Origin of the sequence: Nocardioides coralli (genome assembly GCF_019880385.1) — a bacterium.
Taxonomy (GTDB): domain Bacteria; phylum Actinomycetota; class Actinomycetes; order Propionibacteriales; family Nocardioidaceae; genus Nocardioides; species Nocardioides coralli.
Genome location: NZ_CP082273.1, coordinates 671,823 through 784,773, shown reverse-complemented (window position 1 = coordinate 784,773; position 112,951 = coordinate 671,823). Strand labels below are relative to the sequence as shown.

Below are 112,951 nucleotides of genomic sequence, written 5' to 3'. Positions count from 1 at the left end.
CGAGCTGCATCTCGCGGAAGGCCCGGTCGGCGTCGTCCATGGTCACGTCGCGGGCCAGCTGCTTGCGCTCCTCGAGCACCGCCCGGTCGAGCAGCTCGCGCACCTGCTGCAGGGTGCCGTCGAGGTCGTGGCGCCGCAGCATCTCGCGGCGCCGCTCGGCCACCCGCCGGGCCAGGTCGTCCAGGCCGGTCTGGTCGGTGCCGCCGCGGCGCAGGAACTCCCGCATCGCGCGCTCCGGGCTGTAGCCGGCCATGACGTCGTGGCCGATCTCGTCGAGAGCCTCGGCGAGGTCGACCGGTGGGGCGAGCGGGTCGCCGCCGTCGTAGCGCCGGTATCGGCTCACCGCCGACCCACCTCACCGCCGGCGCGGATCGTGCGCGGGATCTCGGCGACCGCGTCGACCCGGGCAAGCAGGTCCTCGAGCTCCGCCCCCCGCGGGCCGTCGATCTCGACCTCGTAACCGATCCCCGTGCTGGCCCACCCGTCATCGAACCCGCCGCTGGCGGTGACCCGGACGCCCGCCACCTCCAGGCCGAGCTCCCGGGCCTCCCGGAAGGTGTCGTTGAGGACGCACCCCGCGACTGCGAGGTGGAGCAGGTGCGCGCCGGTGAAGTCGGCCTCGATCGAGACTCCCCCGGCGGTCCAGGCGTGCGGCATGGTCGGTCCCGGTCCCCGCAGGGAGCCGGCCGACGCCGTCACCCGGAAGTCACTCATCCGTAGACCGTCTCCGTGCCGTCGCTGTCCTTGCCCACCTTGCGGGCCAGGTAGAGCCCCTCGAGGGCGAGCTCGATGGCCGAGGCCCGGGCACCGTCGTCGGTCGCCCCCAGCCGCGCGCAGATCTCGTCGTAGAGCTCCGACTCACCGAGCACGGGGAGTCCGGCCAGGAAGTCGCGGGCGCTGACCTGGGCGCCGGTCGTGACCACGCGGCCGTCGTCGAGGGCCTCCACGAGAAGGGCTAGGTCGACGCCGCGCAGCTGCGCACGGACGGTCTCCGCAGTCGCGGTACGGAGCAGGTGGGTGAGGATCTCGCGCTCGCGGCCCTCCTCGCCGGTCTCGAACTCCACCTTGCCGCCGAGGACGTCGACGGCCGTCTCGAGGTCGACGACCCGGGCGACGGCGTGCTCCTCCCGCTGGCGCGTCGCCCGGTGGCGAGCGGCGGCGGCGATCGTCTCGGCGCCTGCGATCGCGAACCGGGCGGAGACCCCCGAGCGCTGGTCGACGGCGCTGGACTCCCGCAGCAGCCGGGTGAACCGGGCCAGGGTCTCCACGAGGTGGTCGGGCACGTCGGCGACGAGGTGCGCCTCCTGGCGGATCACGGCGACCTCGTCGGCCAGCCCGGCCGGGTAGTGGGTCCGGATCTCGGCGCCGAAACGGTCCTTGAGGGGCGTGATGATGCGACCGCGGTTGGTGTAGTCCTCGGGGTTGGCGCTGGCCACGACGAGCACGTCGAGGGGCAGCCGCAGCACGTAGCCGCGGATCTGGATGTCGCGCTCCTCCATCACGTTGAGCATCGCCACCTGGATCCGTTCCGCCAGGTCGGGCAGCTCGTTGATGGCGACGATGCCCCGGTGGCTGCGGGGGATCAGGCCGAAGTGGATGGTCTCCGGGTCCCCGAGGTGGCGGCCCTCGGCCACCTTCATCGGGTCGACGTCGCCGATCAGGTCGGCCACCGAGGTGTCGGGCGTGGCGAGCTTCTCGGCGTACCGCTCCTCGCGGTGGCGCCAGGTCACGGGCAGGTCGTCGCCCAGCTCGGCCGCCCGCCGTCGGGAGACGGGGGTGATCGGGTGGCACGGGTGCTCGGCGAGCTCGGACCCCGCGATGACCGGGGTCCACTCGTCGAGCAGTCCGGCGAGCGCACGCAGCAGACGGGTCTTGCCCTGGCCACGCTCGCCCAGCAGCACCACGTCGTGGCCGGCGATGAGGGCTCGCTCCAGCTGGGGGATCACGGTGTCGTCGAACCCGTGCAGCCCGGGCCATGGGCTCTCCCCGGCCGTCAGCGTGGCGAGCAGGTTGGCCCGGATCTCCTCGCGAAGGGTCCGGTGCACGTGACCGCTCGCGCGCAGGGCGCCGAGCGTGGTGTCCGCGGGTGCCTGGGTCACGGGCCCACGCTACTCACGACGCGCAACCCGCGCGGCTGCTCGGCGGAGAGAACCCCGCCCCGCGGGAGATCAGCCCCGGTGCCGGGGCCGGTGGGACCGGTGCCGGCGACGCCTGGCCCACAGGAGGAGCAGGCCGCCGGCCACGCCCGCGGCGACGGCGGCGGGGCGGGCGTCGTCGGCCGACACACCCCCGACGGCTGCGTCCCCTGCGTTCACGCCGGCCGCGACGACGGTCGGGACGCACGTCGGCGCCCCCGCCGTCGTCACGACGACGTCGCGGCTGCAGTCCACGGGAGCGTCGACGGCCGGGGCGTCGGTCCCCGTCTGGCCGGACTTAGGCTGCGGGTCCTCTGTTGCTTCCTCGCCGCAGATCTCGATGACGTCGGTCGCCTGCGTCAGCGAGACCCGGAGGTCCATGGAGGCCCGCTGGCCCATGCCGGACCGTCCAGTGAGGTCACCCACGCGGGCGGTCACGGTGACCGGCAGCACCTCCCCCGGCGCGAGCAGCGGCCCGGTGGCCACGGTGTGGCAGGGGTCTGCCTCGCGGTCGGTGGGCCCGTCGGGGGTACGGGCGCCACCGACCGCAAGCTCGTAGGAGGTCGCTGCCTCCAGCTCGTTGTCGGGCTCGTCCTCGAGCACCGACACGGTGACGCGGGCGTCGGTCAGGGCGTTGTTCATCACCCAGAAGGTGTCGCCCACCTCGTCACCGGGGCCGACCAGCTCCGCGTCGGCGAAGAGCGCCGACGGGAGCTGGTCGAGGAAGGGGCCGCCCGCACTGCTGCCCACCAACAGCCTCGGGCTCTCACTTGCAGCTGCCCGGGCGGGCGGCCCCACGATCACGATCAGCACGGCCGCGACGGCCAGGACACCGGACGCCGCGAACGCACCCTGGTAGGAGCGGTTCATGTAGCCCGTGTGCCAGGCGCGCGAGGGCTCCACCACCTTGTCGCCGGGCGAAGCCGGCTGCTCCCCGCGCCGCTTCTCGAGCATGCCGGCGCCGATGTGCCAGAGGCCGTAGAGGATCAGCAGCCCGGCGAGCGCGTTGATGGCGTTCTGCGCCCAGTCACCGGCCATCCAGACCGAGGCGTAGCCGACCTTGGGCACCGAGTACCAGACCTTCCCCATCACCTGGGGCTCCGTGATCGGCTCGGGGTCCACCGCGCCGTTGGCGTCGCCCTTGGTGATGAAGGAGCGGCCCTCGCTGCCGAAGGCGATCGCGGTGATGCGGTGGGTGGTCAGCGACGGGTCGTCCGAGACCGACTGGAACGTGATGACGTCGCCGACGGCCAGCTCGGCGGCGTCCACCGGTCGCACGATCAACGCGTCCCCGATCTCGTAGGTGCCGCTCATGGAGCCGCTCAGGACGGTGAGCGGCCGCGAGCCGGTCGCCTTCGGGACCACGATGAGCGCGAACGCACCGACCACGACGCTCGCGAGGACGCACCAGCTCACGACCTGCGTCAGCACGTGGCGGAGGCGGGCGGTGGCGGCACGGGTGTCGACGGCCTCCGCCGGCTCCGGGCACTGCGTGCGCGTGCTCATCGTCCTCACTCAGCCGATCTCGAGCGCACTCGGCTGCGCGGCCGTGTCGTAGGCGAACCAGACGTCGTCGTCACTGGCGTTGTTGACCGCGACCTTCACGTAGAGCCGTCGGTTGTGGGGAACGGCGAGGGTCAGGGTCCCGAAGCTCCACTCCTTGGCGACCCAGCCGCCGCTGCCGCCGCTCCAGGCGCCCGACGGAGCCACCGTCGCCTGGGCCAGCAGGTTGCACCCGGTGAAGTTCGGGTTGTCGTTGCACTGGTAAAGGCCGGCGACCACGGAGCTCTTCTTCGTGGTGTCGAAGTCCTTCATGGCGCTCCAGAGCCGCAGCTTCACGGGCGCGTTCACGGCAGCGACCGGGCCGCTGACCGACCAGAGCTGGTGCTTGGTCGGGTCGGTCTCGGAGAGACCGTTCCCCTTCTGGAGCAGGCGGCCGGGGAAGGCGTCGCGGTCGGTGTCGTAGTTGGGCAGCGAGCCGAGGGTGGGCGCCGTCGTGACCAGGTCGAGGTGGGTGCTCGAGGCCGTGTTGCCGGTCCCGGGGTTGGAGAGGTAGTAGGTGGCGGACCCGCCGATGACGCCGCCGGTGGAGACGCCGACCGTGCCGGTCGCCGTCACCGACCAGAGCGCGTAGGAGATCGTCGCCGGCGCCACGAAGCAGGCGACCAGCGTCGAGAGGACCGCCGCGCGGCGCAGGGGCCGGCTCACGACGACACCTGGGCGCCACGGAAGGCGAAGGTGAGGGTGCCGGTCCTGCTGGCGGTGGCCGCGGGTGCGCCGGCCCTCACGCGCAGCGAGACGCACAGCTTGCGGGTACCCCCCGGGGCCAGCGGGGCGCCGGTGACCTCGGTGTTGTTGGTCGCGCTCAGGTTCTGCCAGGCCGGCGCGGGGCATGCGGCCGCAGGTGCGGCCCCGGCCACCGAGATCTCGAGGCCACCGTTGAGGTCCGCCTGCCCGGTGGTCACGTCGTCGACGTACATCCGCATCCGGAGGTTCTTGCCGACCGAGTCGTTGCGCAGCGTGGCGGTGAAGGACTGCGCAGCCCCGGGCGTGCCGCCGACGTTGAGAGACAGCGCCGGCAGGGATGCGAACGTCGCCGTGGTCGTGCCGTCCACCGTCAAGGAGATCGTGCCGGAGCTCACGGCGGTGCCGGCCAGCTGTGCGCTGTCGACCCAGGAGGCGAGTGTCGTCCCCGTGGCAGCGCCCCCGACGAGGAGGGCGCCGGCCACGGCCACGGCGAGAGGACCCCTGGGCATCTGGCAGACCGGATCAGGAGGTCTGGCTGATGGTGAACGCGGACGCCGGCGTGCTCGCCGACGCGTTCTGGTCGGTGAGGTTGTCGACGTCGTTGAACGTGTAGGTCACGACGGCCGTGAGGGTCGCGGTGTCGAACGGCGAGGTGAAGGAGAAGCTCGTGGGCGAGTCCTTCGTGATGGTCGCCGTGCCCGGGGTGGTCACGTTGACGTCGACCGCCCGGGTCAGGTTGCCGCCCCCGAAGCCGCTCGAGAGCGCGCCGGTGGCCAGGGCGATGGTGCCCTGGAGGTTCTTGCCCGTGGCGGACACCGTGAAGGTCTGCGTGTAGGACACCTGGTCACCCGGCACCAGCTTGTCGGCGGCCGACCAGTCACCGGCCACGCCGGGGGTACCGAGGTCGTCCCAGACGCCGCCCGTGGTGTCGACCGTCAGCTCACCCGAGGTGACACCGTTCTGGGCGAGGTCCTCGCTGTCGCTCCACAGCGCGTACGTGCCGAAGCCGCCCATGAGCAGGGCGATGCCGGTGGCGCCGGCGATCGAGCCCTTCATCATCTTGTTCATCGCGGGGGGTCCCTTCCATGGGGGCGGGTCCGGGGGAGGTGGACCCGCGGTTCGAGGGAACCGTAGGGACGACGTGAGTCGCTTTTCCGCGGCTTGCGCAGGGCGTATCCGCAGCGTGGGCTGCTTGTTACCGCAGCGAGTAGATGACTGAAAGTTTGACCGGATTCGTCAGGTTTCCGGGTCCGCCGGGTCCGACGCGAGGGGCCCCGGGCAGGTGGTCACCCCGGGTCACTCGGGCCCGCCGAAGGAACTAGCCGCGCGCGAGGAACGCGAGCAGGTCCTGGCGTGTGAGCACGCCCACGGGCTTGCCGTCCTCGTGCACCAGCACCGCGTCGGCGTGCTCGAGCAGCGGAACGGCGTCCTTGGCGGGCTCGCTGGACCCGATCGTCGGCAGCGGCGACGACATGTGGTCCTCGACCTGGTCGGTGAGGCGGGCGTGGCCGGCGAAGAGCGCGTCGAGGAGGGTCCGCTCCGAGACCGACCCGGCCACCTCGGCGGCCACGATCGGGGGCTCGGCCCGGACGACGGGCATCTGCGAGACGCCGTACTCCTGCAGGATGTGGACCGCCTCGGCGATCGTCTCGCCGGGGTGGGTGTGGACCAGGTCCGGCAGCCGCCCGTCCTTGCCCCGGAGCACCTGCCCGACCGTCTTCTCGTCCTGACCGCCGTTGCGGACGGGGAAGCCGTACTGGGCGAGCCACTCGTCGTTGAAGACCTTGGTCAGGTAGCCGCGACCGGAGTCGGGCAGCAGCACCACGATCACCGCGTCGGTGCGCCCCTCGGCGGCGAGCTCCTCGGCCAGCTGCTTCGCGGCGTACGCCGCCATGCCGGACGAGCCGCCGACCAGCAGCGCCTCCTCGCGGGCCAGGCGACGGGTGTAGGCGAAGGAGTCGGCGTCGGAGACCTCGATGATCCGGTCGGCCACCTGCCGGTCGTAGGTGTCGGGCCAGAAGTCCTCCCCGACGCCCTCCACGAGGTAGGGGCGACCGCTGCCGCCGGAGTAGACCGACCCGGCGGGGTCGGCACCGACGACCTGGATCTCCGGGTTCTGCTCCTTCAGGTAGCGGCCCACCCCGCTGATGGTGCCGCCGGTGCCGACGCCGGCGACGAAGTGGGTGATGCGGCCCTCGGTCTGCTGCCAGACCTCCGGACCCGTCGTCTCGTAGTGGGAGCGCGGGTTGTGGGGGTTGGAGTACTGGTCGGGCTTCCAGGCGCCGGGCTCGGCCGCCAGCCGGTCGCTCACCGAGTAGTAGGAGTCGGGGTGCTCCGGCGCCACCGCGGTCGGGCAGACCACGACGTCGGCGCCGTAGGCCCGCAGCACGTTGCGCTTGTCCTCGCTGACCTTGTCGGGGCACACGAAGACGCAGTGGTAGCCCTTCTGCTGGGCGACCATGGCAAGGCCGACGCCGGTGTTGCCCGAGGTGGGCTCGACGATGGTGCCGCCGGGCTGCAGCAGCCCCTCGGCCTCGGCCGCCTCGATCATCCGGGTGGCGATGCGGTCCTTCACCGAGCCACCGGGGTTGAGGTACTCGACCTTCGCGAGCACCAGCGGGGCGTCGAGACCGTCCAGCGAGCGCCGCAGCCGCAGCAGGGGGGTGTCACCGATCAGGTCCAGGAGCGAGTCGACGTACTGCACGCCGCCACCTTAGGGGTGGAGAGGCGTCACGCGGACATCGGCGAACTCGTAGCCTTGCCCGCATGGGAAAGGCCGCCGCCGCACGCAAGCTCGCCGCAGCCGCCGCCTACGGGGGCGGCGGGCTGTCGGTGGTGGGGGGAGCGCTCTACGGGCTGCTCGCCACGGAGGCCAAGCTCGCCAGGAAGGCGATCGGCGAGCCGCTCGGGACCCCTCCCCCGGACGCCACGGGGTGGTACGGCCGGGGGCTCGGCGGCCCGGCCGTCAAGATCGCCCTCCTCGGCGACTCGAGTGCCGCGGGCTACGGCGTCCACCGCGTGGAGGAGACCCCGGGGTCCCACCTGGCCTCGGGCGTCGCTCGCGAGGCCGGACGCCGGGTGCACCTGCGCGAGCTGGCCGTCGTCGGCGCCGAGTCACGGGACCTGGCCGCCCAGGTGGACCGGGCGCTCGGCACCGACCCCGACCTGGCCGTCATCCTCATCGGCGTCAACGACATCACCCACCAGGTGCTGCCGGCCACGTCGGTGCGCAACCTGTCCGAGGGCGTCCGGCGGCTGCGCGAGGCCGGGGTCGAGGTCCTGGTCGGCACCTGTCCCGACCTCGGCACCATCCGCCCCATCCCGCCGCCGCTGAAGCAGATCGCCCGCGCGTGGTCGCGCCGGCTCGCGGCAGCGCAGTCGATCGCGGTCGTCGCCGAGGGCGGGCGCACGGTCTCGCTCGGCGACATCCTCGGACCCGAGTTCGACGCGGCGCCCGCGCTGCTCTTCGGTCCTGACCGCTTCCACCCCTCCGCGGAGGGCTACCGCGCCCTCGCGGACGTGCTGCTCCCCTCGGCGCTGGCCGCCCTCGGGCTGGGCCCCGACGACCCGGAGCTCCTGGAGGCGCGGCGTGGCGAGAAGCTCCGCCCCGTCGCCGTCGCCGCGATCGAGGCGGCGCGCACCACGGGCACCGAGCTCGGAGGCACGGAGGTCGCCGGGTCGCGCCGCGGGGTGCGCGGCCTCTGGGTGGAGATGCGGCGACGCCGGCGCCACCCGCGTGCGACCGCCGAGGCCCCGGAGGCGGAGGAGCGGGTCGAGGAGGACGCCCGGACGTAGCGACGGCCCGCCCGGAGCGCTCCGGGCGGGCCGTCGTGGACTGTCGGTCGGGTCAGTCCTGCTGGAGGATCGCGAGGATCCGCAGCAGGTTGGTGTAGATCCAGACCAGGCTGACCGTGATCGCGAACGCCGCGCGCCACGACTCGCGCTCCTCGATGCCGGCGGCGATGCCCTGCTCGACGAAGTCGAAGTCGAGGATCAGCATGAACACGCCGAGGACCAGGCCGGCGACCGAGAACAGCAGGCCGAGCCCGCCGAAGCCGAGGAACCCGATCGCGTTGCCGAACATGCCGAGCACGAACTCGAGCAGGCCGAGCGCCACCATGCCGAACATCGCGGCGATGACGAAGGTCCGGAACTTCTGGCCGACCTTGATCTCGAAGAACTTGTAGGCGGCCAGGGTGCCGGCGAACGCGGCGAAGGTGCCGATGACCGCCTGGAGGACCAGGTTGTTGCCGAGCCCAGACTCGTTGACGAACATCGCGTCGATCAGCTTGCTGAACGCGCCGAGCGCCACCCCCTCGAGGGCGGCGAACGCGATCACCAGCGGCGGGCTGACCACGCGCTTGAACGAGTTGACCATCGACAGACCGAAGGCACCGAACGAACCCACCATCAGCGCCAGGTAGAGGGTCCCGAGGTTGTCCTCGCTGGTCCGGATGTCACCGGTCATGAACCAGGTGACGGCCGCGGTGAGGAAGACGATGGCCAGCGAGAGGCCGGTCTTCTGCACGACCGAGTCGATCGTCATCCGCTCGCCGGCGCCGGTCGGCGCGTACTGCTGGTCGTACCCGGACGGCGTCTGCTGGCCGTAGCCGGGGTAGGCGGCGCCGTTGCCGGGATAGGTCTGGTTGCCGTAGGCGGTGGCCCCGGCGCCGTTGAACGCTTCCGAGCGGCGGAACACGGGGTTGTTGCTCTGCATGGTCTCCTCCTTGGAGGCCGGGCGGGCGTCGATCTGACGCCTGCCGGTGCATTCCAGTCTAGTTGTTGCGGTATCCGGAGAACGAGCGCACCCGCGCCGCTGTTCCCGTTCTGGGCTGATTCTCAGGGTGCCCCGGGTGGGGGTCGAACCCACACTGAGTCGCTTTTAAGGCGACCTCCTCTGCCGATTGGGATACCGGGGCGGACCTGGCTGTGCCGCCTCGCATCATAGGTAGGTCTTGCGCGGGTGGACGGCATGCGCCCCGGCGACCCGGTCGAGGAACAGCAGCCCGGCGCAGTGGTCCATCTCGTGCTGCAGCGCCCGCGCCTCGAACGCGTCGGTCTCGAGCTCGACCTCCTCCCCCGACCCCGGCAGCTGGCCGCGGACCACCAGCCGCGTGGCTCGCTTCACGTCGCCGGTCAGGTGCGGCACGCTCATGCATCCCTCGCGCGCCCGCTCGTTGCGGCTGGCGGCGACGACCTCGGCGTTGCACAGCACGAACGTGCCGTGGTGCGTCCGGGTCTTGGGGTGGGTCGACACGTCGACGCTGAAGACCGGTGCCGAGATCCCCACCTGCTGGGCCGCGAGGCCGACGCACCCGGGAGAGACCCGCATCGTCGCCACCAGATCCGCGGCCAGCTGGCGCACGTCAGGCGCCGTGGGGTCCACGGGCTCCCCGGGCGTGGCCAGCGCCGGGTCGGGCGCGGTCAGCACCCGGCGTACGACGCCGGTGGCGCCGAGCCCGACCTCCGACCAGGCCACCACGGAGGGGTGCGGGATCACAGGTCGTCGGCCTCGGCCTCGCGCAGCGTTGCGCCGACGCCCAGCTCGCCGGCGGCGTGGTCGACCTCTGCACGGAGCGCGTCGACGTCGGCTCCGGCGGGCAGGTCGAGCTCAGCCACGAGCAGGTAGAGGTCACCGGCGAGCCGGGTGGTGAGGTCGGTGATGTTGCCGCCCGCGGCGGCCACCGGTGCGAGGGCCGCGGAGACGATCCCCGGCCGGTCGCCGCCGTGCACGGTGAGGACCCAGGAGGTCCCGTCGGTGTCGGGGGTGTGCTCCTGCGGCACCTCACGGACCGACACGGTCAGGGTGCCGTCCTCGGCGAGCGGGGCGAGCGCGGAAGAGATCTCGTCGTCACCGGCGGTGCCCTCGCAGACCAGCATCATCGCGAAGTGGCCGCGTAGCAACGTCATCGTGGAGTCCTCGAGGTTGAGGCCCAGGCCGGCCAGCGCGCGCGTGGTCTCGGCGATGATGCCGGGTCGGTCGTGGCCGAGGACGGTGATCGCGTGGAGGGTCACGACGCTCATCCTGTCACCGGGCCAGGGCGCGGGCCCGGCCGAGGACCTCGTCGAGCATGGCCGGCGTGAGACGCCCGGTGAAGGTGTTGTGCTGGCTCGGGTGGTAGCACCCGAGCAGGGTCAGTCCGTCGAGGCCGACCTCGGTGCCGTGGCCGAACCGGGGCCGCGGCCGCGGCACGGCGACCCCTGCGCTCTCGAGGCCTCGCAGCGACGCGGCCCAGCCGTAGCCCCCCAGCGCCACCACGACCCGGACGTGCGGCAGCACGAGCCGCAGCTCGCGCTCCAGCCACGGCGCACACGTGTCGCGCTCCTCGACGGTCGGCTGGTTCTGTGGCGGTGCGCACCGCACGGTGGCGACCATCCGGGCCTCGACCAGGCGCTGCCCGTCACCGGCGTGCCGGGAGGTCTCCTGCGTGGCGATGCCGACGCGGTTCAGGCTCGCGAAGAGCCAGTCGCCGCTGGAGTCGCCGGTGAAGACCCGGCCGGTGCGGTTGCCACCGTGGGCTGCCGGCGCCAGGCCCACCACGAGGATCCGGGGCGTCGCCGACCCCCACCCGGCGATCGGCCGCCCCCAGTAGGGCTGGTCGGCGAACGAGGCCCGCTTCTCCCGGGCGACCTGCTCCCGCCAGCCGACGAGCCTCGGGCACGCCGAGCAGACGCTCACCCGCGCGTCGAGCGAGGCCAGGTCGGGTCCGGCCGCCAGGCGGCGTACGCCGGCAGCGGTGCGCGCGACGGGCGTGTCCGGTCGCGCCGGGTCGTCCGGCCACCCGGTCCCGGCCGGGACCGGTGACGGGAACAGCTGGCCCGTGACCGGGTGCGGCAGCGGGCTCACGGCGCCAGCGACCACGCGATCCCCTCGAGGATGTCGGACTCGCTGACGACGAGCTCGGCGACCGTGGTGCGAGCGAGCACCCGCTCGACGATGACGAGCCCGGCGCCGATCACGTCGGCCCGGCCGGGGTGCAACCAGGGCAGTGCCCGCCGCTCGTCGACCGTCAGCGCCACCACGCGGTCGATGGTCTCCCGGACCTCGGCGACCGCGTGGGCCGACCCGTCGATCGCCGCAGGGTCGTAGGCCGGGAGGTCCAGCACCCCCGCGGCGAGGCTGGTGCAGGTCCCGGCGATCCCGACGACGGTGGCGGCCTCCGCCAGCGGCACGCCGCACCCGTCGAGGTGGGCGTCGACGTCGGCCGCGACGGCGGCGACCTCGGCCGCGGTCGGTGGGTCGTGACGGACGTGGCGCTCGTGGAGCCGGACCGAGCCGACGTCCATCGACCGGGCGACCCGGACACCGTCGCGGTCGCCGAGGATCACCTCGGTGGAGCCACCGCCCACGTCGAGCACGAGCAGGGGAGCCGTGGCGTGGCCCACGCCGCGCATCGCTCCGGCGAAGGCCAGCGCGGCCTCCTCGTCGCCGGAGAGGACCTCCGGGCTCACCCCGAGGCGGGCGTGGACCCCGGACGCGAACTCCGCGGCGTTGGCGGCGTCGCGGGTCGCGGAGGTCGCGCAGAAGCGGATCCGCTCCGGGGGGACCCCGTGGGCCCGGACGAGACCGGCGTAGTCGTCGAGCGCGGCGAAGGTGCGTGCCAGCGCCTCCTCGCCCAGTCGACCCGTCGCGTCGACGCCCTGCCCGAGGCGCACCACCTCCGACCTCCGCTCGACGACGTCGAGCCCGTCGCCCGCGAAGCTGCCGACGAGCAGCTTGACCGTGTTGGTGCCGCAGTCGATCGCGGCGACCGCGTCACCCATCGGTGGGGGCGACGCAGGGACCCTCCGCCCACCACTCCCCGAGCGACTCCAGCACCTCGTCACCCAACGGGTTGACCCCCGGGCCGGCGGCCAGGGCATGGGCGGCCAGCACGTGGAGGCACTTGACGCGGTCGGGCATGCCGCCGGCGGAGATCCCGTCGATCTCGGGGACGTCGCCGAGCCCGGCCCGGTCCTCGAGGTAGGCCTCGTGGGCCGCCCGGTAGGCGGCGGCCAGCGCCGGGTCGGCGCCGAGCCTGCCCTCCATCTCCTTCATCAGGCCGGAGCCCTCGAGCGTGCCGATGCGTGAGGCGGCCCGCGGACAGGTCAGGTAGTACGTGGTCGGGAACGGGGTCCCGCCGGGCAGGCGTGGCTCGGTCGTGACGACGTCGGGCAGCCCGCACCCGCAGCGGTGACCGATCCCGGCGATCGCCCGGGGCGGGCGCCCCAGCTGCCGCTCGATCGCCGCCTCGTCGGCGGGGTCGACGGTGGTCATCGTGGGCTCATCCGGGCTCAATCCTTCGGTGCCTCCAGGTCGGTGGCCGGCGGCGGGTCGTGGCGCGGCGGCGAGCCGGCGAGCTCCACCGACTCCCACGCATCCTCCCACCACGGCGTGGGCGGCTCGGCCAGCACCTCGGCGGGGTCGTGGAGCTCCGCCCGGCTCTCGACCGGCTCCCCGTCCTCGTCGAGGACGACGTAGGCGGTCTCACCGGGCATCACGTAGCCGAACCGCTCGCGGGCCTGCACCCGCACGAACGCGTCGTCGCGCCAGCGGCGCTTCTCGCGCTCCAGCTCGTCGATGTCGGCCGACGTCTCCGCGATCTCGGCCTTGAGGTCGGCGATGTGGGCGCGCTGCACCAGGTAGGCCTTGAGCGAGGAGGCGTAGGAGACGGCGAGCACCGCCAGCACCAGGACCAGGACCGCCGCGCGGCCGGTGAGCCGCGGCCGGCGCCGAGTCTCGCCGGTCGTCGTGGCACGGGTCCGGGCCGCTGCCCGTTCCTGACCCCGACGCGCGGGGCGACGGGGCCCGGCCGGCCCCCGCGTCTGCCGCCCGGCTCGTCGCTCGCTCACCGGGCCAACGGTAGTGGGCTCAGCGGCTGAACCGGGGGAACGCGCCCGCGCCGGCGTACCGCGCCGCGTCACCGAGCTCGTCCTCGATGCGCAGCAGCTGGTTGTACTTGGCGACCCGCTCCGACCGCGCCGGCGCACCCGTCTTGATCTGGCCGCAGTTCGTGGCGACCGCGAGGTCGGCGATGGTGGTGTCCTCGGTCTCGCCGGACCGGTGGCTCATCATGCAGCGGAAGCCGTTGCGGTGGGCGAGGTCGACCGAGTCGAGGGTCTCGGTGAGCGAGCCGATCTGGTTGACCTTCACGAGGAGGGCGTTGGCCTGGCCGCCGTCGATGCCGCGCTGCAGCCGCTCGACGTTGGTCACGAACAGATCGTCGCCGACGAGCTGGGTCCGGTCGCCGAGCAGCTCTGTGATGGCGCGCCACCCGTCCCAGTCCTCCTCGTCGAGGGGGTCCTCGATCGAGACGATCGGGTAGGCCGAGACCAGGTCGGCGTAGTAGTGCGCCATGTCCTCGGCCGAGCGCTTCTTGCCCTCGAAGACATAGGACTTCTTCTCGTAGAACTCGGTGGCTGCCACGTCGAGGGCGAGGGCGATGTCCTTGCCCAGCTTGAAGCCGGCGGACTTGACCGCGTCGGCGATCAGGTCCAGGGCGTCGCGGTTGGAGGAGAGGTCAGGCGCGAAGCCGCCCTCGTCGCCGACGCCGGTGGCGAGCCCCTTCTTCTTCAGCACCGCCTTGAGGGCCTGGTAGACCTCGGCGCCCTGCTGCAGGGCCTCGCGGAACGTCGCGGCACCGATCGGCGCGATCATGAACTCCTGCACGTCGACGTTGGTGTCGGCGTGGGCCCCACCGTTGAGGATGTTCATCATCGGCACCGGCAGCAGGTGGGCGTTGGGCCCACCGACGTAGCGGAACAGCGGCAGGCCGGCGGAGTCGGCGGCGGCCCGGGCCACCGCGAGCGACGTGCCCAGGATCGCGTTGGCCCCGAGGGAGGCCTTGTTGGGGGTCGCGTCGAGGTCGAGCATCGCCTGGTCGACGAGCCGCTGGTCGTCGGCCTCGAGGCCCTCGAGGGCCGGGCCGAGCTTGCCGACCACGGCCGAGACCGCCTTCGCCACGCCCTTGCCGCCGTAGCGCTTGCCGCCGTCGCGCAGCTCCACCGCCTCGAACTGACCGGTGGAGGCACCGCTCGGGACGGCGGCGCGGGCGTACGTCCCGTCGTCGAGCACCACCTCGACCTCGACGGTGGGGTTGCCGCGCGAGTCGAGGATCTCGCGGGCGCCGACGGCTGCGATGGATGCCACGGTGTCTCTCCTGGGTCGAGGTCAGCTGCTGCGCGGCCAGCCTAGTGGCGGCCCGCCCGACGGGCGCGCGGCGTCCCTCCCCGCGGGACGACTCCCGAGCCGTCGACCCGGGCCGTCGAACCGGGCCGTCGACCGGCCCGTTGACCCGGGCGCGACACCTGACTACCTTCGAGCCGGGAATGTCGAGGGTTGTCCCTCCCGGGACGCCTGCCACTCGGGTGGCCCTCGACGCGAGGGAGCACTCACCCGGGCCGCAGGTCGCACAGAGGAGTGCCGCTCGATGCAGGAGACCACCGGGGTCGGCGAGATCGCCACCGAGATCCCCCACACCAACGTCCCACCCGTCCACTACGCCGACCTGCCCGAACCGGCCCCGCTCCGCCGGGTCGTGGGTCCGAGCGTGCTGCTGCTCGCCGGCGCGATCGGGTCCGGGGAGTACATCCTCTGGCCCTCCATCGCCTCCCAGGTCGGTCTGGTGCTCGTCTGGCTGGTCGTGCTGGGCGTGACGACCCAGTACTTCCTCAACATGGAGATCGAGCGCTACACGCTCGCCACCGGCGAGACGGCGGTCACCGGCTTCACCCGGCTGTGGCGGCCCTGGGGCCTGCTGTTCGTGGCGATGGCGGTGCTGGCCTGGATGTGGCCCGGCTGGGCGACCGGTGGCACGACCACGCTCTCGTTCGTGTTCGGCTTCTCCGAGGAGGTCATCCCGTTCGCGACCATCGGCGTCCTCGTCCTCATCGGCGTCGTGCTCACCGCTTCCCCGGTCGTCTACAGCACTGTCGAGAAGATCCAGTTCTTCATGGTCGCGCTCATCGTCGGCTTCGTGGTGTACGCCGCGCTCACGCTCATCGGGGGTGATGGCTACGCCGAGCTGGCCGGCGGCTTCACGGCGGTCGGCGACATCCCCGACGCGGCCGCCACCATCGGCGCGGCGCCGCTACTGGGTGCGATCGCCTTCGCGGGAGCCGGCGGCATCATGAACCTCGTCCAGTCCAACTGGGTGCGCGACAAGGGGCTGGGCATGGGGGCCCGGATGCCGCGGGTCGTCTCGCCGTTCACCGGCCGCGAGGAGGCCAGCCCGACCACCGGCTACTTCTTCCGCCGGGACGCCGAGAACCTCCGGCGCTGGCAGGGCTGGTGGCGGGTGGCCGACCGGGAGCAGCAGCTCACCTTCCTGCTGATCGGCGGGGTGTCCCTGCTGGTGTTCATGACCCTGACGTTCGTCACCGTCGGCACGGGCACCGACGCGGAGGGCCTCGACTTCATCCGGCTGCAGGGTGACGCGCTCGGCTCGGCGGTGGGTGGCTGGCTGAGCACCGTGTTCTGGCTGATCGGCACCGCGGTCCTCTTCTCCACCAACCTGGCGGTCCTCGACATGGTCGCGCGCCTGACGGCCGACGTGCTGCGCACGGGAGCCCTGCGCGACAGCCAGCGGTGGAGCGAGAGCCGGCTCTACTTCGTCACCGTGTGGGCGATGATCCTCTTCGGGTCGGTCATCCTGCTGCTCGGCGTCGACCAGCCGCTGCTGCTGCTCGTGATCGCCTCGGCGCTCAACGGGATCGTGATGTTCATCTACAGCGCGCTGCTGCTCAAGCTGAACCGGGGCGTGCTCCCCCGGGAGATCGGACTGTCCGGCGTCCGCCTGGGCGCGATCGTGTGGGCCGTCGTGTTCTACGGCTTCTTCTCCGCAATCCTGCTCTGGGACCAGGTCGGCCAGCTGCTCTGACGGCGCCGGGTCAGTCGCCGTCCCGCAGCGCCACCAGCCGGCGCACGGCGTCGCGCAGCTCCTGCTCGGGGTCCGCTCCCTGCTCGCGCGCCTCGGCGACCAGGGCCAGCAGCCGCTCGCCGATCCCGTCGCCCGCCGGGTCACCGGTCGAGGTGGGCGCGCCGCCCCCGCCCGCTCGGCGCAGCCGGTCGAGCACCTTGTCGGCGTAGAGCAGCGCGGGGAGCCCGGGGGCCAGGCCCTCGGTCACCGACGTACGCCGCTTCTCCTCGGCCTTGCGCGCCTCCCACACCTCGTTGACCGCAGCGGGGTCGAGGCCCGCGGCGTCGACGTCACCGAAGACGTGCGGGTTGCGCCGGACCATCTTGGCCGTGACGTCCGCGGCGACGTCGGCCATCGTGAACTCGCCGGTCTCCTCGGCGATGGCGGCGTGCAGGAACACTTGCAGCAACAGGTCCCCCAGCTCCTCACGGAGATGGACGGCGTCGCCCGTGTCGAGCGCCTCCAGGGTCTCGTGGCACTCTTCGAGGAGGTAGCGGGCCAGCGAGCGGTGGGTCTGCGCGGCCTTCCACGGGCACTCGGCCCGGAGCCTCCGCACCACGGCGAGGAACTCGAGGACGTCCCGGTCGCCGCTCATGCCACGAGGACCGCCGCCGGGCTCAGCGACCGCAGCGCTGGGTGGAGGGGAGCCGTCGGGCGAGCACGGCGTTGGGCTCCGCGGCGTTGCCGCTGCGGGCGGTCTCGCTGACGGCGAAGGAGAGCGAGCGGTCCTCGTTCCGGATGGTGCCCTCGCCCGCGACGGTGTTGAGCGAGGGGTCGAACTCGACCTCGTTCTCGGCCACCCAGGTCGCGAACTCCTCCTGCCCCGCGGCCAGGAACGCCTGCCGGTCGCCCTCGCCCTCCAGCACGACCTCGCCGACCGACGCCTGCACCTCCTCCACGTAGAGGGGCGCTGAGTCGACCACGAGCACCGACTCACGGACCTCCTCGGGCAGTCCGGCCACGCCCCGACGGATCTGCGCCAGCTGGGCCGTGTAGTCCTCGCCGTCGAGCGTGATGCCGTAGTCCTCGGCGACCTGGTCGGCGATCGAGCGCAGGGCGAGGGTGCCGGCGATGCCTCCGCGGAAGTAGGCGTTGGGCACGGTCTCGGCCTGCTGCTCCAGCTGCGGGGTCACCGCGTCGCAGAAGTCGACCGCGATCTCGTCGACCTCGGCCATCGTGATCGACTCCTCGCCCACCTGGACCGCCACGCCCGGGTGCATCCCGGCGCCGGCGCATCCGGTCAGGGTGAGGGCGGCGACGCCCACGACGAGGGCGCCCCGGAAGCGGCCACGGGTCTTGCTCACGACTTCTCCTTCTGCTCCTGCGGGTCGATCACGGAGTCGATCACGCCGCGGGCCCATTCAAGCAGGGCCACTCCCTCCAGCGGACGGCCCGTCGCCCCCGGGGTCCCCGGCCGGGGCACCAGGACCGTGCCGAGCTGGCTCTTGACGATGCTCTTCGGGTAGAGCCGCTGCAGCCGGACCACGCGCGACTCCGGCAGCTCCACCGGGGCGAACCGCACGTTGCGGCCGGCGACCGTGACCTCGCCGACCCCGGCCTGACGCGCGCGGGCACGGAAGCGAGCCACCAGCAGCAGCGCCGCGACCGGCTCCGGCGGCTCGCCGTACCGGTCCTGCATCTCCTCGAGCAGCACGTCGACGTCGGCGTCGGCGCGGACCTCGGCCAGCCGCTTGTACATCTCCAGGCGCAACCGCTCGCTCGGGATGAAGTCGTGTGGCAGGTGGGCCTCCACGGGCAGCTCGATCCGCACCTCGCGCAGCTCGGGCTCCGCCTCGCCCTTGAACTCCTGCACGGCCTCGCCGACCAGCCGGACGTAGAGGTCGAAGCCGACGTCGGCGATGTGCCCCGACTGCTCCCCACCGAGCAGGTTGCCGGCGCCCCGGATCTCGAGGTCCTTCATCGCGATCGCCATGCCGCCACCGAGGTCGGAGTGCTGGGCCAGGGTGGCCAGTCGTTCGTGCGCGGTCTCGGTGAGCGGCTTCTCGGCCGGGTAGAGGAAGTAGGCGTAGGCGCGCTCCCGGCTGCGACCGACCCGGCCGCGCAGCTGGTGGAGCTGGGAGAGTCCGAGGGTGTCGGCCCGCTCGATGATCATGGTGTTGGCGTTGGAGACGTCGAGCCCCGACTCGACGATGGTCGTGCAGACCAGGACGTCGAAGCGCTTCTCCCAGAAGTCGAGCATCACCTGCTCGAGCTGGTGCTCGCCCATCTGTCCGTGGGCCGTCGCGACACGGGCCTCCGGGACCAGCTCGCGGATCCGCGAGGCGGCCTTCTCGATCGAGCTGACCCGGTTGTGGATGAAGAACACCTGGCCCTCGCGGAGCAGCTCGCGGCGGATGGCGGCCGTGACCTGGCGGTCCTCGTAGGCGCCGACGTAGGTGAGCACCGGGTGCCTCTCCTCCGGCGGGGTGGTGATGGTCGACATCTCCCGGATCCCGGTCACGGCCATCTCGAGCGTCCGCGGGATCGGGGTGGCACTCATGGACAGCACGTCGACCGAGGTCCGGAGCCGCTTCATCTGCTCCTTGTGCTCCACGCCGAACCGCTGCTCCTCGTCGACGATGATCAGCCCCAGGTCCTTGACGCGGATGTCGGGGTTGAGCAGCCGGTGGGTGCCGACCACGATGTCGACGGAGCCCTCGGCCAGACCCGCGATGACCTCCCGCGCCTCGGCGTCGGTCTGGAACCGCGACAGTGGCTTCACGGTGACCGGGAACCCGCTCATCCGCTCGGCGAAGGTGGAGAGGTGCTGGGTGACCAGCAGCGTGGTCGGCACCAGGACCGCCACCTGCTTGCCGTCCTGCACGGCCTTGAAGGCCGCCCGCACCGCGATCTCGGTCTTGCCGTAGCCGACGTCGCCGCACACCAGCCGGTCCATCGGCACCGTGCGCCGCATGTCGGCCTTGACCTCGTCGACCGTGCTCAGCTGGTCGGGGGTCTCCTGGAACGGGAAGGCGTCCTCGAGCTCGCGCTGCCAGGGACTGTCGGGGCCGTAGGCGTGCCCCTGCGTCGCCTGCCGCGCGGCGTAGAGCTTGATCAGCTCGGCCGCGATCTCGCGCACCGCCTTGCGTGCCCGGTTCTTCCGCTTCGTCCAGTCCGCGCCGCCGAGCCGGTCGAGACTGGGCTGCTCGCCGCCGACGTACCGCGTCACCTGGTCGAGCGCGTCGGCCGGCACGTAGAGCCGGTCCGGCGGGCCACCGCGCTTCGAGGCGCCGTACTCGAGCACGAGGTACTCCCGGACGGCCCCGCCGACCTCGCGCTGCTTCATCTCGACGAACCGGCCGACGCCGTGCTGCTCGTGCACCACGTAGTCCCCCGCCGTCAGCTCCAGCGGGTCGATCTGCTTCTTCCGCCGGGCCGGCATCCGGCGCATGTCGCGGGTGGAGGTCTTCTGCCCGGACAGGTCGTCGCCGGTGAGCAGGGCCAGCCGCAGCGACGGGTCGACGAAACCGTGGTCGAGCGTGCCGGTGGTCACCGTCACGACGCCCGGCCGAGGCTCCAGCTCCTCCGGTGCCACCAGGGCGGCGGGCACGTCGTGGTCGGCGAGCACCTCGACCAGCCGCTCGGCCGGACCGTGGCCGGGGTGGACGACCACCACGCGGTGCTGGTCTGCCAGCCAGCCGCGGACGTCGGTGATGGCGCGCTCGAGGTCGCCGCGGTAGAGCTCGGCCGCCTTCGCCGGCAGCAGCCGTGAGTCGACCGCGTCGGCGTCGACCTCGACGCCCTCGTCGCCGAGCCCGAAGGGACTGACGCTCCACCAGGCCTGCTCACGGCCCAGCACGTGCTCCCGGACCTCGCCCAGCTCGCGGTAGGACGCAGCGCCCAGGTCGATCGGTGCCTGCCCGCCCCCGGCCGCGGCGGCCCAGCTGGCGCCGAGGAACTCCTCGCTGGTGGCGACCAGGTCGTGGGCACGGGCCCGGACCCGCTCCGGGTCGAGCACGAGGACGTGCGTGTCGACCGGCAGCAGGTCGACGAGCAGCTCCATCTCGTCCACCAGCACCGGCGCCAGCGACTCCATGCCCTCCACGGCGATGCCGGCGGCGATCTTGTCGGTCAGCTCGACCAGCTGCGGGTGCGCCTCGCCGAGCGCGGCCGCCCGGCGGCGTACGTCCTCGGTGAGGAGCAGCTCACGGCACGGCGGTGCCCAGAGCCGGTCGACCTGCTCGAGGGTCCGCTGGTCGGCGACCGCGAAGCTCCGGATCTCCTCGACGTCGTCGCCCCAGAACTCCACCCGGAGCGGGTGCTCCTCCGTCGGCGGGAAGACGTCGACGATGCCACCGCGGACCGCGAACTCGCCGCGCTTCTCGACGAGGTCGACGCGGGAGTACGCCGCGCCGGCGAGCCGTGTCACCACGTCCTCCAGCGGCACGGTGTCGCCCGCGACGAGCTCGACCGGCGCCAGGTCGCCGAGCCCGGCGACCTGCGGCTGGAGCAGCGACCGCACCGGGGCCACCACGACCCGCAGCGGTCCCTGCCCGGCGGCGGTGCCCGGGTGGCGGAGCCGACGCAGCACCGCCAGCCGCCGGCCGACGGTGTCGTTGCGGGGGCTCAGCCGCTCGTGCGGCAGCGTCTCCCAGCTCGGGTAGTAGGCGACCTCGTCGGGGTCCACGACGTCGCCGAGTGCCGCCACGAGGTCCTCGGCCTCGCGGGCCGTCGGGGTGACGGCGAGGACGGTGCGGTCCTGACGCAGCAGCCCGGCCACCACGAACGGGCGCAGGCCGGCCGGGCCGGTGAGGTCGAGCGCGGCGACGGCGCCGCCCTTCGCGTCGGTCATCGCCTGGGCCAGCGTGGGCTCGGCGAGCACCGCGTCGGTGAGATGGGTGAGGGTCACGGGTCACCTTCCGGGCGCACGTCCGACCCCCGGCCGGGTGCGACGGGGGGTGTTGCCCGCGAGTCTACGGTGGCCTCGTGAGGTCCCTGCGGAGGTCCCGACGCACCGTCTCCGGCCTGGCGCTGGCCGGCCTGCTCCTCGGCGGCTGCTCGCAACCGGCCACCGGGCCGGCCTCGACCACCGGGCCCACCGGCGTCCCGGATCCCGCACCCACCGCACGGCCCGACGACGGCGGCGCGAAGGTCTCCGAGGGACTGGAGGACGTGCTCCGGAGGACCCGCTCCGGAGCGCCGCGCCGCCCGTCCACCGCGCGTCAGGCGGCCACCCAGATCCGGGTGGCCGAGCGGGTGATCGCCGACCCCGCCACGAACGCGGAGGACCTGGCGCTGGCCGGGCACGCGCAGCAGGTGGCCTACCGGACGCTGGCCGACCGCCCGGCCTGGGACGCGCGGGTGCGCTCCCTGCTGCCCCGGCCGCTTCGGAGGCGGGCCGCCGACAACGTGGCCGCCCGGCGGGCATTCCGGTCGATGCACGCCACGCGTGACCGGGACCTCGCCGACGAGCTCCCGGCCTGGCGCATCGTGGAGCCCCTGCCCGCCGGACGGCTGCGCCGGCTCTACCGGGCGGCCGAGCGGCGGTTCGGCGTGGAGTGGGAGTACCTCGCGGCGATCCATCTGGTCGAGACAGCCTTCGGGCGCATCGAGGGGACCTCGGTGGCGGGCGCCCAGGGCCCGATGCAGTTCATCCCCACCACCTGGGACATCTACGGCGCGGGGGGCGACGTCGAGGATCCCCGCGACGCGATCCTCGCGGCCGGCCGGATGCTGCGAGCCAACGACTTCGCAGGCGACCGGGCCGGTGCCCTCTACCGCTACAACAACCACCCGGCGTACGTCCGTGGGGTGACGCTGCACGCGGAGGTCATGAAGCGGCACCCTCGGTCCTTCCTCGGCTACCACGCCTGGCAGGTGCACTACCTCACCCGGCACGGGAGCATCTGGCTGCCGGAGGGGTACGCCGAGAAGCGCCCCGTGCCGGTACGGCAGTTCCTCGCGCGGCGCGGCTGAGGCTCAGGCGCTCTCCCACCAGTCCAGCGACTCGGGGTCGTCCCGCAACCAGCCCAGCACCGCCACCGCGTCGAGCTGGGAGTTCACGCGGAACTTGTGCAGCACGGACTTCACGTGGCTGCGGACCGTGGCCTCCGAGACGTTGAGCGCGTCGGAGATCTGGCCCACGCCCTGACCGGCGTAGAGCATCCGGAGCACCGTCCGCTCCCGCGGCGTCAGGGAGTGCACCCGCTCGACCAGGCCGTCCTTGCGCGACTGGGAGCGATGCCACTCCTCGACCAGCTCGGTGCGCTCCTGGTCGTTGACGAGGGTCTCCCCGGCCAGCAGCCGGTCCAGCGCCTCCACGACGTCGGCGAGGCCGGTCGAGCTGGGCATGATGCCCTGCACCCCCACGTCGAGCACGGCACCCCAGAGGGGGCCCGAGGGCGTCCCGGTGAGGAGGAGCCAGGGCAGGTCGAGGGTCCTGAGGCACTCGGTGGCCTCCCGCAGCCGGGGAGCAGGCACCAGGTCGGTCATGAGCAGGCCCACGTCCGCCTCGACGTCGTCCAGCCTCGCGGTGTGGCTGCGGGTACGCCGCCCACCGGGCCAGACCGGCGTCTCGACCTCGTAGTCGTGGCCCCCGAGGGCGCTCGCCACCGCGTCCGAGACCAGGTAGAGCGGCGACACCACGGCGACGCGGGGCCTACCCGTCGATCCCGGCATGCTTGCCTCCCCCTCGCGGCCCGGGCTGGCGCGCCCGCGACACGGGCGCCCGTGGCCGACACGTCATCGTGTCGCCGCTTCGCGCCGGGTCGCGGACCAGTCCAGCGACTCACCTACATTTGGGGATGGGATCGGCGGCGCGGATGGACCATCGTTGGATGTGGGCCCCCAACGCCCACAGGGCCCACCAGTCGCCCGTCACGACAGTCCGGGAGGACGCGGTCCCGAGCCAGGCCCCCACCATGGCCGGGGCACCACGCCCCTCCCAGCCCCTAACGGCACCCAGGGGCACGACGGTCGGTCGCGACTGGTGGGCTCACCCGGAGTGTCGCCCATGGATCCTCCCCAATTTCTGGTATAGGCCAGGACCCGGTTGGCACTTGCGCCACGCCGGGGTCCTACGCTTCCCTATGGAGTCATCGCCGAGCCAGGCGTAGGGGCGGCTCGCGACGGGAGGGTCCACCGGGGGGATCAACCGTCCTGAGCCGACGTCTGGTTCGGATCATGTACATGGATCCCGGGGGGGCGGACCATGATGGGGAAGTTTCGCATCCCTGATGGGGTGTGGGGGTGGCACGGGACACTGCTCGTCGCGCTCGTGTGCGTGACGCCGGCTCTCGTGGCGTTCTGGCTCGCGCCGGAGACGCGCAACGTCGAGGACGCCGCGGGCATCGGAAGCCTGGTGGTGCATCCCGTCGTGCTGGCGGCCGCGCTCGGTCTCTACTTCGCGTGGCGGCTGACCGGCGAACCGGGCCAGGCCTGGCTGGCGGCCGCGTTCGTCGCCCTGGCCATCAAGGGGTTCTCGTTCGCCGCGCTGCGGCTCGCGCACGGGCCCGGGCTCGTCGACCACTCGACGACCCTGCTGGTCACCGACCTGTTGTTCACGGCGACCGTCGTCGCGATGCTGTGGTGGGGACGCGCGGTGCCGCCGCAGCTGGACCCGCTGCTGCTCGGGGTCTGCCTGGGTGTCGTCTTCTCGGCGTTCCGGATCGGGATGGTCGAGTCGGGCCGCGGCTACCCGGCGGCGGTGCTCGGCATCCTGATCTTCGCGGGGGCGGGCATGGCCCTGCTCTACATCGCGTTCGCCGTCGCCGCGGCCACCCTGGTGCCGGTGCCCGCGTGGGCGCGGATCCGCATCGTCACCGCCGTGGTCCTGCTCGGCCTCAACCAGCTCGTCGTCCACCAGGGGGGCGAGGGTGTCGGATTCGCGGTCGTGTCGATCCTCACCGACCTGCTCTTCGCGGTGCTGCTCTGCGTCGCGGCGAGCGCGGTGCTCCGGCTGACCATCCGTGACAGCACGAGCACCGTCACGGAGCTGAGTCGGCGGGTCGCCGACGTCGAGGAACGCAACCGGCTGGACCGGGAGCGGCTGCACGAGATGGACGCCGCGATCGCCGGGATCGTCACCGCCAGCGAGCTCATCCACGACGGCACCCGGCTCTCGCCGGACCGGCGGGCGCAGCTCGAACGGATGGTGGAGGCGGAGATCGCGCGCCTCGGTGGGCTGGCGACCCGCGGACCCCGGGTGACCCCGGTCGGGCCGGTCGACCTCGACCAGGCGATCGAACCCGTGGTGGTGGCGCAGCGCGTGCTCGGGCGCCAGGTCGACTGGACGCCGACCGGGCACCTGGTGCGTGGCCGCGCGGACGACATCACCGAGGTCGTGACGACGCTGCTGGAGAACGCCGCCCAGCACGCCCCGGGCTCGCCGGTCAGGGTCGCTGCCCGTGACATCGGCGCAGCGGTGGAGCTCACGGTCTCCGACCTCGGGCCCGGCATCCCCCGGGAGGTCTCGGCGCGCCTGTTCGAGTGGGGGGAGCGCGGACCGGCCTCGCGCGGTCAGGGCATCGGCCTCAACGTCGCGAGGCGGCTCGTCGAGGACCTCGGGGGGTCTCTGCGGATCCTGTCCACCCCCGGCTGTGGCGCCACCTTCGTCCTCCGTCTCCCCTACGAGAGGGCCGGGCATGGCGCCTCCCGCGCGCGCGCGTAGCAGCCTGCGGATCCTCATCGTCGAGGATCACACGCTCTTCGCCGAGTCCCTCGAGCTCGCCCTGTCGATGGAGGGCTACGACGTACGCCGGATGGCGGTCTCGGAGATGCGCGGCTCACAGGCGGCGCTGGTGTCCGCCATCGTCCGGCTGCACCCGCGGATCGTGCTGCTGGACCTCGACCTCGGGCACTTCGGCGACGGCGTGCGCATCATCGCGCCGCTCGCACGGGCCGGGATCTGGGTGGTCGTGGTGACGGCCTCGCCCGACGAGAGCCGGTGGGGCCAGTGCCTGCGCTACGGGGCGCGCAAGGTGCTCAGCAAGACCCGCCCGCTCAACGAGATCATGGCCACCGTCCGTCGGCTGAACCAGGGCCTGCCGGTCATCGACCGCGAGGAGCGGGAGCGGCTGCTCACCGCCTGGCACCGCGACCGGGAGGACCAGGAGGAGCTGCACCTGCGTCTCGAGCGGTTGACCGGCCGGGAGCGCCAGGTGCTCGGCAACCTGATGGAGGGCAACACGGTGCGGGACATCTCGCGCGCCAGCGTCGTCTCCGAGGCCACCGTGCGGACCCAGATCAAGTCGATCCTGGCCAAGCTCGAGGTGTCCTCCCAGCTCGCAGCCGTCGGCCTCGCCCACAAGGTGGGGTGGCGACCCCCCACTCCGTAGCGGCCGCCGCCGGCACCGCGGTCACGCCAGGACTCACCAGCCGTCCAGCACCGGTCCCGGTCGTTGAGGCACCCGACAGCGCCGGGCCCTGGCCGCCACCTCGCCTCCGGGCGGGGGGTCTCCAGAGGGTTCGGCCACGGCCACCCTCCCCAGCCCGGGCGGTGAGGGCGGCTGGTGAGCCGTCAGCGGGTCCCGAGGGGCCCTGCAGACCACCCTCCCCGGGCCGCCGTGGAGTTGGGAATCCCCAATTGTGGGGAGCGCTCAGGCGTTCTCGACCCTTTCCCTCATTTGTGGCATGTCCGGTGCAAACGCGTGTTCCTACGCTGCACGGAACGACGTGCGGCGACACCGATGCGCTGCTGTTCCGGGGGGAACTGAAACCGATGACGCAGATCGCTGCACCCTTGCTGGGGGACCTCCGCCAGGAGGTCGGCCAGCAGGTGTCGGCGGCGACCCCGGCCGCGGCCGGGAGGGTCACGCGGTTGCCCCGGCTCCGTGTGGAGCCCCTGATCCACCTGCTGGCGGCGTCCGCGGCGCTGGCCGCCACGTGGCCGGCAGGTGTCCACCCCGAGCCGCTGGCGGCGGCCGGCCTCCTGCTCACCTGGCCGGCGCTGCTGGCGGCCCTCGGCTGCTGGGCCGAGCGCCCCCTGGCGAGCACCCTGAGCCGGCTGCGCCCGGTCGTCCACGCCGGTGCGGTGGTCGGGCTCGGCTGCTGGGTGGGGTCCGGGCTCGGCATCGCCCTGCTCGACGGTCTCGTCGCCCCGGTCGCCGCTGTCGTCGCCGCCTCGGCGGCCACGGTGCTCATGGCGGGGTGGCTGGGCGAGCGCGGCGTACGCCTCGTCGTCGCGGGCGCTCCTGCTGATGTCGAGCGCGCGCTGGACGAGCTGGCTCGCGATCCGCAGCGGTGCCACGTGGTCGCCACCTGGCTGACCCGGGAGGGCGAGGACGTCCACGGACCGGTCACCGAGGCCGAGGCGGAGGGACCCACGGCACTGGCCCTCGCCCAGGGTGCGGACGCCCTGCTGGTGGTTCCGGGCCCGGGCCTCACGCCGACCACCATCCGCCGGCTCGCGTGGGCGGCCGCGAGCCACCAGCTGGAGCTGTACGTCGGGACGGGGCTGATCGACGTCGCCCCGTCCCGCACCACCACCGTCCGCGCGGGTGGCATGGGCGCGGTGCACGTGCGCCCGGCCGCCGGACGCGGCTGCTGCCGGTTCCTCAAGGACGTGGCCGAACGGGTTGCCGCCGCCTGCGCCCTGGTGCTGCTGGCGCCGGCCCTGCTCGTGGTGGGACTGCTGGTCCGCCGGGACTCCCCCGGCCCGGCGTTGTTCCGGCAGCGCCGGGTGGGCCGCGACGGACGCGAGTTCACGATGCTGAAGTTCCGCACCATGTGCTGTGACGCCGAGCAGGCAGTCGATGCGCTGGCCGACCGCAACGAGGCGGACGGCGTGCTGTTCAAGCTGCGCAGCGACCCTCGGGTGACACCGCTGGGGGCGGTCCTGCGTCGGTACTCCGTCGACGAGCTGCCGCAGCTCTGGAACATCGTGTGCGGTCACATGTCTCTCGTCGGGCCCCGGCCGGCGCTGCCCAGCGAGGTCGAGCAGTACGACCACGACCCGCGCCGCCGGCTCGCGGTCAAGCCGGGTCTCACCGGCCTGTGGCAGGTCTCGGGACGGTCGGACCTGTCCTGGGAGGAGTCGGTGCGGCTCGACCTGAGCTACGTCGACAACTGGTCGCTGCCGATGGACGCCGCGATCCTGGGCCGCACGGTGCGGGCCGTCGTGGGGCACCGCGGCGCCTACTGAGACGCGTTACCCACAACGGGCGATGCCCGGCCCGTGTCACGATCCCTACCGTCCTGCCATCGCGACGCTGGTGGGTGCGTCGCCCGGGTGGGGGGAACCACACATGATGCGCAGGACCCTGACAGTCTCCGTGGCCGCCGCCTGCGTGGCGGCGCTCGCGTCCGTGCCGGCCACGGGGTCCGACCACGTCCATGGCGGCGTGGTCGGTGAGCAGGCCGAGCGGTGGGTACCGATGATCGCCACCACCGACGGCCAGCCGAAGCCGATCGCCTACACCGTGGCCGAGGCCGGAGACGAGATGGTGGTCGGCGGCCGGTTCCGCACCGTGGAGAATGGCGACCGCACCCAGCAGCTCACCCGACGCAACGTCTTCGCCTTCGACGCCCGCACCGGGGCCATCAGCCCCACCTTCGCACCGGACGTGGACGGCATCGTCTGGAGTGCCGTCTCCGACGGCACCTCGGTGTGGCTCGGCGGGGCCTTCCGCAACGTCAACGGGCAGCCGCGCTCGACGGTCGCCAAGCTCGACCTGGCCACAGGAGCGCTCGACCCGACGTTCGCAGCGCCGTTCCGGGGAGCGCGGGTGACGGACATGGAGCTGCACGACGGCCACCTCGTCGTGGCCGGCACGATCCCCCGACGGATCATGTCGCTGAGCCCGGTGACAGGTCGGCGCACGACGTACCTGGACCACCAGGTCGGCGGGCGGCTGCCCAACAGCAACTCCGCGCAGGTCTTCAAGTTCGACATCAGCAGCGACGGCGAGCACCTCGCCGCCGTCGGCAACTTCCTGACCGTCGACGGCGCCGACCGGCCGCGGATGTTCCTCCTCGACCTCGGCGACACCAGCTCGGCCCTGTCGCCGTGGAACTACGAGGCGAACGGCGTCAGCTGCACCTCCACGCGCCGCAACGCCATCGCCTACATCCAGGACGTCGACTTCGCGCCGGACAGCTCGTGGTTCGCGGTGGCCGCCTTCGGTTTCCGCTACCAGCCGGACTGGAAGGGCCGCCAGCTGTGCGACGGCGTCGCGCGCTTCGAGACCGACGAGCTCGACCCGTTCGAGCCGACCTGGCTCAACTACACCGGCGGCGACTCCCTGAAGTCGGTGGCGGCCACCGACGCGGCCGTCTACGTGCAGGGCCACTCGCGGTGGCTCGACAACCCCGACGCGTTCGACCGGCCCGGTCCGGGGTCGGTCGAGCGGCCGGGTGGTGGCGCGGTCGACCCGGTCACCGGTCTCGCGCTGTCGTGGAACCCGGTGATGCCCCAGCAGTCCGGGGGCTACCAGATCCTGCCGACGGCCGAGGGCGTGTGGTTCGTGACCGACGGCGTCCGCTTCGGCGGTCGCTACCACCGGGGGATCCGCTTCGCGGCGTTGCCGTGAGGCCGGCGCCCAGGCGTTACCCACTAGTGGTGATGCCGCCCCCGGTGCGGCTCCCTACGCTCACGTCAGGAGCGGCACCGGTGGGGGTTGGGCCGCGTACGAGGTGGGGGAACAGCCATGAACCGCAGGACCTGTGCCGTGCTCGTCGCCCTGACCACGGCAGGCGCCGTGGCCCTGGGGACCTCGACGCCGGCGGCCGGCTCCGACCACGCCCACGGCGGCGTCGTGAGCGAGACCGCCGAGCGCTGGGTCCCGATGATCGCGACCACGCCTGGCGCGGCGAAGCCGGTGGCCTACGGCATCGGGGAGGCCGGTGACCAGATGGTCGTGGGCGGCCGTTTCCAGACCGTCGAGAACGGCACCCGAACCACCCAGTACAACCGTCGCAACGTGTTCGCGTTCGACGCCGACACCGGTGCGGTGAGCACCGGCTTCCGGCCCGACGTCAACGGGCCGGTCTGGAGCATCGTCTCCGACGGCACCTGGGTGTGGATCGGCGGCGGCTTCACCACCGTCAACGGCCAGCCGCGCGCTGCGGTCGCCAAGCTGGACCTCGCCACCGGGACGCTCGACACCACGTTCAACCCGTCCTTCCGGCGCGGCCGTGTCACCGACATGGAGATGCACCGCGGTCACCTCGTCATCGCCGGCACCATCCCGCGCCGGCTGATGTCGCTCAACCCGGACACCGGTCGTGCCACCAGCTACATCGGCAACGCGATCGAGGGGCGGCTGCCCAACAGCAACTCGCCGCAGGTCTTCAAGTTCGACATCAGCAGCGACGGCCAGCACCTCGCCGCGGTGGGCAACTTCTGGACCGTCGACGGGGCCGAGCGCCCGCGGATGTTCCTGCTCGACCTCAGCACGACGGGCTCGACGGTGTCGGCGTGGAACTACGAGCCGAACGGCATCCCGTGCAGCTCGACCCGACGGGTGACCCAGTCCTACATCCAGGACGTCGGCTTCTCCCCCGACAGCTCGTGGTTCGCCGTCGCCGCCTTCGGCTTCCGCTACCAGCCCGGGCAGCACGGCTCCCAGCTCTGCGACAGCGTCGCCCGGTTCGAGACCGACGAGCTCGACCCGACGGTGCCGACCTGGATCAACTACACCGGCGGGGACTCGGTGAAGTCCGTCGCCGCCACGGACGCCGCGATCTACACGCAGGGCCACTCGCGATGGCTCGACAACAACGCCCCCAACATCTTCAACGTCGAGGGACCGGGTGCGAAGTCGCGACCCGGCGGAGGGGCGATCGACCCGGTGACCGGGATGGCGCACGACTGGAACCCCGTCATGCCCCAGCAGTCCGGCGGCTTCCACATCCTGCCCACGGCCGAGGGCGTCTGGTTCGTGACCGACGGCATCCGATGGGGCGGCCGCTACCACCGCGGCATCCGCTTCGCGGCGCTGCCCTAGACCGGGCACTCGACGGGGGTGGCCCTTACCCACATGTGGTGATGCTCCCCCTGCAGCCCCTTCCTAGGGTCGAAGGAACCTAGCGAGCGGACCCGTGGGGATGGGGCCGCACCCACAGGGGGAACTCACCATGAATCGCAGGACCGCGAGCGCGCTCGTCGCCCTGACCACCGCCAGCGCGCTCTGTCTCGCGGGAACGCTGCCGGCGACGGGGTCCGACCACGTCCACGGCACGGCCGTCAGCGAGACAGCCGAGCGATGGGTGCCGATGATCGCCACGACGCCCGGGGCCCGGAAGCCCGTGGCCTACACGATCGGCGAGGCCGGCACCATGATGGTGGCCGGTGGCCGGTTCCGCACCGTCGAGAACGGCGACCGGACCCGCCAGTACCCACGCCGCAACGTCTTCGCCTTCGACGCACGCACCGGCGCCATCAGCACCAGCTTCGCGCCCGAGGTCGACGGACCCGTCTGGGCGGTCGTCTCCGACGGGACCTCGGTCTGGCTCGGCGGCGGCTTCCGCAACGTCGACGGCCAGCCGCGGCCGGCACTGGCCAAGCTCGACCTCGCCACCGGCGCCCTGGACCCGGACTTCAACCCGCCCTACCGCGGCAAGCGGGTGACCGACCTGGAGTTCCACCAGGGTCACCTGGTGGCAGCCGGCAGCTTCCGGCGTCGTCTCATGTCGCTGAACCCGGACACCGGTCGGCGCACCCGCTACCTCGACCATGCCGTCGGGGGCCGACTGCCCAACAGCAACGCGGCGCAGGTGTTCAAGTTCGACATCAGCAGCGACGGCGAGCACCTCGCCGCCGTCGGCAACTTCCTGACCGTGGACGGTGTCGACAAGCCGCGGATGTTCCTCCTCGACCTCGGCCCGAGCACCACGACCCTGTCGCCGTGGAACTACGAGCCGAACGGCATCGACTGCAGCTCGAGCCGGCGCGTCACGCAGTCCTACATCCAGGACGTCGACTTCTCCCCCGACAGCTCGTGGTTCGCCGTCGCCGCGTTCGGCTTCCGCTACCAGCCGGGACAGTACGGACGGCAGCTGTGCGACAGCATCGCCAGGTTCGAGACCGACGAGCTCGACCCGACGGTGCCGACCTGGATCAACTACACGGGTGGGGACTCGGTGAAGTCCGTTGCCGCCACCGACGCCGCGATCTACACCCAGGGTCACTCGCGCTGGCTGGACAACAACGAGCCCTACGTCTTCAACGCCGCGGGGGTCGGCGCCAAGGAACGACGTGGCGGTGGCGCCATCGACCCCGAGACGGGCATGGCGCTGGACTGGAACCCGGTCATGCCGCAGCAGTCCGGCGGCTTCGACATCGTGCCGACCGAGCACGGGGTCTGGTTCGCCACCGACGGCGTGCGCTGGGGCGGCCGCTACCACCGCGGCATCCGCTTCGCGGCCCTGCCGTAGGCCCGGCGACGAAGGCCTGGGGACGGGCGGCGCGCCCCCACCGCGCGCCGCCCGGTCCTCACCTCACCGGATCGTGAGGATCGTGACCCCCGCGCTCAGCCCGATGCGGCGACGGGTCACCCCGTCGTACCGGCGCCGGTAGCTCGCGTCGACCAGCCGCTCGACCGTCAGGTCGCGGCGCCCGTCGAAGGCGACCACCACGTCGTTCATGGGCTCCTTGAGGTTCTTCACCAGCATCCGGCGCCGGTTCGGGTCATAGATGTTGCGATCCAGCCACAGGGCCACCAGGTGGGTGCCGTCCCGCTTGACGAAGGTCGCGACCCGCAGGTTCTTGGGGGCGTCGTGGAGCGCCATCCCGAGCGGCCTGCGCGGGAAGTTCTGGTTGCCGGGGTCCGCGAACTTGTGCAGCAGTCTCCGGACCGGCTTGAAGTCCTGCTTGGGGCGCCAGTCGCCGCCCTTGGTCCGGATGGTCCCCAGGGTGCCCTCGCGGTCCTTGCGGTCGGCGTCGGGCTCGTCGAGCAGCTCGTAGCGGATGAAGCGCTGGGTCCCGGCCAGCCAGTGCTCGAGGATCGCCTGCGGCGCGTACGCCGCCGCCACGTGGTGCGGCACCGGGTTGGAGGGGCCCCGGTAGCCCATGGCCGTGAAGTAGCCGCCCTCGGTGCACATGACGGGTCCCTGGCCGGACACGATGCGCGCGCACTTGCGCAGGTGGCCGATGTCCTCGCTGGGCGCCTTCCCCTGGGGGTAGACGTGCATGTTGCCGATGTCGACCCATCGCTCGAGGCTGCCGAGGTTGCGGGCCTGCTGCAGCGTCGTGCTGCCCTGCACCCCGCCCCGGGTCACGCGGGCCAGTGCCGGCGCCACGATCGGGATGTAGCCGAGGCCGTAACGACGCCGCGCCTCGTAGAGCTCCTTGGTGCGGGCTCGGGTCTCGGCGATCCACGGCACCCCGTCGTTGTTCGGCTCGTTGATGCCCTCGAAGGCGTCGAAGACGCGTCCCGGCCTCTTGAACCGACGGTCGACGGCTCGCATGATCTCGTTCATCGACTGCGGCTCGCCGAACAGGCCGCACGTGCCCTGCACCCTGATCCCGCGGCGGGCCAGCTCGGCCATGGCGTCGAGCGCGTCGGCGTTGGGACCGACCCGGGTGCGGACGTGGCGGGTGCCGAGCCGCTCCAGCCAGTCGATCACGCGGCCGTGCTTGCCGTAGACGCTGTTGTGCCAGTTGAGGTGGACCACGATGCCGAAGGACTCGACGAGCGCGTCGGCCCGCTGCGGCGTCCGGGTGGGCACCGCCGAGGACGTCGTGGCGCCCGGGATCACGGTGAGCGCACCGGCTCCGGCCAGGGCGGAGGACGAGAGCAGGGCACGTCGGGTGAGGGGGGTCTGGGGGGTCACGGAACTCTCCTCGTGTCAGCCCCCCGGCGAACGAATCGGGACGAGGCTAACCCGATTTGCCTGGATTCGTCACACGAACACGCAAATCAGGCGTGGGCGCCCTCGGCCGCTCGCGGTGCGACCACCTCGGCGTACACCGCCTCGAGGCGCTGCAGGTCCACGCCCGGCGAGAAGTGGCGCTCGTAGGTCTCCCGGGCGCGTCCGCGCAGCGCCTCGGCGCGCTCGGGGCGGGCGGAGAGGGCCCGCAGCTGGTCGGCGAGGCTGGCCGCGTCGCGCGTGCGGAAGGTCCAGCCGGTGCCGTGGCGCCGCACGTCCTCCCCGAGGTTGTCCAGGTCCGAGACCAGCAGCGGTGTCCCCACGGCGAGGCTCCGCAGGATCACCAGCGGCTGCCCCTCGTACCACTCCGAGGGGACGACGACCGCCAGCGCCCGGCGCATCCGCGCCGTGACCTCCTCCTCGTCGAGCCACCCGAGGTACTCGATCCGGGGGTCGGCGGCCGCGGCCTCCTCCACGAGGCCGCGCAACGGCCCGTCCCCGGCGATCACGAGCCGCAGCCCCGGGTCGGCCAGCCGCCAGGCCTCCAGCAGGGTCCGGATGCCCTTGATCTCGATCAGCCGGGCCGCGCAGAAGACCTCGTTGCTGCCCGTCCGGCCCACGGTCGGACCGGGGTCCGGCACGGAGTTGGGCTTCACCACCACCCGGTCCTCGGGGTAGCCGTCCCGCACCATCAGCCGCCGCATGAAGTCCGTGAGGGCAAGGTAGCGGGTGACGTCGCGGTGGGTGGTGCCCACGGCGCGGTGCACCACCAGGCCCAGCGTCAGCGCCGCCGTGGCCGCGCGGCTGTCGTGGTAGCAGCCGTGCCGGATGCCCGGGAGCTTCAACCGCGATCCCACGCAGTCCTCGCAGATCCGGTCGTCGCGCACGCAGGTACCGACCGCGCACACCCAGCGATAGCTGTGGAGCGTCGTCACGGCCGGCACACCCTCGGCCGCGGCCGCCCGGAACACCGAGGGCGACATCAGCGGGAACGGCGTGTGCACGTGCACGACGTCCGGCCGGAACCGCCGGATCCGCCGGCGCGTCTCGCGGGCCGCCTCGACGTTCCAGACCGCCTTCGCCCCGGCCCGCACCGACGACAGCCCCAGGTCCTGGGCGGCCGGCAGCGCGAACTCCTCGACCTCGTGCCCACCGCCGGTGAGCAGCCGCGCCTCGTGGGCCAGCACCTCCATCGCGCCGCCGAGCGAGGCGTGGTGGTTGTGGAGCTGCAGGACCCTCATGCGGGAGCCTCCTGGTGCTGGAGCCAGGCCGGGACCGGGCCCGGCAGGAGAGCCCGGACGCGCTGCAGGTCCTCGACGAACAGCGGCGCGAGGGCGTCACGCACCTCGGCGGGCACCGGGTCCGACTGGAGCACGGCCCGCCGGACCCGTTCCCGGAACCGGTAGGACGTGTGCTCCTTGACGAAGGTGCGGATCCGCTCGTGGCCGGTGGCCCACCCGATGGCCTGGTGGACCGCCGCGAAGCGCGGCTGGCCGGACACGTTCACGCGGGGCACCCCGGTCCCCTCGCCGTCGTGGTGGGGTACGCCGAGGAACCGCAGGATGCTGCCGACGGTGCCGACGTAGTCCGCCTCGAGGTCGTCGTGGAACCACACGCCGACCTGCTCGCGGGGCACCGCCGCGTGGACGGCCTCGAGCGCGTCGGCGTACCGGCTCATGGCCGTGAAGTGCCAGATGTGGTGCCACCCGAGCCGGCGACGCTCCTCTTCGAGCGAGACGGCGTCGAGGAAGTCCTCGACCGGCTCCAGCCCGCGCGCCCGCATGTACTGGTGGCTCGACCACGCGCGGGCGACCGGCTCGCGCAGCATCACGACCAGCTTCATCTCGGGGTTCATCCGCAGGATCTCCGGCAGCGCCTCCTCGTGGTAGTACAGCGAGGAGACCGACGCGTCGCCCAGGGCGCGGTAGTCGTGCTGCCGGGGGTAGAGGTCGAGGTAGGCCTCGCGGTCCGTGACCGCCACCCGGTTGATCGTGTGGTCGTCTCCTGGGGCGGTGAACTGCGCACCCGTGCGGTGCAGCGCGAAGTAGTGCGGCTCCTTGGGCTCGGTGACGAAGACCTCCGGGTGCGTGCGCAACCCCTCGACGAGGCCTGTCGTCCCGCACCGGGCAGCCCCGATCACCGCGAACGTCGGCACGGTCCGGTCGGTCATCGCGTTCCCCTCGGGTTCCGGGCGGTCTGGTGTCGGGCGATCGCGACCAGGTAGGCGTCCTCCAGCCGCCGCGCGACGCACGCGGGGTCGAAGAGGGTGCGCGCCCGCCGCGGCCCAGCCGCCGACTCACGCGCGTGCCGCAGCTCGTCGGCGAGCACGGCCGTGACCTCGTGCACCAGGGCGGCCGCGTCGTCGACCGGGACCACGGTCCCGGCCGGCTCACCGGGTCCGCCGCGGAGCACCTCGGCGGCCCCGTCCACGGCCGTCGCCACCACCGGCAGGCCGGTCGCCATCGCCTCCGCCACCACCAGTGCGACGGTCTCGTACCGCGACGGCAGGGCGAGGACGTCGGCGGCCCAGAGCCACGGCAGGACGTCGTCGGTGCCGCCCGGGACCAGGACGGAACGCCCCAGCTCGGGACCGGCGAGGTCCGCGACGAACGCGGGATCACCCGGTCCGACGAGCGCGAGCACGGTCTCCCGCGGCGGGGCCGCCCGCCACGCCGGCACCAGCAGGTCCTGGCCCTTCTGACGCGTCAACCGCCCCAGCACGAGCACGAGTCGTTGACCCTCGGGGATGCCGAGCGCGGCCCGCGCAGCCGCCCGCTCGGCACGGGTGGGCGGGCGGAAGCGGGTGAGGTCGACCGCCACACCGAGGGCACGGCCGGGCACCGCGATCCCGAGGCCCCGCCCACGTGCCAGCTCGTCGTCACAGTTGGCGACCAGCAGGTCCGTCCGGCGGGCGAACAGCCGCTCGGAGGCGCGCACCGCAGCCTGCTGTCCACGACCCGCCGACAGCCGGTCGGACCACGCGTGCGGCTGGTAGACCACGGGGACCGGCAGCGGCGCCAGCGGGCTGCGTCCCAGGGCACCGGCGAACCACGAGTGCAGGTGGACGACGTCGGGCCGGAGCTCGTCCACCAGCCGCCGCAGCTCCTGCTGTGCGGCCACGAGGGTCCCGGGCCGGTCGCGGTCGACCGACCAGGGCACGCGGTGGGCGCCGGGGTCGAGGTCGGGCAGGTCCGGGTGTGCGAGGACGTGGACGTCGTGGCCGGCGCGGACCTGCTCGGCGACGAAGTGGTCGAGCAGCGTGACCACACCGCCCCAGTGCACCTCCGACGCGTGCAGGACGCGCAGCGGACGTGAGCCGCGGCGACGTCGCCAGGCGACCTGCCAGTCACGGTCGGTCGCGGTCCCGAGGGCGGCGTACGCCGTGGCGCGCTCGTCCGCCCAGGCGGCGTCGTGCCGCTCCACCAGGCTGCGCGACCAGCCGTCACGGAGCACGGGGCTCCCGGGGTGGTCCTGCCGGTCGGTGACGAAGCGCAGGTTGACCGTCAGCAGGTAGCAGCGGATCGTGGCCTCGGCCGCGTCCCCCATGACGGCCCAGTCGTCGTGCAGCAGCCGCAGCGCCTCCTCGACCCACCGGTCCTCGACGTCCGGGGAGGTGCCAGAACGCATCCGCATCCGCTGGGCGACGTGGTGGAGGTGGTCCATGCCGAGCGGGACGCCCGTCTCGTGGTGCTCCCAGTCCCAGAGCAGCACCTCCTCGCCGTCCCGCGCCATGTTCCAGGCGACCCAGTCGCCGTGCCACGACCCGGTCTCGACCACGACGTCCCCGAGGTCGGCGAGCATCCGGTCGAGAGCCGCCTCCAGCCAGGCTCGGCTGCCGGCGTGGGTGACGGCGGCGATGCCGGCGCGCAACCGGATCACCGCGTCCGTGCGGTAGAGCGCCTCGCGCTGCATCCCCGCCCGGGCCGCGAGGGAACGCATCGCCTCGACCGGCACCCCGGCACCGTCGGACCCCCGGGTCGGCACGAGCGCCTCGAGCACGAGCACAGACTGGTCGTCGACCTCCTCGAAGCCGAGGACCCGCGGCGCCCGCACACCCGGTGCCGGGTGTGGCCCCAGGCGCCTCAGCTCCTCCCACTCCCGGCGCAGGGTCGTGCCCGCGTCACCCGACGCACACTTGGCGAACGCGAGCGAGCGACCGTCGTCACCGATGGCGTGGAGGACCACCGCCCGCCCGGGACGCGGGCGTCCCAGCCGGACGACGACACTGCGCGCCTCGGGGACGCACTCACGCACGAACGAGACCACCGCCGAGGAGTCCGGGTCGTCGACCACGACCCTCCCGACGGGGAGCAGCCGCAGCAACCCGTGGCGCTGCCACCAGGCCAGGGCCCGCTGACCGAGCCTGGAACGCTGGCCCTCGTCGGAACGCCGGATCGCGGTGGCGGTCGCGCGGTCGTGCGCGGGCACCAGCAGCGTCGGGCGTCGCATCGAGGGCAGCACCAGGTAGGGCGTGCCGCCGCCGCGACCGACGTGGCGCGTGCGCAGGTCGGTGGGCTCCGGCCAGACCGGCCGGAGGCGTGAGACCAGTGTGGTGGCCGGGAGGCCGGCCGTGCGGAGTCTGCTCACCAGTCACTCCCGCAGCGGCCGGGCAGGGGACACTCCCGGCTCCACACCGAGCTCCAGTCCAGCCCGAGCCGGACGTCCTGGGTCGCCAGGTGATCGGCGACGGCGGCGGTGGCCGAGGCGTAGCGCTCGGCGAGCATCACGCGCTGCTCGACCCGACAGGTCGCCAGGGCGCCCGCCAGCGACTCGGTCTCCACGGGCCGCGTCACCAACGACCGGACCCGGCGCAGCCGGTCGGGTCCCAGGCCGCGTCGCAGGGCGGGGTAGAGGCCTGACCTGCGCACCAGTCGGCGCCCGAGGAGGACCCCCCTGCCCCGCAGGGCGACCACGTCGTTGCGGTGCGCCCGAGCCGTCTCGGCCGCCGCGTCGAACGGTGCCCGCTCGAGCCCGGTGCGATCGGCCACGACGTCGAGCACCTCCTCGAGGTGACCGGTCACCGCGCTGAACGGCACCACCAGCAGGCGGTCGGGGCCGAAGAGCTTGTCCAGGCGCCGCAGCCACTCGGCGTAGTCGCTGGTGCCGGCGTAGACCGAGCCGCGGTCGAGTGCCGCGCCGAGCGTGCTCGCGGGCTCGTTGCGGAAGTAGTCCCGGTGGAGCTGGAAGTGGGAGAGCATCCGTGCGACGGGATGCCGCACGAGGTAGAGGACGGTCGCACCCGGCGCCGCCTCGGCCAACCGGTCCAGCGCGTCGGGGAAGTGCGGGAAGGTGTAGGACATGCTCGCGTCGAGTCGCAACCGGTCGTCGCGGCGTGCCGGGAAGAGCGCGTCGTACCACTCCTCGCCGCGCGCGAACTCGCGGCTGAAGTAGTTCGGCTCCTTCACCGCGCAGGCGTCGACCTGCGGGTGTCCTCCCAGCGTCGACGCCAGGAACGACGTGCCCGATCGCGCCGCTCCGGCGATGACGATGTCGGGTCCGCCCCCCAACCGTGCAGACATCCAGCCCCCTCCGTTCCCCCACGGATCCGGCAACCGTAGCCGCGGCCGCAGCGGCGCCCCGGGTTTGGCGGCGGGCATCACCTACTTGCGGTACGCGAGGTCGACTCACGCGTACCGGGGACTCCGCCGACCTAGGCTGCCGCCGTGGTGATGACCGAACGAGAGACCCGCGCCGAACCCATCGGTGGCATGCGGAAGTCGGCCTGGTTCAACCGCGTGCGACGCCAGCTCCCGGAGCCCGTGGCCGACGTCGCCCGGAGCTCGGCCCGGACGATCGGCACGACCACCGCGGCGCTGCGCGAGATGCCGGACTTCCTCGTCGTCGGCGCCAAGAAGGGGGGCACCACGTCGGTGGCGAACTGGCTGGTGCAGCACCCGCAGGTGATGCCGATGTTCCCCCGGGTGCAGCGGCACAAGAGCCCCCACTACTTCGACATCAACTACTGGCGCGGCCCGGACTGGTACCTGTCGCACTTCCCCACCCGCTGGGCGCGGGCAGCCCGTCGGCGCCGCACCGGCGGCGCGGCCGTCGGCGAGAGCTCGCCCTACTACCTCTTCCACCCCGCGGCCCCGGGACGGATCCGCGAGACCGCCCCCGACGCCAGGCTGATCGCGATCCTCCGCGAGCCGGTCTCCCGGGCGCACTCCAACTACTGGGACCGCGTCGTGGCCGGCACGGAGGACCTGCCCACGTTCGAGGCCGCCATCGAGGCCGAGGCGGGACGCACGTCCGGCGTCACCGACGCCTGGCTGGCCGATCCCGCGCACTACGACTTCGACCACGACCACCACACCTACCTGGCCCGTGGCCACTACGCCGAACAGCTGCGCCGCTACTTCGCGGTCTTCCCGCGCGAGCAGCTGCTCGTGCTGCCGCTGGAGGCCCTCAAGACCGACGCAGCAGGTGCCTTCCGCCGGATCGAGGACCACCTCGGCCTCGACCACCACCCGGTCGACCTCTCACCCCGCAACGCCCGCGAGGCCAACCCCAAGATCCTCCCCGAGACCCGGGAGCGCCTCGCCGACTACTACGCGCCCTGGAACGCCGAGCTCAGGGACCTCCTCGGAGAAGACTTCGGGTGGTGAGGAAGACGGCCCACAAGCGCCCCGACCTGCTCCTCGTCTGCCACGCGAACCGCGCACGCAGCCCACTGGCCGCGCACCTGCTGCGCAGGTGGGCCGACCAGCACGGTGTGGAGCCGCGCCCCCGCATCGCCAGCAGCGGTGTGTACGCCGGCGTCGGGGAGCCCCTGCTGGACTCGGTGCACCAGTTCCTCGAGCAGCGCGGGGTGGACGGGCTCACACACGCGTCGCGACCCTTCGACACCGACGAGGCGGTCGCGGCCGGACTGGTCGTGACGTTCGAGCGGGCCCTGTTGCGCGCCGTCGTGGCGCGCGACCCCGCCCTGGTGGGTCACACCTTCACCCTGCGTGAGGTGATCAGGCTGACGTCGAGCCCGCTGTTCGGGGAGTCACCCGGTGAGGACCTCGCCGCTCGCCTGCAGTGGCTGCGACCCCGTGTCAGCCCGGGGGACGACGACACCCCCGACCCCGCGCAGGTGTCCCGCCGTGGCGCCCGTCGACTCCTGGAGGAGCTCGCGAGCGACGTGGAGCGCGTGGCGCCGGTGCTGCTCCGCCGGACTCACTCCCTGGCGACGCCGTAGCCGTAGGGTGCGTCCTTCTGCGGGACGCCGCAGAAGGCGACGCCCGACACCGGGCCGCCCACCTGGCGGACCCGCTCGACCACCGCGGTCACCTTGTGGACGCGTGAGGTGCGGTGGCGGGTGACCAGGACGGCCAGGTCGGCCTCGCTCACGATCTCCAGGGTGTCGGCCACCTTGAGGACCGGGGCGGTGTCGATGATGACCAGGTCGGCCATGTCGCGCAGCTCCTTCCAGAGCGCCGCCGCGCGGGGCCCCGCCAGGAGCTCGGCCGGGTTGGGCGGGATCGCGCCTGCCGACATGATCCGCAGTCCAGGGGCGTCGATGGCCGCGGCGTCGTAGAGCGTGTCCTCGATGTCGGCCTGGTCGGCGAGCACGTGGCTCAGCCCGAGCGGGACCTCGATGCCGAAGCGCTCCGCGACGCGGGGGTTGCGCAGGTCGGCGTCGACGAGGATCACCGCCAGCCCGACCCGGGCCGCCGTGACCGCCACGTTGGTGGCCACGGTCGTCTTGCCCTCGCCGGCATCGGCTGACGACACGACCAGCATCTCGCCCTGCGTCAGCTCACCACCGCGCGCGGTGAGGAACCGGATGTTGGTGGTGAGGGACCGGTAGCCCTCGCTCTCGGGCGAGGTGGGGGCCACGATCGTGACGAGTCTCGAGCCGTCGCCCTGGGTCTGCGGGATGCGGCCGAGCACGGGTACGCCGACGGCGGTGCGGAGCCGCTGCTCGTCGCGGATGGCGTCGTCGAACCGATCGCGGACGTAGGCGAGCAGGATGCCCAACAGCAGCCCCAGGACCCCGCCGAAGGCGCCGGACCGGATCGGCTGCGGCTGCGCCGGGGTCGCGGGCTCCTCCGCGCTGCGCAACAGCTGTCCGCCGACGTTGCCGGTCGGCTGGTCGGACTGGAGGATCGCCAGCTGGGTGCGGATCTCGGCCTCCACCGTGAGGAGGCTCTGCTCCTGGGCCTCGAGACGCTGCCGGCGAACGGGACCGAGACGGCTGTTGTCGAGCTCGGCCTGCACGAGGCTGAGGTCGGCCCGCAGCCTGCCCAGCTGCGCGAAGAGCCGGTTGCGCTCGTCGTCGGCGGCCGAGGTGGCAGCATCCGTGCGGTAGGCGACGAACTCCTCGGCGAAAGCGTTGGCGACCGCCGCGGCCTCCGCGGCCGTCCCCCGCTCCGCGGTGATGGCGACCGTGCGGGTCTGCTCGATGACGTCGGCCGTCACCGTGCCCAGCAGCTCGTCGGGCAGCTCGTCGAGGTCGAGCCGCTCGACCACCCGCTGGGCGACCGGCGCCGAGGCCACGACTCGCGCCTGGGTGGCCACCTCGTCGGCATCCATCACCACGGCCGTGGTGCTGACCTTGTCGGGCTCGAGCAGCAGGGTCGACTCCGCACGGTAGAGCGGATCCTGCAGCGCACTCAGCCCGACCCCGGCGGCGACGCCGAGGACCAGGAAGACGACAGGCAGCCGCCACCGACGACGCATGATCGCGAGATGGTCTCCGAGCGTCGTGACGTCCTGCTCCACACCGAACCCCCCATCCGGTCGACCGCCGTGCGTCGGGGAACGCACGCGGGCATGCGGCAACTGGCCCATACTAGGGCCGGGCAGTCGATTTGGTCGCATGTTGGAGGAAGTGGGGGACACCGTGAAGTGGCTCCTCATGGCCGTGATGGCCGCGTTGCCGCTGCAGTGGTTCGTGGTCGCGGGGCCGTTGCGGCTGCACGTCACCGCCATGCTGCTCTTCCTCGCGCTGGTGCTGGTCTCCCACCGATCCCGCGTCTTCTCCCCGGTGCTGAGCGTCGCAGCACCCTTCGTCGTCGCCAACGTCGTGCTCTGCACCATCTGGATCGCCGCACAGGCCTACCACGGCCTCGGGTTCGTCCAGCCTCTCGAGCAGCTGGTCTTCCTCGGCGTGTTCGTCGCCCTCGCCACCGTCGTCCACCGGGGGCTCACGCTCGACCACGACCGCTGGGTCGCCGCGTTCCGGTGGAGCGCCCTCACGGTGACCATGTCGCTGGTGGTCGGACTGTCGTTCTCGATGATCGTCAACGGCATCAACCCGGTCGGCGTGATCGGGCGGACGATCGCCGCAGCCGACCCGGAGGTCCTCCAGCGCGAGCTCTTCCGCGCGGCGTTCGCTGGCTTCGGCTTCGACGAGGAGGTCGTGCGGGGCAACCTGCGCCACGAGGTCTTCGGCGCGGTGCTGGTCGGGATGGCGGCGTCCGCCGCCTGCGTCGGCATGCGTCCGTTCACCTCGGCCGGGGCGCGGGCGCTCTACACCTTCTCGATGGCGCTCGGAGTCCTGCTGATCGTGGTGTCGATGTCGCGCTCGGTGATCATCGCGGCCGCCGCCTGGCCGCTGCTGGCGCTGCTGCGCGCCCTGCTCGGGGTCCGCCTGACCCCCCGTCTCGTGGGCGGAGGGCTCGTCGTCGGCCTCGGCGGGGCCGTGCTCGCGGCCACCGGCTTCCTCACCGTCATCTGGGTGCGGTTCACCCAGGACGACAGCTCCTACCAGGCCCGCGGCAACCTGCTGGACCAGGCGCTCGACAACCTCGGCACCAGCCTGTTGTTCGGCGGGGTGGCGACCGAGGGGGCGAGCTCCCACAACTTCGTCATCGACACCTGGTTGCGGGCCGGCGTCTTCGCGGCCCTGGCCGCCGCCGTCGTGGTGATCGTGCTGATCGGCCTCTTCCTGTCCCTGGCCAGCAGCCTGCACCGTGAGCCGGGCTGGATGCTGCCGGTGACGGCGCTCCTCGCACTGCCGCTGGTGCGGATGTTCACCGCCGGCGGTGGACTCATCCCGCCGGTGTCCTGGGTGGGTCTGGGCCTCGCGGCCGGGTACCTCGTCCACCGGCGCCTCTCGCGTCGCGCCTCCGAGCGGGACCAGCCGGCCGGGGACCTGACGGGCCTTGCTCCGTGAGGTCGGGCCGACGCGCGTCCGTGCTGGGCGCGCTGGTGTGGTTCGGCACGTCCTACGGCGTGGCCGTCGTCGGCTACCTGGTCGGCAACGCGGTCGCCAGTCGGTGGTTGGGCCTCTCCGACTACGGCTACTTCGTGGTCGCGCTGACCTCCTCGACGGTCGTCGGCCAGCTCGGCCTGCTCGGCGCCCACCGGGGTGGCCTGCGCGACGCCGCCCGGCTCGAGGCGGATGACCTCGCCGGTCTCGCGGTGCTGCGGCGGGGCGCCCGCGCTGCGGCACTGATCAGCCTGCCTGCGGCCGCCCTCGTCGCCGGCCTGGTCCTCTACCTCGCCTCGGGACCCGACCGCGAGGCGCTCGTGCTGGCGGTCGGCTTCGCACTGCTGGCGGTCCTCGGTGGTCTGCAGAAGCTCTGGGCGAGCTACCTGCGCGGCTTCGGCCGGGTCCGCTTCGCGAGCCTGCTCGAGGGCCGGTCCGGCGGCGCCCTGGTCAGCTGCCTGCAGGCCGCATCCCTCGCCCTGGCCTGGTGGCTGTTCCCCGAGACGGGACTGGCGGGGGCGGTGCTCGCGCTCGCCGCCGGGTACGCCGTCCCCGTCCTGGCCGCGGGCTTCCTCGTGAGCCGTCGGTGGTCGGGCGTACCCGGCTCGGGCTCCGTGGTGGGCGACGTCCGCGAGATGGTCGGCCGGAACTGGCGGTTCGCGGTCAACCAGGTCGCTGTCTACCTCGCGGGCACGGTCGAGATCTGGATCGCCGCTGCCGTGCTCGTCAGCGCCGACGCCTCCTTCTACTCCGCTGCCCAACGGATGGCGCTGGTGCTGGCCATCGCCCCGACCTCGCTCCAGGTCGTCTTCGCCCCGGTGATCTCACGGATGCTCGCCAGCGGTGACCGCGCCCGGCTCGAGGCGGTGCTGCGGACCGGCGCATCGGTGTCCGCCGTGGCCACCCTGGTGCTGCTCGTGCCGATGCTCGTGGTGCCCGGCGACCTGCTCGCCCTCGTCTTCGGCGAGCCGTTCCGCGAGGCAGCGCTCCTGCTGTTCCTGCTGTCCGCGGCCCAGATCGGCAACGTGGTCAGCGGCCAGTGCGGCACCGCGCTGACCATGTCGCACCAGGAGGGCGTCGTCGCCACGGTGCAGTCGGTCTCGGTGGCGCTCCGGGTCGGGCTCGGCACCGCCGCGGCGCTGCTGGTGGGCGTGGTCGGGCTGGCCGTGGTCTCCTCGGCGATCTCGATCGCGGTGTACCTGACGCTGTGGTGGCTGGCGCGGCAGCGACTCGGGCTGCGCACCCACCCGACGCTGCGCCCGCGGCTGGGCCTGCTGCGGCGTACGGCCGGCTGAGCCCGACCGCCACCGCTCCCCCGTTTTGGGTACTTCGGCCCGCACATCGGGCACCCGCCCGCGAAGCGGGTCATCGTGCAGCCATGCCACGCCTCGCGTCGCGTCGCCGCATCCTGCGCGCCTCGATCTTCGGGGGCGTCGTGCTGGTCGTGCTCGCCGTCGCGGCCTTCGCCGGGCTCTACGCAACGCAGTCGCGGCTCGCCGGCCAGGTGCAGCGGATCGAGGGTGTCTTCGACGGACTGGAGCAGCGGCCGGAGCGACCCACGTCGGGTCCCGGAGCCGAGTCGGTCAACATCCTGCTGATGGGCACCGACCGTCGCTCGGACGTGGCGACCACGGGTGCCGGCGCCGGCGCGGCCGAGTGGGTCCCGGGCGCCCAGCGGACCGACACCATCATGGTGCTGCACCTCGACGCCGACCGTGAGACGGGCTCCCTGATCTCGATCCCCCGCGACTCGTGGGTGGCGATCCCGGGCTACGGCGAGGCCAAGATCAACGCGGCGTTCTCCTTCGCCGGGCCGTCCCTGGCCGTGGCCACCGTCGAGCAGCTCACCGGCCTGCGGATGGACCACCTGGCGGTCGTCGACTGGTCCGGGTTCGAGGCGATGATCGACGAGGTCGGCGGGGTCACCGTCAAGGTGCCACGCACCGTCACCGACTCCAAGCGCAAGATCACCTGGACCAAGGGCGAGCACTTCCTCGACGGCGAGCGTGCGCTCAAGTACGTCGGGCAGCGCTACGGCCTCCCGAACGGCGACCTGGACCGGGTACGCCGCCAGCAGGCCGTGCTCCGGGCGCTGCTCGCCCAGTCGATGACCGAGCTGCGGTCCTCGAGCCCCCTCGACCTCTACGACCTGCTCGACACCGCGACCCAGCACGTCAGCGTCGACGAGGAGTTCGAGGTCGGGGAGATGCGCGACCTGCTCCTCGACGTCCGGGGCATGCGCAAGGGGTCGATGCACTTCCTCACCGCACCCGTGGCCGGCTTCGGCTGGGAGGGCGAGCAGAGCGTCGTCTACCTCGACGGGCCGGCCAACGCCGCGATGTGGCGTGACGTGCGCGAGGACCGCATGGACGCCTGGCTGGACCGCAACCCGGGACTCGAGGTGACCGGCCCCGTCTCGTGAGCCGCGGGCAGGCCCCCAGTCAGTCGGTGCCGAGTCAGTCGGTGCCGTGCCGCCGCACGAAGTCGAGGATCTCCTCGGCGAGCTCCGGGCGGCACACCACGAGGTCGGGCAGCGAGGTGTCCGCCTCGTTGTAGACCAGCGGCGAGCCGTCGACCCGTGAGCAGTGGAGCCCGGCCGCGCGCGCCACGGCCACCGGTGCGGCGTTGTCCCACTGGTACTGCCCGCCGGCATGGACGTAGGCGTCGGCGACGTCGCGGACGACGCTCATCACCTTGACCCCGGCCGAGCCCATCGGCACCAGCTCGGCGTCGATCTCGGCGGCGAGGGCCTCCACGAAGGCCGGCGGCCGGGTGCGGGAGACGGCGATCCGCGGCCGGTCGCTGCTGCGCGGCGGGACGACCGACGGCGTACCGGTGTTGTAGATCTCGCCGAGCGCGGGCTGCGCCACGGCACCCGCCACCAGGTCGCCCTTCTCCCACAGCGCGACGTGGACCGCCCAGTCGTCGCGGGGCGGCTCGGAGAACTCGCGCGTCCCGTCGAGGGGGTCGATGATCCAGACCCGGTCCGCCTCGAGGCGGGCCCGGTCGTCGCTCGCCTCCTCCGAGAGCACCGCGTCCCCGGGCCGGTGCTCGGCCAGCAGCGCGGCGAGCGTCTCCTGTGCGGCGGCGTCGCCGGCGTCCTTGAGGGCCTTGCCCTCCAGTCCCTCGGTGCGGACCTGGAGCAACCGGGCGCCGGCCCGCTCGGCGGCCCACACGGCGAAGGCGTGGTCGTCGGAGGCGATGGCGGCAGGTGGCTGGTCGGTCACGGGGGTCACCCTACTTTCCGGGGTCAGGAGTTGAAGGTCTGCTGGGTGCGCTCGAGGCCCTCGCAGACCAGGGACTCGACGGCGTCGGCCGCGCGGTCGACCTGGAACGGGAGCTCCTTGCGCTCGACGGTCGAGTAGGGGGAGAGCACGAAGTCCGACACGTCCTGTCGGCCCGGGGGCCGACCGATGCCGACGCGCACCCGGTAGAACTCCCCGGTGCCGAGCGAGGACCGCAGCGAGCGCAGGCCGTTGTGGCCGTTGTCGCCACCGCCGCGCTTGACGCGCAGCGTGCCGAACGGGATGTCGAGCTCATCGTGGACGACGACGACGCGCTCGGGCGGCACCTTGTAGAAGGTGGCCAGCGCCTTGGCGGGACCGCCCGACTCGTTCATGTAGCCACGGGCACGCCCGAGCACCACGCGGGGACCGGGCGTCCCGGGCGGGGTCAGCCGGCCCTCCACCACGTCGGCGCGTCCCGACTTGTGGGCGCGGAAGCCGCCGCCCATGCGGGAGGCCAGCTCGTCGCAGACGAGGTAGCCCACGTTGTGCCGGTGGCCGGCGTACGACGGGCCGGGATTGCCGAGCCCGACCACGAGCCACACCTCGCTGGTGTCGGCGTGCGTCGTCTGGGGCGTCATCGCGTCGTCCCGGCCCGTCCGGAGGACCCGTCGGAGCAGGTCCTGCAGGGTCACTCGGCGGAGTCGCCCTCGGAGTCGTCGCCGCCCTCGGCGGCCTCGTCACCGGCGCCCTCGGCAGCCTCGTCCTCGGACTCGTCGCGCTCGATGCCGACCTCGGCCTCGGCCTCCTCGAGCTCGGCCTCCAGCTCCTCCTCGGAGCGCTGCTGGGCGACGTTGACGATGAGCAGCTCCGGGTCGGAGAGCAGGGTGGAGCCCGACGGGATGTCGATGTCGGAGGCGTGGATCAGGGTGCCGACCTCGGCGCCCTCGACCGACACCTCGAAGTACTCGGGGATGTGGGTGGCCTCGGCCTCGACCTCGACCCACGAGTTCTCGGTGACGACCAGGGTCTCCGGGGCGGCCTCGCCGACGACGTGGATCGGAACCTCGACGTGGACCTTCTCACCGCGCTTCACCGCCACGAAGTCGACGTGCTCGATGGTGCGGCGGATGGGGTCGACCTGCACCTGCTTGGTCAGCGCCAGCTGGGCGTCGCCGTCGATCTGCAGGTCGAGCAGCGCGTTCTTGCCACCGTGCTTGAGCGCCATCATGGTCTCGTGGCCCGGGAGGGTCAGGTGCATCGGCTCGTTGCCGTGGCCGTACACGACGGCGGGGATCTTGTCCGCGCGGCGGATCCGGCGGGCGGCACCCTTGCCGAACTCGGTGCGCTGCTCGGCGTTGATCTTCTCGGCCATCTGTCGTGCTCCTCGTGTGTGCTGACGTCCGTAGGGCCCCGGAACGACGAACGCCGCGCGACAGCGCGGCGTCCAGACCCGCCCTGTCGATCACGGACGACCCCACCGGTCCCGGTGTGGTGTCCCTCGCCGAGGCAACCGCCACAGACTAGTCCCGCCCCCGCTGGCGAGGCCAATCCGCGGGCCTCCCCCGGCGCCGGGCGCCCCGACGTGGAGCCCGACTATGGTCGGCGCATGTCTCTCACCCTCTCGGAGGCGCGCGCGCGAGCGGCGCTGCTCTCGGACGTGTCCTACGAGCTCGACTTCGACCTCACCCGGCGCGAGGACTTCGGAGTCCGCGCCGTGGTCCGGTTCCGCTGCCACGAGCAGGGAGCGGCGACGTTCCTCGAGCTGACCTCGGCCCGCGACGTCGTGGTCGACGGCGTGCTCGCCGCCGACTACGACGGGCACCGGCTTCCGCTGCGCGACCTCGCGCGGGACAACGAGGTGGTCGTCGAGGCACGGCTGCCCTACGTCACCGACGGTGACGGCATGCACACCTTCACCGACCCCGCCGACGGCGAGACCTACGTCGGCGCGTACGTCGGCATGGACCTGTGCCAGCGGATCTTCCCCTGCTTCGACCAGAACGACCTCAAGGCGCCGGTCACCGTGACGGTGACCGCGCCGGAGGGCTGGACCGCTCTCGCCAACGGCCGTCTCGCCGAGCAGGAGGGCACGCGCTGGCGGTTCGCGACCACCGAGCCGATCCCGCTGCCGATGTTCACGGTGTGCGCGGGCCCCTGGCACTCCCACACGTGGGAGCACGCCGGCATCCCGTTCGGCTGGCACGCGCGGGCCTCGCTCGCGACACAGCTCGACCGTGACATCGAGGAGCTGCGCCACGTCACCGAGTCCTGCTTCGACCGCTTCCAGGACATGTTCGGCGAGCCCTACGCCTTCGGCAGCTACGACCAGGTGTTCGTGCCGGGGCTCAACTGGGGCGCGTTGGAGAACCCCGGGTGCATCACCTACCGCGACGAGACGCTGCCGGTGGGCGTGCCGACGGCCAACGAGCGGCGGCGGCGGGCGACCGTCATCGCCCACGAGATGGCGCACCAGTGGTTCGGCAACCTGGTGACGATGACGTGGTGGGAGGACACCTGGCTCCAGGAGTCCTTCGCCGACTACATGGGCTACCGGCTCGCCGACGAGGCCGCGGGCTTCGGCGGCAACTTCGTCAGCTTCGCCGTCGGCGGCAAGGCCCGCGCCTACGCCGCCGACGAGCGGCGCTCGACGCACCCGGTGGCCCCGCTGGCCGAGGAGGTGCCCGACGTCGACGAGGCGAGCAACAACTTCGACTCCATCTCCTACGCCAAGGGCAACTCGGCGATCCGCCAGCTGGTCACGTGGCTCGGCGACGACGACTTCCTCGCCGGGCTGCGGACCTACTTCGCGCGCCACCGCTTCGGCAACGCGGTGCTCGACGACTTCGTCGCGGCGCTCGACGAGGCGACCGACCGCGACGTGCGCGCCTGGGTCCAGGCCTGGCTACGCACCACGGGCTTCGACACCATCCGGGTCACCGGTGACGACGACGGCGTCGTGCTGTCCCGGGAGGGGTCCCGGCCCCACCGCTTCACCGTGACGGCGTACGACGCCGACCTGGTCGCCACGGCCACCGAGGTGGTCGACCTCGCCGATGCACCCCTGCGGCTGCCGCTGGGACCGGGCGTTTCGGCCGTGGTCCCCAACAGCCGGGGCGAGACCTTCGCCCGGCTGCGGCTCGACCCTCGGACGTGGGAGGCGCTCTCCCGTGACCTCGCCCTGGTCGCCGAGGACGACACCCGCGCCATCGTGTGGAGCACCGCGATCGACCTGGTGCGGTGCGGCGAGCTGACACCCGACGACTTCCTCGGCCTCGTCACCCGCCACCTGCCGCGGGAGCGCAACGTCGGCATCCTCGACGTCGTCCTGACCTGGGCGAGCGGTGAGCTCGTGACGCGTCACCTCGACCCCGCCGGGGCGCCGGCGGCCATCGCGACGGTCGCGGCTGCCTGCGAGACCGGTCTGGCGTCCGAGCCCGACGACACGATGGCGGTCGCCCTGACCCGGGTGCTGGCCCGCACCACCCCCGACGCGCTGCTGCTCCAGCGCTGGCTGCTGGACCGCGAGACCCACACCGGTCAGGAGGTCGACAGTCACGTGCGCTGGCAGGCGATCCACCGGTTGGCCGCGCTCGGGGCGATCGGGGCGGAGGAGATCCGTGACGAGCGGGCGGCGGACGGCACCATCGCCGGCGTGCTCGGCGCGGCCCGCGCGCTCGCTGCCCTCCCCACCGAGGAGGCGAAGGCGGCCGCCTGGGAGCGGATGACCGGCGAGCCGCCCCTGTCGAACCGGGAGTTCGAGGCGACCGCGGCCGGTCTCTGGGACCCCGAGCAGCCCGGGCTCGTGCACCCCTACGTGAGCCGCTACCTCACCGAGGGCCTGGCGCTCGCGGTCAAGCGTGGGCCCAGCTTCGAGGACCGGCTCGGCCGCGCCTTCCCGGCGGTGGCGTTCACCGAGCCACTGGTCGAGGAGCTGGCCGACGCGTTGCGTGGCGACGTCCCGACCGTGCTGCGCCGGGCGTGGGACGACGCGCTCGACGACCTGCGCCGCTCGCGCGGCTGACCGCGGGGGTCGTGCGCTCAGGCGTGCCCGTCGAACATCGAGGTGACCGAGCCGTCCTCGAAGACCTCGCGGATGGCGCGCGAGAGCAGGGGTGCGATGGAGAGAACGGTCAGCTTGTCGAACTGGCGCTCCGGCGGGATCGGCAGCGTGTTGGTGACGATCACCTCTGACGCCGAGCAGTTCTTGAGCCGGTCGACAGCCGGGTCGGACAGGATCGCGTGGGTGGCGGCGATGACCACGCCGGCGGCCCCGTCGGCCAGCAGCGCCTCGGTGGCCTTCACGATGGTCCCGCCGGTGTCGATCATGTCGTCGACGAGGACGCAGATGCGCCCCTCGACCTGACCCACCACGCGGTTGGCGACCATCTCGTTGGGTCGGCTGATGTCGCGGGTCTTGTGGATGAAGGCCAGCGGTACGCCGCCGAGCCGGCTCGACCACTGCTCGGCGACCTTGATCCGGCCGGCGTCGGGCGAGACCACGGCCAGCTGCTCGTGGCCGTAGCGCTGCTTGACGTGCTCGGCGAGGATCGGCAGGGCCATCAGGTGGTCCACCGGCCCGTCGAAGAAGCCCTGGATCTGGGAGGTGTGGAGGTCGACGGCGATCAGCCGGTCGGCGCCGGCCGTCTTGAACATGTCGGCCATGAGGCGGGCCGAGATCGGCTCGCGGCCCCGGTGCTTCTTGTCCTGCCGCGCGTAGCCGTAGAAGGGCACCACCACGGTGATCCGCTTGGCCGAGGCCCGCTTGAGGGCGTCGACCATGATCAGGTGCTCCATGATCCACTCGTTGATCGGAGCCGTGTGGCTCTGGATCACGAACGCGTCGCAGCCGCGCACCGACTCCTCGAAGCGGACGTAGATCTCGGAGTTGGCGAACTCGTAGGCCGACATCGGCACGAGGCCGGTGCCGAGCTGGGAGGCGACCTCCTCGGCGAGCTCCGGGTGTGCCCGGCCGCTGAAGACCATCAGGTTCTTCTCGGTGGTCCGCTTCATTCCGGTCACGTCGGTCGCGCTCCTGGTCGCCGGAGGGGGTGCCGTAGGGCCTCTACCGGGATTGTGTCCCACCCGGGGCCGGCTGCCCAACTCCGGGGTCCGCGTGGCGTTCTCCGTCGGTTTCCGCGCGTGACGCGGCCCTGCGTGCGGCGTGACCCTCGAGGTTGCGCTGGGCCCCGGCGGAGACCGCGAGCGCGCCCGCGGGCACGTCCTCGCGGACGACGGTGCCGCCGCCGGTCATGGCCCCGTCGCCGATGCTCACCGGGGCGATGAAGGTGTTGTTGGACCCCGTGCGCGCCCCGTCCCCCACCGTGGTGCGGTGCTTGGCGATGCCGTCGTAGTTGGCGAAGATCGTGCCGGCACCGATGTTGCTGCCGCGTCCGATCTGGGCGTCCCCGACGTAGGAGAGGTGCGGCACCTTGGAGCCCTCGCCGATGACGGCGTTCTTGGTCTCCACGAAGGCGCCGATCTTGCCGCCGGCGCCCAGGCGCGTGCCGGGGCGCAGGTAGGAGAACGGGCCGACGTCGGCGCCGGCGCCGACGACGGCGAGCTCGCCGTGGGTGCGGACGACGCGGGCGCCGGAGCCGATCTCGCAGTCCTTGAGCGTCGTGTCGGGCCCGACGACGGCGTCCTCGGCCACCACCGTGGCCCCCAGCAGCTGGGTGCCGGGCAGCACGGTCACGTCCTGCTCGAGCACGACGTCGGCGTCGATCCACGTGGTGGCGGGGTCCATGACCGTCACCCCGTCCCGCATCCACTGCGTCACGATGCGGGCGTTGAGGATCCGGCCGAGCTCGGCGAGCTGTGCCCGGTCGTTGGCACCCTCGGTCTCGGTGACGTCCTCGATGGGATAGGCGCCGACCGTGAGGCCGTCGTCCTGTGCCAGCTGCACCGCGTCGGTGAGGTAGTACTCGCCCTTGGCGTTGTCGTTGCTGATGCGGGGCAGGGCACCGGCCAGGAAGTCGCCGTCGAAGGCGAGGATGCCGCTGCTGATCTCGCGCAGCTCCCGCTGCTCGGGCGTGGCGTCCTTCTCCTCCACGATCGCCACCACCTCGCCCTGCTCGTCACGGACGATCCGGCCGTAGCCGTGGGGGTCGGGGACCTCGCCGCTGAGGATGCTCACGGCCCGCTGGGCAGCCTCGTGCTCGGCGACGAAGGCCCGCAGGCTCGCCCCCCGGAGGAGCGGGGTGTCGCCGGTGGCGACGAGCACGGTGCCCGTGGTGACACCCGCGGCCTCGACGGCGATCCGGACGGCGTGCCCGGTGCCCTCCTGCGTCTCCTGCACAGCGAGCACCGCGTCCGGCGCCAGGGACTGGATGTGGGGGGCGACCTGCTCGCGCTGGTGACCGACCACGGCCACGATCCGCTGCGGCTCGAGCTCACCCACGGCGGCCAGCACATGACCGACCATGCTCCGGCCACCGACCTCGTGCAGCACCTTCACGGTCTTGGACTTCATGCGGGTACCGCCGCCGGCGGCCAGCACGATGACAGTGAGCTCTGCGGGCATGGCGCCACACTAACGGCCTTCGGCGGAACCGCTCAGCGCCAGCGGTGGCGGCTGCTCGGGGCTGGCCGGCTCCGGTCGACCTCGCCGACCTGGATCTCGCGGCCGTAGCTCCAGTCATCGGTGAGCGGCAGGTACTCGCCGCTCCAGAACGTGCCGGGGTCGTACCACTCCGCACGCCGGTCGTCCGCCACGATCCCCATCTCCTGCAACGTCAGGGCGACGGTCTCCGCGCAGAACGCTGCCTCGGGTCGCACGCGCGGTGCCTGACGACGGCGACGCGAGACGTAGGAGTCCCGGCCCCGCAGCCACCGACCGGCCAGCCGCAGCGTGGTGGGGAAGGAGACGCCGTCCAGCCGCGCGATCGCGCGGAGTGCGGCGTCCTCCTGCTCGCGCCCGACCTCCGGCTGGATCTGTCGCAGCCAGGCCTGCTGGGCATAGGTGTCCTGCCACCGCTCGACGGCCTCGCGCAGGTCGTGGAGCTGGACCCCCCGGTGGTACCCGCCGCTCCACACGTCGAGGACGGACCTCCCGAGCTCGGCGTGCCACAGCAGTGGCGGGAGGTCCTCGAGGACCACCGCCAGGCCGACGTGGTTGACCGGGCTGTTGGTGAGGGTCTGGATCGCCCGGTCGGCCACTGTCCGGCCCCGGAACAACCACAGGTCACCGGTACGGGTCAGGTCGGCGGCTGCGTCGAGCGACAACGGTGCGGGCACGCACCCCATCCTGCCCCGGTCGGGCAGCCCGCGGCGGCACGACGCTCACTAGGCTCCGGGGCATGCGCGCGTGGTGGAAGTGGCTGGGCCTGGCCGGCGTGGTCGGCGTCGCGGTGTCCGGCGCCGCCGTGGCACGCCGCGAACGTCAGCGGCGCTCCTACACCCCCGACGAGGTGCGGGACCGGCTGCACCGGCGGCTGGCGGAGGCGGAGGGCCGCGCGCAGTAATCCGGTCGACACTGTCCTCGCGTGTGGCCGAGGGTGTCGGCATGTCGACCAGTGATCTCTGGGACGAGGAGACGGCCCGGCGCTACGACTCGGTGTGCGCCGAGATGTTCGCACCGGACGTGCTCGATCCCGCCGTGGCCTTCCTCGCCGACCTCGCCGACGACGGACCGGCGCTGGAGCTGGCGGTGGGCACGGGGCGGGTCGCGGTGCCGCTGGCCGAACGCGGGATACCCGTCACGGGCATCGAGCTGTCGGCGCCGATGGCTGCGCAGCTGCACCGCAAGGTCTCGCCCGCCACGATCCCGGTGGTCGTCGACGACATGGCCACGGCGTCGGCGGCGCGCGACGACTTCGCGCTCGTCTACGTCGTCTGGAACTCGCTGGGCAACGTGCGCACCCAGGACGAGCAGGTCGCTGTCTTCGCCAACGCCGCGCGCCACCTCCGTCCCGGAGGGCGGTTCGTCGTCGAGCTCGGGGTCCCCCAGCTGCGCCGGCTTCCCCCCGGCCAGCAGGCGGTCCCGTTCGACGTCTCGGACGACCACGTGGGTCTGGACACCTACGACCCCGTCACCCAGCAGGCGACCTCACACCACTTCAGCCGCGAGGCGGACGGGACGACCTACCGCTATGGCGTGAGCAACTTCCGTTACGTCTGGCCCAGCGAGCTCGACCTGATGGCGCGGCTGGCGGGGATGACGCTGGAGGCGAGGTACGCCGACTGGCGGCGGAGTTCCTTCACGGCCGAGAGTCCGGGCCACGTGTCGGTGTGGCAGCTCCCCGGTTCGATGGGGTAGCTCGGACCTCCGCTCGTACCTCGCTGCGGTCTCTCGCTCCCCGGCTCCCTGGGGGAGCTCGGACCTCCGCTCGTACCTCGCTGCGGTCTCTCGCTCCCCGGGTAGGAGTCGAACCTACGTCGCTAGTCCTGATTCAAAGTCAGGCGGGCCCTACCGGCAGACCAACCGGGGATCGCGAGAAGAAGCGTAAGGCCCCGCCTGGCGGGGCAGGCACCACGGCCCGGCAGACCAACCGGGGATCGCGAGAAGAAGCGTAAGGCCCCGCCTGGCGGGGCAGGCACCACGGCCCGGCAGACCAACCGGGGACCCGCCTTCAGGCCGAGACGCCTCTCATCTCCCGGATCAGCCGGGTCACGGTCGCCTCCAGCTCGGACATGTCGGTGACCGGGCCGCGGACGACCACGTCGATGCCGGCCTCGCCGGTGAGCCGGAACTCCACGACGTTGTCGTCGCGCGCTGTCCCGCGCTCGCGCTCGGCGCTCTCGAGCCACGCCTCGAGGCGTTCGTAGGTCCGTTGCGAGGCCATGCCGCGCTCGGCGGCGGTCACCGCCTCCCGGCTCACTCCGGAGCGCTCCGCGAACTCGCGGACGCTCTTGAGACCCAGGCCGATCCGGCGTCGCTTGATGGCCACGGCCACGCCGACGTCAGCTCCGTTCGACACCGTCTCGACGGCACCGTCGAGTCCCTCCATCGAAACCCCCAATCCCACGGCCCGACCCGCGGGACGCAGCCACCGAGGGGAGGACTGCCAGGCACCCCCGCGGGGACGGGAGCGAGCCTCAATTGTGCCACACATCTCTCCCAACCCGCGGAAGGAAATGGTTGCCTTTGGTGGGTTTTGATGGCAAAGTCTTCGCTCAGTCTCGGCCGCCGCACGCTCGGGAGTACGGCGGCGAGGCGGCCCCCCGGTAACCGAAGAAGGAGCTGTACCCCCCATGCCCGTCACCCGACGCGCCTTCCTGGGCGCTGCCGCCGTCACCGCTGCCGGCGTCAGTGTCGACCTCCCGACGCGCGCAGCGGCTGCCACCAGCCCCTCCACGCTCCACAAGGCCTACGGGGTCTGCACCCACCCCAACTGGGCTCGCGACCCGATGTGGGGGCACACCGACCGCTGGATGGAGGATCTCGCCGAGCTCGGAGTCCGTCAGATCCGCGGCCTGATCAACCCCCGCAGCGCCACCTGCCGCCGCGCCGCCGAGCTCTGCCGCCGCTACGACATCAAGTGGCTGATGCCCGTCGCCCCGCCGTCGTTCCGCCTGGGCCCCGCCGAGGTCTCCGACCGGATCGACCACATCGCCGCGGAGTACGGCGACATCGTGCTCGGCTTCGAGGGCGTCAACGAGCCCAACAACACCGGTCGCGGCGACTGGGCCGACCGCACCATCGCGATCCAGCGCGCGATCTGGGACGCGCGCAACCGCCACCACGAGCTCGAGAACGCCCGCGTGCTATCGCCGTCGATGCACGACGTCGTCGAGGACCGCAACAACGGCGCCGGGTACCGCCAGCTCGCCCAGCGCGACGTGCACAAGTACTGCGACGTGGCCTCGCTCCACTCCTACCCGCGGGGCCAGGAGATCACCAACGGCCTCGACTCGCGCCTGAAGAAGGTCGACATCGCCTACGACGGCATGCCGGTGTGGATCACCGAGACCGGGTGGACCACCTACAACGGCAAGGCCGGTCACCGCCCCACCAGCGAGTCCGACGCCGCCCGCCACGGCTCCGAGGGCATCAAGAAGATCGCGAAGCACGAGCGGGTCCAGAAGGCCTTCCGCTACGAGCTGCTCGACGACCCGGGCTCGGGCCGCGACCCGGAGACGCGGTTCGGCCTGGTGCGGGCCGACTGGTCGCGCAAGCCCGAGTACCACCAGGTGCACGACGTCCTCGCCAAGGGGGACGACGGCAACGACGGTGGCAACGGCAAGCCGGACACCTGCGACTGACCGCGACCCGGTGAGCCTGTGACGGGCTCACGTGCCGCCGCCGGAGGGTGACGCCGCGGCCGACCACCGGGAAGCGGTTCCGGTGGTCGCCGCGGCGCTAGCCTGCTCCCGTGGAGCTCCCGGTCATGCCACCCGTCAAGCCGATGCTGGCCAAGGCCGTCAAGGGCGTGCCCCACGAGGACGGCTGGAGCTTCGAGCCCAAGTGGGACGGCTTCCGCTGCCTGCTGTTCCGTGACGGTGACGAGGTCGAGCTGACCAGTCGCAACACCAAGCCCCTGACCCGGTACTTCCCCGAGGTCGTCGTGGCCGCCCGCGAGCAGCTCCCGGAGCGCTGCGTCCTCGACGGCGAGCTCTTCGTGGCCATCGGTGATCGCCTCGAGTTCGAGGTGCTCCAGGAGCGCATCCACCCCGCCGCGTCACGGATCTCCAGGCTGGCCGCGGAGACCCCGGCCGGCTACGTCGCCTTCGACCTGCTGGCCCTCGGCGACGACTCGCTGGTCGACCGGCCCTTCTCGGAGCGCCGCGCGGCGATGGAGCAGGTGCTGGCCGGGCTCCCGGGCCCGTGCCACCTCACCCGCACCACGACCGATCCCGCCGAGGCCGAGCAGTGGTTCGAGCAGTTCGAGGGCGCCGGGCTGGACGGCGTGATCGCCAAGCCGCTGGACGCGCCGTACCGCGAGAACCTGCGCAGCATGCTCAAGATCAAGCACGAGCGGACCGCCGACGTGGTCCTGGCCGGCTACCGCGAGCACAAGACCTCCACCCCGGAGAAGCCCCTGCTCGGCAGCATGCTGCTCGGGCTCTACGACGGAGGGAAGCTGCAGCACGTCGGGGTCAGTGCCAGCTTCACCGAGAAGCGCCGGGCCGAGCTGTGGCAGGAGCTCCAGGCTCTCGTGTGCCCGATCGAGGAGCACCCGTGGGGCGAGTGGACGGAGTTCCTCGTGGCCAACCCGGGACGGGTTCCCGGCACCCAGAGCCGCTGGAGCCAGGGCAAGGACCTCTCCTTCACGCCGCTGCGGCCCGAACGTGTCCTCGAGGTGAAGTACGACGCGATGGAGGGCCGCCGGTTCCGGCACACCGCCCACTTCAAGCGGTGGCGCCCGGACCGCGACCCCGAGTCGTGTGGCTACGAGCAGCTCGAGCAGCCGGTGAGCTACGACCTGGCTAGAATTCTCGGTATCGAGGGTGGAGGTTCGCGATGACCCAGGACATCCGTAACGAGGACATCCACGACGGCGTCGGCACCTACGACGTGGTGATGCTCGTCGAGCACGCGGTCAGTGCCGACGACGCCCGGCAGGTGCGGTCCCTCCACGAGGAGATCGAGGACCGGGTCGTCTACCACGTGCTGCTGCCGCTGGAGGACGCCGCGGCCAGGATCGAGTCGGCCATGGGATCCCTCGCGGCCGGTGAGGTCATGTCGTCCCCGGCGATGGTGATGAGCGACGTCGACCTCGACGCGGTCCGCAAGGACTGCCGCGAGCGCTCCGAGCACGACCTCCAGGCCAGCGTGGCCGCCCTGCGGGCCGCCGGCGCCGAGGCGCGCGGCACGGTCGTGTCCGAGCCGCCGATCGACGCGCTGGCGGAGCACGTCGCGAAGGTCGACGGCCGGGAGGCGATCATCCTCACCCGCCCGCACGTGGTCGCGGAGTTCTTCCACCTCGACTGGACCTCGCGCGCGCGCCGCAAGATCGGCGTCCCCTGCCTGCACCTGCTCGAGCACGAGACCTTCGCCGAACAGGCCGGCGGAGGCGAGGGGGCCACGGGTGTGTGAATTTGTTACCCACCTGTGGACCCTCCGTGGGTGTGGGCAGACCCGCCTCCGGCCTACCTTTGATGGGTCAGATCTCCGTCGCTGACACCAGGCTCGTACCGGGGGGATCGAGCCTACTGCGGACCAGATCCGGGGGGTTCTGAGTTCGCGAATTGAAGAGGCACCTTGCACCGGGGGGGTACGAGGCGCCAGGGCCCGAAGCCCACCCACGGACTTCGGTTCCCGAGATGTAGACCCGCTTGGTTCGCCAAGCGGGTCTATCACGTTTCCGGGGTGCTCAGTCGCCGTCGGCGTGAGCCAGCTCGACCACGATGTCGAGGTGGCCGGCATGCCGCGCGTACTCCGCGAGCACGTGGAAGCAGATCCACTCCAGGGTCGGCGGGTCGTCCGCGAACCTCCCGCCCCGTGCCGCGGTGTCGTCGAGCGCGTGGCCCAGCACCACCTCCCGCGTCCGCCTGCCGACCGCCTCGACCTGCGCGGCCAGGTGATCCGCCGTCACCTCGTCCGCGACGACCCAGCGGGCCCGGTCGCGGACCGTGCCGGAGTCGTCGTCGGCCCAGGGCTCCTCGACGTTCCAGTCACCCCACGGCTCGGCCACCGGCTCACCCAGGAAGCCCCAGACGAACCAGCGCTGCTCCATGTGGAGCACGTGCGACAGCAGCTCGATCGGCGTCCACCCGCTCGGCACCCGCGTGGTGCGCTGCTGCTCGGGCGGGAGCCCGAGCACACCGGCGACGAGCTCTCCCCGCACCCAGTCGAGGTAGTCCGCCCACCGGGCCGGACCCGCCCCGTCCTCACGACCAGGCTCGGTCACGGTCGGTCCTCGATCCGGTTGCCGTGCTCGTCCCAGTGCTCGGCGACCTTGCGGCTCGGCTGCACCCGAGGCGGTTCGCCGGGCATCTTGGGGTAGTCGGGCGGGTAGTTGAGCTCGACCTCGCCCTGCTCACGCCATAGCGCCAGCAGCGGCTCGAGGTCGTGGGCGGTGTCGTCGATGCCGGCCCAGGGGTCGCCGTCGGCCACCCGGTCGGGCACCGAGAACAGGTGGAAGTCCGCCGGGTCGGTCAGCGTCGCCAGCTCCTCCCAGGTCACCGGCGTGGAGACCGGGGCGCCGGGGATCGGCCGCAGCGAGTACGCCGAGGCGATGGTCCGGTCGCGGCAGTTCTGGTTGAAGTCGACGAAGATCCGCTCCCCGCGCTCCTCCTTCCACCACGCCGTGGTGACCTGGTCGTCGCGGCGCGCGAGCTCGCGCCCGAACCCGATCGCGGCGTGCCGCACGTCGGTGAACTCCCACTCGGGCCGGATCCGCACGTAGACGTGCACCCCGCGGTTGCCGCTGGTCTTCGGCCAGCCCGTGAGGCCGAGCTCCTCGAGCAGCTCACGGGCGACGCCTGCGACCCGGACCGCGTCCGTGAACCCGGTGCCGGGTTGCGGGTCGAGGTCGATGCGCAGCTCGTCGGGCCGGTCGACGTCAGCCCGGCGTACCGGCCAGGGGTGGAAGGTCAGCGTGCCCATGTGGGCGCACCACACGGGCACCGCGATCTCGGTCGGGCAGATCTCCTCGGCGGTGCGGCCCGAGGGGAAGGTGATGCCCACCGACTCGAGGTAGTCGGGGGCGCCCTTCGGCACCCGCTTCTGGTAGAACGCGTCGGCGTCGCGGTCCTGCGGCCCCGTGGCCAGCTTCATCCCCGGCCGTACGCCGGAGGTCCACCGCTCCAGGGCGGTCGGCCGGTCGCGCAGCGCCCGCATCAGTCCGTCCTCGACCGAGGCGAAGTACTCGGCCACCATCAGCTTGGTCACCGCGGGCGTCCGGTCCGTCGCCTCGTAGATCACCCGGTCCGGGCTGCTGACGCGCACCTCCCGGTCACCGGCGACCACCATCGCGGCGGGAGTCTTGGCCATGCCGTTCAACCTAGCGGGCCGGCTCGGCCCGCTCGGGCGCCCGACCCCTCTCCCACCTGGCGTGGCGGTGAACGGGGCACGACGTGCGGGCGAGCAGCTGGAAGCTTCCCGGCCTGTCTCTTCCCAGCAGGTCCCCGAGGTGCTTGGCTTCGCTTCGGCTCGGGCCACCCGACCGAGCGACCCCACGTGGGGATCCCCCCGCATCACGAAGGAAGTCGCACGTGACCAGACTCTCTCCCCTCGCCGCGGCGTTCGCCGTGGCCATCGGCACCGCCCTCGTGGCGGTTCCGACCACCACCGCAGTGGCGACGTCGTCCGACGTCGTGATCAGCGAGGTCTACGGAGGTGGCGGCAACTCCGGCGCCCCCTACCGCAACGACTTCGTGGAGCTGCGCAACCTCGGCAGCAGCACGGTCAGCCTCGCGGGCTGGAGCGTGCAGTACGCCTCCGCCAGCGGCTCGTCGTGGAGCAACAAGACCGCGCTCAGCGGCTCGATCGCGCCGGGCGCGACGTACCTCGTCCAGCTCGCCGGCGGCAGCACCGGTGCCGCGCTGCCGACGCCCCAGGCGACCGGCACCACCAACATGAGCGCGACCAGCGGCAAGGTCGCCCTGGTCACGAACAACACCAACCTGCCGTGCGGCAGCAACTGCGACACCCACGCCTCGGTGAGGGACTTCGTCGGCTACGGGTCCGCCAACGACTTCGAGACCGCCAAGGCGCCGTCGGGCAGCAACACGACGTCGCTGACCCGCGCCGGCGCGGACACCGACCACAACGGCAACGACTTCGCGGCCGTCGCCCCCACCCCGGGCGCCGCGAGCGGCGGGGGCGGCACGCCGGGCGGCTGCACCGGCACCCGGATCCACGACGTCCAGAAGGCCTCCCACACCGGCCAGACCGGCTCGGTGACCGGCCTCGCCGGCATCGTCGTCGCCACCTCCGCGACCGGGTTCTGGATGCAGGACACCGACGCCTGCGCCGACGCCGACCCGGCCACGAGCGAGGGCATCCTCGTCTACACCTCCACCGCCCCGACCGTCGTCGTCGGCGACGCCGTCGAGGTCGGCGGCACCGTCACCGAGTACCGCTCCGGCGGCGCGAGCAGCGACAACCTCACCATCACCGAGGTCACCAGCCCCACGGTCACGAAGACCGGGAGCGGCCAGCCGCTACCCACCGCCACGGTCGTCGGCTCCGGCGGGCGGGTGCCGCCTGCCTCGGTCATCGACGACGACGCCACCGGCAACGTCGAGACCTCCGGCACCTTCGACGCCGCCACCGACGGCATCGACTTCTGGGAGTCGATGGAGGGCATGCGCGTCACCGTCAACGCGCCTCAGGTCGTCGGCGCGACCAACAAGTACGGCGAGACCGCGGTCGTCCCGAACGGCTCCGGCGTCCGCACGCCGCGCGGCGGCATCCTGGTCTCGGCGACCGACTTCAACCCCGAGCGTGTCTTGCTCGACGACGTTCTGTCGGCAGCCCCGCAGGCGAAGGTCGGCGACACCCTCGGCGCCTCGGTGACCGGCGTCCTCGACTACTCGTTCAGCAATTTCAAGCTGCTGCCGACCGCCACCCCGGCGGTCGTCGCCGGGACGCTCACCCCCGAGGTGACCACCGCGGCCCCGGCGGGCACCCTCGCCACCGCCACCTTCAACGTCGAGAACCTCGACCCCAGCGACCCGCAGTCGAAGTTCGACGGGCTGGCCCAGCAGATCGTCACGAACCTGCAGTCGCCCGACCTGATCGCGCTCGAGGAGGTGCAGGACAACAGCGGGTCCACCAACAACGGCGTCGTCTCGGCCTCCACCACCTACGGCAAGCTGATCTCGGCCATCTCGGCCGCGGGTGGTCCGTCGTACAGCTACCGACAGATCGACCCCTCCGACGGCGCCGACGGCGGCGAGCCCGGCGGCAACATCCGCGTCGCGTTCCTCTTCCGCACCGACCGCGGCCTCGCCTTCGTCGACCGCGGCACGGCGACGGCGACCACCGCCACCACCGTCACCGGGAGCGGCGCGAGCACGGCACTGAGCCACTCGCCGGGCCGCGTCGACCCGCAGAACACGGCGTGGGCCTCGACCCGGAAGCCGCTGGTCGGCGAGTTCACCTGGAACGGCAAGAAGGTCTTCGCGATCGCCAACCACTTCAGCAGCAAGGGCGGAGACGACCCGCTCTTCGGCAAGGTGCAACCGCCGGTCAACAGCTCCGAGCCCAAGCGCCACGACCAGGCCGGCGTCGTCCGCGGCTTCGTGGACCAGCTGCTGGCGGCAGACCCGAACGCCCGGGTCGTCGTCCTCGGTGACATCAACGACTTCGAGTTCAGCCGGACCACCGACATCCTCGTCGGCTCCGGCGCGACGTCGCTGACCAGCCTGCCGCGCACGTTGCCGGCGAACGAGAGGTACAGCTACGTCTACCAGGGCAACAGCCAGGTGCTCGACCAGATCCTGGCCTCGGCCTCGCTGGCCGGAAGTGCGGCGTACGACATCGTCCACGTCAACGCCGAGTTCCAGAACCCGCTCAGCGACCACGACCCCTCGGTCGCCCGCTTCACGTTCTGAACCGCTCCGGACCGAACCGCTCCGGACGACCGACGGCGGGCCCGGCACCCCTGGCAGGGGTGCCGGGCCCGCCTGCTGGTCAGAGCAGCGAGTTGGGCTGGAACGTCGGCCGGTCCTCGACCTCGTCCCGTCCTGGCCGCACGAACTCGAAGCCGGCGGTCGACACGAGCTCCCAGCGTGGGTCCGCCCCCGGCTGCCGACACAGCTCCTCGGCACACCCCTCGTGCAGCGGCGGGAGGTGGAAGGCGTTGCGCGCCACCTCCTCCGGCGTACCCACGAACACCACGGGCCGTCCCAGCGACATCGCGCAACCCCCACAGATCCGGGAGAGCGCGCACTGGGTGACCCAGCGGCGGTCGTGCACCCGCGAGGCCTCGGTCAGCATCAGGCGGCCCCCCGCTGCCGTGGCGAGCGCGACCAGCCGCCCAGCTCCCGGCGGCGCGGTGGCCGTTCGGCGTCGGACTTCCTGCGCCGCTCCCGCGCCGGGCTGGGCGGGTCCGGCTGGTCGGTCGACGTCCAGTCGTTGGGCACCGACAGCTTGACGATGGTGCGCAGCGCCTGGCAGTACTGCACGTGCAGCGGTCCCGTGGTGTAGGGGATGTCGTACTTCTCGCACAGGGCCCGGACCCGCTCGGAGATCTCGGCGTACCGGTTGCTCGGCAGGTCGGGGTACAGGTGGTGCTCGATCTGGAAGCCGAGGTTGCCGCTGAGGATGTGGAGCAGCGGGCCGCCGCGGAAGTTCGCGGCTCCCAGGATCTGCCGCAGGTACCACTCCGAACGGGTCTCGTCCTCGATCTCGTCCTCGGTGAAGTGCAGGGCGCCGTCCGGGAAGTGGCCGCAGAAGATGATCACGTAGGACCACAGGTTGCGGATCACGTTGGCGGTGAGGTTGGCCGTCAGGGTGCTCCGCCAGTGGCGTCCCGCCAGGGCCGGGTAGACCACGTAGTCCTTGAGGATCTGGTTGCGGCCCTTGCGGACGATCTGCCGCAGCTGCCGCTTCATCTCCTGCGGGTCCTTCTCGCCCTTGCGGATCCGCTCGATGTCGAGGTCGTGGAGGGCGACGCCCCACTCGAAGGCGGTGGCCAGCATCGCGTTGTAGAGCGGCTGTCCGAGGTTGGCGGGGTGCCACTTCTGCTCCCTCGCCATGCGCAGGATGCCGTAGCCGATGTCGTTGTCGTAGCCGAGCACGTTGGTGAACTGGTGGTGCACGTAGTTGTGGGAGTGCTTCCACTGCTCGGCCGGCTGCGCGGTGTCCCACTCCCAGGTCGAGGAGTGGATCTCCGGGTCGTTCATCCAGTCCCACTGGCCGTGCATGACGTTGTGGCCGATCTCCATGTTCTCGAGGATCTTGGCCAGCGCCAGCAGGGAGATGCCGAGGGTCCGGGCCGAGGTCCGGTTGCTCGCGAACAGCGCCACCCGGCCGGCGGCCGCCAGCCCGCGCTGCACCGTGATCAGGCGGTTGATGTACGCCGCGTCGGCGGCGCCCCGCGACTCCTCGATCTCGGCCCGGATCGCGTCGAGCTCGCGACCGATCTGCTCCACCTCCTCCTCGGTCAGGTGGGTGTACTCCTTCACGTCCGAGATGGCCATGCGTCCTCCTGGTGGTCAGATGGCTGAGTCAGATGTCGGTCAGATGTCGAGGGTGCAGTCGCCCACCGCGGCGGTGATGCAGGTCTGCACCTGTTCGTTGGGTTGGCTGTACTCGTCACCGCTGCGCAGGTCGCGGACCCGGCCGCTGACGAGGGTGAGCGTGCAGGTGTGGCAGATCCCCATCCGGCAGCCGTAGGGCATGCCGATGCCGGCCTCCTCGCCGGCCTCGAGGACCGTGGTCGCGCCGTCGGCCTCCACGCTCCGGCCGGAGTTGCGGAAGGTGATGGTGCCGCCCTCGCCGCCGTCGCCCCCCAGCTCGAGCGAGAACCGCTCGAGGTGGAGCCGGTCGGCGAGCCGGTTGGCCTCGAAGTGCCCGGTGATCGCGTCGAGCATCGGCCCCGGTCCGCAGGCCCAGGTCTCCCGGTCGCGCCAGTCGGGGCAGATCGTGTCGAGGTCGGCCGGGTCGAGCAGGCCGTCGGTGTCGGTGTGGAGCCGGTGGACCGTGAGCCCGGTGTGCTCCTCCTCCAGCCGGGCGAGCTCGTCGCGGAAGATCATCCGCTCCGGTGTCGGTGAGGAGTAGTGGAGCACCACGTCGGGCATCGTCCGGCGCCGGTGGAGCGTCCGCAGCATGGCCATCACGGGCGTGATGCCGGAGCCGCCCACCAGGAACAGCACCCGTGCCGGCGGTGGGTCCGGCATCACGAAGTCGCCCTCGGGGGCGGCCAGCCGCACGATGGTGCCCGGCGCCACACCGTTGACCAGGTGCGAGGAGAGCAGCCCCTCGGGCATCGCCCGGACCGTGATGCTGATGGTGCGCCCGCGCCGCTGGGACGGCGAGCTCACCGAGTAGGAGCGCCACTGGAAGCGGCCGTCGACGGGGATGCCGATGCCGACGTACTGCCCGGGGCGGTGGTCCCACCGCCAGCCCCACCCGGGCCGGATCACCAGGGTCGCGGCGTCCTCGGTCTCGGGGATGACCCGTTCCACGCGGCCGCGCAGCTCCCGCGCCGTCCACAACGGGTTCAGCAGCCGCAGGTAGTCGTCGGGGTGCAGCGGTGTCGTGAGCTTCGACCCGACCTGCCGGACCCGTTGCCAGGGGATCGTGGTGGTCACCCCGATCAGTGAACAGGTGTCCACTGAATAGGTCAACCGTCGGGCGAGTAGTTTGTGACACATGGGCTACGACGTGGAGAAGACCGACGCCGAGTGGCGCGAGCAGCTCTCAGCCGACGAGTACGCCGTGCTGCGCCAGGCCGGCACGGAGCGGGCGTTCACCGGGGAGTACACCGACACCGAGACCACGGGCGTCTACCGCTGCAAGGCGTGCCAGGCGAAGCTCTTCGAGTCCGACACCAAGTTCCACTCCGGCTGCGGCTGGCCGAGCTTCTACCAGCCGATCACCGACACCATCGAGTACCTCGAGGACGACAGCCACGGCATGCGGCGCACCGAGGTCCGCTGCGCCAACTGCGGCTCGCACCTCGGGCACGTCTTCCCCGACGGCTACGGCACCCCCACCGGCGACCGCTACTGCATCAACAGCATCAGCCTGACCCTGGAGCCGGCCGACAACAGCTGACCCGTCACTTCGGCTGGTTCACAACCCGCCGAGCCGTCACTCCTGCAGGTTCACATCGACGCGAGCCGTCACTCCTGCTTGTTCGCATCGTTTCGAGCCGCCACGGAGGTGGACTCAGCCGGCGCGAGCCAGGGCGGGCCGCAGGCGAACGAGCTGAAGTGACGGCTCGGCTGGATGCGAACCAGCTGCACTGACGGCTCGGCACGCCTCGAACCAGCTGAAGTGACGGCTCGGCGAATCAGGCGGGGGTGGGGGCGGCGGTGTCCTCGTCGGTCCCGCCCGGACGCCGGGTCCCGTCGCCGTCCCGCAGCTCCTCACGCTCCATGCGCTGTGCGGAGGGGACCGCGATCCAGAGGGCCAGCAGCATGGCCAGGATGCCGGCGGTCAGCTTGCCCAGCATCACCGGGCCGATCAGCGTCGGCTGGAAGTTGGCGGTGAAGGAGAGGTGGTCACCGAGCAGGAACGCCGAGCAGGTGGCGAAGGCGATCGTCATGACCTTGTCCTTGGCGGGCATCTTCGCGATCAGGTGGTAGAGCGCGAGGATGTTGGCGGCCGCCGCGAGCACGCCGGTCGCGCCCTCGGGGCTCATCCCGAGCCGACGGCCTGCGGCCGCGACCGGTCCCGCGAGGTAGGTGCGGATGGCGTAGACCATCGGGAACGCGCCGGCCAGCACGATCCCGATGTAGCCGGCGACCTCAAGCGCCCGGAACTGGTCCTCGGTGTCGGCGATGATCGGGTCGAAGCCCCAGGCGCCGAAGACCCGGGAGCCGAAGCCGGTGAAGTACTCGACGATCACCACCGCCAGCACGATCTTGATGGCGGCATCCATCAGGCGACCGAACGTCAGGAAGATCCGGACCATCACGTCGGGCACCATCTTGAGCCCGACGGCGACGACCACCAGGAAGATGGTGACGGGGATCAGGTTGACGAGGATCGACCCCCAGGTGAGGTCGAGAGAGACGTCGCTCGGACCCGTGGTCGCGGCCTCGCCGCGGACCTGGACGTCGGCGAGCTTGATCGTGGCCGTGCTGATCAGGACGCCGATCGGGATGGCGAGGATCCCGGACATGATCCCCAGCGCCATGTACTTGTGGTCCTTCTTGTCCAGCATCGCCAGGCCGACGGGGATCGAGAAGACGATGGTGGCGCCCGCCATGAAGCCGGTGATCAACGCCATGATCCACGCGGCGTCGGAGCCGGAGACCGACTCGGCGAGCTGGTAGCCGCCCATGTCGGAGGCGATCAGCGTGGTCGCTGCCAGGGCGGGGTCGGCACCGGCGGCGGACCACACCGGGGCGACGACGACCTCCACCAGCTTCGACAGGTAGGGGATCGAAGCCATGATCCCCGCGACCGGCAGGAAGATCGGCCCGATCGAGTAGAGGCCGTTGATGAACTCCGCGCCCATGCCCTTCTTGTCGTCGCGGATCGCGGCGATGGCGCCGATCACGACGAACGCCATGATCACGTAGAGGACGACGTCTCCGACAACGGCCATGGTCCCTCCCGGTGGCTGCGTTGCGCCCTGACTGTAGGCCTCCGTCACCAATAGGTCTAGACCTTGGGCCGGAGTCGGCCGGGGACGTGGGCCACCGGTCTAGGCTGCCTCCATGCGGATCTTCGACGGGTCGGAGCCGCCCTTCGACGCGATCTCGCCCGACGACCGGGGCACCAGCCCGGCCCACGCCTGGATCGAGCAGTGGCTCGAGGGGCAGGTGCGGGCCGGTGCGCTCTCCCCCGGCGACCGGCTGCCGCCCGAGAGCGAGCTGGCGGCACTCTTCGCCGTCAGCCGGATGACGCTGCGCCAGGCTCTCGCGTCGTTGGAGGAGAAGCTGCTCATCCAGCGTCGGCGTGGTCGCGGTGGCGGCACCTTCGTCCGTGAGCCCCGCGTCGAGCACGACCTCACGGGGCTGCCCGGCTTCACCGAGCAGATGCGCCGCTCGGCGGTCCGCCCCGGCGGCATCGTCGTCTCGGCCACGCAGGAGGCGCCGCCGGACGACGTGCGTGACGCGCTCGAGTTGGCGGCCGGCGAGGCGGCGTACCGCGTGAAGAAGGTGCGGCTGGCCAACGACGAGCCGGTCGCGCTGGAGGACACCTGGCTGCCCGTCGCCGCCTTCCCCGAGCTGCTCGACGAGGACCTCAGCGGGTCCCTCTACGGGCTGATGAGCAGCGGCTACGGACACGTGCCCGCACACGCGCTGGAGGAGGTCGAGCCAGCCGTGGCCGACGAGGAGGTGGCGGCGCTGCTCGACGTCGAGCCCGGTGCGCTGCTGCTCCGCGTCATCCGGACGACCGAGACCGCGGACGGCGTGCGCATCGAGTTCGCCCGCGACCTCTTCCGCGCCGACCGGGCCCGCCTCACCATGACCAGCCGGATCTCCAGCGCCCTCGCATGGGGCGCGGCCTCACCCGCCGGCTGACCCGCGCGACGGCTCACCCGGCATCTCGCCGAGCCGCGCGACCACGGCGTCCGCCTCGTGCAACCGCCCCGGGTCCGTGCCACCGCTGACGCCGACGACCGTCATCCCTGCTCCTCGGGCCGCCTGGACGCCGACACCTGAGTCCTCGAAGACCAGACATGCCTCGACGGGTACGCCGAGGGCGCCGGCCGCACGCAGGTACCCCTCGGGATCGGGCTTCCCGGCCCGCACGTCCTCCTCGCAGACCACCACGTCGAAGGCGTCCGCGAGACCGCTCGCGGCCAGCACGTGCTCGACCTCGACGCGTTGCGCCCCGGTCACCACGCCGGTCCTCGCACCCGCGTCCCGCAGCTCACGCACGAGGGTGCGGGCGGCCTCCGTGACGGTCGTGCCGCCGTCGGTCCGTGCCAGGTAGCGCTCCTGCCGGGTCGCGAGCATCTCCTCGACGGCGCCCTCGTCGGCATCACCGTGCTCGTGTGCCAGCCGGACGGCGATCTCGCGGTCGCTCAGTCCGAGCAGCCGGGTCCGGTAGTCCTCGTCGGTGAGGGTGCCGCCCCAGCGGTCGGCGACGATCCCCGCGAAGATCTCCTGCAGCAGGTGCTCGTCGTCGGAGAGCGTGCCGTTGAAGTCGAGCAGCAGGGCGCGCGGTTCGCGGGCGGACCACTGCGCGAGCACCTCCGAGGCGTCCATCTGCCCCTCCCTCCCTCGACGACCGGACGGAAGTCTAGACCTTTAGCGGGGGTTGCCCTAGCGTGTCGGGACGGGTCCGGCCGGTCGGAGGGCCGGCTCGAGGAGCGGGCGTCACGAGGTGAGCCGATGGAGTGGACCAGCAGCCGGATCGAGGAGATCTGCGACCAGGTGGATGCCCTGCGTGGGGCACCCCGCACCATCGAGCCGCTCCCCGGCGGCCTGACCAACCACAACGTCAAGGTCACCACGCCCGACGGCTGCTTCGTGGCCCGGCTCGACCAGAGCGACGCGGCCCTGCTCGGCATCGAGCGCGACCAGGAGGCCGCCAACACCCGGGCCGCCGAGCAGTCCGGAGTCGGCGCGCCGTACGTCGACTACCGGCCCGACCTCGGCGTGCTCGTGGTCGGCTTCATCGAGTCGACGACCCTCAGCAACGAGTCCTTCCAGGCCGACGGCGAGGTCGTCGGCCGGGTGGCACGGGCCTGCCGCCAGCTGCACTGCGGCCCGCGGTTCGAGGGCGACTTCGACATGTTCCGCCGGCAGGCCGGCTACCTCGAGCTGGTCCGCGGGCGAGGGTTCGCGCACCCGGCGACCTACACCGACCACCTCGATGACTTCGACCGCATCCGACGAAGCCTCGCGCACCACCCGGAGCCGACCCTGCCGTGCAACAACGACACGCTCGCGGAGAATTTCCTCGACGACGGCGAGCGGATCTGGATCATCGACTACGAGTACTCCGGCAACAACGAGCCGTCCTTCGAGCTCGGCAACATCGCCACGGAGTGCGACCTCAGCCTCGAGCAGACCGAGGAGCTGACGCGCGCCTACTACGCCGACGACGCGTCGGTCGACCTGGCCGCGAAGATCGCGCGGGTGCGGCTGCAGTCGACGGTCTCCCGCTACGGCTGGGCGCTGTGGGGCTACATCCAGGCCGCCACGAGCCCCCTCGACTTCGACTTCCGCGCCTGGGGCGACGACCGCTACGAGAAGGCGCGGGCCGACTTCGCCGACCCCGGGTTCGACCGGTTGCTGGAGGAGGCGAGCCGCGCATGAGCACCCTGCCGGAGCGGAGCCAGGTCGTCATCGTCGGTGGCGGCGTCATCGGCGCCAGCGTCGCCTACCACCTCGCCCGACTCGGCTGGACCGACGTGGTCCTCCTCGAGCAGGGCGAGCTGTCCTGCGGCACCACCTGGCACGCGGCGGGGCTGGTGGGGCTGCTGCGCACGAGCCAGACCGGCACCGAGCTGGTGCAGTACTCCACCGACCTCTACCGGCAGCTCGAGGACGAAGTCGGCCTCGCCACCGGCTACAAGCAGAACGGCGGCCTGATCCTCGCCCGCACCGACGAGCGACTGGTGCAGCTGCGGCGCACCGCGGCCGCCGGGGCGGCGTACGGGATGGACGCGGAGCTGATCAGCCCCGAACAGGCAGCCGAGCACTGGCCGCTGATCTCGACCGACGGGCTCGTCGGCGCGCTGTGGCTGCCCGGCGACGGCACCGCCAACCCGACCGACCTGACCCAGTCGCTCGCCAAGGGCGCCCGCGACCGTGGCGTCCGGATCCTGGAGGGCGTCCGGGTCACGGGGATCACCTCCGCCCAGGGTGCGGTGACCGGCGTCGAGACCGACGCGGGGTACGTCGAGACCGAGGTGGTGGTCAACTGCGCCGGCCAGTGGGCAGCCCAGGTGGGGGCCATGTGCGGGGTGACCGTGCCGCTCCACTCCGCCGAGCACTTCTACGTGGTCACCGACCAGATCGAGGGCGTCCACTCGCGGCTGCCGATCCTGCGCGACCCGGACGGCTGGTCCTACTTCAAGGAGGAGGTCGGCGGGCTCGTGGTCGGCGGGTTCGAGCCCGAGGCGAAGCCGTGGGTCGCGCCCGCCGACGTCCCGTACCCGTTCTCCTTCCAGCTCCTCGAGGAGGACTGGGAGCAGTTCTCGATCGTCATGGAGAACGCCGTGGAGCGGATCCCGGCCCTCGAGAAAACGGGGATCCGGCAGTTCTACAACGGGCCGGAGAGCTTCACCCCGGACAACAACTTCCTGCTCGGGGCAGCGCCCGAGCTGCGCGGGTTCTACGTCGGTGCGGGCTTCAACTCCGTCGGGATCGCCAGCGCGGGTGGTGCCGGGCGTGCCCTCGCGGAGTGGATCGTCGAGGGCGAGCCCACCAGCGACCTCCACGGGGTGGACATCCGCCGCTTCTCGGCCGCGGACGGCAACCCGCGCTGGCTGCGGGAGCGGGTGGTGGAGGTGCTCGGCATGCACTACCGGGTGCCGTGGCCGACCCGGGAGATGCAGCGCGGCCGCGGCCTGCGCCGCTCCCCCACCCACCAGCACCTCGCCGACGCTGGGGCCGTCTTCGGCACCAAGAACGGGTGGGAGCGGGCGCTGTTCTTCCAGCCGGGCGCCCAGGAGCAGTCGCACGGGTGGGGGAAGCCGGACTGGCTCGAGGCCTGCGCTGCCGAGCAACGCGCCACCCACTCGGCGGTCGCGGTGTTCGACCAGACCTCGTTCTCGAAGTACTCCCTACTCGGCCGCGACGCCGTCGAGGTGCTCCAGTGGCTGTGCACCGCCGACGTGGACGTCGCGCCGGGTCGCACCGTCTACACCGGGATGCTGAACGCGCGCGGCTGCTACGAGGCCGACGTCACCGTGACCCGGGTCGCCGGGGACGAGTTCCTCGTCTTCAGCACCGCCGGCGCCGGGCGACGGGACCTCGACTGGATCCGCCGCCACGTCGACGCCGACCAGCGGTGCACGGTCGTGGACGCCACGAACTCGTTGGCGACGTACGGCGTGATGGGGCCGGGATCGCGCGAGCTGCTGAGCCAGCTGACCGACGACGACCTCAGCGACGAGGCGTTCCCCTTCGGGACCAGCCGGTTGCTGCCCCTCGGGCACGCCCTGGTCCGAGCGACGCGACTCACCTACGTCGGCGAGCTGGGGTGGGAGGTGTCGGTGCCGACCGAGTACGCCGCCGGTGTCTACGAGACGCTGATGGAGGCTGGCCGGGACGTCGCGGTGCCGGCCGGCTACCACGCGATCGACGCGCTGCGGCTCGAGAAGGGCTACCGGGCGTTCGGGCGGGAGCTCACCCCGGACTACGGCCCGGTGCACGCCGGGCTGAGCTTCACCTGCGACCTGTCCTCCGACCGCCACTTCCTCGGCCGCGAGCAGGTGGAGCGCGCCAAAGCCGACGGGGTCACCCGGCGGCTGCTCTCGCTGCGGCTGACCGACCCGGACGCGATGATCTGGGGCGGCGAGCTGCTGACGAGCGAGGGCGCAGCCTGCGGCCAGGTGACCTCCGCCGCCTGGAGCGACGAGCTCGGGGCCTGTGTGGGGCTGGCCTGGGTGTGGGCGCCGGACCACTCGGTGCTGACCCTCAAGGAGGCCCGCGAGCGGGACTACGACGTGGACGTCGCGGGCACGTCGGTGGCCGTCGAGGTCAGCAGCCGCTCGCTGGTCGACCCGGACAACGAGCGGATCCGCTGACGCGGCGGGTCACCACCGTGCCGGAGTGACGGCTCGGCGGGGTCTGAACCAGCTGGAGTGACGGGTCGGCGGGGTCAGGGCAGGCGCTGCAGCAGCTCGGCCGGCGTGGCGCGGGTGCCGGTGTAGAACGGCACCTCCTCGCGGACGTGACGGCGGGCGGTGGAGGCGCGCAGGTGACGCATCAGGTCGACGATCCGGTGGAGCTCGTCGGCCTCGAAGGCGAGCATCCACTCGTAGTCGCCGAGCGCGAAGGACGCCACCGTGTTGGCGCGGACGTCGGGGAAGCCGCGAGCCATCTGGCCGTGCTCGGCGAGCATCCCGCGCCGCTCGGACTCCTCGAGCAGGTACCACTCGTAGGACCGCACGAACGGGTAGACGCACACGTGCCGGCGGGGCTCCTCGTCGGCGAGGAACGCCGGGATGTGGCTCTTGTTGAACTCCGCCGGCCGGTGGAGCGCCATCTGCGACCACACCGGCGCCAGCCGCTGCCCGAAGGCGGTGCGGCGGAAGGCGTTGTACGCGTCCTGCAGCTCCTCGCTGGTCGCCGCGTGCCACCACACCATGACGTCGGCGTCGGCGCGCAGCCCCGAGACGTCGTAGATCCCGCGCACCACGACGTCACCCTCGCCGAGCACCTCGAGGAACGCCTCGAGGTCGGCGATCTCCTTGGTGCGGTCGTCCTCGCCGAGCGGCGTGACGAGCCGGAACACCGACCACATCGTGTAGCGGATGGTGTCGTTGAGCTCCTTGGTGCGGGCAGCCTTCGAGGTCATGCCCTCATTCTGCCGGGGTGAGCGAGGCCACAGCCCGGCGGGCCGAGCCGATCACGGCCGGCACCCCCACCCCGTCGTACGCCGCCCCGCACACGGCCAGCCCGGGCACCGCCGCCACGGCCTCGCGGACCCGGGCCACGCGGTCGAGGTGGCCGACGGCGTACTGCGGCAGCGCGCCGCCCCACCGCTGCACGTGGCTGTCGACCGGTCGGGCGGTGGTCCCGGTGGCGGCCGCGAGCTCGGCCAGCGAGTCGGCGACCAGCTCTTCGTCGGTCCGCTGGAGCGCCGCCTCCTCGCGGTGCCGGCCCGCCGAGGTCCGCAGCAGCAGGAGGCCGTCGCCGGCGGCGCGGACCCACTCCCACTTCGCGAAGGAGTACGTCGCCGCCTTGATCCGGCGGTCCTCGACCGGCGGCACGAGGAACCCGGAGGCCCTGGTGTCGGCCAGCACGCCGAGGTCGGTGGCGCGGAAGGCGTGGGTGACCACCACCGTCGAGGCCGACTCGACGCTCGCGAGCTCGGTGGCCGCGGCGGGCGCGACCCCGGCCAGCAACCGGGCCGCGGGGGCGGCGGGGCAGGCCAGCACCACGGCGTCCGCGGTCACCGTCTCGGGGTCACGCGTCGAGCCGACGGTGAGCCGGAACCCGCCGGTCGATCCCGCGGCGAGCTCCCGCACCGGTGCCGCCATGCGTACCTCGAAGTCGCCGGTGGCCACCAGCGCGGCCGGCAGCGTCCCCAGCCCGCCGACCAGCCCGGCGAAGACCGGTGCGTCGGAGACCGGCAGCGCCGCAGCGCCCTCGAGCAGCGAGCCCCGTTCGGCCAGGGCCACCAGATGCGGGGTGGCCGCACGCGCCGAGAGCAGCGAGGCGTGACCGGCGTAGACGCCGCCGAGCAGCGGCTCCACGAGCCGCTCGACCACCTCGGGACCGAGCCGCGCCGCGACCAGGTCGGCGACCGTGACGTCACCCTCGAGCCGCGTCGGGGGCAGCTCCGGCTCGCGGCGCACCCGCTCGAGCCCCGCCGCGGTGAGCACCCCGGAGCCGGCCAGGTCCGCGAGGTCCAGCGGCACCCCCAGCAGCGTGCGCGGCAGCGGCCGGACCGCTCCCCGGCTCCAGAGGCCGGACCCGGTCGCGGTCGGGTGCACCACCTCGAGCCCGAGCGAGCGGAGCAGCTCCACCCCCTCCGGCCGCCGGGCGAGCATCGCCTCGGCGCCGACGTCGACGGTCACCCCGCCGACCTCGGCCACCCGGAGCTTGCCACCCAGCTCGGGGCTCCCCTCCAGCACCAGCACCTCCCCGCTGCCGGCTGCGGCCAGCAGGTGGGCCGCGGTCAGCCCCGCGATGCCGCCGCCCACGACGACGGTGCGCCGGTGGGGGGTCATGACGGCCAGACTAGGGTGCCGGGGTGGAGTCCGACTCGAGCGCCGTACGCATCGCCGTCCTCATCGACGCCGACAACACCTCGCCGAAGTACGCCGAGGCGATCCTCGACGAGCTGGCCAAGTACGGCACCCCCACGATCCGGCGCGCCTACGGCGACTTCACGTCGCCGCGGATGTCGGGCTGGAGTCGCGAGCTCAACACGCGGGCGATCCGCGCGATCCACCAGAACGCCTTCACCACCGGCAAGAACGCCACCGACTCGGCACTGATCATCGACGCGATGGACCTGCTCTACGCCGGCAACGTGGAGGCGTTCGCGATCGTCTCGAGCGACAGCGACTTCACGAGCCTCGCGCTGCGGCTGCAGGAGTCGGGCAAGACCGTCTACGGCCTCGGACGTCGCCGGACCCCGGTCTCGCTGCAGAACGCATGCTCGCGGTTCATCGAGCTGGAGGTGCTCGGCACCGACGGTGACGACGATGACGCGGGTGAGGACGGTGGGGGCGATACCGCCCCACAGCTCAACCTGCAGAGCGTCCTGACCAAGGCGGTCAACGCGATCGCCGACGACGACGGCTGGGCCTCCCTCTCCGACGTCGGCAGCCACCTGGCACGCAGCCACCCGTCCTTCGACCCGCGCAGCTTCGGTCACGCCAAGCTCAGCAGCCTGGTGGCCGACCAGCCGTTCCTCCAGACCCGCGACCAGACGGGCCGGCTCGGGGTCGCCCTCAAGGGGAGCCCGGCGCGGAAGTCCGCCACCAAGAAGGCGCCGGCCAAGCGCGCGGCGCGCAAGACCACCAAGAAGGCCTGACCGGCCCTCAGCCCTCCGGCTCGTAGGCGTGGACGAAGTCGGTCAGCCGCGCGAGCTGGTCCGGGTCGGTCGTGGGGATCACCCCGTGGCCGAGGTTGAAGATGTGGCCGCGCGCGGTACGACCGGCGTCCAGCACCCGGGCGGCCCGCTCGAGCATCACCTCGGTCGGGGCGAAGACCAGCGCGGGGTCGAGGTTGCCCTGCACCGAGCGGTCCCCGACCTTGCCGATCGCCTCCGCGAGGGGGGTGCGGAAGTCGACCCCGACCACGTCGGCCCCGGCCTCGCCCATGTCGGCGAGCAGCTCGGAGGTGCCGACACCGAAGTGGATCCGCGGCACGCCCAGCCGTCCGGCCCGCTCGAGCACGGCCGCGGAGTGGGGCATCACGTGGGCGCGGTAGTCCTCGGGCGTCAGCGACCCGGCCCAGGAGTCGAAGAGCTGGACCGCCGACGCCCCGGCGTCGACCTGCACCTCGAGGTAGGCCGCGGCCATGCCCGCGATCTTGCGCATCAGGGCGTCCCACACGTCGGGGGCGCCGAACATCATCGCCTTGGTCCGGGCCTGGTCCTTCGACGGACCGCCCTCGACGAGGTAGGACGCGACGGTGAAGGGCGCACCGGCGAACCCGATCAGCGGGGTGGCCCCGAGCTCTCCGACCAGGGACCGGACCGCCTCGGTGATGAAGGGGACGTGGGACGGGTCGAGGTCGGGGATCGCCTCGACGTCGGCCAGGGTCCGCACCGGCTGGGCGACGACCGGTCCGACCCCGGGCTTGATGTCGAGGTCGACGCCGACGGCCTTGAGGGGCAGCACGATGTCGGAGAAGAAGATCGCGGCGTCGACGCCGTACCGGCGGACCGGCTGCAGGGTGATCTCGGTGACGAGCGCGGGGTCCATGCAGGCCTCGAGCATGCCGACGCCCTCGCGGATCGCGAGGTACTCCGGCAGGGAGCGGCCGGCCTGCCGCATGAACCAGACCGGCGTGTGGGGAACGGGCTCGCCGCGCGCGGCCCGCAGCAGCGGGGCGTCGGAGAGGCTGGTCATGGCCGAAGCCTCGCAGGTCACCCGGCGTGTTCGCGCATCGGGGCCACCGGGCGCGACCTACTGTGAGCACATGGTCGTCCGTCAGGAGACGCACCCGGGATCGGGTGCTGGCTCGGGGACCCCGCCCGAGTTCCGGGCGGCGGTCGCGAGCATGCAGACGGCGCGGCTGCGCCCCGAGATCCTCTGCGAGGAGATGGCTGCCCCGCAGCGGATCGCCCCCCACGCCTTCGCCCTCTCCGCCGACGTCACCGTCGACGGCACCGACGTCGGCACGGGCCGGATCATCCTGCTCCACGACCCGGCGGGCAACGACGCCTGGGAGGGCACCTTCCGCTGCGTGGCCTACGCCCGCGCCGAGATCGAGGTCGACATGATCACCGACCCGATGCTCGCCGAGGTGGGCTGGAGCTGGCTGACCGAGGCGCTGGAGGCTCACGGGGCCTCCTACGTCGCCCCGTCCGGCACCGTCACCCGCGTCGCGACCGAGAGCTTCGGCGGCATGGCCGACGACGAGGGCAGCGCACAGATCGAGGTCCGGGCCTCGTGGACCCCCACCGACGTGCCCGACGACATCGCCGCCCACGTCGAGGCCTGGGGTGAGCTCCTCTGCACCGCCGCCGGCCTGCCGCCCGTGCCCGACGGCGTGACCCCGATGCCCAGCCGACGTGGCCAGCGCGGCCCGGGAAGCTGAGCGGATGACGGAGGGTCCCGAACCGACGGCCCCGGAGGCGGCCCCGGCACCACCCCTGCTCCTGGCAGAACCCCTGCCTCCCGTCGTGGAGACCGACGAGGCGCTCGCGGCGGCGTGCGAGGAGATCGCAGCCGGCAGCGGACCCGTGGCCATCGACGCCGAACGGGCCTCCGGCTACCGCTACTCCTCCCGCGCCTACCTGATCCAGGTCCGGCGGGAGGGAGCCGGCACCCACCTCATCGACCCGATCGCCTTCCCGTCGATGGCACCGCTGCAGGAGGCGCTGGCGGGCACCGAGTGGATCCTCCACGCCGCCACGCAGGACCTCCCGTGCCTCGCCGAGGTCGGGCTCACCCCCCACAAGCTCTTCGACACCGAGCTCGCCGGCCGGCTGCTGGGCTACCCGCGGGTGGGCCTCGCCACCCTCGTCGAGACCCTGCTCGGGCGCCGCCTGGCCAAGGAGCACTCCGCGGTCGACTGGTCGACCCGCCCGCTGCCCGAGCCGTGGCTGGAGTACGCCGCCCTCGACGTCGAGCCGCTGGTGGAGCTGCGCGAGCGGCTGGCCGCCGAGCTCGAGGAGGCCGGCAAGGCCGGGTGGGCCGCCGAGGAGTTCGACGCCCTGCGCGGCTTCGAGCCCGCGCCGCGGGTCGAGGCGTGGCGCCGTACCTCCGGGATGCACCGGGTCCGCGGCCGCCGCGCGCTCGGGGCGGTGCGGGCGCTGTGGGAGCTGCGCGACGAGATCGCCCGGGAGCGCGACGTCACGCCCGGCCGGATCCTCCCCGACTCCGCCATCGTGGCCGCCGCCTCCGCCATGCCCACGACGCGGCGCGAGCTCCTCGAGACCCGCGGCTTCCACGGTCGCGGTGCCGAGCGCTACGGAGCCCGGTGGGTCACGGCGCTCCGCGAGGTCACCGAGCTGTCTGAGGACCAGCTCCCGACCCGGACCTCGCGGGGCAACGGACCACCGCTGCCCCGGACGTGGGCCGACAAGGACCCGGTCGCGGCGCGGCGCCTCGAGCTCGCGAAGCCCGCCGTCGCGTCACTCGCCGAGGAGCACGGCGTCCCGGCCGAGAACCTGTTGACCCCTGACTACCTGCGACGCGTGCTGTGGGCACCGCCCGCCACGCGCGACCCGGAGCGGCTGGCCGACGAGGTCGACCGGCGGCTGTCCGAGCTCGGGGCGCGACCGTGGCAGCGCGGGCTGACGGTGCCGCTGATCGTCGAGGCCGTCCTCGCCGCCGACACCCCGCCCGAGCCGCCCGCCGACTAGGGGCTCTCGGTCTCCGCCGGCGACTCCTCCTCCGCCAGGCCCTCCGGGTCGAGCACCTCGCGCGACCGCTCGTCGATGCGCGCCGTCAGTCCCTCGAGGTCGGCGAGCACCGGCGCCGTGAGCAGCTGGTCGAGGCTCTCGGACAGCGCCTCCTCGAGCGCCTCCTTGCTGGTGAGCTGCGGCGGCAGCACGATGGTGCGCAGCGCGTTGGTGAAGACTGCCGCGTGCGCGGGCGCCAGGCCCGGCTGACGGAAGCCGGGCCCCACGGCCACCTCGAGGTTGGCCGGGACGAGGTAGCCCTCGGCCGCCACCCGGCGTACGGACACCGGCGAGGTCATGTGGACCAGGAAGTCCGCGGCCGCGGTGAGGTTGTCCGTCTCGGCCGAGACGCACATGCCGGAGATGTCACCCACCGTGGCCGAGCGCTCGATGGAGGGCATCGCGATCGTGTCGAACCGGAGGCCGGGCTGCTCCCGCAGCGTCGGGGTCAGGTCGCGGTAGCCGGGGAGCATGGCGAGCTTGCCGGCCTGGAACCACTCCAGCGGCGAGCGGCGCTCGAGCTGCTCGTCGCTGAGGGTGAGGCGCGGGTCGCGCAGCACGGGGAGAACGGTCTCCAGGGCGGCCCGCGTGGCGTCGTCGGAGAAGCTCAGGGACGTGGGGTCGGACGGGTCGTCGTAGATCTCCCCGCCGGCGGCGTAGATGAAGGGCGAGAGCGCCTCGAGCGTCGGCTCGACCTGGATGCCCCGCGTGCCTCGCCGCGGCCGGCTGGCGTACTCGAGGGCGGCCACGAACTCCTCGAAGCTCCAGGTCAGTCGCTCCTCCTCCGGCACCGGCAGCCCCCGCTGCTCCATCCGGTCGAAGTCGACGAGCTCGGTGTTGTAGTAGATGACCATCGGAGAGATGCCCACCGGCATGCACTGCAGGCGACCCTCGTTGCTGAACGCCAGGACCGCGTCACGCGAGTAGAGGTCGCCGAAGTCGACCCCCCGCTCGATCAGCAGGTTGTCGACCGGTTGCACGAGTTGGCGCTCCTGCAACCAGGCGAGGTCCCGGCCGGCGGTGAGGAAGACGTCGGGCACCTGACCGGTCGTGCGGACCGCGGCGATGAACTCGCGGCGCGAGTCGTAGGACTCGATCGACATCTCCGCCCGGTCGTAGAGGGAGTTGTAGACCGACACCAGCGACTCGTAGGCATCGACCTCCCGACCGGTGCCGAAGACCGCGAAGGTCAGCTCGGTGTCGGGGGTGGGGCTTGCGGTGGTGGGCTCGGCGGACCCCGGCGGGGGGTCGGGCTCCGGCCCGCCCTCGGCCTGGCACGCGGTGGCGACCAGGGCGGCGAGCACCACGGCGGCGAGGAGTCGACGACCCGAGCCGGGTGCCCTGCGGGCGCGTCGCTGCACCGTGGTGCCTCCCCTGTCGCGTGTGGAGCCTGTGTCCTGTCGAGTACGCCGGCACAGCCTACCGAGGCGTAGCGACTCCCCCGGTGGCGCGTCGTCCCCGTCTCGACGGTCCCGCTCCCTACCCTTGCTCCATGTCGAGGACCCTCGCCGCGGCGATCGCCGTCGGGCTGCTGCTGACTGCCGGGTGCGGCGGCGACACCACGCGTACTGCGGACCCCGCATCCCCGCGTGCCGGTGCCGAGACGTCCGGGTCTCCCTCGCCGAGCGCCGGTGCGCGTGCCGGTGACAGGGCCGGTGACGACTCCCGTCGCGCGCGGCCGCGCGCCCGTGCCAGCCGCCGCGCCCTGGCCTCGCAGCCGCCGGTGCCGGCGCCGTCGGTGTCGCTGCGTCCGCTCGGCCGGACCAGCCCGTGGCTGGCCGCCGCCGACTTCGGTCGCGACTGGCGCGCGGCCCGCCGCGGCAGGGAGAACGGCCGGCTGGTCAGTGACTGCCAGCGCGCGCCCCTGGTCGCCATCGGCGCGCTGCGCAGCCGGATCCGCGAGTTCGCCGGCAAGCGCTCCAGCGCCCGGCAGGCGGTCTCCACCTTCGCGGACCGCAAGTCGGCGTGGCGGGCGCAGCAGGTGCTGGACACGTGGCGCGAGGACTGTGCCGACGCGCTGGCCGACCGCGACGCGGCCCTCGGCGCCGTGCGTCACCGGACCCGGCTCTCGGTGGTCGAGGTCGACGGGACCTCGCGCGCCCAGCGCCGGCTCGACCGGCTCCTGGCGAAGGTGAGCGACGGCTTCGAGGCCTGATCGCCCCAGGGCCGGGGCGTGTGAGGTGTGCCGGACCGGGAGCGCCTCACGGCGCGTGGCCGCTCGCAGCGGCTGATGTTGGGACCCGGGGCTGCCGCGGCCCGGCACACCGGGAGTCAGTCTAGAGGCTCACGCCAGCCCGTGTGACAGTTCGGCGTGTCCGGCGGCCTCGAGCTGCTCGGCGAGCGCCAGCATGCGCGAGACCTGCTCGTCGGAGACGCCCGGCTGGTCGGCGCGGCCCGCGGCCACGACGCGCGCGAACGCCGCCGCGCGGAACAGCACGTCGGCGAAGTCGCTCTCGGCGATGCCGCGCAGCACCTGGTCGATCATCGCCTTCAGGTCCTCGGGTCCCGGTGGGTCGGCCACGCCCGCGACCACGCGCGCCACCTGCGCCCGCGCCCGTCCGGCGTCGTACTGCCGGGCCACTCCCTCGGGGTCGGCGTACACCCACGAGCGGAGCAGGTAGAGACGCCACAGGCACCCCGCCAGCGAGTCACCCGGGGAGCTGGCCCACACCTCGGCGATCGTCTCGATGCCCTCGGTGTCGGCGAGGTGGAGGAGCCGGTCGGCGACACCGACGTCGGTGCTGTCGTGGGCACCGCGCACCAGCAGCGTGGCGGCCCGGTCGGCGGCCTCGGCCAGCTCCGCGGGGTCGACGCTCCCGGAGCTCGCCTCGATCGCCCGGTCACCGGGCAGCATCGGGCGGTGGTGGTGGCGCCCCTCGGAACTGGTCATCCAGCACAGGCTACGACGCGCCGGCCAGTGCCTTGCGGATCCGCTGGTCACTGACCTTGCGGTCCGCTCGCAGCTCCTGGGCGAACAGCGAGACGCGGTACTCCTCGAGCAGCCACCGCACCTCCCGCAGCGCGGCGGAGGGCGGCCGGCCGGCCGGCAGCGCCTCCACCTGGTGGAGGTAGGCCGCCTGCAGGTCGGCGACCTGGGCGAGCAGCTGCCGGTCGCGCCCGGGCTGCTCGTCGAGCCGTGCGCGGCGCTGCTCCAGGGCCGCGAGGTAGGTCGGGTAGCGCCGCAGCTGGGCGGGGCCGGCCTCACCGACGAAGCCGTCGTGGACCAGACGGGCGAGCTGGTCGCGCATGTCGGTGAGGGAGGGCAGCGTCGCGAGGTCGGCGCGACCGGACAGCAGCTTGTCGACCCGACGCCAGCGGTCGAGCACCCGCAGCACCTCGTCGAGCAGCTCGCGCGTGCGGGGCTCGAGCACCGCCGCCGTGGCGGCCAGCAGGGCGTCGTACGCCGCCTCGTCCCGCACGGGCGGCCCGCCGTCGACCGCCTCGAGCACCACGGCGCGGCGACAGTCCTCCACGACGTCGGCCGGCCCGGGGTGGGGCGCGCCGGCGATCCCCAGCTTGCCGGCGTTGTCGAGGGAGGCGAGCAGGTCGGGCCGCGGCAGGGCCAGCTGCAGCAGCCGGGCGACACCGAGCCGGTGTCGCGCCTCGGCCTCGGCGGCCGAGCCGCAGACCTGCAGCCCGACACCGCTCCCCTCGTCGTCGAGGGCCGGGAAGCCGCGCACCTCGTGGCCGGCGCGCTGCCAGGTCTGCTCGGCGGGGATGGTGTCGAAGGTCCACGACGTCTGCCCGGTCGTGGTCGTGTCGGCGGCGACCTCGGCGACGGCGCGGGCGAACTGGGGCCGCAGCGGCTCCTTGAGCGCCTCGAGGTCCTTGCCCCGACCCTGCTCCTGCCCGCCCTCGTCGAGCACGCGGTAGGTCGGCCGGAGGTGCTCGGGGACCTTCGACCAGTCCCACGCCTCGCGGGGCACGTGGACACCGGTGGTGGCGCGCAGGTGGCGCTCGAGGGCGTCGAGCAGCGGCTCCTCGCCGGGCGGGACGGCGGCGAGGAACTCGCGCGCGGTGTTGGGGGCCGGGACGAAGGAGACCCGGAGGTTCTTCGGCAAGCTGCGCAGCAGCGAGGTGACGAGCTCGTGCCGCAGGCCCGGGACGTTCCACGAGAAGTCCTCGGCCGAGACCCGGTTGAGCGTCGCCACCGGGACGTCGATGGTGAGGCCGTCATCCGCCGCGCCGGGCTCGAAGTGGTAGCTGATGGGGAAGGTGAGGCCCTCGGCCTGCCACAGCTCCGGATAGCTGGTCTCGACGGTCTCGACGACGTCGTCGGCGTGGTCGTGGGTCAGCATCGCGGGGTCGAAGGTCAGCAGGTCGGGGTCGGTCCGCCGCTCGACCTTCCACCACTGGTCGAAGTGGGCGCCGCTGACGACGTCTGGGCCGATCCGGGCGTCGTAGAAGTCAAACAGGGTGTGCTCGTCGACGACGAGGTCGCGGCGGCGCGCGCGGTGCTCCAGCTCCTCGGCCTCCTCGAGCAGCCGCCGGTTCTCCGCGAGGAACCGCTGCCGGGTGTGCCACTCGCCGTAGACCAGGGCGTGCCGGATGAAGAGCTCACGGGCCAGGGGCGGGTCGACCTTGCCGTAGCTGACCAGCCGGTCGGCGACCAGCGGCACCCCGTAGAGCGTCACCCGCTCGCGGGCCATCACCGCCGCCCGCTTCCTCGACCAGTGCGGCTCCGAGTAGGACCGCTTCACCAGGTGGCTGCCGAGTCGCTCGGCCCACTCGGGCTTGATGGCGGCGTTCTGCCGCGCCCACAGCCGGCTGGTCTCGACGAGCTCGCCGGCCATGATGAACTGCGGGTTCTTCCCCTTCAGGCCGCTGCCCGGGAAGATCGCGAACCGGGTCCCCCGGGCGCCGAGGTACTCCCGCGGGCCACGCCGACCACCGGAGGTCGAGCCCGTCGAGCCCCGGTCCCTCTCCTCGAGCAGCCCGATGTGGGACAGCAGCCCCGACAGCAACGCCTGGTGGATGCCGTCCTCGTCGTACGCCGCCCCGCCGTCGGAGCCGCGCGCGCCCTTGCCGAGGTCGACCTTCAGCTCCTTGCACACCTGCCGCAGCTGGGACTCGAAGTCCTGCCACTCCCTGACCCGCAGGTAGTTGAGGAACTCCCGCCTGCACATCCGCCGGAAGGCGCTGGAGGAGAGCTCACGCTGCTGCTCCTTGAGGTAGCGCCAGAGGTTGAGCCGGGTGAGGAAGTCGCTGGACTCGTGACGGAACCGGGCGTGCGCCTGGTCGGCCTGGGCCTGCTGCTCCGCCGGCCGCTCGCGCGGGTCCTGCAACGCCAGGGCAGCGGCGATCACCAGCACGTCGCGGACGCAGCCGAGCCGTTCGGCCTCGATGATCATCCGCCCCAGGCGCGGGTCGATCGGCAGCCTGGCCAGCCGCTTGCCGATGCGCGTCAGCGTCCCCCCGCGGGAGCCCGACGGGACCCGCACCGCGTTGAGCTCCTCGAGGAGCTGGACGCCGGCGGTGACGTTGCGGCGGTCGGGGGGCTCCACGAAGGGGAACCGGGCGATGTCGCCGAGCCCCAGCGAGGTCATCTGGAGGATGACGCTGGCGAGGTTGGTGCGGAGGATCTCGGGGTCGGTGAAGGCGGGGCGGGCCTCGAAGTCCTCCTCGGAGTAGAGCCGGATCGCGATGCCGGCCTCGACGCGGCCGCAGCGGCCCGACCGCTGGTTGGCCGAGGCCTGGCTGATCGGCTCGATCGGCAGCCGCTGCACCTTGGTCCGTGTCGAGTAGCGACTGATCCGCGCGACGCCCGTGTCGACCACGTAGCGGATGCCGGGCACCGTCAGCGACGTCTCGGCCACGTTGGTGGCCAGCACGACCCGGCGTACGGACGCGGGGTGGCTGGTGAAGACCCGGTGCTGCTCGGCGGCGGAGAGCCGCGAGTAGAGCGGCACGACCTCGAGCCCCCGGAGGTCGAGGCTCGTCAGCTCGTCGGCGGTGTCGCGGATCTCCCGCTCCCCGGGCAGGAAGACCAGGACGTCGCCGGGTCCCTCGGCTGCCAGCTCGGTGACGGCGTCACGGATCGCCTCGGTCTGGTCGCGGACGATGGGCTCGCCGTCCTCGTCGTCGGCGGGGAGCTCCATCAGGGGCCGGTAGCGGACCTCGACCGGGTAGGTCCGCCCCGAGACCTCGATGATCGGCGCCGGCCTCCCCCGCCCGTCGGCGAAGTGGGCCGCGAGCCGCTCGGGGTCGATGGTGGCGGAGGTGATGACCAGCTTGAGGTCGGGCCGCTGTGGCAGCAGCCGCCTGAGGTAGCCGAGCAGGAAGTCGATGTTGAGGCTCCGCTCGTGGGCCTCGTCGATGATGATCGCGTCGTACTTCCTCAGCTGCCGGTCGCGCTGCAGCTCGGCGAGCAGGATCCCGTCGGTCATCACCTTGACGCGGCCCGCCCGCGACGTCTTGTCGGTGAACCGCACCTGGTAGCCGACCAGGTCGCCCAGCTCGGTCCCCAGCTCCTCGGCGATCCGCTCGGCCACCGAGCGGGCTGCGATCCGGCGTGGCTGGGTGTGGCCGATCAGCCGGCCCGGGCCGCTCAGCCCCAGCGCGAGGCAGATCTTGGGCAGCTGGGTCGTCTTCCCCGACCCGGTCTCGCCGGCGACGATGACGACCTGGTGGTCACGGATCGCGGCCGCGATGTCGTCGCGCCGCTGCGTGACCGGCAGCTCCGGCGGGTAGGTGATCTCCACAACGCAGGCGATTCTCCCGCACCCGGCAACCCGATTTCGGGCGGGCACCTGTGGAGGGGCGGCCGCGTCGTGGTCGAGATCGGGCGAGGCTGGGTGTCATGGATCCCGTGGTGGCGCTGGAGAGGCTCGGCGGTGTCGCCGACCGCCAGGACCTGCTGCGCCTCACGACCGCCCGAGGCGTGGCCCGCTGCCACCGCTCCGGTGAGATCGTTCGGGTCCGCCGCGGTCGGTACCGCCTGCCGGGGGCCGACCGCGCGTTGGCGCGCGCCGCCCAGCTCGGTGGGCTCGCCTCTCACCTCAGCGCGGCTCAGCTCCACGGATGGGAAGTCCCGTTCCCGTCCGCCACACCGTGGGTCACCGTGCCCCGGAACTCGAAAGCCCGTCCGTCACCGCGCCACCACCTGTTCTGGGCCGACACGACCGAAGAGCGTGGATTGGTCACCTCTCCGACCCGGACCGTCGTCGACTGCGCCCGGCGGCTCCCCTTCGCCGTGGCGCTGTCGGTGGCGGACTCCGCCATCCGTCACGGTGACGTCGACCCGCACCGGCTGGCTATCGCGTGCGCCACGGTCCGCGGCAAGGGCGCCGCGGCAGCGCGCCGCGTTGCCGCTCAGGCGTCGGGCCTCGCAGCCAATCCCTTCGAGTCGGTGCTCCGTGCCATCGCCCTGGACGCCGGGGTGGACGCCGTGCCCCAGCTGGCGGTCGTCGTCGGTGGCGTGACGCTCCACCCCGACGTGGCGGATCGGAGCCGACGCATCGCGCTTGAGGCTGACTCGTGGGAGTTCCACACCGGCAAGGAGGCCCACGAGCGCGACTGCTGGCGCTACACCGTGCTGGTGTGTGAGGGGTGGTTGGTGCTGCGGTTCACCTGGCGGCAGGTCATGTTCGACCCGGACTTCGTCGCCGCCTGCCTGCGTCAGCTGCTGGAGCGGGTCCCCCAGCGGGCAGACGTCGCTTGACGACCGTCGGCTCGGGCCCAGCGCTACGCGTTTGCCCGCCCGGGGAGACCGCACACGCTGGTGCGGGTGGTCAGTCCGGGTCGAGGACGTGCGCCACGAGAGCGGGGAGGGATCCGGTCAGGGTGTCGAGCAGCTGCTCGCGGGTGACGCCGGCGGGATCCGCCACCCAGGTGAGCGTCATCTCCTCGGCGAGGGCGGCCCAGCCGCGGACGACCAGCCGCACGGCGGGTGTGTCCGGCACGAGCTCGCCCTGGGCGGCCTCGGTGAAGATGCGGTCGGTCAGGGCGGCGCGCGCCTCCTCGTAGAGCTCGCGCAGCGCCTCGTGGCCACCCTGTGCGGCCTTGACGATGGAGCGGTACCCCTCGTAGTTGCCGACCACGTAGTCGACGTACGCCGTCATCGACGCCGCGAGCCGGGCGACCGGGTCGCCGCCGGGCGGGGGCGCGGTCTGGGCGACCAGGTCGTCGACGGCACGCCGGACGACGGCCTCCCGGAAGGCCTGCTTGTTGCCGAAGTAGTGGTAGAGCAGGCCCCTCGAGATACCGGCCTCCTCGGCCAGCAGGTCGATGGTCAGCTCGTCGAGGTCGTGGTCGGCCAGCAGGCGCACCCCGAGGTCGAGCAGCTGCTCGCGGCGCTGATCCGGCGCGAGCCGGGTGCGCAGGGTGGGCGACGTCACGGGACCCACTTTATTGACAGTTGTTCAATAGCGCCAATACGGTCGGTGCATGCTCCCCCAGCACGTGGACCACCTCGTGATCGGTGCCGGCTTCGCCGGCATCGGCGCCGCCATCAAGCTGGCCGAGGACGGCGAGCACGACGTCCTGGTCGTCGAGAAGGGTCCCGACGTCGGCGGCACCTGGCGCGACAACACCTACCCCGGCGCTGCTTGCGACGTCCCCAGCCAGCTCTACTCCTTCTCCTTCGCCCCGAACTCCGACTGGTCCATGTCGTTCTCGCCGCAGCCGGAGATCCAGGCCTACCTCCAGCGGGTGGCCCGCGACTCCGGCGTCCTCGACCGCTTCGTCTTCGACACCACCGTCGAGGAGGCCCGCTGGGACGACGGGCAGCAGCGCTGGCGGGTCACCACCGACCGTGGCGTCGTGCTCGCCCGGACCCTCATCAGCGGGGCCGGCGGGCTCTCGGAGCCCAAGCTCCCCGACATCGACGGCATCGCCGGCTTCCAGGGCGAGCTGTTCCACTCCGCCCGCTGGGACCACGACGTCGACCTCGCGGGGAAGCGGGTCGCCGTGATCGGCACCGGCGCCTCCGCGATCCAGATCGTCCCGGAGCTCGCGAGGACGGTGGCCCACCTCGACGTCTACCAGCGCACGGCGCCCTACGTGATCCCGCGCAACGACCGCCGATACACGAGGCTCGAGCGCGCCCTGTTCGCCCGGTTCCCCGCCCTGCAGAAGCTCTACCGCACCGCCATCTACTGGGGCCGCGAGACCTACGTCCCGGGCTTCACCCTGGAGCCGCGGCTGGCGCTGCCCGCCAAGCTGCTGGCCCGTCACAACCTCCACCGGGCCGTCTCCGACCCCGAGCTGCGGGCACGGCTCACCCCGACCTTCGAGATCGGCTGCAAGCGGATCCTGATCTCCAACGACTACTACCCCGCCCTCGCCGAGGACCACGTCGACCTCGTCACCGACCGGATCACCAAGGTGACCGGCGACGCCGTGGTCACCGCCGACGGCACCGAGCGGCCGGTGGACGTGCTCGTGGTCGCCACCGGCTTCCACACGACCGACCAGCCGATCGCGCACCACGTGATCGGGCGCGACGGCCGCAGCCTGGCCGAGACCTGGGCGGAGGGAGGCATGGCGGCCTACAAGGGCACCACCGTCCACGGCTTCCCCAACTACTTCCAGATCGTCGGCCCCAACACCGGCCTCGGTCACTCGAGCATGGTCTTCGTCATCGAGTCGCAGCTCGCCTACCTCCGTGACGCGCTGCGGACGATGCGCACCCACCGCTACGCGACCGTCGAGCCCCGGCTCGACGAGCAGGAGCGCTGGAACGCCGACCTCCAGCGCCGGATGCAGCGCACGGTCTGGAACACCGGCGGCTGCTCGAGCTGGTACCTCGACGAGCACGGCCGCAACACCGTCCTGTGGCCGCGCACCACGGTCGACCTGCGGCGTCGCCTCGCCCGGTTCGACCCCCCGGCCTACGAGCTGTCGGCCGCGAGGAACGACCGGGTGCCGGCGTGAGGACGCTCGCCGACAAGGTCGTCGTCATCACCGGCGCCGGCTCGGGCATCGGGCGTGCCCTGGCCCTCGACTGCGCCGCCCGCGGGTCGCTGCTGGCGCTCTCCGACGTCGACGAGGCAGGCCTGGCCGAGACCGTCGACCTCGCCAAGAACGTCGGTGCCCGTGAGGTCCACGCGACCCGGCTCGACGTCGCCGACCGGGACGCCTTCGCGACGTACGCCGCGGAGGTGGTCGAGCACTTCGGCCGGGTCAACGTGCTGGTCAGCAACGCGGGCGTGGCGCTGGCCGGCGACCTCACCGACCTCGACGACGACGACATGCGGTGGATCGTCGACATCAACTTCTGGGGAGTCGTCCACGGCACGCGCGCCTTCCTGCCCCACCTCATCGCCTCCGGGGACGGGCACGTGGTCACCATCTCCTCGCTCTTCGGGCTGATCTCGATGCCGGGGCAGTCGATGTACAACGCGACCAAGTACGCCGTCCGCGGCCTGTCCGAGGCGCTGCGCGAGGAGATGCTGATCGCCGGCCACCCGGTCGGCGTGACCGTCGTCCACCCCGGGGGCATCCGCACCGCCATCGCCCGCAACGCCCGCGTCTCCGGCCGCGAGGACAAGCAGGCCACGGCCGACCTCTTCGACCGCAAGCTGGCTCGGATGAGCGCGGAGCGGGCAGCGGCGGTGATCGTCGACGCCGTGCTGAAGAACCGGGCCCGCTGCCTGGTGGGCCTGGACGCCCACGCCCTCCACCACCTCGCCAAGCTGCTGGGCTCCCGCTACCAGGACGTGATCGCGCGCGCCAGCCGGAAGGTCCTGCCGACCAAGCGGCCCACCAAGGTCGTGTAGACAGGTCGGGTGAGGCCCGATCCCGGCACGCCGGTCCGCTGCGAGACGACCAAGTGGGACGGCCGACCGCACTGGGTCTACCCGGGCACCTACCTCGGCAGCGACGACCACGGCGACTGGGTCGGCTTCCCCGTTGGCACGACCTTCACCAGGCCCGGGGCGGAGTTCACCGGTCCCAACGACCAGGTCACGCTGGTGCCGGCCGGTGGTGACGGCGACCGACCCGGGTTCCTCGCCACCTTCCACGCTCCTGGCGGCTTCCTCCCCTCGGCCGGCGGCCGGGTCCCGGTGGCGGTGTACGTCGACATCACGACCCCGGCGGTCTGGGACGGGCCGGTGCTGCGGGCCGTCGACCTCGACCTCGATGTCGTGCGGGGCACCAGCGGCCGGGTGTGGGTCGACGACGAGGACGAGTTCGCCGACCACCGGGTGCGGTGGGGCTATCCCGCGGCGGTCGCGGAGGCCGCGGTGCGGACCTGCGGCACGGTCGAAGCCGCCGTACGCCGTCACGAGCCGCCTTTCGACGGCGAGACCCATCTTCCGTGGTTGGACCGGGTGGCCGCACACTGAACAGGTGCGCATCGACTTCCACGCGTCCCCGCGCCCCACGCTGGGGGTCGAGTGGGAGTTCGCCCTCGTGGACCGGGAGACCCGCGACCTGAGCAACTCCGCCGCGGCTCTCTTCGAGGCCGCCGGCGGCGGCCTGGACGACCCCCGCAAGCTGCACAAGGAGCTGCTGCGCAACACCGTCGAGATCGTGACCGGCGTCTGCGACACGGTGTCGGAGGCGCTCGAGGACCTCCGGGGGACGCTCGGGGTCGTGCTGCCGGCCGCCGAGCGGCTCGGTGTCGACCTGTTCGGGGCCGGGACCCACCCGTTCGCGGAGTGGTCGCACCAGCACATCACCGAGGGACACCGCTACGAGGAGCTGATCAACCGCACCCAGTGGTGGGGGCGGCAGATGCTGATTTGGGGCGTCCACGTCCACGTCGGGATGCCGGCCGTCGAGCGGGTGATGCCGGTGCTGTCGGCGATGCTCACCACCTACCCCCACCTGCAGGCGCTGTCGGCGTCGTCCCCGGTCTGGGCGGGTCTCGACACGGGCTACGCCTCCAACCGGGCGCTGATGTTCCAGCAGCTGCCGACGGCCGGGCTGCCGTTCCAGTTCCAGACCTGGGCGGAGTTCGAGGGGTTCTGCGAGGACTCCACGGTCACCGGGGTGGTCGACGACCTCACCGAGATCCGCTGGGACATCCGCCCCTCCGTCGGGCACGGCACGATCGAGAACCGGGTCTGCGACGGGGTCTCCAACACCCGTGAGCTCGCCGCGCTCACCGCCCTCATGCACTGTCTCTGCGTCGACCTCGACGAGCGGCTCGCGGCCGGCGAGGAGCTCGCGTCCCTGCCACCGTGGCACGTGCAGGAGAACAAGTGGCGCGCCGCCCGCTACGGCCTCGACGCCGAGATCATCCTCGACTCGGCCTGCCGCGAGCGGCTCGTCACCGACGACCTCGCCGACGTGCTCACCCGGCTCGAGCCCGTGGCCAAGCGGCTGGGCTGCCCCGACGAGCTGCGGCTGGTCGACGAGATCCCGCGGCACGGCGCGTCCTACCAGCGCCAGCGGCAGGTGGCGCACGAGTCGCACGGTGACCTGGTGGCCATCGTCGACTCGGTCGTCGGCGAGCTCCACGCCTCGCTCGGGGCGTGAGTCAGTAGCCGCCCTCGGGCGGCACCATCTCCAGCCGTACGCCGAGCAGCCGCACCGGCTTGTCCGGCTCGACCTTCGCCAGCAGCCCCACGGCCGTGTCGGCCAGCACCTCGAGGTCGCGGGACGGCTCGGGCAGCTTCCGGGAGCGGGTGAGGGTGAAGAAGTTGCGGTAGCGGACCTTGAGGAAGACCCGCATCGCCGGCCGGCCCTCCTCGTCGATGGAGGCCAGCGCCCGCGCGGTCAACGCCCGCACCGCGTCGGGCACCTCGCCCCAGTCGAGGTCGCGCTGAAAGGTCTCCTCGTGGCCGTGGGCCCGGGCAACCCACGGCGTCGCATCGACCGGGCTGGTGTCGACCCCGCGACCGAGGCGGTGGAACCAGGGACCCATGGTCGGCCCGAACTCCGCCGCCAGCGCGGAGGTGTCGGACGTCGCCAGCTCGCGGACGGTGGTGATCCCGAGCCCGCCGAGCCGGGCCGCGATCTTCGAGCCGATGCCCCACAGGGCCCGCACCGGCCGGTCACCCATCTCGGCGTACCAGCTGTCGTCGGTGATCGTGTAGGTGCCGCGTGGCTTGCCGAAGTCGGTGGCGATCTTGGCCTGCAGCTTGTTGTTGCCGATGCCGACCGAGCAGTGCAGGCGGGTCCGCTCCAGCACGGCCGACCGCACCGTCGCCGCGAACGCGACGGGGTCACCCAGGTCTCCGTGGCCCTCGCCGGCGCCGAGGAACGCCTCGTCCCAGCCCAGGACCTCCAGCACCACGGGCACGCCGCCCCACTCCAGGGAGCGCAGCGTCGCCATCACCTCCGCCGACGCCGCCTCGTAGACGGGGAAGTCGACCGGCAGGAACACCGCGTCCGGGCACTTCTTGTGAGCCGTCCGCAGCGGCATGCCGCTGCGGATCCCGAACTCGCGTGCCTCGTAGGACGCGGTCGACACCACGGCCCGCTCGGTCACGATCCCACGGCCGCCGACCACCACCGGCTTGCCGGCCAGCTCGGGGTGGCGCAGCACCTCGACCGCGGCGAGGAACATGTCGAGGTCGACATGGAGCACCCACCGCGGCACGGCCGTCACCGGCCCGGGGGCGGTGGCAGTGCGTCGCTGGCCTGCAGCGGGTCGAGCCCGGTGATGAGCAGCATGTCGGCGATGACGCTGCGCAGCTGGGCGAGCACCGACTCGGCCGACAGCACGCTGGAGCGGTGCACACTGCCCGTCGCGGCGCCCACGGCGAGCAGCGAGTCGCGGGCGGCGACCGCCAGCCGGTCGGCCTCGAGCTCGACCGCCACCTCCTCGGCCGCGTCGGCCAGGTCGCGGGCGATGGTGGCGTAGTCGTGCGGCACGGCGCGGTGGTGGTAGGTCGCCACAGCCGTGTGGCGCACCAGCACCCGGGTCGAGCGCAACGCCCGGTCGAGCGGGTCCACGAGCTCGGCCATCCGGCGTACGCCGGGACGGTGGCGGATCCGGAACGGCGAGGAGGCGACCACCGACAGCCCCTCGTCGGCGGCCACCTGCAGCTCGCGGATCAGGTAGTCGGTGGCCCGGGCGTCGGCGAGCAGGTCGAGCGCCCGGTCGGGCTCGCCCTCGTCCATGACGTCGGCCGCGGCTCGCAGCAGACCGGCGATCTTGCGGACCACGACGGCCGCCTGCTCCCGGGGGCGGCGCAGTGGCGCCGCCGGCACGACCGTCGCGGCGACCAGGGCAACCCCGCCGCCGATGAGCGCGTCGCTCCAGCGGATGAGACCGGCGTCGGGGTCGGGCAGCAGCGTGGCCACGATGATGGACTGCACCGCCGCCTGGGTGACGAAGAGCTGGCCGCCGTCGAGCAGGAAGGCCACCGACATCGCCAGGGCCACGATCAGCGTGAGCTGCCACCAGCCGCTGCCGATCCCGATCACCAGCAGGTCGGCGACCAGCACCCCGAGCGCGACCCCCAGCGTGACCTCCGCGACCCGGCGCAGCCGCTGGCCGTAGGAGGTGCCGAGGCTGACCACCGCCGCGATCGGTGCGAAGAACGGCACCGGGTGGTCGAACACCTCCGAGGCGACCCACCACGCCACGCCGGCGGCCAGCGCGCACTGGGCGACCTGCCACGACTTGGCCTGCAGCCGCCGGACCCGGGTCGCGAGCGAGGTGCGACCACGCGACCACACCCGGTCGAGCGGCGCCACCTCCATGCAGGCGATCCTGCCAGAGGCCGCCCTGACGTCAGCCGGACCGCGCCCACTCCAGCGATCGCTGCAGCTCGGCGAGGTCGCGGTACCAGGTGCGCACCTCGGTCCGGCACCGGACGCGGGCCACGCGCCGGTGGTACTCGCCGCACTCGGCCCGCGCCTCGGAGTCGGTCGGCGGGTAGAGCACGGTGCCGTCGTGGTGGTGGATCGCGAAGCCGTGGGCGGCGTCGCCGTCGACCCGGACGATCGTGTCCGGCTCGGTCGATCCAGCGACCGCCGGCGCAACCACCGCCCAGGCCCCTGCGCCCACCAACCCCGTCACCAGGCCGCCGAGGACCATCACCATCCTGTGCATCCGCGTCTCCCTCCGTCAGCGCGCCGGGGAGTCCGACGCACCGACGACGCTAGGAACCACCGCGGACAGCCAGGGGCGGCCGAGGCCCGGCCTGGTGACGGGGCCCCGACCGCCGCGACTGTGGACGGGTACTGGCCCGGTCAGCGGGCCAGCGTCACGGTGATGGTGGTGTTGGTGCAGGAGGACGCCAGGCTGTTCATGGCCGACTTCTCGGCCGCGTCGACCGACAGCCGCCAGCGGTGCTTCACCGCGACGAACTCCCGCAGGTAGCGGCACCGGTCGTACTGCGGCAGCCACTCGGCGATGTCCTTGTCGCCCTTGGACTGGTTGACGTTGTCGGTGACCCCGACCAGCGAGCGGTAGTCGCCGAGGTCGTTGGCGAAGCCCTGCCGCTCCGAGGTGCTCCAGGTGCGGGCGCCGGAGTCCCACGCCTCGGCCAGCGGCACCATGTGGTCGATGTCGACGTCGGAGGTCTGGTACCAGCTGACGCGGTCGTAGTAGGAGAACCAGCGACCGCCCGACAGCGAGCAGCCGGAGCCGACGGTGACCGGGTCGTCCGCCTCGGCGATCAGCACCTCGTTGCGCGTGTGGCAGCCGTCGCCGTCGGCGTCGATCCAGTGGGGGAACAGGGTGCGCGAGTAGCCGGTGCGGACCTCGGCCGCGACCGGCAGGTCGGCGATGGCCGTGGTGAGCGGGGCGGAGTAGGTGGCGGCGTGGGCGGTGCCGGGGACGGCCACGAGGCCGGCGGCCACGACGCCGGTGACGACGACGCGAGCGAGGGCACGGCGCAGGGGGGTGCGGATGGACACAGGTTCTCCCGAGACAGAGGCGTCGGGCGGCACGGTCGTGACCGCCCGTGGTGCTCGGTCAGCCTGCCGCCAAACGGAGCCGGGCGGAAGGGTCCGGAGGCGTCAGTCGTCGTCCTCCTCGTCGTCCTCGTCCTCCCCCGTGTCCTGCTGCTGCTTGTCCTGCGTCTCCTCGCCCCCGGACGGGTCCGGCTCCTCGGACGCCGGCACCTCGGCCGGCTCGTCACGGGGCTCGGGCTCGGCGAGGCGGTCGAGCAGCGCCTGGGCCGACGCGACGATGGCGTCGGCGTCGTCCTGGGCGAGCACGCCGTCGGCGGCGGCCTGCTCGGCATCGGAGACGAGCGCGGACAGCGCCTCGCGCGCCGCCTGCTCGTCGCCCGCGACGACGGCCGAGTCGACGTCGGCGACGTGATCGACCAGGGACGGAACCGAATCGCTCGGCGGCTGTGCACCACAGGCGACGAGCACGGCCGACGTGGCCGCGACGGCCAGGGCGAGGGCGACATCGGGCCGACGGGTCATGGCGTCTGCCCGTCGACGGCGTCGTGCAGGTCCTGCAACGGCTGCTCGAGCCGCCGAGGCACCTCCTGGGGCACCTCGCCCGTGCCACCTCCGCCGCCGTCGGACCCACCTGCCACGACGGCGGTGAGCACCAGGAACAGCACCAGCACAGCTCCCACGAGCACCAGCGCCCGCTGGTGGTCGGGCATCGCGACGGCCCGGTCGCGGAGCCGGACGGCCGCCCCTGCCACGGCTTCGCCGGTGCGGTCGATCCATGGAGCGCTCGGCGGCGCCGAGGCAACCAGACCGGTCAGCGGGCGAGTGGTGCCCGCGGAGGCGTCGTCCATCGCCCTGAGCCGCGCGGCCACGTCCGCCGCGGCAGGGCGCGCGGCGGGCTCGGCGTCCAGCATCGAGGCCAGCAGCGCACGCCAGCCGTCCGGCAGGTGCTCCGGCACCTCGGGAGCGCGGTGCAGGCGCGCGACCGCCGCCTCCATCGCCGGCCCGGAGAAGGCGCGCTCGCCCGTGAGCGCCTCGAGCAGCAGCAGCCCGAGCGCGTAGATGTCGGCGGCCCCGGTCACCTGCTCGCCACGCACCTGCTCCGGGGACAGGTACGCCGCCGACCCGATCGTGGTGCCGGTCCGGGTGTGGCCGGAGGTGTCCCCGATCAGCTTGGCGATCCCGAAGTCGGTCAGCTTGACCCGGTCGCCGCTGCCGAGCAGCACGTTGCCGGGCTTGACGTCGCGATGGACGACGCCCCGGTCGTGGGCGTAGGCGAGCGTGTCGGCCAGCCCTGCGCCCACCTCGCGGACACGGTCCGGGGACACCGGGCCCCGGGCGATCTCGTCGCCCAGCGTCGACCCCTCGACCAGCTCCAGCACCAGGTAGGGCTGCTCGGCGGCGGGCCCGGCGAGGCCCGCGTCGAGCACCGTCACGAGTCCGTGGTGGGAGAGACCGGCCAGGGTGCGCGCCTCGCTCCTGAAGCGGGCACGGGCGGTGTCGTCTCCCGCGAGGTCGCGCATCACCTTCACCGCGACGTCGCGGTGGAGCAGCCGGTCGGTCGCGCGGTGCACGTCGGCCATCCCACCCCGACCGAGGACGTCACCGAGCTCGTAGCGGTCCCCGAGGACCTGGGGGTCGTCGGGGCCGGGGCGGGCGTCGGGGCTGGCGGTCGCCACGGGGTGGGCCTCCTGGGGGAGCCGGGTCGGGACGCCCCGAGGGTACGCCTCGGTGTGGGGGCCGCCGCTGGCCCGTCGAGCGGCGGAGGTTCGCCGCGTAAGGTCGCTCACAAGAGATCCCTCACGGCGTACCAACCGGACAGGTGGAGCGTCGGGCCTCCCGGGCCCGCACGGGATCGGGCCGGAAGGGGCACCGTGGTCACACCGATCGATCCGACGTCAGCCGCGTTCCTGCTGGCCGAGAACCGCCAGATGCCGATGCACGTCGGCGCACTCCAGCTCTTCCGCAAGCCCGAGGGCGCGGGTCGCGGCTACGTGCGGGAGTTCTTCGAGGAGATGCGCGACGCCGACGAGATCGCGCCGCTCTTCCTCAAGCACCCCTACCGTGCTGCGCGCACCGCCGGTCAGCTCGTGTGGCGTCCTGACGAGCAGTTCGACATCGAGCACCACGTCCGCCACAGCGCGCTGCCCAAGCCCGGGCGCGTGCGCGAGCTGCTCGAGCTCTGCTCCCGGCTCCACAGCACCCGGCTCGGCTGGGAGCGACCGTTGTGGGAGGCCCACGTCATCGAGGGGATGCGGGACGGACGGGTCGCGATGTACACCAAGACCCACCACGCGCTGGTCGACGGGGTGAGCGCCATGCGCCTGATCCAGAGCGTGCTCTCCACCGACCCGGACAAGCGTGGGATGCCGGCGCCGTGGGCCTACCTGCCCGAGCGGACCCGCGCCCCGCGCGAGCGCGAGCCCTCCGAGACCCAGGCCAGCCTCAGCGAGCTGTCCGGCCAGGCGCTGCGGACGGCGCTCGGCATCACCGCCGAGGCGGCCGGCCTGCCGGGCGCGCTGATCCGCACGCTGCGCAAGAGCGTGCGCAACGAGACGTCCTCGCTGTCGCTCTACGCCCCCCGCACCATCCTCAACCAGAGCATCACCGGCTCCCGCCGCTTCGCCGCGCAGGACTGGCCGATGGAGCGGATCCGCGGCGTCGGCAAGGCCACCGGCACCACCGTCAACGACGTGGTGGTCGCGATGTGCTCCGGCGCGCTGCGCGCCTACCTCCTCGAGATGCATGCGCTCCCGGAGGAGAGTCTCGTCGCGATGGTCCCGGTGGGCCTGAAGGCACGCGAGTCCCAGATCGCCTCGGCCGACGGCGGCAACGCGGTCGGCGCGATCATGGTGCAGATGGGGACCGAGCGAGCCGACCCGGCCGACCGGCTCGCCGCGATCCACCGCTCGATGGTCGACGGCAAGGAGGCGCTGTCGTCGATGACGCCGGTGCAGATCCTGGCGATGAGCGCCCTCGGCCAGGCGCCCGCGATCCTCACGCCGATGCTGCGGATGCAGGGCATCGTGCGGCCGCCCTACAACGTGATCATCAGCAACGTCCCCGGCCCGCGGACCACCCACTACTGGAACGGCGCGCAGCTGGTCGGCACCTACCCGCTGTCGATCCCGATCAACGGCATGGCCCTCAACATCACCTGCACGTCGTACGACGGCGACATGTGCTTCGGCCTCACCGGGTGTCGCCGCACCGTCCCGCACCTGCAGCGGCTGCTCACCCACCTCGACGACGAGCTGAAGGCCCTCGAGAAGGCCGCCGGCATCTAGCCGACGGGCCACTCCTCGAAGCCGCCGCCCACGCGCTCGGCCACCGCACGCAGCCGGGCGCGGGTGATGTCGGCGACGGTGGCCAGCCCGGCGGCGTGGGCGTTGGAACCGGGCCGGGTCGGCTCGGCGCAGTTGACCGACAGGCAGGTGCGGGTGCCGCCGTCCTCGGCGTTGGCCAGGGCCACGGCGTGGCCGGTGGTGCCGCTGCCGGCGAAGAAGTCGAGCACGGCCGCGTCCGGAGGCATCGTGTGGAGGATCCGCCGGATCAGCCCGGTCGGCTTGGGCGACTCGAAGACGTGGCCGAGCAGCTCCTTGAGCTCGGCCACGGCCGTGTCGGTCGACCCGACCTCCGCCGCCGGCCAGATCGTCGGCAGCTTCTTGCGGCGCCCCTCGTGGAGCCAGTCCCGCTGGTAGACGTCGACCCGCTCCCCCAGCCTGCCGTTGACCCGCCTGCACACCAGGTCGTCCGGCCGCTCGTCGATGCGGGGGGCCGACCAGCGCCACACCGCCGGCGTCCCGTCGCCGAAGACCGGGCGCACCTCGAGGCCCCCGGCGAACGGCGCGGTCGCCACCCGGCCCGAGTCGGGGTCGCCGTACACGGGGAAGTGCAGGGTGCGGGCGGTGGTGGGGTTGAACTTCTTGTTGGTGTTGCGCAGCGGCAGGTGACGGTAGCGGCGCCCGTCCGGCGCGGTCAGCGGGAAGTCGCGCGGGTCGACGGTCTCGGTGCTGCTCGCGTCGAGCACGCACCGGGCGGCGTCACGGGCGTAGACCAGCAGGTACTCGTGGCTGGTGGCGAAACCACCGCCGAGCTGCCGCCCCTTGGGGTTGAGGTTGACCACCACCTGGGCGAGGAAGCCTGTCTCCCCGAAGACCTCGTCCATGAGCAGCCGGAGGTGGGCCACCTCGTTGTCGTCGATGCTCACGAAGATCGCGCCGGTCCCGCGCATGACCTCGCGTGCCGCCACCAGACGTGGCCGCATCATCGCCACCCAGGCGTCGTGCTGCCCGTAGCGGTCGCGGTAGGCGAACTCGTTGCCGGTGTTGTAGGGCGGGTCGATGTAGACCAGGTCCACCGACGCCGCCGGCAGCGTCGTCAGGACGTCGAGGTTGTCGCCCTCGACGAAGACGTTCCACGGCCGCGCCACGCCAGGCAGGGTAGTCCGGCAGCGGCCCCGCCACCGTGACCTCGGGCCGTCGGAGGCGTTGCACCTCACATGCTCCGCCCACTGCTGCTGACCGCTGCGCTGGCCCTGACCACCGCCGTGCCCGCCGCGACCCCCGCCTCCGCCGCCGCTGGCGACGGTGACGGTGACGGGGTGAAGGTCCGCAACGGCTGCGTGCGCAGCGTCCCCGATCCGGGCTCGGAGCAGAAGGTCCGGATCTGCTACACGATCTTCAAGCCGGCCGGCGCATCCCGTCGCCACCAGGTGCCGTTCCTCATGCACAGCCACGGCTGGGGCGGCTCCCGGACCACCGACCCGTCGGCGTTCCGCCAGTGGCTCGACGCCGGGTACGGCGTGCTCTCCTTCGACCAGCGCGGCTTCGGTGAGTCCGGGGGGCACGCCCAGGTCGAGAACCCGCGCTACGAGGGGAAGGACAACCTGAGGCTGATCCGGCGGGTGGCCCGCCTGCCGTGGGTGCGCAAGGACGGGCCGGGGGACCCGAGGCTCGGGGCGATCGGCGGTTCCTACGGCGGCGGTTACCAGTTCCTCGGCGCCTTCAAGGAGCTGCAGCGCCGCGGCAAACCGGTCTACGACGCCATCGCCCCCGAGATCACGTGGCACGACCTCAACGAGAGCCTGGCCCCCAACGGCGTGGTCCGCACCGAGTGGGCCTACGCCCTCAGCGCCGCCGCCCTCCCGACCGACGCGCTGCCACCGAAGGTCTACCAGGCGCTGGTGGAGGGCAGCGCGACCGGGCAGTGGCCCGACGGGACCGGTCCCTCCGGTGTCGACATGGAGAAGTTCTTCCGCCGCAACGGGCCGTCCTGGCACGAGCGGCAGGGGCGGAGGCTGCGGATCCCGGTGCTGTTCGGCCAAGGCACCACCGACACGTTGTTCAACCTCGAGCAGGGCCTGCGCAACTGGCGGCGGGCGCTGGCTCCGCAGGCTCGACGCGACAGCATCTTCCTCGCCTACAACGGCGGCCACGCCCTCCCGGCCGCGGTCCCGCTCGGGGTCCAGGTGACCTCCGACCCGTGCAGCCGCAAGCTGGCGGGCGGCGACTTCGACGACCTGGCGCTGCGCTTCTTCGACGAGCAGCTCAAGGGACGCGACCGGGGGCTGACGGGCTACGGCCGGTTCCACCTCGCGACCCCCGACAGCACGTGCACCTCGGTGCGCTCGGCAGGCGCCGACACCAGGCGCGAGGTCGGGGAGGTGGTGAGCCCCGAGGCCGCCGGGGCACCACTCCACTTCCCGATCGCGGAGGGTCCGATCCGGATCGCCGGCTCGTCCCGCCTCCTGGGGAGGCTGACGGCCACCGCACCGGAGAACCGGGCGTTCTTCGGCCTCGCCGTCGGCAGCACCCCCGGCGACGCCCGCCTGGTCCAGAACAACGTCTACCCGCTGAACGAGCCTGGGCCGGTCACCGGCAGGCGGCTCCGCCTCGAGCTGCCCGCGGTGGCCGTCGACGTACCCGCGGGCCAGACGCTCTACCTCGCCGTCAGCGCGGTCAGCGACACCTTCGCCGGAACCCAGACCCGCACCCCCGGCGTCGTGGTGGTGGAGGACGCATCTGTCCGTTTGCCAGTGGTGGGGCGCTGACCTACCTACGCTGGAGTTCATGCGTCTCTGGCCCGGAACGGTCGCGTGCCCCCTGCTCGCCGTCGTCCTCACCGCTGCGCTCACGCCTGTCGGCACGGCAGCCGGGCGCGCCGCACCCGACGACGCGCCGGCGTCGGCGCGCGCCGCGTCACAGCCGGTCCAGACCTCCGACGGGCTCCCGGGAGAGGTCGTGGCCCCGCTGCCGGCCGCACGCCGCGGGCGCGTCACGGTCGACAACCGTCGCTCCTGGAAGGTCGCCCGCGGTGTCCGCTACCAGCGCTGGGACCGCACCGATGCCCGCGGGAAGCTGCGGGCCCACCTGCTGACCGTCGACGCCTCCCGCCCGGGCGTCCGGCTCGACCACGCGATGGGCGAGGTCGTGCCCCAGCGGCTCCCGCTCACGCAGCTGCTGCACCGCAACGACGCCGTCGCGGGGATCAACGGCGGCTTCTTCGACATCTACGACACCGGGGCGCCCCTCGGTGTGGGTCAGGACCGTCAGCGGGGCTTCCTGCATGCAGCCCGGTTCACCTGGCGCAACGCGTTCTGGATGAACCGCAGCGGCCGGTACCGGGTCGGCGACATGCCGCTGAGTGCCGAGATCGTCGGACGTCCCGAGATCGAGATCTCCAACGTCAACACGCCGCGGGTGCGTGAGGGCAAGGTCGGCATCTGGGACTCCTCGTGGGGGACCACGTCGGGGTACTCGGTCACCGACGGCCAGAAGCGGCGCGTGCGCATGGTGGTGGTCGAGCGCGGTGTCGTCGTGGCCAACAGCCGGCGCCTGTCCGCGGGCGAGCCCATCGTCGGCCGGGTGCTGGTCGGCCGCGGACCGGGCGCGCAACAGCTGCGCGAGCTCGCCGTCGGACAGCGGGTCCGACTGCGATGGTCACTCGGCCGCAAGGCCCGCTTCGCCATCGGCGGCGAGGCCGTGCTGCTGCGCGGCGGTCGGCTCCAGGTGAGCGACGACCGGATCCTGCACCCCCGGACCGCCGTCGGCGTCGACCACCACACCGGCAAGGTCCTGCTCCTCGCCGTCGATGGCCGCCAGCGCCACAGTCGCGGTGCCACGCTGGTCGAGCTGGCCCGGATCCTCAAGAAGAAGGGCGCCGACGTGGCGCTCAACCTCGACGGCGGCGGGTCGACGACGATCGCCGGCCTGCGGCGCAACGGGCGCCTGCGCGCCCTCAACCGGCCGTCCGACGGCGCGCAGCGGCCGGTGCCCGACGCCCTCGTCGTGCAGGTGCGGCCCTGACGATGGCCCGCTTCACCCGTGCCGAGCTGGAGCAGTTCCGCGACCACGAGGTGCCCGACCTGTTCGGACCCGACGTGCGGCTGCTCTTCGTCGGCATCAACCCGGGGCTCTGGACCGCGGCCACGCAGACGCACTTCGCCCACCCCGCCAACCGCTTCTACCCCGCGCTGCTGCGGGCCGGGATCATCGACCACCCCGTCAGCGCCTCGGACGGGATGACCGACGAGGACCGCGCCCGCTTCACCGCCCGTGGCCTGGGCATCACCAACCTCGCCCGCCGGGCGACGGCCCGCGCCGCCGAGCTCTCCGACGAGGAGCTCCACGCCGGCGGCGAGGCACTGGCGGCGCTGGTCGCGCGGGTGCGTCCCCGGGTGGTGGCGGTCGCCGGCGTGACGGCCTACCGCACCGCCTTCGGCGTACGCCGGGCCGCGCTCGGCCGCCAGCCGGAGGACCTCGCCGGCGCGGAGCTGTGGGTGGTGCCCAACCCGAGCGGCCTCAACGCCCACGAGACGATCGACACCCTGGCCGCGGCCTACGCCGCGCCGGCCCGCGCGGCCGGCGTGCTCTGACCCGGCTCAGTCCGGGAAGCGGGCCAGCTTGCCCATGACGGTCAGCCCGTCCTCGACCACGAGCCCGCGCTTCTCGTCGGCCTTCGGGTCCAGCCCGATCTCGGCCCCCGCCGGGATCACGACGCCCTTGTCGAGGATCGCGTTGCGGACCACCGCGCCGGCTCCGACCCGGACACCGTTCATGAGCACGCTGTCCTCGACGTCCGCCCCCCGCTCGACGCGGACGTCGGGAGAGAGGACCGAGCGCTCCACGCGGCCGCCGGTCACCACGACCCCGGGCGACAGCACGGCGTCGCCGATCTCGGCCCCGCGGCCGCCCTCCCCCTGGACCACCTTCACCGGCGGCTGCGGCCCGTAGGAGGTGTAGATGGGCCAGGCGAAGTTGTAGAGGTTGAAGATCGGCAGCGGGCTCACGACGTCCATGTGGGCGGCGTAGTAGGAGCCGAGCGTCCCCACGTCGCGCCAGTAGCCGCGGTCGCGCTCGGTGGCACCGGGCACCACGTTGTCCTTGAAGTCGTAGACCGCGGCCTGCTCGCGTCGGACGAACGCCGGCACGATGTCGCCGCCCATGTCGTGGGCGCTGCTGTCGAGGTCGGCGTCGCGGGTCACCGCGTCCACGAGCGCCGCGGCGTCGAAGACGTAGTTGCCCATCGAGGCGAGCACCTCGTCGGGCGAGTCGGGCAGGCCGTCGGGGTTCGTGGGCTTCTCCAGGAAGTCGCGGATCCGGGTGGGGTCCTCCGGGTCGACGTCGATGACGCCGAACTGGTCGGCCAGCCCGATCGGCTGCCGGATCGCCGCCACCGTGCACGCGGCACCGGTCTCCACGTGGTGCTCGACCATCTGGGCGAAGTCCATCCGGTAGACGTGGTCGGCGCCCACGACGACGATGATGTCGGGCTTCTCGTCGTTGATGAGGTTGAGGCTCTGGTAGATCGCGTCGGCGCTGCCGAGGTACCACCGCTTGCCGACCCGCTGCTGGGCCGGCACCGGCGTCACGTAGTTGCCGAGCATCGTGGACATCCGCCAGGTCTGCGTGACGTGGCGGTCGAGGCTGTGGGACTTGTACTGCGTCAGGACGACCACCTTGAGGTAGCCGGAGTTGACGACGTTGGACAGCGCGAAGTCGATCAGCCGGTAGATGCCGGCGAAGGGGACCGCGGGTTTGGCGCGATCCGCGGTGAGCGGCATGAGCCGTTTACCCTCACCGCCGGCCAGGACGATCGCGAGGACGTTCCTTCTCGATTCCCGTCCCGATTCGCTCGGCATGCCCACCAACCTAGTGATCATCGGCGGTAGCGTCGATGCATGCGCGTCGACGTCTTGAGCCGCGAGTACCCACCGGAGATCTACGGCGGAGCCGGTGTCCATGTCGCCGAGCTGGTGCGGGCCCTGCGCGCCCGCGGCGACGTCGAGACGCGGGTCCACGCGTTCGGGGCGGACCGGGAGGAGTCGGGCACCTCGTCGTACGCCGACCTCGCGGAGCTCGCGGACGCCAACGCCGCGTTGCGGACGCTCGGGGTCGACCTCGCCATGGCCGACGCCTGCGCCGGGGCCGACCTGGTCCACTCGCACACGTGGTACGCCAACATGGCCGGACACCTGGCCGGCCTGCTCCACGGGATCCCGCACGTCGTCTCCGCCCACTCGCTGGAGCCGCTGCGGCCGTGGAAGGCCGAGCAGCTGGGCGGCGGGTACGCCGTGTCCTCCTGGGTCGAGAAGACCGCCTACCTGGCGGCGGCGCGGGTGATCGCGGTGTCGGCCGCGATGCGCGACGACGTGCTGCGCTGCTACCCCGACCTCGACCCCGCACGCGTGGAGGTCGTCCACAACGGGATCGACACGACGACGTGGCACCCCGTCGACGACCCGGACCGGGTGCGCGAGCTGGGCGTGGACCCCGACCGGCCGAGCGTGGTCTTCGTCGGTCGCATCACGCGGCAGAAGGGGCTGCCGCTGTTCCTCCGGGCCTGCGCCGCGCTGCCGCCCGAGGTGCAGATCGTCCTGTGCGCCGGCGCCCCGGACACCCCAGCGATCGAGGCGGAGGTCGAGGGCCTGGCGTCCGAGCTGGCCACAGCACGGACGGGAGTCGTCTGGCTGCGGGAGATGCTGCCGCGGGCCGACGTCATCGCGTTGCTCACCAGCGCCACCGTCTTCGCCTGCCCGTCGGTCTACGAGCCGCTCGGCATCGTCAACCTCGAGGCGATGGCCTGCGACACCGCTGTGGTCGCGACCGCGACGGGCGGCATCCCGGAGGTGGTGGTGCACGGCGAGACCGGGCTGCTGGTCCCGATCGAGCAGGCCACCGACGGCACCGGCACTCCCCTGGACCCCGACCGGTACGTCGCCGACTTCGCCGACGCGCTGACCTCGCTCGTCGGCGATCCCGAGCGCGCGGCGGCCATGGGGCGCGCCGGACGGGAGCGTGCCGAGCGGGACTTCAGCTGGGACGCCATCGCCGAGCGCACACTCGAGGTGTACGCCGGGGTGGTGGCGTGACCGAGCAGGAGCAGGTGACCCAGCGCAACGTGCTCGGCGGCACGCTGCAGCCGTGCGGCACCGACCCGGTCACCGGCTTCTACCGCGACGGCAGCTGCACCTGCGGCCCGCTCGACCCGGGCCTGCACGCCGTCTGCGCGGTGATGACGGCGGAGTTTCTCGAGCACCAGGCGTCGGTCGGCAACGACCTGACCACCCCGCGGCCGGAGTGGCAGTTCCCGGGGCTCGCGCCCGGCGACCGCTGGTGCGTCGTCGCCGGCCGGTGGCGCCAGTCCTACGAGGCCGGGGTGGCGGCGCCGATCGTGCTGTCCTCGACCAACTACCGCGCCCTCGAGGTGATCCCGATCGAGGTGCTGACCGAGCACTCCGTCGACGTACCGGACGACCCGGGGTCGCTCGACTGACGGAGCCCCGCCGGGTCTGCGCGTCAGCCCGCCACCGCCATCACGACGGCGATCGTGACGATGACGAGGGCGAACGCCCCGACCGTCCACCCGCCGATGAAGAGGAACGGCCGCCGGATCCAGAGCGGCGAGAGCCTCGTGTCGTCGGGCGTCTGGTCCCGGGGCTCGATTCCGAGCGCCGAGGCGACCCGGTGCAGCTCGTCGGGTGGCCAGTGGATCAGCCCGAGCGTCGCGAACCGACGACCCTGCCGGGTCGTGATGCAGAGCTGGATCGCGGCGGGGTCGGTCGCCTGGACCGTGCAGAAGCCGATCACCAGCTCACCGAGGTCGGCGCGGGCCAGGGTCCGGGTCCGGACCCGGCGGAGCACGAGCTCGGTGTGCGTCACGGTGAGCGAGTAGCCGGAGGTGATCCAGACGGCGACCACGACCACGCCCGCGATCAGCGCCAGCATCGCACCCGACAGGGCGAGCGCCTGCGGGATCGCCGCGACGCCCGCGCTGACGAGCGCACCGGCCAGCGTCGTACCCACCAGCAGCGCCAGCACCCAGCCGCGGGCGCGCAGCAGCGCGACCGTGACGCGGGCGGGGGTGTCGCCGGTGCGGACCTCGAGCGGCAGGTCGGGGGGTGCCGCCGGGGGGTGCGTCATGGCCGCACCCTCGCACACCAGCGGCCTGTGGATGGCCGGTCGCGCCGCGCCGGCTTCCGTTGCAGGGTCTCGACATGACCTTCGAACCGATCATCCGATCCCAGTCAGACCTCCACGAGACCTGGTCGCGGCTGATGGGCCCGCTCGGGTTCTCCGGGCGCAGCATCTGGCTGATGCTGATCCGGGCCGACCACCGACCCCTCCCCCACCTCACGCAGATCGAGGAGGCGGACCGCCTCCCGTCCCACGAGCAGCAGCGGAGCTTCGCCGAGATGCTGCAGATGCTGGTCACCGACGTCGTCCCGGGTGGCCGGGTGGCCTTCTTGCGGTCGCGTCCCGGTGCCGGTGGCCTGACCCTCGAGGACAAGGCGTGGGCGCGGTCGCTCTACGACGCCGCGCGGATCTCGCGTGTGAGCGTCGAGGTGGTCCACCGGGCCTGTGACGTCGACCTGGTGCCGGTGCCGATGGACGAGGTGCTGGCTCAGCCGGCGTGAGCCGGTCGGCCGCGGCGTACGCGCAGGGTGAGCCACAGCGTGACGAGGGCGACCAGGGTCCAGCTCCCCTCCAGCAGCAGGAAACCCCACCGCTCCTCGAGCAGCGCGATCACCGAGAGTGCCCCGGCACCGACGGCGTTGAGGAGCAGGATCAGCAGGGACCGGGGCGGCACCCCGCGCTGGGTGAGCACGAACGCGAGCAGCACCATCGCGGCTCCGGACATCTCGACGACGAGCATGACGACTCCTGGTGCGTCGTCGTGCAGGGCCGGGTACGGCGCGTCTCGTCCGGGGCGGCGCCGGGAGTGGACCGCCGCAGGTCAGGCTAGCTGGGGACCCTGGACCTCACGCACTCCGCTGCTCGAACCGTGCCTCGCTCCAGGGGTGCCACTCGAACGGGAAGTCCTCGACCGCGCCGAGGTCGAAGGAGTCGAGGAGCACCCGGCCCTGGTGGACCAGCAACAGGTACGTCCGCAGGCTGCCGTCGAGGCGGCGGAACGTCGCGTCGTAGCGCTCCCCCTCGACGAAGGTGATCCGGTTCATGGCGGCCTCCTTCCTGGGCTTCCGGGACAAGCAGCTCGAGCTCCAGTGAACCCCTTTCCGGGGCCGGCGACGTCCGACGCGCCGCGACATACACCATCCGGGCGAGCCGGAGACGCAGGAGGGCGCGTCGGTCTAGGTCCGTCGGTGGAAGCGGAGGTCGCCGTTGGGCAGGCGTCGGGTGTCGTAGCGGCGGTCGTGGGCGCGGTGGTGGTGCCAGGAGCAGAGCAGCACGGCGTCGTTGACGGTGGTGGGTCCGCCGTGTGACCAGGGGGCCTGGTGGTGGGCTTCGGTCCAGGCGGCGGGGATGTCGCAGCCCTCGGCGCGGCACTCGCGGTCGCGCACGGCGAGGGCCTTGCGCATCGCGGGGGTGTGGAGGCGTTTGGTCCGGCCGACGTCGAGGGGTTGGGAGGCGCCGTCGAGGACCATCGGGAGGATCCCGGCGCTGCAGGCCAGCCGGCGGGCCTCCCCGACGCTGATCGCGTGCCCGGTGCCCAACCGGGCCACCCCGACCTGCTCGGCGAGCCGGTCGTGGTCGATGGTCACCACCAGCGACGCCGCATCCCCACCGTGCCGGGGCGCCGCCTGCTGGGGGAGCCGTTCGAGCAGGCTGCAGAACCCCTGGGCCAGCAACGTGGCGTAGGGGACCCGTTCTCCGGACTCGGGGTCGCGGCGGTCCACGTGCGCCAGCTGCTCGAGGTGGTCGCGTCGTGGTGAGGCGTGGGCGTGGAGCTGGGTGTAGAGCAGGTCGGCGTGCAGCACCGGCAGGTCGGCGGTGATCCGCACCAGCCCCTCGCCCAGGTCCTGCCGGCGGACCCGCATCCGGACCCGGGCACGCCGCTCGGCACGTTCGAGGGCACGACGCTCGTGCTCCTCGGCCACCGCGGGGGCCACCACGTCCAGGATCCGCTGCCCCAGCCGGCGCAGCTGCGCCGGCCCAAACTCCGCGGCCAGTCCCACCAGACGGGTCTCCGCCCTCCCCAGCAGCTCGGGGTCGAGGTCACCGGGCAACGCCTCGAGGGCGGCGACGATCGCCTCCGCCTGCGCCCGACTGACCTCACCGGCCAACAACGCCGCCGCCACCACCGACCACCGCTGGTCCAGCGCCTCGGCCAACCGCTGCAGCCTCCGGCCCTCGGGCCGCTCCAACCGCGCCTGGTGCGCCAACCACGCCCCCGCGGTCCGGGCCCCGTGCTCCTCCGCGACGTCGCCGGCGGCCGCGAGCACCGCGAGCCGCAGCCCCTCCAACCGCGCGACCTGCTCCGACAACCCCAGCAGCACCTCCGCCTTCGCCGCCGAAGACAGGAACACCGGGTTCGCACCCACCACCCCGTCCACCGCAGCCGCCACCGCCGCCACACACCCCAGGTACGGGTGCGGAAACGGAACAGTGGACTGGCTCATACCCCGACGCTAGGCCGCCCCAAGGACAGAGACCGACCACCCGGACGACCCCTGTTCAGAACTCTCGGACGACCCGGGCTGTGGACGGAAGCCGGTCCCGCGAACGTCTCGCATACTCGTCCCGTGAAGGTCGACCCCAAGAAGTCCCTCGACTCCTACGCCGCGCGACGCGGCGTGTTCCGGGTCGTCGAGATCCCGCCGCTGCGGTACCTGATGGTCGACGGCCACGGCGACCCCAACACCTCACGGGAGTACGCCGACGCGCTGGCCGCCCTCTACCCGGTGGCCTACGGCCTGAAGTTCGCCAGCAAGCGCGAGCTGGGACGCGACTACGTCGTCCCTCCCCTGGAGGCCCTGTGGTGGGCCGACGACATGACCGCCTTCACGTCGGCCCGGGACAAGTCCCGGTGGTCGTGGACCGCCATGATCATGACCCCCGACTGGGTCCCGGCCGACCTCGTCGCCCAGGCGGTCGCGAAGGTCGCGGCCAAGGACCGTCCGACCCGTCTCGACGACGTACGCCTCGAGACGCTGGAGGAAGGACTCAGCGTCCAGACCCTCCACGTCGGCCCCTACGACGCCGAGGCCGACGTCCTCGCCGAGATGCACGACCGCTTCATCCCCGACTCCGGCCTGCGGATGACCGGGAGGCACCACGAGGTCTACCTCAGCGACGCCCGACGCGTTGCGCCCGAGAAGCTGCGCACCATCCTGCGCCAGCCAGTCGAGCGCGTGTAGCGAGACGCGAGCCGTCAGGCGGCCCCGCCGCCACCACCCATCTGGTCGCCCAGGAAGCGTCCACCATGGCACCGCGAGGGCACCGAAGGCGCCAGGTTCTCGTTAGCGTGGCTCCCGTGCCGTCGTACGCCGCCTGCCTGATCGACGTCTACGAGACGGTGCTGAGCGTCGACTTCCACGACCACACGCGCGAGATCGCCTCGCTCGCGCGGGTCGAGCCCGAGGCGTTCATGGCGGCCGTCAGCCCGTGGGGCGACCAGGTGTCGGACGGGCGCGCGAGCCTCCGGACGGCGCTCGGCGAGGCGCTGCGGGGGCTGGACGCCGTGACCGACGACGCCGAGCTCGACCGGCTCGTCGCCCGCGACCGGGAGCTGATCCACGAGCTCGCCGTCCTCCACGAGGACACGGTCCCGTTCCTGGAGGAGCTGGCGGCCCGGGGCGTGCGCACCGCGTTCGTGAGCAACTGCGCCGACAACACCCGACCCCTCCTCGACAGGCTCGGCCTCCTCGACCTGGTCGATGCCGCCGTCCTCTCCTGCGAGGTCGGTGCCGCCAAGCCCGACCCCCGGATCTACACGGCAGCGCTCACCGAGCTCCGGGTCCCGGCCGAGGACGCGGTGTTCGTCGACGACCAGCAGCGGTTCTGCGACGGCGCCACGGCCCTGGGCATCCGCAGCGTCCTGATCGACCGCTCCTCGGGCACCGGCGAGATCGAGCGCCTCACCGACGTCACCGGCCTGTTCACCTAGTCATGGCGCGCGGTTGCCCCGCTTCTCCTCCTGCGCCACGAGCTCGTCGAGGTCCGAGAGCCGGTCGAGCCCCTGCAGCGCGCGCCCCATCCGGTGGTTGCCGGAGAGCTCCGACCGGTTGCGCGAGAGGAACCACCAGTAGCCCGCGGTGAACGGGCACGCGTCCTCCCCCACCCGCTTCCGCCGGTCGAAGCGGCACGAGCCGCAGTGGTCGGTCATCTTGCTCAGGTAGGCGCCGCCGGAGGTGTAGGGCTTGGTCGCCATCTCACCGCCGTCGGCGTGCTGGCTCATGCCGACGACGTTGGGCACCATCACCCAGTCGTAGCCGTCGACGAACGCCCGGTGGAACCAGTCGGTCACCTGCGTCGGCGACCAGCCGCGCTGCATCGCGTAGGAGCCGAGCACCATCAGCCGAGGGATGTGGTGCACCCAGCCGTACGTCGCCACCTGGTCGAGCGTGTGGGACAGGCACCGCGCGTCGGTGGCCGACCCGTCGAGGGTCGCGAACCACCGCGGCAACCGCTCGGTGGCGGACAGCGCGTTGCGACGCCGGTAGGAGTCGCCGAAGTGCCAGTAGAGGTGCCACACGTAGTCGCGCCAGCCGAGCACCTGACGCACGAACCCCTCCACCGAGGCGATCGGTGCGTCACCGGCCAGGTAGGCCTCCTCGGCCCGGCGCACCACCTCGAGCGGCTCGAGCAGACCGAGGTTGAGCGGGGCGGAGACCAGCGAGTGCGCCATCCACGGGTCGCCCTCCATCACCGCGTCCTCGTGCGCCCCGAAGTGCGGCAGCCGGTGCTCGACGAAGTGGTCGAGCGCCGCGAGGGCCTGGCGACGCGTGGCGGGGAACCGGCGCGGCCCGTCCCGACCGATGAAGGACACGTGCCCGTCCCGCTCCCACCGGTCGAGGTCGTCGCGCACCTCCTCGTCGACCTCGTCCTCCTCGGGCCACCACGGCTCCGGTACGCCGAGCGTGTCGGCGTCGCGCGGCGGCGGCTCGCGGTTCTCGTGGTCGAAGTTCCACCTCCCACCGGCCGGGCCGGTGCCGTCGAGCAGCACCTCGTGGGCCTGCCGCGCCCGCCGGTAGAAGTCCTCCATCAGCAGCCGCTTGCCGCCGCGACCCTCGGCCCACCGCGTGAAGTCGTCACGCGACGTGGCGAACCCCCGCGGCTCGAGCACCGAGGCGCCCAGCCGCTCGACCAGTCCGAGGGCGGCGTACGACGTCGGGTGGACCACCTCGAGCGGCTGGTCCCCCGCGTGCGACCGCACCACGTCGGCGTACCCGCCGTCGGTCCGGACGTAGGTCGCCTTGTCACCCAGCTCGCGCGCCCGGTGGCGCATCGCCGACAGGACGAGGTGGGCCTTGGCGCGGTGGAACTGCCGGCGGGCCAGCACGGCACGCGACTCGACGAGCAGCACCGGTCCGCGGTGGTCGTCGATGAAGTGCGGCCCGAGCTGGTCCCCGAACAGCCACCGCAGCGCGGCCATGGGTCAGAGCTGGGCGAGGGCCTCGCGCAGCCCCTCCTCGGCCTCGTCGCCGAGCTTCTTGAAGGCACCGCCGAGGAACGGCGTCACCAGCTTGGCGAGGCCCTTGAACTCGAAGTCGGCGGTGTAGGTCACCCGGGTGCCGGAGCCGCTCGGCTCGATCGCCATCGTGTCGACCGCGGTGACGGTCTTGTTCTCGCCGCGGAGCACGAGCCGGTTCGGCGGCTGGTGCTCCACGACGGTGTAGCGGAGCTCGGTCTTGCGGCCGTTGAACTCCGAGACGTTGTGGTAGACCGAGCCGACGCCACCGTCGCCCTGGGCGAGCTCGGTGGACACCGTGCCCGGGTCCCAGTCGGTGGTGTTGGTGAAGTCGCTGAGGTAGGCGAAGACGGCGTCCGGGGAGGCCTGGGTCTCGACACTGCGCTGGATCTCCATGGCCTCGACACTAGCCAGCAGTCCCTCAAACTGGGTCCATGACGACCTCGGCACCCCCAGGACGGACCGGCGCACGGTGGGCCGCGTTGCCCGGCTTCCTGCTGGCGGTCGCGGTGGCCGCGGGCCTCGGGGGCTGGGCCGCCGGGTCGGCGCCGGAGACCTACCGCGAGCTGGAGCTGCCGGGCTTCGCGCCGCCGTCGTGGCTCTTCGGACCGGTCTGGACCGTGCTCTACGTCGCGATCGCCGTCGCCGCCTGGCTGGTCTGGCGCCGTGACGGCTGGACCCGCTCGCTCACGCTGTGGGTGGTGCAGCTCGTGCTCAACGCGGCCTGGACGCCGCTGTTCTTCGGGCTGGGGCTCATCGGCTGGGCGCTGGTCGACATCGTGGTGCTGCTGGTGGCGGTGGCCGTGACCACGGCGCTCTTCCGGCGTACGTCGACGGCTGCCGCGCTGCTGCTGGTGCCGTACCTTGCGTGGGTGGGTTTCGCCACCCTGCTCAACGCCGCGATCTGGCAGCTCAACTGACGAGGGGACGCATGCGCATCGAGGCCACGGGACCCGCGCCGGCCGCAGAGGTCTGGCGCCGTTACACCGACCCCGCCGAGTGGCCGTCCTGGTCACCCCAGATCACCGGGGTCGTCGGCACCGTCGACCCGGTGCTGCCCGGCGACCGGGGCTGGGTCCTCGGCCCGTTGTGGGCGCGCGCGCCGTTCGAGGTGCTGAGCGTCGAGGACGAGGCGTGCCGGTGGTCGTGGCGGGTCGGGATGCGGCCGGTCGCCGTGACGATGGAGCACGGCGTCGACGGCACCGACGAGGGCAGCGCCGCATGGGTGGACGTGCACGCCCCGTGGCCGCTGGTGGTGCCCTACCTGCCGCTCGCCCGGCTCGCGCTGAAGCGGCTGGTGTCCTAGCGCGCGGCCAGGACCGCGTCGGCCGCGCGGCGCCCCGACACCAGCGCCCCCTGGATCGAGGGGGTGTCGCGGTGGTCGCCGGCGACGAAGAGGCCGTCGCCGAGGTCCACCGGCTGCTGCAGCGGCTGACCCGGCGGGTGGGCGGGCAGCGCGTGCTCGACCACGTCGACCCGCAGCTCCTCCCACCCGGAGGAGTCGGCGCCGTAGATCTGCCGCACGTGCCGGCGTACGTCGCCACCGAGCTCGGGACGCGCACCGACGACGGTCGCCGCGACCAGCGCCCGCCCGTCGGCGGAGTAGCTGGGCGCCGCGTTGGTGACCACGACGGTGTTGGTGACCGGGCCGCGTGCCTCGCCGTCCACGTGCAGCAGCGCCTTGTCCATCGGCGGGTGCTCGGCGGCGT

The 112,951-nt window shown here is 72.6% G+C and carries 107 protein-coding genes, 2 tRNA genes and 1 riboswitch (2 of these 110 only partly in view); of the genes, 45 read left to right on the top strand and 64 right to left on the bottom strand.

The window, feature by feature from the left end:
- The 8 genes from K6T13_RS03865 to K6T13_RS03830 form a co-directional block, all read right to left on the bottom strand.
- A protein-coding gene (locus tag K6T13_RS03865; protein WP_222897216.1) for a vWA domain-containing protein crosses the window boundary here: on the bottom strand, positions 1-343 show its 5' portion. The gene continues 1,691 nt to the left of window position 1, outside the view; the window shows 343 of its 2,034 coding nt (coding positions 1-343); it begins with the start codon at positions 341-343; the stop codon falls past the left edge of the window.
- The gene (locus K6T13_RS03860) at positions 340-714 is read right to left on the bottom strand and encodes an OsmC family protein (RefSeq protein ID WP_222897215.1); all 375 of its coding nucleotides are present in this window, start codon (positions 712-714) and stop codon (positions 340-342) included. The genes K6T13_RS03865 and K6T13_RS03860 overlap by 4 nt, the downstream gene beginning before the upstream one ends.
- Entirely contained in the window at positions 711-2,099 is a 1,389-nt protein-coding gene (locus K6T13_RS03855) for a sigma 54-interacting transcriptional regulator (RefSeq protein ID WP_222897214.1), read from the bottom strand. Before K6T13_RS03855 ends, K6T13_RS03860 begins: the two co-directional genes overlap by 4 nt.
- A gap of 69 nt (positions 2,100-2,168) precedes the next feature.
- The gene (locus K6T13_RS03850; protein WP_222897213.1) at positions 2,169-3,641 is read right to left on the bottom strand and encodes a signal peptidase I; all 1,473 of its coding nucleotides are present in this window, start codon (positions 3,639-3,641) and stop codon (positions 2,169-2,171) included.
- A gap of 9 nt (positions 3,642-3,650) precedes the next feature.
- On the bottom strand, positions 3,651-4,343 hold the full coding sequence (locus K6T13_RS03845) for a hypothetical protein (RefSeq protein ID WP_222897212.1): 693 nt from the start codon (positions 4,341-4,343) through the stop codon (positions 3,651-3,653).
- Positions 4,340-4,891 carry a hypothetical protein gene (locus K6T13_RS03840; RefSeq protein ID WP_222897211.1) on the bottom strand — a complete coding sequence of 184 codons (552 nt, stop codon included), beginning with the start codon at positions 4,889-4,891 and terminating at the stop codon, positions 4,340-4,342. Before K6T13_RS03840 ends, K6T13_RS03845 begins: the two co-directional genes overlap by 4 nt.
- Positions 4,892-4,904: 13 nt before the next feature.
- Positions 4,905-5,450: an alternate-type signal peptide domain-containing protein gene (locus K6T13_RS03835; protein ID WP_222897210.1), complete on the bottom strand. Its 546-nt coding sequence runs from the start codon at positions 5,448-5,450 to the stop codon at positions 4,905-4,907.
- Between the two features lie 250 nt (positions 5,451-5,700).
- Positions 5,701-7,086 (bottom strand): cystathionine beta-synthase, encoded by a 1,386-nt coding sequence (locus tag K6T13_RS03830; protein ID WP_222897209.1) that lies wholly within the window; start codon positions 7,084-7,086, stop codon positions 5,701-5,703.
- A gap of 62 nt (positions 7,087-7,148) precedes the next feature.
- Here K6T13_RS03830 and K6T13_RS03825 point away from each other — a divergent pair, with 62 nt between their 5' ends.
- A complete protein-coding gene (locus K6T13_RS03825; RefSeq protein ID WP_222897208.1) occupies positions 7,149-8,177 on the top strand; it encodes an SGNH/GDSL hydrolase family protein in 1,029 nt (342 codons plus the stop codon).
- A gap of 52 nt (positions 8,178-8,229) precedes the next feature.
- On the opposite strand, the gene K6T13_RS03820 is transcribed toward K6T13_RS03825, so the two are convergent.
- The 9 genes from K6T13_RS03820 to eno form a co-directional block, all read right to left on the bottom strand.
- Positions 8,230-9,099: a Bax inhibitor-1/YccA family protein gene (locus K6T13_RS03820; protein WP_222897207.1), complete on the bottom strand. Its 870-nt coding sequence runs from the start codon at positions 9,097-9,099 to the stop codon at positions 8,230-8,232.
- Between the two features lie 128 nt (positions 9,100-9,227).
- A tRNA-Leu gene (locus K6T13_RS03815) sits at positions 9,228-9,301 on the bottom strand.
- Positions 9,302-9,324: 23 nt separating this feature from the next.
- Positions 9,325-9,882, bottom strand: coding sequence for a peptide deformylase (def, locus tag K6T13_RS03810; protein WP_249423921.1), 558 nt, complete (start codon positions 9,880-9,882; stop codon positions 9,325-9,327).
- A complete protein-coding gene (locus K6T13_RS03805; protein ID WP_249423920.1) occupies positions 9,879-10,406 on the bottom strand; it encodes a glycine cleavage system transcriptional repressor in 528 nt (175 codons plus the stop codon). The genes def and K6T13_RS03805 overlap by 4 nt, the downstream gene beginning before the upstream one ends.
- A 4-nt stretch (positions 10,407-10,410) precedes the next feature.
- Complete coding sequence (locus K6T13_RS03800) at positions 10,411-11,229, bottom strand: uracil-DNA glycosylase (RefSeq protein ID WP_222897205.1); 819 nt, start codon at positions 11,227-11,229, stop codon at positions 10,411-10,413.
- Positions 11,226-12,146, bottom strand: coding sequence for a Ppx/GppA phosphatase family protein (locus K6T13_RS03795; RefSeq protein ID WP_222897204.1), 921 nt, complete (start codon positions 12,144-12,146; stop codon positions 11,226-11,228). Before K6T13_RS03795 ends, K6T13_RS03800 begins: the two co-directional genes overlap by 4 nt.
- On the bottom strand, positions 12,139-12,639 hold the full coding sequence (locus K6T13_RS03790) for a DUF501 domain-containing protein (protein WP_222897203.1): 501 nt from the start codon (positions 12,637-12,639) through the stop codon (positions 12,139-12,141). Before K6T13_RS03790 ends, K6T13_RS03795 begins: the two co-directional genes overlap by 8 nt.
- Positions 12,640-12,656: 17 nt before the next feature.
- On the bottom strand, positions 12,657-13,214 hold the full coding sequence (locus K6T13_RS03785; RefSeq protein ID WP_222897202.1) for an FtsB family cell division protein: 558 nt from the start codon (positions 13,212-13,214) through the stop codon (positions 12,657-12,659).
- 19 nt (positions 13,215-13,233) lie between these two features.
- Positions 13,234-14,511, bottom strand: coding sequence for a phosphopyruvate hydratase (eno, locus tag K6T13_RS03780; protein WP_222897201.1), 1,278 nt, complete (start codon positions 14,509-14,511; stop codon positions 13,234-13,236).
- Between the two features lie 280 nt (positions 14,512-14,791).
- On the opposite strand from eno, the gene K6T13_RS03775 reads away from it, so the two are divergent.
- A complete protein-coding gene (locus K6T13_RS03775) occupies positions 14,792-16,240 on the top strand; it encodes an Nramp family divalent metal transporter (RefSeq protein ID WP_222897200.1) in 1,449 nt (482 codons plus the stop codon).
- A gap of 10 nt (positions 16,241-16,250) precedes the next feature.
- On the opposite strand, the gene K6T13_RS03770 is transcribed toward K6T13_RS03775, so the two are convergent.
- Genes K6T13_RS03770 through mfd form a run of 3 tightly spaced genes read right to left on the bottom strand, consistent with a single transcriptional unit; the run spans position 16,251 to position 21,128 of the window.
- Positions 16,251-16,874 carry a nucleoside triphosphate pyrophosphohydrolase gene (locus K6T13_RS03770; RefSeq protein ID WP_222897199.1) on the bottom strand — a complete coding sequence of 208 codons (624 nt, stop codon included), beginning with the start codon at positions 16,872-16,874 and terminating at the stop codon, positions 16,251-16,253.
- 22 nt (positions 16,875-16,896) lie between these two features.
- Positions 16,897-17,583 (bottom strand): hypothetical protein, encoded by a 687-nt coding sequence (locus K6T13_RS03765; protein WP_222897198.1) that lies wholly within the window; start codon positions 17,581-17,583, stop codon positions 16,897-16,899.
- Positions 17,580-21,128 carry a transcription-repair coupling factor gene (mfd, locus tag K6T13_RS03760; RefSeq protein ID WP_249423919.1) on the bottom strand — a complete coding sequence of 1,183 codons (3,549 nt, stop codon included), beginning with the start codon at positions 21,126-21,128 and terminating at the stop codon, positions 17,580-17,582. Before mfd ends, K6T13_RS03765 begins: the two co-directional genes overlap by 4 nt.
- A 77-nt stretch (positions 21,129-21,205) precedes the next feature.
- Here mfd and K6T13_RS03755 point away from each other — a divergent pair, with 77 nt between their 5' ends.
- On the top strand, positions 21,206-22,195 hold the full coding sequence (locus tag K6T13_RS03755) for a lytic transglycosylase domain-containing protein (RefSeq protein ID WP_222897197.1): 990 nt from the start codon (positions 21,206-21,208) through the stop codon (positions 22,193-22,195).
- A gap of 3 nt (positions 22,196-22,198) precedes the next feature.
- Here K6T13_RS03755 and K6T13_RS03750 read toward each other — a convergent pair whose 3' ends face one another.
- Positions 22,199-22,861, bottom strand: a complete 663-nt coding sequence (locus K6T13_RS03750) for a helix-turn-helix transcriptional regulator (RefSeq protein ID WP_222897196.1) — start codon at positions 22,859-22,861, stop codon at positions 22,199-22,201.
- Between the two features lie 568 nt (positions 22,862-23,429).
- On the opposite strand from K6T13_RS03750, the gene K6T13_RS03745 reads away from it, so the two are divergent.
- The 6 genes from K6T13_RS03745 (at position 23,430) to K6T13_RS03720 (ending at position 31,591) form a co-directional block, all read left to right on the top strand.
- Complete coding sequence (locus K6T13_RS03745) at positions 23,430-24,887, top strand: sensor histidine kinase (protein ID WP_222897195.1); 1,458 nt, start codon at positions 23,430-23,432, stop codon at positions 24,885-24,887.
- A complete protein-coding gene (locus K6T13_RS03740) occupies positions 24,862-25,554 on the top strand; it encodes a response regulator (protein ID WP_222897194.1) in 693 nt (230 codons plus the stop codon). Before K6T13_RS03745 ends, K6T13_RS03740 begins: the two co-directional genes overlap by 26 nt.
- A 383-nt stretch (positions 25,555-25,937) precedes the next feature.
- Positions 25,938-27,359 (top strand): sugar transferase, encoded by a 1,422-nt coding sequence (locus tag K6T13_RS03735; protein WP_222897193.1) that lies wholly within the window; start codon positions 25,938-25,940, stop codon positions 27,357-27,359.
- Positions 27,360-27,462: 103 nt separating this feature from the next.
- Entirely contained in the window at positions 27,463-28,746 is a 1,284-nt protein-coding gene (locus K6T13_RS03730) for a hypothetical protein (RefSeq protein ID WP_222897192.1), read from the top strand.
- A gap of 117 nt (positions 28,747-28,863) precedes the next feature.
- Positions 28,864-30,162, top strand: a complete 1,299-nt coding sequence (locus K6T13_RS03725; protein ID WP_222897191.1) for a delta-60 repeat domain-containing protein — start codon at positions 28,864-28,866, stop codon at positions 30,160-30,162.
- A gap of 130 nt (positions 30,163-30,292) precedes the next feature.
- Positions 30,293-31,591 (top strand): hypothetical protein, encoded by a 1,299-nt coding sequence (locus K6T13_RS03720; protein WP_222897190.1) that lies wholly within the window; start codon positions 30,293-30,295, stop codon positions 31,589-31,591.
- A gap of 63 nt (positions 31,592-31,654) precedes the next feature.
- Here K6T13_RS03720 and K6T13_RS03715 read toward each other — a convergent pair whose 3' ends face one another.
- The 5 genes from K6T13_RS03715 to K6T13_RS03695 all read right to left on the bottom strand — a co-directional run bounded on the left by K6T13_RS03715 (position 31,655) and on the right by K6T13_RS03695 (position 38,544).
- On the bottom strand, positions 31,655-32,989 hold the full coding sequence (locus K6T13_RS03715; RefSeq protein ID WP_222897189.1) for a hypothetical protein: 1,335 nt from the start codon (positions 32,987-32,989) through the stop codon (positions 31,655-31,657).
- 86 nt (positions 32,990-33,075) lie between these two features.
- Positions 33,076-34,266, bottom strand: coding sequence for a glycosyltransferase family 4 protein (locus tag K6T13_RS03710; protein WP_222897188.1), 1,191 nt, complete (start codon positions 34,264-34,266; stop codon positions 33,076-33,078).
- Complete coding sequence (locus K6T13_RS03705) at positions 34,263-35,195, bottom strand: sulfotransferase family protein (protein WP_222897187.1); 933 nt, start codon at positions 35,193-35,195, stop codon at positions 34,263-34,265. The genes K6T13_RS03710 and K6T13_RS03705 overlap by 4 nt, the downstream gene beginning before the upstream one ends.
- Positions 35,192-37,612 (bottom strand): glycosyltransferase family 4 protein, encoded by a 2,421-nt coding sequence (locus K6T13_RS03700; protein ID WP_222897186.1) that lies wholly within the window; start codon positions 37,610-37,612, stop codon positions 35,192-35,194. The genes K6T13_RS03705 and K6T13_RS03700 overlap by 4 nt, the downstream gene beginning before the upstream one ends.
- On the bottom strand, positions 37,609-38,544 hold the full coding sequence (locus K6T13_RS03695) for a sulfotransferase family protein (RefSeq protein WP_222897185.1): 936 nt from the start codon (positions 38,542-38,544) through the stop codon (positions 37,609-37,611). The genes K6T13_RS03700 and K6T13_RS03695 overlap by 4 nt, the downstream gene beginning before the upstream one ends.
- A 150-nt stretch (positions 38,545-38,694) precedes the next feature.
- Between K6T13_RS03695 and K6T13_RS03690 the strand changes: the two genes are divergently transcribed.
- Both K6T13_RS03690 and K6T13_RS03685 read left to right on the top strand, forming a co-directional pair.
- Entirely contained in the window at positions 38,695-39,630 is a 936-nt protein-coding gene (locus K6T13_RS03690) for a sulfotransferase (RefSeq protein ID WP_249424021.1), read from the top strand.
- Positions 39,627-40,208: an arsenate reductase/protein-tyrosine-phosphatase family protein gene (locus tag K6T13_RS03685; RefSeq protein ID WP_222897183.1), complete on the top strand. Its 582-nt coding sequence runs from the start codon at positions 39,627-39,629 to the stop codon at positions 40,206-40,208. Before K6T13_RS03690 ends, K6T13_RS03685 begins: the two co-directional genes overlap by 4 nt.
- On the opposite strand, the gene K6T13_RS03680 is transcribed toward K6T13_RS03685, so the two are convergent.
- Positions 40,187-41,734 carry a tyrosine-protein kinase domain-containing protein gene (locus tag K6T13_RS03680; protein ID WP_222897182.1) on the bottom strand — a complete coding sequence of 516 codons (1,548 nt, stop codon included), beginning with the start codon at positions 41,732-41,734 and terminating at the stop codon, positions 40,187-40,189. The two genes, K6T13_RS03685 and K6T13_RS03680, sit on opposite strands and share 22 nt — an antisense overlap.
- 121 nt (positions 41,735-41,855) lie before the next feature.
- Between K6T13_RS03680 and K6T13_RS03675 the strand changes: the two genes are divergently transcribed.
- The 3 genes from K6T13_RS03675 to K6T13_RS03665 all read left to right on the top strand — a co-directional run bounded on the left by K6T13_RS03675 (position 41,856) and on the right by K6T13_RS03665 (position 45,588).
- A complete protein-coding gene (locus K6T13_RS03675) occupies positions 41,856-43,130 on the top strand; it encodes a hypothetical protein (RefSeq protein WP_222897181.1) in 1,275 nt (424 codons plus the stop codon).
- Positions 43,131-43,150: 20 nt separating this feature from the next.
- Positions 43,151-44,461: a lipopolysaccharide biosynthesis protein gene (locus tag K6T13_RS03670; protein ID WP_222897180.1), complete on the top strand. Its 1,311-nt coding sequence runs from the start codon at positions 43,151-43,153 to the stop codon at positions 44,459-44,461.
- An 83-nt stretch (positions 44,462-44,544) separates the two neighbouring features.
- On the top strand, positions 44,545-45,588 hold the full coding sequence (locus K6T13_RS03665) for an LCP family protein (RefSeq protein WP_222897179.1): 1,044 nt from the start codon (positions 44,545-44,547) through the stop codon (positions 45,586-45,588).
- A gap of 34 nt (positions 45,589-45,622) precedes the next feature.
- Here K6T13_RS03665 and K6T13_RS03660 read toward each other — a convergent pair whose 3' ends face one another.
- From K6T13_RS03660 to K6T13_RS03650, 3 genes are read right to left on the bottom strand one after another with little or no spacing between them, the layout of a single operon-like run.
- Complete coding sequence (locus tag K6T13_RS03660) at positions 45,623-46,393, bottom strand: 3'(2'),5'-bisphosphate nucleotidase CysQ (RefSeq protein ID WP_249423918.1); 771 nt, start codon at positions 46,391-46,393, stop codon at positions 45,623-45,625.
- Positions 46,394-46,416: 23 nt separating this feature from the next.
- Positions 46,417-47,031: an aminoacyl-tRNA hydrolase gene (gene pth, locus K6T13_RS03655; protein WP_222898132.1), complete on the bottom strand. Its 615-nt coding sequence runs from the start codon at positions 47,029-47,031 to the stop codon at positions 46,417-46,419.
- A gap of 50 nt (positions 47,032-47,081) precedes the next feature.
- Positions 47,082-47,765 carry a 50S ribosomal protein L25/general stress protein Ctc gene (locus tag K6T13_RS03650; protein WP_222897178.1) on the bottom strand — a complete coding sequence of 228 codons (684 nt, stop codon included), beginning with the start codon at positions 47,763-47,765 and terminating at the stop codon, positions 47,082-47,084.
- A gap of 234 nt (positions 47,766-47,999) precedes the next feature.
- Between K6T13_RS03650 and pepN the strand changes: the two genes are divergently transcribed.
- Positions 48,000-50,414 (top strand): aminopeptidase N, encoded by a 2,415-nt coding sequence (gene pepN / locus K6T13_RS03645; protein WP_222897177.1) that lies wholly within the window; start codon positions 48,000-48,002, stop codon positions 50,412-50,414.
- Positions 50,415-50,431: 17 nt separating this feature from the next.
- On the opposite strand, the gene K6T13_RS03640 is transcribed toward pepN, so the two are convergent.
- From K6T13_RS03640 to K6T13_RS03630, 3 genes are read right to left on the bottom strand one after another with little or no spacing between them, the layout of a single operon-like run.
- Positions 50,432-51,403: a ribose-phosphate diphosphokinase gene (locus tag K6T13_RS03640; RefSeq protein WP_222897176.1), complete on the bottom strand. Its 972-nt coding sequence runs from the start codon at positions 51,401-51,403 to the stop codon at positions 50,432-50,434.
- Positions 51,404-51,455: 52 nt separating this feature from the next.
- A complete protein-coding gene (glmU, locus tag K6T13_RS03635; RefSeq protein WP_222897175.1) occupies positions 51,456-52,913 on the bottom strand; it encodes a bifunctional UDP-N-acetylglucosamine diphosphorylase/glucosamine-1-phosphate N-acetyltransferase GlmU in 1,458 nt (485 codons plus the stop codon).
- Between the two features lie 32 nt (positions 52,914-52,945).
- Positions 52,946-53,635 carry a hypothetical protein gene (locus tag K6T13_RS03630; RefSeq protein WP_430227932.1) on the bottom strand — a complete coding sequence of 230 codons (690 nt, stop codon included), beginning with the start codon at positions 53,633-53,635 and terminating at the stop codon, positions 52,946-52,948.
- A 53-nt stretch (positions 53,636-53,688) separates the two neighbouring features.
- On the opposite strand from K6T13_RS03630, the gene K6T13_RS03625 reads away from it, so the two are divergent.
- On the top strand, positions 53,689-53,853 hold the full coding sequence (locus K6T13_RS03625) for a hypothetical protein (RefSeq protein ID WP_222897173.1): 165 nt from the start codon (positions 53,689-53,691) through the stop codon (positions 53,851-53,853).
- A 41-nt stretch (positions 53,854-53,894) separates the two neighbouring features.
- Positions 53,895-54,647: a class I SAM-dependent DNA methyltransferase gene (locus K6T13_RS03620; protein ID WP_222897172.1), complete on the top strand. Its 753-nt coding sequence runs from the start codon at positions 53,895-53,897 to the stop codon at positions 54,645-54,647.
- Between the two features lie 93 nt (positions 54,648-54,740).
- Here the strand turns inward: K6T13_RS03620 and K6T13_RS03615 are convergent.
- Positions 54,741-54,819: transfer RNA gene (locus tag K6T13_RS03615), tRNA-Gln, on the bottom strand.
- Between the two features lie 141 nt (positions 54,820-54,960).
- Positions 54,961-55,338 (bottom strand): helix-turn-helix transcriptional regulator, encoded by a 378-nt coding sequence (locus tag K6T13_RS03610; protein ID WP_222897171.1) that lies wholly within the window; start codon positions 55,336-55,338, stop codon positions 54,961-54,963.
- A gap of 244 nt (positions 55,339-55,582) precedes the next feature.
- Between K6T13_RS03610 and K6T13_RS03605 the strand changes: the two genes are divergently transcribed.
- From K6T13_RS03605 to K6T13_RS03595, 3 genes are all read left to right on the top strand, one after another.
- Entirely contained in the window at positions 55,583-56,593 is a 1,011-nt protein-coding gene (locus tag K6T13_RS03605; RefSeq protein WP_222897170.1) for a glycosyl hydrolase, read from the top strand.
- Positions 56,594-56,703: 110 nt separating this feature from the next.
- Positions 56,704-57,795, top strand: coding sequence for an ATP-dependent DNA ligase (locus K6T13_RS03600; protein WP_222897169.1), 1,092 nt, complete (start codon positions 56,704-56,706; stop codon positions 57,793-57,795).
- Positions 57,792-58,367: a hypothetical protein gene (locus K6T13_RS03595; protein ID WP_222897168.1), complete on the top strand. Its 576-nt coding sequence runs from the start codon at positions 57,792-57,794 to the stop codon at positions 58,365-58,367. The genes K6T13_RS03600 and K6T13_RS03595 overlap by 4 nt, the downstream gene beginning before the upstream one ends.
- Before the next feature lie 277 nt (positions 58,368-58,644).
- On the opposite strand, the gene K6T13_RS03590 is transcribed toward K6T13_RS03595, so the two are convergent.
- Positions 58,645-59,181: a mycothiol transferase gene (locus K6T13_RS03590; protein WP_222897167.1), complete on the bottom strand. Its 537-nt coding sequence runs from the start codon at positions 59,179-59,181 to the stop codon at positions 58,645-58,647.
- A complete protein-coding gene (locus K6T13_RS03585) occupies positions 59,178-60,266 on the bottom strand; it encodes a DNA polymerase domain-containing protein (RefSeq protein ID WP_222897166.1) in 1,089 nt (362 codons plus the stop codon). Before K6T13_RS03585 ends, K6T13_RS03590 begins: the two co-directional genes overlap by 4 nt.
- Positions 60,267-60,487: 221 nt before the next feature.
- Between K6T13_RS03585 and K6T13_RS17565 the strand changes: the two genes are divergently transcribed.
- Positions 60,488-62,833 carry a lamin tail domain-containing protein gene (locus K6T13_RS17565; protein ID WP_222897165.1) on the top strand — a complete coding sequence of 782 codons (2,346 nt, stop codon included), beginning with the start codon at positions 60,488-60,490 and terminating at the stop codon, positions 62,831-62,833.
- 79 nt (positions 62,834-62,912) lie between these two features.
- Here K6T13_RS17565 and K6T13_RS03575 read toward each other — a convergent pair whose 3' ends face one another.
- Genes K6T13_RS03575 through K6T13_RS03565 form a run of 3 tightly spaced genes read right to left on the bottom strand, consistent with a single transcriptional unit; the run spans position 62,913 to position 65,536 of the window.
- On the bottom strand, positions 62,913-63,218 hold the full coding sequence (locus K6T13_RS03575) for a hypothetical protein (protein WP_222897164.1): 306 nt from the start codon (positions 63,216-63,218) through the stop codon (positions 62,913-62,915).
- Positions 63,218-64,423 carry a fatty acid desaturase family protein gene (locus tag K6T13_RS03570; protein ID WP_222897163.1) on the bottom strand — a complete coding sequence of 402 codons (1,206 nt, stop codon included), beginning with the start codon at positions 64,421-64,423 and terminating at the stop codon, positions 63,218-63,220. The genes K6T13_RS03575 and K6T13_RS03570 overlap by 1 nt, the downstream gene beginning before the upstream one ends.
- Before the next feature lie 39 nt (positions 64,424-64,462).
- Complete coding sequence (locus K6T13_RS03565) at positions 64,463-65,536, bottom strand: ferredoxin reductase (RefSeq protein WP_249423917.1); 1,074 nt, start codon at positions 65,534-65,536, stop codon at positions 64,463-64,465.
- A gap of 61 nt (positions 65,537-65,597) precedes the next feature.
- Between K6T13_RS03565 and msrB the strand changes: the two genes are divergently transcribed.
- A complete protein-coding gene (gene msrB / locus K6T13_RS03560) occupies positions 65,598-66,002 on the top strand; it encodes a peptide-methionine (R)-S-oxide reductase MsrB (RefSeq protein ID WP_222897162.1) in 405 nt (134 codons plus the stop codon).
- Positions 66,003-66,240: 238 nt separating this feature from the next.
- On the opposite strand, the gene eutH is transcribed toward msrB, so the two are convergent.
- Complete coding sequence (eutH, locus tag K6T13_RS03555) at positions 66,241-67,503, bottom strand: ethanolamine utilization protein EutH (protein ID WP_222897161.1); 1,263 nt, start codon at positions 67,501-67,503, stop codon at positions 66,241-66,243.
- A 112-nt stretch (positions 67,504-67,615) separates the two neighbouring features.
- Here eutH and K6T13_RS03550 point away from each other — a divergent pair, with 112 nt between their 5' ends.
- Positions 67,616-68,425: a GntR family transcriptional regulator gene (locus tag K6T13_RS03550; protein ID WP_222897160.1), complete on the top strand. Its 810-nt coding sequence runs from the start codon at positions 67,616-67,618 to the stop codon at positions 68,423-68,425.
- Here K6T13_RS03550 and K6T13_RS03545 read toward each other — a convergent pair.
- Complete coding sequence (locus tag K6T13_RS03545) at positions 68,411-69,115, bottom strand: HAD family hydrolase (RefSeq protein ID WP_222897159.1); 705 nt, start codon at positions 69,113-69,115, stop codon at positions 68,411-68,413. The two genes, K6T13_RS03550 and K6T13_RS03545, sit on opposite strands and share 15 nt — an antisense overlap.
- 126 nt (positions 69,116-69,241) lie before the next feature.
- Here K6T13_RS03545 and K6T13_RS03540 point away from each other — a divergent pair, with 126 nt between their 5' ends.
- On the top strand, positions 69,242-70,171 hold the full coding sequence (locus tag K6T13_RS03540; protein WP_222897158.1) for a choline/ethanolamine kinase family protein: 930 nt from the start codon (positions 69,242-69,244) through the stop codon (positions 70,169-70,171).
- Positions 70,168-72,609: a GcvT family protein gene (locus K6T13_RS03535; RefSeq protein ID WP_222897157.1), complete on the top strand. Its 2,442-nt coding sequence runs from the start codon at positions 70,168-70,170 to the stop codon at positions 72,607-72,609. Before K6T13_RS03540 ends, K6T13_RS03535 begins: the two co-directional genes overlap by 4 nt.
- A 74-nt stretch (positions 72,610-72,683) precedes the next feature.
- Here K6T13_RS03535 and hemQ read toward each other — a convergent pair whose 3' ends face one another.
- Positions 72,684-73,382, bottom strand: a complete 699-nt coding sequence (gene hemQ / locus K6T13_RS03530) for a hydrogen peroxide-dependent heme synthase (protein WP_222897156.1) — start codon at positions 73,380-73,382, stop codon at positions 72,684-72,686.
- A 4-nt stretch (positions 73,383-73,386) separates the two neighbouring features.
- Entirely contained in the window at positions 73,387-74,760 is a 1,374-nt protein-coding gene (gene hemG, locus K6T13_RS03525) for a protoporphyrinogen oxidase (RefSeq protein WP_222897155.1), read from the bottom strand.
- A gap of 23 nt (positions 74,761-74,783) precedes the next feature.
- Between hemG and K6T13_RS03520 the strand changes: the two genes are divergently transcribed.
- Positions 74,784-75,572, top strand: coding sequence for an NYN domain-containing protein (locus K6T13_RS03520; protein ID WP_222897154.1), 789 nt, complete (start codon positions 74,784-74,786; stop codon positions 75,570-75,572).
- A gap of 7 nt (positions 75,573-75,579) precedes the next feature.
- Here K6T13_RS03520 and hemE read toward each other — a convergent pair whose 3' ends face one another.
- Complete coding sequence (hemE, locus tag K6T13_RS03515) at positions 75,580-76,614, bottom strand: uroporphyrinogen decarboxylase (protein WP_222897153.1); 1,035 nt, start codon at positions 76,612-76,614, stop codon at positions 75,580-75,582.
- Between the two features lie 70 nt (positions 76,615-76,684).
- Here hemE and K6T13_RS03510 point away from each other — a divergent pair, with 70 nt between their 5' ends.
- Both K6T13_RS03510 and K6T13_RS03505 read left to right on the top strand, forming a co-directional pair.
- Positions 76,685-77,305: a DUF3000 domain-containing protein gene (locus K6T13_RS03510; RefSeq protein WP_222897152.1), complete on the top strand. Its 621-nt coding sequence runs from the start codon at positions 76,685-76,687 to the stop codon at positions 77,303-77,305.
- A gap of 4 nt (positions 77,306-77,309) precedes the next feature.
- Positions 77,310-78,575: a ribonuclease D gene (locus K6T13_RS03505; protein ID WP_222897151.1), complete on the top strand. Its 1,266-nt coding sequence runs from the start codon at positions 77,310-77,312 to the stop codon at positions 78,573-78,575.
- On the opposite strand, the gene K6T13_RS03500 is transcribed toward K6T13_RS03505, so the two are convergent.
- Positions 78,572-79,975 carry an ABC transporter substrate-binding protein gene (locus K6T13_RS03500; RefSeq protein ID WP_222897150.1) on the bottom strand — a complete coding sequence of 468 codons (1,404 nt, stop codon included), beginning with the start codon at positions 79,973-79,975 and terminating at the stop codon, positions 78,572-78,574. The genes K6T13_RS03505 and K6T13_RS03500 overlap by 4 nt on opposite strands.
- A gap of 131 nt (positions 79,976-80,106) precedes the next feature.
- Here K6T13_RS03500 and K6T13_RS03495 point away from each other — a divergent pair, with 131 nt between their 5' ends.
- A complete protein-coding gene (locus K6T13_RS03495; protein WP_222897149.1) occupies positions 80,107-80,769 on the top strand; it encodes a hypothetical protein in 663 nt (220 codons plus the stop codon).
- A 129-nt stretch (positions 80,770-80,898) separates the two neighbouring features.
- On the opposite strand, the gene K6T13_RS03490 is transcribed toward K6T13_RS03495, so the two are convergent.
- Positions 80,899-81,504 carry a hypothetical protein gene (locus K6T13_RS03490; protein WP_222897148.1) on the bottom strand — a complete coding sequence of 202 codons (606 nt, stop codon included), beginning with the start codon at positions 81,502-81,504 and terminating at the stop codon, positions 80,899-80,901.
- A gap of 10 nt (positions 81,505-81,514) precedes the next feature.
- Positions 81,515-85,315 carry an ATP-dependent RNA helicase HrpA gene (gene hrpA, locus K6T13_RS03485; RefSeq protein ID WP_249423916.1) on the bottom strand — a complete coding sequence of 1,267 codons (3,801 nt, stop codon included), beginning with the start codon at positions 85,313-85,315 and terminating at the stop codon, positions 81,515-81,517.
- Between the two features lie 98 nt (positions 85,316-85,413).
- Between hrpA and K6T13_RS03480 the strand changes: the two genes are divergently transcribed.
- A complete protein-coding gene (locus K6T13_RS03480; RefSeq protein WP_222897147.1) occupies positions 85,414-86,274 on the top strand; it encodes a hypothetical protein in 861 nt (286 codons plus the stop codon).
- A gap of 70 nt (positions 86,275-86,344) precedes the next feature.
- Here the strand turns inward: K6T13_RS03480 and K6T13_RS03475 are convergent, their stop codons facing one another.
- The gene (locus tag K6T13_RS03475; RefSeq protein ID WP_249423915.1) at positions 86,345-86,950 is read right to left on the bottom strand and encodes a TetR/AcrR family transcriptional regulator; all 606 of its coding nucleotides are present in this window, start codon (positions 86,948-86,950) and stop codon (positions 86,345-86,347) included.
- Positions 86,951-86,999: 49 nt separating this feature from the next.
- Here K6T13_RS03475 and K6T13_RS03470 point away from each other — a divergent pair, with 49 nt between their 5' ends.
- From K6T13_RS03470 to K6T13_RS03455, 4 genes are read left to right on the top strand one after another with little or no spacing between them, the layout of a single operon-like run.
- Positions 87,000-88,487 (top strand): flavin-containing monooxygenase, encoded by a 1,488-nt coding sequence (locus tag K6T13_RS03470; RefSeq protein ID WP_222897145.1) that lies wholly within the window; start codon positions 87,000-87,002, stop codon positions 88,485-88,487.
- Positions 88,484-89,332 carry an SDR family NAD(P)-dependent oxidoreductase gene (locus K6T13_RS03465; protein WP_222897144.1) on the top strand — a complete coding sequence of 283 codons (849 nt, stop codon included), beginning with the start codon at positions 88,484-88,486 and terminating at the stop codon, positions 89,330-89,332. The genes K6T13_RS03470 and K6T13_RS03465 overlap by 4 nt, the downstream gene beginning before the upstream one ends.
- Before the next feature lie 9 nt (positions 89,333-89,341).
- Positions 89,342-89,902, top strand: a complete 561-nt coding sequence (locus K6T13_RS03460; protein WP_249423914.1) for a ribonuclease FAU-1 family protein — start codon at positions 89,342-89,344, stop codon at positions 89,900-89,902.
- A 4-nt stretch (positions 89,903-89,906) separates the two neighbouring features.
- A complete protein-coding gene (locus K6T13_RS03455) occupies positions 89,907-91,040 on the top strand; it encodes a glutamate--cysteine ligase (RefSeq protein ID WP_222897143.1) in 1,134 nt (377 codons plus the stop codon).
- A 1-nt stretch (position 91,041) separates the two neighbouring features.
- Here K6T13_RS03455 and K6T13_RS03450 read toward each other — a convergent pair whose 3' ends face one another.
- From K6T13_RS03450 to K6T13_RS03425, 6 genes are all read right to left on the bottom strand, one after another.
- Entirely contained in the window at positions 91,042-92,115 is a 1,074-nt protein-coding gene (locus tag K6T13_RS03450) for a DNA polymerase IV (protein WP_249423913.1), read from the bottom strand.
- The gene (locus K6T13_RS03445) at positions 92,112-93,215 is read right to left on the bottom strand and encodes an FUSC family protein (RefSeq protein ID WP_222897142.1); all 1,104 of its coding nucleotides are present in this window, start codon (positions 93,213-93,215) and stop codon (positions 92,112-92,114) included. Before K6T13_RS03445 ends, K6T13_RS03450 begins: the two co-directional genes overlap by 4 nt.
- Positions 93,216-93,246: 31 nt before the next feature.
- The gene (locus K6T13_RS03440) at positions 93,247-93,567 is read right to left on the bottom strand and encodes a hypothetical protein (protein ID WP_222897141.1); all 321 of its coding nucleotides are present in this window, start codon (positions 93,565-93,567) and stop codon (positions 93,247-93,249) included.
- A gap of 140 nt (positions 93,568-93,707) precedes the next feature.
- Positions 93,708-94,376, bottom strand: coding sequence for an HNH endonuclease family protein (locus K6T13_RS03435; protein ID WP_249423912.1), 669 nt, complete (start codon positions 94,374-94,376; stop codon positions 93,708-93,710).
- A 102-nt stretch (positions 94,377-94,478) separates the two neighbouring features.
- Complete coding sequence (locus K6T13_RS03430) at positions 94,479-94,895, bottom strand: hypothetical protein (protein WP_222897140.1); 417 nt, start codon at positions 94,893-94,895, stop codon at positions 94,479-94,481.
- Complete coding sequence (locus tag K6T13_RS03425; protein WP_222897139.1) at positions 94,892-96,049, bottom strand: protein kinase domain-containing protein; 1,158 nt, start codon at positions 96,047-96,049, stop codon at positions 94,892-94,894. The genes K6T13_RS03430 and K6T13_RS03425 overlap by 4 nt, the downstream gene beginning before the upstream one ends.
- A 195-nt stretch (positions 96,050-96,244) precedes the next feature.
- On the opposite strand from K6T13_RS03425, the gene K6T13_RS03420 reads away from it, so the two are divergent.
- Positions 96,245-97,657 carry a WS/DGAT/MGAT family O-acyltransferase gene (locus K6T13_RS03420; RefSeq protein ID WP_222897138.1) on the top strand — a complete coding sequence of 471 codons (1,413 nt, stop codon included), beginning with the start codon at positions 96,245-96,247 and terminating at the stop codon, positions 97,655-97,657.
- On the opposite strand, the gene K6T13_RS03415 is transcribed toward K6T13_RS03420, so the two are convergent.
- Positions 97,654-98,802: a site-specific DNA-methyltransferase gene (locus K6T13_RS03415; protein ID WP_222897137.1), complete on the bottom strand. Its 1,149-nt coding sequence runs from the start codon at positions 98,800-98,802 to the stop codon at positions 97,654-97,656. The genes K6T13_RS03420 and K6T13_RS03415 overlap by 4 nt on opposite strands.
- A gap of 69 nt (positions 98,803-98,871) precedes the next feature.
- On the opposite strand from K6T13_RS03415, the gene K6T13_RS03410 reads away from it, so the two are divergent.
- The 3 genes from K6T13_RS03410 to K6T13_RS03400 are packed head-to-tail and all read left to right on the top strand — an operon-like array spanning position 98,872 to position 102,246.
- Positions 98,872-100,422 carry a CocE/NonD family hydrolase gene (locus K6T13_RS03410; protein WP_222897136.1) on the top strand — a complete coding sequence of 517 codons (1,551 nt, stop codon included), beginning with the start codon at positions 98,872-98,874 and terminating at the stop codon, positions 100,420-100,422.
- A 19-nt stretch (positions 100,423-100,441) separates the two neighbouring features.
- A complete protein-coding gene (locus tag K6T13_RS03405; protein WP_222897135.1) occupies positions 100,442-101,677 on the top strand; it encodes a phosphodiester glycosidase family protein in 1,236 nt (411 codons plus the stop codon).
- A 2-nt stretch (positions 101,678-101,679) separates the two neighbouring features.
- Positions 101,680-102,246, top strand: coding sequence for a mismatch-specific DNA-glycosylase (locus tag K6T13_RS03400; RefSeq protein WP_222897134.1), 567 nt, complete (start codon positions 101,680-101,682; stop codon positions 102,244-102,246).
- Positions 102,247-102,252: 6 nt separating this feature from the next.
- Here the strand turns inward: K6T13_RS03400 and glgC are convergent, their stop codons facing one another.
- Positions 102,253-103,512 (bottom strand): glucose-1-phosphate adenylyltransferase, encoded by a 1,260-nt coding sequence (glgC, locus tag K6T13_RS03395; protein ID WP_222897133.1) that lies wholly within the window; start codon positions 103,510-103,512, stop codon positions 102,253-102,255.
- 39 nt (positions 103,513-103,551) lie between these two features.
- Between glgC and glgA the strand changes: the two genes are divergently transcribed.
- Positions 103,552-104,742 (top strand): glycogen synthase, encoded by a 1,191-nt coding sequence (glgA, locus tag K6T13_RS03390; RefSeq protein WP_222897132.1) that lies wholly within the window; start codon positions 103,552-103,554, stop codon positions 104,740-104,742.
- Positions 104,739-105,146 carry a DUF2237 family protein gene (locus K6T13_RS03385; protein WP_249423911.1) on the top strand — a complete coding sequence of 136 codons (408 nt, stop codon included), beginning with the start codon at positions 104,739-104,741 and terminating at the stop codon, positions 105,144-105,146. The genes glgA and K6T13_RS03385 overlap by 4 nt, the downstream gene beginning before the upstream one ends.
- A 23-nt stretch (positions 105,147-105,169) precedes the next feature.
- Here the strand turns inward: K6T13_RS03385 and K6T13_RS03380 are convergent, their stop codons facing one another.
- Entirely contained in the window at positions 105,170-105,793 is a 624-nt protein-coding gene (locus K6T13_RS03380; protein WP_222897131.1) for a hypothetical protein, read from the bottom strand.
- Positions 105,794-105,867: 74 nt separating this feature from the next.
- Here K6T13_RS03380 and K6T13_RS03375 point away from each other — a divergent pair, with 74 nt between their 5' ends.
- Complete coding sequence (locus K6T13_RS03375) at positions 105,868-106,287, top strand: hypothetical protein (RefSeq protein ID WP_222897130.1); 420 nt, start codon at positions 105,868-105,870, stop codon at positions 106,285-106,287.
- Here K6T13_RS03375 and K6T13_RS03370 read toward each other — a convergent pair.
- From K6T13_RS03370 to K6T13_RS03360, 3 genes are all read right to left on the bottom strand, one after another.
- Complete coding sequence (locus tag K6T13_RS03370; RefSeq protein ID WP_222897129.1) at positions 106,275-106,526, bottom strand: CBU_0592 family membrane protein; 252 nt, start codon at positions 106,524-106,526, stop codon at positions 106,275-106,277. The two genes, K6T13_RS03375 and K6T13_RS03370, sit on opposite strands and share 13 nt — an antisense overlap.
- A gap of 10 nt (positions 106,527-106,536) precedes the next feature.
- A riboswitch (guanidine-III (ykkC-III) riboswitch) is annotated at positions 106,537-106,594 on the bottom strand.
- A gap of 38 nt (positions 106,595-106,632) precedes the next feature.
- Complete coding sequence (locus K6T13_RS03365; RefSeq protein WP_222897128.1) at positions 106,633-106,830, bottom strand: hypothetical protein; 198 nt, start codon at positions 106,828-106,830, stop codon at positions 106,633-106,635.
- 132 nt (positions 106,831-106,962) lie between these two features.
- On the bottom strand, positions 106,963-108,231 hold the full coding sequence (locus tag K6T13_RS03360) for an HNH endonuclease signature motif containing protein (protein ID WP_222897127.1): 1,269 nt from the start codon (positions 108,229-108,231) through the stop codon (positions 106,963-106,965).
- 123 nt (positions 108,232-108,354) lie between these two features.
- Between K6T13_RS03360 and K6T13_RS03355 the strand changes: the two genes are divergently transcribed.
- Both K6T13_RS03355 and K6T13_RS03350 read left to right on the top strand, forming a co-directional pair.
- Positions 108,355-108,969 carry a GyrI-like domain-containing protein gene (locus K6T13_RS03355; RefSeq protein ID WP_249423910.1) on the top strand — a complete coding sequence of 205 codons (615 nt, stop codon included), beginning with the start codon at positions 108,355-108,357 and terminating at the stop codon, positions 108,967-108,969.
- A gap of 116 nt (positions 108,970-109,085) precedes the next feature.
- Positions 109,086-109,718, top strand: a complete 633-nt coding sequence (locus tag K6T13_RS03350) for an HAD family hydrolase (protein ID WP_222897126.1) — start codon at positions 109,086-109,088, stop codon at positions 109,716-109,718.
- On the opposite strand, the gene K6T13_RS03345 is transcribed toward K6T13_RS03350, so the two are convergent.
- Together K6T13_RS03345 and K6T13_RS03340 are read right to left on the bottom strand one after the other, a co-directional pair.
- Positions 109,719-111,206 (bottom strand): cryptochrome/photolyase family protein, encoded by a 1,488-nt coding sequence (locus K6T13_RS03345; RefSeq protein ID WP_222897125.1) that lies wholly within the window; start codon positions 111,204-111,206, stop codon positions 109,719-109,721. It lies immediately after the preceding gene.
- Between the two features lie 3 nt (positions 111,207-111,209).
- Positions 111,210-111,638, bottom strand: coding sequence for an SRPBCC family protein (locus tag K6T13_RS03340; protein WP_222897124.1), 429 nt, complete (start codon positions 111,636-111,638; stop codon positions 111,210-111,212).
- 38 nt (positions 111,639-111,676) lie between these two features.
- On the opposite strand from K6T13_RS03340, the gene K6T13_RS03335 reads away from it, so the two are divergent.
- Together K6T13_RS03335 and K6T13_RS03330 are read left to right on the top strand one after the other, a co-directional pair.
- Positions 111,677-112,162, top strand: coding sequence for a TspO/MBR family protein (locus K6T13_RS03335; RefSeq protein WP_222897123.1), 486 nt, complete (start codon positions 111,677-111,679; stop codon positions 112,160-112,162).
- An 11-nt stretch (positions 112,163-112,173) separates the two neighbouring features.
- Positions 112,174-112,548: an SRPBCC family protein gene (locus K6T13_RS03330; protein ID WP_222897122.1), complete on the top strand. Its 375-nt coding sequence runs from the start codon at positions 112,174-112,176 to the stop codon at positions 112,546-112,548.
- Here K6T13_RS03330 and K6T13_RS03325 read toward each other — a convergent pair.
- On the bottom strand, positions 112,545-112,951 hold the 3' portion of the coding sequence (locus K6T13_RS03325) for an FAD-dependent oxidoreductase (protein ID WP_222897121.1). Its footprint extends 820 nt past the window's final position; 407 of the gene's 1,227 nt are visible here — the last part of the coding sequence; its start codon lies beyond the right edge, outside the window; its stop codon occupies positions 112,545-112,547. The genes K6T13_RS03330 and K6T13_RS03325 overlap by 4 nt on opposite strands.

Coding starts and splice junctions, on each gene's coding strand:
- K6T13_RS03505 (WP_222897151.1), top strand. CDS start 77,310: ATGACGGAGGGTCCCGAACCGACGGCCCCGGAGGCGGCCCCGGCACCA.
- K6T13_RS03480 (WP_222897147.1), top strand. CDS start 85,414: ATGGATCCCGTGGTGGCGCTGGAGAGGCTCGGCGGTGTCGCCGACCGC.
- K6T13_RS03835 (WP_222897210.1), bottom strand. CDS start 5,450: ATGAACAAGATGATGAAGGGCTCGATCGCCGGCGCCACCGGCATCGCC.
- K6T13_RS03535 (WP_222897157.1), top strand. CDS start 70,168: ATGAGCACCCTGCCGGAGCGGAGCCAGGTCGTCATCGTCGGTGGCGGC.
- K6T13_RS03360 (WP_222897127.1), bottom strand. CDS start 108,231: ATGAGCCAGTCCACTGTTCCGTTTCCGCACCCGTACCTGGGGTGTGTG.
- K6T13_RS03610 (WP_222897171.1), bottom strand. CDS start 55,338: ATGGAGGGACTCGACGGTGCCGTCGAGACGGTGTCGAACGGAGCTGAC.
- K6T13_RS03650 (WP_222897178.1), bottom strand. CDS start 47,765: ATGGCCGAGAAGATCAACGCCGAGCAGCGCACCGAGTTCGGCAAGGGT.
- K6T13_RS03570 (WP_222897163.1), bottom strand. CDS start 64,423: ATGGCCATCTCGGACGTGAAGGAGTACACCCACCTGACCGAGGAGGAG.
- K6T13_RS03820 (WP_222897207.1), bottom strand. CDS start 9,099: ATGCAGAGCAACAACCCCGTGTTCCGCCGCTCGGAAGCGTTCAACGGC.
- K6T13_RS03370 (WP_222897129.1), bottom strand. CDS start 106,526: ATGCTCGTCGTCGAGATGTCCGGAGCCGCGATGGTGCTGCTCGCGTTC.
- K6T13_RS03805 (WP_249423920.1), bottom strand. CDS start 10,406: ATGAGCGTCGTGACCCTCCACGCGATCACCGTCCTCGGCCACGACCGA.
- glmU (WP_222897175.1), bottom strand. CDS start 52,913: ATGCCCGCAGAGCTCACTGTCATCGTGCTGGCCGCCGGCGGCGGTACC.
- glgC (WP_222897133.1), bottom strand. CDS start 103,512: ATGCCGAGCGAATCGGGACGGGAATCGAGAAGGAACGTCCTCGCGATC.
- K6T13_RS03545 (WP_222897159.1), bottom strand. CDS start 69,115: ATGGACGCCTCGGAGGTGCTCGCGCAGTGGTCCGCCCGCGAACCGCGC.
- K6T13_RS03340 (WP_222897124.1), bottom strand. CDS start 111,638: ATGGAGATCCAGCGCAGTGTCGAGACCCAGGCCTCCCCGGACGCCGTC.
- K6T13_RS03445 (WP_222897142.1), bottom strand. CDS start 93,215: ATGGAGGTGGCGCCGCTCGACCGGGTGTGGTCGCGTGGTCGCACCTCG.
- K6T13_RS03775 (WP_222897200.1), top strand. CDS start 14,792: ATGCAGGAGACCACCGGGGTCGGCGAGATCGCCACCGAGATCCCCCAC.
- hemG (WP_222897155.1), bottom strand. CDS start 74,760: ATGACCCCCCACCGGCGCACCGTCGTCGTGGGCGGCGGCATCGCGGGG.
- K6T13_RS03825 (WP_222897208.1), top strand. CDS start 7,149: ATGGGAAAGGCCGCCGCCGCACGCAAGCTCGCCGCAGCCGCCGCCTAC.
- hemQ (WP_222897156.1), bottom strand. CDS start 73,382: ATGACCTCGAAGGCTGCCCGCACCAAGGAGCTCAACGACACCATCCGC.
- K6T13_RS03745 (WP_222897195.1), top strand. CDS start 23,430: ATGATGGGGAAGTTTCGCATCCCTGATGGGGTGTGGGGGTGGCACGGG.
- K6T13_RS03440 (WP_222897141.1), bottom strand. CDS start 93,567: ATGCACAGGATGGTGATGGTCCTCGGCGGCCTGGTGACGGGGTTGGTG.
- K6T13_RS03605 (WP_222897170.1), top strand. CDS start 55,583: ATGCCCGTCACCCGACGCGCCTTCCTGGGCGCTGCCGCCGTCACCGCT.
- pth (WP_222898132.1), bottom strand. CDS start 47,031: ATGACGCCCCAGACGACGCACGCCGACACCAGCGAGGTGTGGCTCGTG.
- K6T13_RS03795 (WP_222897204.1), bottom strand. CDS start 12,146: ATGGGTGACGCGGTCGCCGCGATCGACTGCGGCACCAACACGGTCAAG.
- K6T13_RS03400 (WP_222897134.1), top strand. CDS start 101,680: ATGGCCCGCTTCACCCGTGCCGAGCTGGAGCAGTTCCGCGACCACGAG.
- K6T13_RS03575 (WP_222897164.1), bottom strand. CDS start 63,218: ATGCTGACCGAGGCCTCGCGGGTGCACGACCGCCGCTGGGTCACCCAG.
- K6T13_RS03430 (WP_222897140.1), bottom strand. CDS start 94,895: ATGACCCGTCGGCCCGATGTCGCCCTCGCCCTGGCCGTCGCGGCCACG.
- glgA (WP_222897132.1), top strand. CDS start 103,552: ATGCGCGTCGACGTCTTGAGCCGCGAGTACCCACCGGAGATCTACGGC.
- K6T13_RS03380 (WP_222897131.1), bottom strand. CDS start 105,793: ATGACGCACCCCCCGGCGGCACCCCCCGACCTGCCGCTCGAGGTCCGC.
- K6T13_RS03330 (WP_222897122.1), top strand. CDS start 112,174: ATGCGCATCGAGGCCACGGGACCCGCGCCGGCCGCAGAGGTCTGGCGC.
- K6T13_RS03740 (WP_222897194.1), top strand. CDS start 24,862: ATGGCGCCTCCCGCGCGCGCGCGTAGCAGCCTGCGGATCCTCATCGTC.
- K6T13_RS03490 (WP_222897148.1), bottom strand. CDS start 81,504: ATGACCAGTTCCGAGGGGCGCCACCACCACCGCCCGATGCTGCCCGGT.
- K6T13_RS03630 (WP_430227932.1), bottom strand. CDS start 53,635: ATGGGGTGCGTGCCCGCACCGTTGTCGCTCGACGCAGCCGCCGACCTG.
- K6T13_RS03540 (WP_222897158.1), top strand. CDS start 69,242: ATGGAGTGGACCAGCAGCCGGATCGAGGAGATCTGCGACCAGGTGGAT.
- K6T13_RS03510 (WP_222897152.1), top strand. CDS start 76,685: ATGGTCGTCCGTCAGGAGACGCACCCGGGATCGGGTGCTGGCTCGGGG.
- K6T13_RS03405 (WP_222897135.1), top strand. CDS start 100,442: ATGCGTCTCTGGCCCGGAACGGTCGCGTGCCCCCTGCTCGCCGTCGTC.
- K6T13_RS03625 (WP_222897173.1), top strand. CDS start 53,689: ATGCGCGCGTGGTGGAAGTGGCTGGGCCTGGCCGGCGTGGTCGGCGTC.
- K6T13_RS03840 (WP_222897211.1), bottom strand. CDS start 4,891: ATGCCCAGGGGTCCTCTCGCCGTGGCCGTGGCCGGCGCCCTCCTCGTC.
- K6T13_RS03770 (WP_222897199.1), bottom strand. CDS start 16,874: ATGAGCGGCGACCGGGACGTCCTCGAGTTCCTCGCCGTGGTGCGGAGG.
- K6T13_RS03550 (WP_222897160.1), top strand. CDS start 67,616: ATGCGGATCTTCGACGGGTCGGAGCCGCCCTTCGACGCGATCTCGCCC.
- hemE (WP_222897153.1), bottom strand. CDS start 76,614: ATGACCAGCCTCTCCGACGCCCCGCTGCTGCGGGCCGCGCGCGGCGAG.
- K6T13_RS03335 (WP_222897123.1), top strand. CDS start 111,677: ATGACGACCTCGGCACCCCCAGGACGGACCGGCGCACGGTGGGCCGCG.
- msrB (WP_222897162.1), top strand. CDS start 65,598: ATGGGCTACGACGTGGAGAAGACCGACGCCGAGTGGCGCGAGCAGCTC.
- K6T13_RS03640 (WP_222897176.1), bottom strand. CDS start 51,403: ATGAAGCGGACCACCGAGAAGAACCTGATGGTCTTCAGCGGCCGGGCA.
- K6T13_RS03710 (WP_222897188.1), bottom strand. CDS start 34,266: ATGAGGGTCCTGCAGCTCCACAACCACCACGCCTCGCTCGGCGGCGCG.
- K6T13_RS03595 (WP_222897168.1), top strand. CDS start 57,792: ATGACCCAGGACATCCGTAACGAGGACATCCACGACGGCGTCGGCACC.
- K6T13_RS03375 (WP_222897130.1), top strand. CDS start 105,868: ATGACCTTCGAACCGATCATCCGATCCCAGTCAGACCTCCACGAGACC.
- K6T13_RS03470 (WP_222897145.1), top strand. CDS start 87,000: ATGCTCCCCCAGCACGTGGACCACCTCGTGATCGGTGCCGGCTTCGCC.
- K6T13_RS03345 (WP_222897125.1), bottom strand. CDS start 111,206: ATGGCCGCGCTGCGGTGGCTGTTCGGGGACCAGCTCGGGCCGCACTTC.
- K6T13_RS03860 (WP_222897215.1), bottom strand. CDS start 714: ATGAGTGACTTCCGGGTGACGGCGTCGGCCGGCTCCCTGCGGGGACCG.
- eutH (WP_222897161.1), bottom strand. CDS start 67,503: ATGGCCGTTGTCGGAGACGTCGTCCTCTACGTGATCATGGCGTTCGTC.
- K6T13_RS03690 (WP_249424021.1), top strand. CDS start 38,695: ATGACCGAACGAGAGACCCGCGCCGAACCCATCGGTGGCATGCGGAAG.
- K6T13_RS03365 (WP_222897128.1), bottom strand. CDS start 106,830: ATGAACCGGATCACCTTCGTCGAGGGGGAGCGCTACGACGCGACGTTC.
- K6T13_RS03850 (WP_222897213.1), bottom strand. CDS start 3,641: ATGAGCACGCGCACGCAGTGCCCGGAGCCGGCGGAGGCCGTCGACACC.
- K6T13_RS03410 (WP_222897136.1), top strand. CDS start 98,872: ATGCTCCGCCCACTGCTGCTGACCGCTGCGCTGGCCCTGACCACCGCC.
- K6T13_RS03735 (WP_222897193.1), top strand. CDS start 25,938: ATGACGCAGATCGCTGCACCCTTGCTGGGGGACCTCCGCCAGGAGGTC.
- K6T13_RS03705 (WP_222897187.1), bottom strand. CDS start 35,195: ATGACCGACCGGACCGTGCCGACGTTCGCGGTGATCGGGGCTGCCCGG.
- K6T13_RS03695 (WP_222897185.1), bottom strand. CDS start 38,544: ATGTCTGCACGGTTGGGGGGCGGACCCGACATCGTCATCGCCGGAGCG.
- K6T13_RS03620 (WP_222897172.1), top strand. CDS start 53,895: ATGTCGACCAGTGATCTCTGGGACGAGGAGACGGCCCGGCGCTACGAC.
- K6T13_RS03730 (WP_222897192.1), top strand. CDS start 27,463: ATGATGCGCAGGACCCTGACAGTCTCCGTGGCCGCCGCCTGCGTGGCG.
- K6T13_RS03665 (WP_222897179.1), top strand. CDS start 44,545: ATGCCACGCCTCGCGTCGCGTCGCCGCATCCTGCGCGCCTCGATCTTC.
- K6T13_RS03720 (WP_222897190.1), top strand. CDS start 30,293: ATGAATCGCAGGACCGCGAGCGCGCTCGTCGCCCTGACCACCGCCAGC.
- K6T13_RS03585 (WP_222897166.1), bottom strand. CDS start 60,266: ATGGCCAAGACTCCCGCCGCGATGGTGGTCGCCGGTGACCGGGAGGTG.
- K6T13_RS03790 (WP_222897203.1), bottom strand. CDS start 12,639: ATGACCACCGTCGACCCCGCCGACGAGGCGGCGATCGAGCGGCAGCTG.
- pepN (WP_222897177.1), top strand. CDS start 48,000: ATGTCTCTCACCCTCTCGGAGGCGCGCGCGCGAGCGGCGCTGCTCTCG.
- K6T13_RS03495 (WP_222897149.1), top strand. CDS start 80,107: ATGTCGAGGACCCTCGCCGCGGCGATCGCCGTCGGGCTGCTGCTGACT.
- K6T13_RS03725 (WP_222897191.1), top strand. CDS start 28,864: ATGAACCGCAGGACCTGTGCCGTGCTCGTCGCCCTGACCACGGCAGGC.